This is a genomic window from Oceanisphaera sp. (assembly GCF_048268965.1).
Taxonomy (GTDB): Bacteria; Pseudomonadota; Gammaproteobacteria; order Enterobacterales; family Aeromonadaceae; genus Oceanimonas.
Genome location: NZ_JBLWUK010000007.1, coordinates 1 through 104,036, shown reverse-complemented (window position 1 = coordinate 104,036; position 104,036 = coordinate 1). Strand labels below are relative to the sequence as shown.

Annotated in this window: 93 protein-coding genes; 51 read left to right on the top strand and 42 right to left on the bottom strand. The window is 55.1% G+C overall.

The features are described from left to right. Nucleotides 1-467: 467 nt before the first annotated feature. Entirely contained in the window at nt 468-1,445 is a 978-nt protein-coding gene (locus ACN0VL_RS05665; RefSeq protein WP_417615364.1) for a DUF3179 domain-containing protein, read from the bottom strand. A 223-nt stretch (nt 1,446-1,668) separates the two neighbouring features. Between ACN0VL_RS05665 and ACN0VL_RS05660 the strand changes: the two genes are divergently transcribed. From ACN0VL_RS05660 to ACN0VL_RS05630, 7 genes are all read left to right on the top strand, one after another. Next, nucleotides 1,669-2,052 (top strand): thioredoxin family protein, encoded by a 384-nt coding sequence (locus ACN0VL_RS05660; protein ID WP_417615362.1) that lies wholly within the window; start codon nt 1,669-1,671, stop codon nt 2,050-2,052. Nucleotides 2,053-2,062: 10 nt separating this feature from the next. Continuing rightward, a complete protein-coding gene (locus ACN0VL_RS05655; RefSeq protein WP_417615360.1) occupies nt 2,063-2,791 on the top strand; it encodes a cytochrome c biogenesis CcdA family protein in 729 nt (242 codons plus the stop codon). 51 nt (nt 2,792-2,842) lie between these two features. Beyond that, nucleotides 2,843-3,982: an efflux RND transporter periplasmic adaptor subunit gene (locus tag ACN0VL_RS05650; protein WP_417615358.1), complete on the top strand. Its 1,140-nt coding sequence runs from the start codon at nt 2,843-2,845 to the stop codon at nt 3,980-3,982. Nucleotides 3,983-3,985: 3 nt separating this feature from the next. After that, nucleotides 3,986-7,081 carry an efflux RND transporter permease subunit gene (locus ACN0VL_RS05645; protein ID WP_417615356.1) on the top strand — a complete coding sequence of 1,032 codons (3,096 nt, stop codon included), beginning with the start codon at nt 3,986-3,988 and terminating at the stop codon, nt 7,079-7,081. A gap of 182 nt (nt 7,082-7,263) precedes the next feature. Next, nucleotides 7,264-8,277: a c-type cytochrome gene (locus tag ACN0VL_RS05640; RefSeq protein ID WP_417615354.1), complete on the top strand. Its 1,014-nt coding sequence runs from the start codon at nt 7,264-7,266 to the stop codon at nt 8,275-8,277. Between the two features lie 8 nt (nt 8,278-8,285). After that, nucleotides 8,286-9,026 (top strand): DUF6969 family protein, encoded by a 741-nt coding sequence (locus ACN0VL_RS05635; protein ID WP_417615352.1) that lies wholly within the window; start codon nt 8,286-8,288, stop codon nt 9,024-9,026. Nucleotides 9,027-9,036: 10 nt separating this feature from the next. Beyond that, the gene (locus ACN0VL_RS05630; RefSeq protein ID WP_417615350.1) at nt 9,037-9,903 is read left to right on the top strand and encodes a patatin-like phospholipase family protein; all 867 of its coding nucleotides are present in this window, start codon (nt 9,037-9,039) and stop codon (nt 9,901-9,903) included. 259 nt (nt 9,904-10,162) lie between these two features. Here the strand turns inward: ACN0VL_RS05630 and arsJ are convergent, their stop codons facing one another. The 3 genes from arsJ to ACN0VL_RS05615 all read right to left on the bottom strand — a co-directional run bounded on the left by arsJ (nt 10,163) and on the right by ACN0VL_RS05615 (nt 12,853). After that, a complete protein-coding gene (gene arsJ, locus ACN0VL_RS05625; RefSeq protein WP_417615348.1) occupies nt 10,163-11,395 on the bottom strand; it encodes an organoarsenical effux MFS transporter ArsJ in 1,233 nt (410 codons plus the stop codon). Between the two features lie 3 nt (nt 11,396-11,398). Then, nucleotides 11,399-12,409, bottom strand: a complete 1,011-nt coding sequence (locus ACN0VL_RS05620) for an ArsJ-associated glyceraldehyde-3-phosphate dehydrogenase (RefSeq protein ID WP_417615346.1) — start codon at nt 12,407-12,409, stop codon at nt 11,399-11,401. 99 nt (nt 12,410-12,508) lie between these two features. Beyond that, nucleotides 12,509-12,853, bottom strand: a complete 345-nt coding sequence (locus ACN0VL_RS05615; protein ID WP_417615344.1) for a metalloregulator ArsR/SmtB family transcription factor — start codon at nt 12,851-12,853, stop codon at nt 12,509-12,511. Between the two features lie 442 nt (nt 12,854-13,295). On the opposite strand from ACN0VL_RS05615, the gene ACN0VL_RS05610 reads away from it, so the two are divergent. The 6 genes from ACN0VL_RS05610 (at nt 13,296) to recR (ending at nt 19,442) form a co-directional block, all read left to right on the top strand. Next, nucleotides 13,296-14,693, top strand: a complete 1,398-nt coding sequence (locus tag ACN0VL_RS05610; RefSeq protein ID WP_417615342.1) for a sodium:solute symporter family transporter — start codon at nt 13,296-13,298, stop codon at nt 14,691-14,693. A gap of 129 nt (nt 14,694-14,822) precedes the next feature. Continuing rightward, complete coding sequence (locus ACN0VL_RS05605; RefSeq protein ID WP_417615340.1) at nt 14,823-15,215, top strand: YbaN family protein; 393 nt, start codon at nt 14,823-14,825, stop codon at nt 15,213-15,215. A 69-nt stretch (nt 15,216-15,284) separates the two neighbouring features. Continuing rightward, complete coding sequence (gene apt / locus ACN0VL_RS05600; protein ID WP_417615338.1) at nt 15,285-15,830, top strand: adenine phosphoribosyltransferase; 546 nt, start codon at nt 15,285-15,287, stop codon at nt 15,828-15,830. A gap of 6 nt (nt 15,831-15,836) precedes the next feature. Then, on the top strand, nt 15,837-18,380 hold the full coding sequence (dnaX, locus tag ACN0VL_RS05595; protein ID WP_417615336.1) for a DNA polymerase III subunit gamma/tau: 2,544 nt from the start codon (nt 15,837-15,839) through the stop codon (nt 18,378-18,380). A gap of 40 nt (nt 18,381-18,420) precedes the next feature. Further along, a complete protein-coding gene (locus tag ACN0VL_RS05590) occupies nt 18,421-18,750 on the top strand; it encodes a YbaB/EbfC family nucleoid-associated protein (protein ID WP_417615334.1) in 330 nt (109 codons plus the stop codon). An 89-nt stretch (nt 18,751-18,839) separates the two neighbouring features. Next, the gene (recR, locus tag ACN0VL_RS05585) at nt 18,840-19,442 is read left to right on the top strand and encodes a recombination mediator RecR (RefSeq protein WP_417615332.1); all 603 of its coding nucleotides are present in this window, start codon (nt 18,840-18,842) and stop codon (nt 19,440-19,442) included. Between the two features lie 186 nt (nt 19,443-19,628). Here the strand turns inward: recR and cdd are convergent, their stop codons facing one another. From cdd to sbcB, 4 genes are read right to left on the bottom strand one after another with little or no spacing between them, the layout of a single operon-like run. Beyond that, nucleotides 19,629-20,483 (bottom strand): cytidine deaminase, encoded by an 855-nt coding sequence (gene cdd / locus ACN0VL_RS05580; protein WP_417615330.1) that lies wholly within the window; start codon nt 20,481-20,483, stop codon nt 19,629-19,631. 22 nt (nt 20,484-20,505) lie between these two features. Further along, nucleotides 20,506-21,195 (bottom strand): LrgB family protein, encoded by a 690-nt coding sequence (locus ACN0VL_RS05575; RefSeq protein ID WP_417615328.1) that lies wholly within the window; start codon nt 21,193-21,195, stop codon nt 20,506-20,508. Further along, a complete protein-coding gene (locus ACN0VL_RS05570) occupies nt 21,192-21,557 on the bottom strand; it encodes a CidA/LrgA family protein (protein ID WP_417615326.1) in 366 nt (121 codons plus the stop codon). The genes ACN0VL_RS05575 and ACN0VL_RS05570 overlap by 4 nt, the downstream gene beginning before the upstream one ends. After that, nucleotides 21,541-22,962: an exodeoxyribonuclease I gene (gene sbcB, locus ACN0VL_RS05565; protein ID WP_417615324.1), complete on the bottom strand. Its 1,422-nt coding sequence runs from the start codon at nt 22,960-22,962 to the stop codon at nt 21,541-21,543. Before sbcB ends, ACN0VL_RS05570 begins: the two co-directional genes overlap by 17 nt. A 422-nt stretch (nt 22,963-23,384) precedes the next feature. On the opposite strand from sbcB, the gene mscL reads away from it, so the two are divergent. Together mscL and ACN0VL_RS05555 are read left to right on the top strand one after the other, a co-directional pair. Further along, nucleotides 23,385-23,786: a large-conductance mechanosensitive channel protein MscL gene (gene mscL / locus ACN0VL_RS05560; RefSeq protein ID WP_417615322.1), complete on the top strand. Its 402-nt coding sequence runs from the start codon at nt 23,385-23,387 to the stop codon at nt 23,784-23,786. Nucleotides 23,787-23,831: 45 nt separating this feature from the next. Further along, entirely contained in the window at nt 23,832-24,242 is a 411-nt protein-coding gene (locus ACN0VL_RS05555) for a UPF0158 family protein (RefSeq protein ID WP_417615320.1), read from the top strand. Nucleotides 24,243-24,347: 105 nt separating this feature from the next. On the opposite strand, the gene maoP is transcribed toward ACN0VL_RS05555, so the two are convergent. The 3 genes from maoP to ACN0VL_RS05540 all read right to left on the bottom strand — a co-directional run bounded on the left by maoP (nt 24,348) and on the right by ACN0VL_RS05540 (nt 26,056). Then, nucleotides 24,348-24,686 (bottom strand): DUF413 domain-containing protein, encoded by a 339-nt coding sequence (maoP, locus tag ACN0VL_RS05550; protein WP_417615318.1) that lies wholly within the window; start codon nt 24,684-24,686, stop codon nt 24,348-24,350. 104 nt (nt 24,687-24,790) lie between these two features. Continuing rightward, nucleotides 24,791-25,723, bottom strand: a complete 933-nt coding sequence (locus ACN0VL_RS05545) for a tetratricopeptide repeat protein (protein WP_417615316.1) — start codon at nt 25,721-25,723, stop codon at nt 24,791-24,793. Between the two features lie 123 nt (nt 25,724-25,846). Then, nucleotides 25,847-26,056: a cold-shock protein gene (locus ACN0VL_RS05540; RefSeq protein WP_104487633.1), complete on the bottom strand. Its 210-nt coding sequence runs from the start codon at nt 26,054-26,056 to the stop codon at nt 25,847-25,849. A 300-nt stretch (nt 26,057-26,356) separates the two neighbouring features. On the opposite strand from ACN0VL_RS05540, the gene ectA reads away from it, so the two are divergent. The 12 genes from ectA (at nt 26,357) to rplY (ending at nt 40,596) form a co-directional block, all read left to right on the top strand. Further along, nucleotides 26,357-26,878, top strand: a complete 522-nt coding sequence (ectA, locus tag ACN0VL_RS05535; protein WP_417615314.1) for a diaminobutyrate acetyltransferase — start codon at nt 26,357-26,359, stop codon at nt 26,876-26,878. A 70-nt stretch (nt 26,879-26,948) separates the two neighbouring features. Then, nucleotides 26,949-28,223 (top strand): diaminobutyrate--2-oxoglutarate transaminase, encoded by a 1,275-nt coding sequence (gene ectB, locus ACN0VL_RS05530; protein ID WP_417615312.1) that lies wholly within the window; start codon nt 26,949-26,951, stop codon nt 28,221-28,223. 106 nt (nt 28,224-28,329) lie between these two features. Continuing rightward, nucleotides 28,330-28,731, top strand: a complete 402-nt coding sequence (locus ACN0VL_RS05525) for an ectoine synthase (RefSeq protein ID WP_417615310.1) — start codon at nt 28,330-28,332, stop codon at nt 28,729-28,731. Between the two features lie 151 nt (nt 28,732-28,882). Next, on the top strand, nt 28,883-30,319 hold the full coding sequence (locus ACN0VL_RS05520) for an aspartate kinase (RefSeq protein ID WP_417615308.1): 1,437 nt from the start codon (nt 28,883-28,885) through the stop codon (nt 30,317-30,319). A 153-nt stretch (nt 30,320-30,472) separates the two neighbouring features. Beyond that, nucleotides 30,473-30,754, top strand: coding sequence for a peptidylprolyl isomerase PpiC (gene ppiC, locus ACN0VL_RS05515; RefSeq protein WP_417615306.1), 282 nt, complete (start codon nt 30,473-30,475; stop codon nt 30,752-30,754). A gap of 164 nt (nt 30,755-30,918) precedes the next feature. Next, entirely contained in the window at nt 30,919-32,541 is a 1,623-nt protein-coding gene (locus ACN0VL_RS05510) for a DUF2813 domain-containing protein (RefSeq protein ID WP_417615304.1), read from the top strand. 34 nt (nt 32,542-32,575) lie between these two features. Then, a complete protein-coding gene (locus ACN0VL_RS05505; RefSeq protein ID WP_417615302.1) occupies nt 32,576-33,316 on the top strand; it encodes a hypothetical protein in 741 nt (246 codons plus the stop codon). Nucleotides 33,317-33,408: 92 nt separating this feature from the next. After that, complete coding sequence (locus ACN0VL_RS05500; RefSeq protein WP_417615300.1) at nt 33,409-34,545, top strand: MFS transporter; 1,137 nt, start codon at nt 33,409-33,411, stop codon at nt 34,543-34,545. Nucleotides 34,546-34,988: 443 nt separating this feature from the next. After that, nucleotides 34,989-35,462, top strand: a complete 474-nt coding sequence (locus tag ACN0VL_RS05495; protein WP_417615298.1) for a glycine zipper 2TM domain-containing protein — start codon at nt 34,989-34,991, stop codon at nt 35,460-35,462. Nucleotides 35,463-35,926: 464 nt separating this feature from the next. After that, nucleotides 35,927-36,262, top strand: coding sequence for a hypothetical protein (locus tag ACN0VL_RS05490; protein WP_417615296.1), 336 nt, complete (start codon nt 35,927-35,929; stop codon nt 36,260-36,262). Further along, nucleotides 36,246-40,121 (top strand): ATP-dependent RNA helicase HrpA, encoded by a 3,876-nt coding sequence (hrpA, locus tag ACN0VL_RS05485; RefSeq protein WP_417615294.1) that lies wholly within the window; start codon nt 36,246-36,248, stop codon nt 40,119-40,121. Before ACN0VL_RS05490 ends, hrpA begins: the two co-directional genes overlap by 17 nt. Before the next feature lie 187 nt (nt 40,122-40,308). Beyond that, on the top strand, nt 40,309-40,596 hold the full coding sequence (gene rplY, locus ACN0VL_RS05480) for a 50S ribosomal protein L25 (RefSeq protein ID WP_417615292.1): 288 nt from the start codon (nt 40,309-40,311) through the stop codon (nt 40,594-40,596). A 311-nt stretch (nt 40,597-40,907) separates the two neighbouring features. Here rplY and ACN0VL_RS05475 read toward each other — a convergent pair whose 3' ends face one another. Next, nucleotides 40,908-41,390, bottom strand: a complete 483-nt coding sequence (locus ACN0VL_RS05475) for an NYN domain-containing protein (RefSeq protein WP_417615289.1) — start codon at nt 41,388-41,390, stop codon at nt 40,908-40,910. 155 nt (nt 41,391-41,545) lie between these two features. On the opposite strand from ACN0VL_RS05475, the gene ACN0VL_RS05470 reads away from it, so the two are divergent. The 5 genes from ACN0VL_RS05470 to betT all read left to right on the top strand — a co-directional run bounded on the left by ACN0VL_RS05470 (nt 41,546) and on the right by betT (nt 46,662). Then, nucleotides 41,546-42,052 (top strand): DUF3087 domain-containing protein, encoded by a 507-nt coding sequence (locus ACN0VL_RS05470; RefSeq protein ID WP_417615287.1) that lies wholly within the window; start codon nt 41,546-41,548, stop codon nt 42,050-42,052. A gap of 108 nt (nt 42,053-42,160) precedes the next feature. Further along, on the top strand, nt 42,161-42,502 hold the full coding sequence (locus ACN0VL_RS05465) for a PBPRA1643 family SWIM/SEC-C metal-binding motif protein (protein ID WP_417615285.1): 342 nt from the start codon (nt 42,161-42,163) through the stop codon (nt 42,500-42,502). A gap of 247 nt (nt 42,503-42,749) precedes the next feature. Beyond that, on the top strand, nt 42,750-43,463 hold the full coding sequence (locus tag ACN0VL_RS05460) for an RluA family pseudouridine synthase (protein WP_417615283.1): 714 nt from the start codon (nt 42,750-42,752) through the stop codon (nt 43,461-43,463). 135 nt (nt 43,464-43,598) lie between these two features. Further along, a complete protein-coding gene (locus ACN0VL_RS05455; protein WP_417615281.1) occupies nt 43,599-44,165 on the top strand; it encodes a nucleoside deaminase in 567 nt (188 codons plus the stop codon). A 250-nt stretch (nt 44,166-44,415) separates the two neighbouring features. After that, complete coding sequence (gene betT / locus ACN0VL_RS05450; RefSeq protein ID WP_417615279.1) at nt 44,416-46,662, top strand: choline BCCT transporter BetT; 2,247 nt, start codon at nt 44,416-44,418, stop codon at nt 46,660-46,662. Between the two features lie 116 nt (nt 46,663-46,778). On the opposite strand, the gene ggt is transcribed toward betT, so the two are convergent. Continuing rightward, nucleotides 46,779-48,518 carry a gamma-glutamyltransferase gene (gene ggt, locus ACN0VL_RS05445; RefSeq protein ID WP_417615277.1) on the bottom strand — a complete coding sequence of 580 codons (1,740 nt, stop codon included), beginning with the start codon at nt 48,516-48,518 and terminating at the stop codon, nt 46,779-46,781. Between the two features lie 330 nt (nt 48,519-48,848). Between ggt and ACN0VL_RS05440 the strand changes: the two genes are divergently transcribed. The 5 genes from ACN0VL_RS05440 to ACN0VL_RS05420 all read left to right on the top strand — a co-directional run bounded on the left by ACN0VL_RS05440 (nt 48,849) and on the right by ACN0VL_RS05420 (nt 53,697). Beyond that, nucleotides 48,849-49,220 (top strand): VOC family protein, encoded by a 372-nt coding sequence (locus ACN0VL_RS05440; protein ID WP_417615275.1) that lies wholly within the window; start codon nt 48,849-48,851, stop codon nt 49,218-49,220. 91 nt (nt 49,221-49,311) lie between these two features. After that, nucleotides 49,312-49,674 (top strand): cupin domain-containing protein, encoded by a 363-nt coding sequence (locus tag ACN0VL_RS05435; protein ID WP_417615273.1) that lies wholly within the window; start codon nt 49,312-49,314, stop codon nt 49,672-49,674. A 17-nt stretch (nt 49,675-49,691) separates the two neighbouring features. Then, nucleotides 49,692-50,672 (top strand): ribonuclease Z, encoded by a 981-nt coding sequence (locus tag ACN0VL_RS05430; RefSeq protein ID WP_417615271.1) that lies wholly within the window; start codon nt 49,692-49,694, stop codon nt 50,670-50,672. A 13-nt stretch (nt 50,673-50,685) separates the two neighbouring features. After that, complete coding sequence (locus ACN0VL_RS05425) at nt 50,686-51,747, top strand: NAD(P)H-dependent flavin oxidoreductase (protein WP_417615269.1); 1,062 nt, start codon at nt 50,686-50,688, stop codon at nt 51,745-51,747. Nucleotides 51,748-51,900: 153 nt separating this feature from the next. Next, nucleotides 51,901-53,697 (top strand): transposase, encoded by a 1,797-nt coding sequence (locus ACN0VL_RS05420; protein WP_417615267.1) that lies wholly within the window; start codon nt 51,901-51,903, stop codon nt 53,695-53,697. Nucleotides 53,698-53,983: 286 nt separating this feature from the next. Here the strand turns inward: ACN0VL_RS05420 and arcC are convergent, their stop codons facing one another. After that, complete coding sequence (gene arcC / locus ACN0VL_RS05415) at nt 53,984-54,922, bottom strand: carbamate kinase (RefSeq protein WP_417615265.1); 939 nt, start codon at nt 54,920-54,922, stop codon at nt 53,984-53,986. Nucleotides 54,923-55,345: 423 nt separating this feature from the next. On the opposite strand from arcC, the gene ACN0VL_RS05410 reads away from it, so the two are divergent. Beyond that, nucleotides 55,346-56,122, top strand: coding sequence for a methyltransferase domain-containing protein (locus ACN0VL_RS05410; RefSeq protein WP_417615263.1), 777 nt, complete (start codon nt 55,346-55,348; stop codon nt 56,120-56,122). Between the two features lie 57 nt (nt 56,123-56,179). On the opposite strand, the gene ACN0VL_RS05405 is transcribed toward ACN0VL_RS05410, so the two are convergent. Together ACN0VL_RS05405 and ACN0VL_RS05400 are read right to left on the bottom strand one after the other, a co-directional pair. Then, complete coding sequence (locus tag ACN0VL_RS05405; protein ID WP_417615261.1) at nt 56,180-57,118, bottom strand: DMT family transporter; 939 nt, start codon at nt 57,116-57,118, stop codon at nt 56,180-56,182. A 59-nt stretch (nt 57,119-57,177) separates the two neighbouring features. Then, a complete protein-coding gene (locus ACN0VL_RS05400; RefSeq protein WP_417615368.1) occupies nt 57,178-57,855 on the bottom strand; it encodes an ATP-binding protein in 678 nt (225 codons plus the stop codon). A gap of 417 nt (nt 57,856-58,272) precedes the next feature. On the opposite strand from ACN0VL_RS05400, the gene ACN0VL_RS05395 reads away from it, so the two are divergent. Continuing rightward, on the top strand, nt 58,273-59,253 hold the full coding sequence (locus ACN0VL_RS05395) for an AraC family transcriptional regulator (RefSeq protein ID WP_417615259.1): 981 nt from the start codon (nt 58,273-58,275) through the stop codon (nt 59,251-59,253). A 155-nt stretch (nt 59,254-59,408) separates the two neighbouring features. Here the strand turns inward: ACN0VL_RS05395 and ACN0VL_RS05390 are convergent, their stop codons facing one another. From ACN0VL_RS05390 to ACN0VL_RS05355, 8 genes are all read right to left on the bottom strand, one after another. Beyond that, entirely contained in the window at nt 59,409-60,152 is a 744-nt protein-coding gene (locus ACN0VL_RS05390) for an alpha/beta hydrolase family protein (protein ID WP_417615257.1), read from the bottom strand. A gap of 177 nt (nt 60,153-60,329) precedes the next feature. Next, the gene (locus ACN0VL_RS05385) at nt 60,330-60,824 is read right to left on the bottom strand and encodes a cupin domain-containing protein (protein ID WP_417615255.1); all 495 of its coding nucleotides are present in this window, start codon (nt 60,822-60,824) and stop codon (nt 60,330-60,332) included. A gap of 50 nt (nt 60,825-60,874) precedes the next feature. After that, complete coding sequence (locus ACN0VL_RS05380; RefSeq protein WP_417615253.1) at nt 60,875-61,903, bottom strand: TRAP transporter substrate-binding protein; 1,029 nt, start codon at nt 61,901-61,903, stop codon at nt 60,875-60,877. Between the two features lie 98 nt (nt 61,904-62,001). Continuing rightward, nucleotides 62,002-63,291 carry a TRAP transporter large permease gene (locus ACN0VL_RS05375; RefSeq protein WP_417615251.1) on the bottom strand — a complete coding sequence of 430 codons (1,290 nt, stop codon included), beginning with the start codon at nt 63,289-63,291 and terminating at the stop codon, nt 62,002-62,004. Then, entirely contained in the window at nt 63,288-63,764 is a 477-nt protein-coding gene (locus tag ACN0VL_RS05370) for a TRAP transporter small permease (RefSeq protein WP_417615249.1), read from the bottom strand. Before ACN0VL_RS05370 ends, ACN0VL_RS05375 begins: the two co-directional genes overlap by 4 nt. A gap of 132 nt (nt 63,765-63,896) precedes the next feature. Further along, nucleotides 63,897-65,585 (bottom strand): SulP family inorganic anion transporter, encoded by a 1,689-nt coding sequence (locus tag ACN0VL_RS05365; protein WP_417615247.1) that lies wholly within the window; start codon nt 65,583-65,585, stop codon nt 63,897-63,899. Nucleotides 65,586-65,841: 256 nt separating this feature from the next. After that, nucleotides 65,842-66,894, bottom strand: coding sequence for an MBL fold metallo-hydrolase (locus ACN0VL_RS05360; protein WP_417615245.1), 1,053 nt, complete (start codon nt 66,892-66,894; stop codon nt 65,842-65,844). A gap of 502 nt (nt 66,895-67,396) precedes the next feature. Continuing rightward, a complete protein-coding gene (locus ACN0VL_RS05355; protein ID WP_417615243.1) occupies nt 67,397-67,945 on the bottom strand; it encodes a hypothetical protein in 549 nt (182 codons plus the stop codon). A gap of 725 nt (nt 67,946-68,670) precedes the next feature. Here ACN0VL_RS05355 and ACN0VL_RS05350 point away from each other — a divergent pair. Further along, nucleotides 68,671-69,003: a hypothetical protein gene (locus tag ACN0VL_RS05350; RefSeq protein WP_417615241.1), complete on the top strand. Its 333-nt coding sequence runs from the start codon at nt 68,671-68,673 to the stop codon at nt 69,001-69,003. Nucleotides 69,004-69,302: 299 nt separating this feature from the next. Further along, on the top strand, nt 69,303-70,469 hold the full coding sequence (locus ACN0VL_RS05345; RefSeq protein WP_417615239.1) for a mechanosensitive ion channel family protein: 1,167 nt from the start codon (nt 69,303-69,305) through the stop codon (nt 70,467-70,469). 34 nt (nt 70,470-70,503) lie between these two features. On the opposite strand, the gene glpD is transcribed toward ACN0VL_RS05345, so the two are convergent. Genes glpD through mepA form a run of 3 tightly spaced genes read right to left on the bottom strand, consistent with a single transcriptional unit; the run spans nt 70,504 to nt 74,380 of the window. Continuing rightward, nucleotides 70,504-72,024 carry a glycerol-3-phosphate dehydrogenase gene (gene glpD, locus ACN0VL_RS05340; protein WP_417615237.1) on the bottom strand — a complete coding sequence of 507 codons (1,521 nt, stop codon included), beginning with the start codon at nt 72,022-72,024 and terminating at the stop codon, nt 70,504-70,506. Nucleotides 72,025-72,083: 59 nt separating this feature from the next. Then, on the bottom strand, nt 72,084-73,586 hold the full coding sequence (gene glpK, locus ACN0VL_RS05335) for a glycerol kinase GlpK (protein WP_417615235.1): 1,503 nt from the start codon (nt 73,584-73,586) through the stop codon (nt 72,084-72,086). A gap of 11 nt (nt 73,587-73,597) precedes the next feature. Then, on the bottom strand, nt 73,598-74,380 hold the full coding sequence (gene mepA / locus ACN0VL_RS05330) for a penicillin-insensitive murein endopeptidase (protein ID WP_417615233.1): 783 nt from the start codon (nt 74,378-74,380) through the stop codon (nt 73,598-73,600). Between the two features lie 285 nt (nt 74,381-74,665). Between mepA and ACN0VL_RS05325 the strand changes: the two genes are divergently transcribed. Then, the gene (locus tag ACN0VL_RS05325) at nt 74,666-75,274 is read left to right on the top strand and encodes a hypothetical protein (protein WP_417615231.1); all 609 of its coding nucleotides are present in this window, start codon (nt 74,666-74,668) and stop codon (nt 75,272-75,274) included. 130 nt (nt 75,275-75,404) lie between these two features. Here ACN0VL_RS05325 and ACN0VL_RS05320 read toward each other — a convergent pair whose 3' ends face one another. The 4 genes from ACN0VL_RS05320 to ACN0VL_RS05305 all read right to left on the bottom strand — a co-directional run bounded on the left by ACN0VL_RS05320 (nt 75,405) and on the right by ACN0VL_RS05305 (nt 79,673). Then, the gene (locus ACN0VL_RS05320) at nt 75,405-76,037 is read right to left on the bottom strand and encodes an MBL fold metallo-hydrolase (RefSeq protein WP_417615229.1); all 633 of its coding nucleotides are present in this window, start codon (nt 76,035-76,037) and stop codon (nt 75,405-75,407) included. A 168-nt stretch (nt 76,038-76,205) separates the two neighbouring features. Continuing rightward, nucleotides 76,206-77,300 carry a tRNA 2-selenouridine(34) synthase MnmH gene (mnmH, locus tag ACN0VL_RS05315; protein WP_417615366.1) on the bottom strand — a complete coding sequence of 365 codons (1,095 nt, stop codon included), beginning with the start codon at nt 77,298-77,300 and terminating at the stop codon, nt 76,206-76,208. A gap of 1 nt (nt 77,301) precedes the next feature. Beyond that, nucleotides 77,302-78,339 (bottom strand): selenide, water dikinase SelD, encoded by a 1,038-nt coding sequence (selD, locus tag ACN0VL_RS05310; RefSeq protein WP_417615227.1) that lies wholly within the window; start codon nt 78,337-78,339, stop codon nt 77,302-77,304. Between the two features lie 140 nt (nt 78,340-78,479). Beyond that, complete coding sequence (locus tag ACN0VL_RS05305) at nt 78,480-79,673, bottom strand: class I SAM-dependent methyltransferase (RefSeq protein ID WP_417615225.1); 1,194 nt, start codon at nt 79,671-79,673, stop codon at nt 78,480-78,482. Between the two features lie 76 nt (nt 79,674-79,749). Here ACN0VL_RS05305 and yccX point away from each other — a divergent pair, with 76 nt between their 5' ends. Next, nucleotides 79,750-80,022, top strand: a complete 273-nt coding sequence (yccX, locus tag ACN0VL_RS05300; protein ID WP_417615223.1) for an acylphosphatase — start codon at nt 79,750-79,752, stop codon at nt 80,020-80,022. Nucleotides 80,023-80,228: 206 nt separating this feature from the next. On the opposite strand, the gene ACN0VL_RS05295 is transcribed toward yccX, so the two are convergent. Beyond that, nucleotides 80,229-81,752, bottom strand: a complete 1,524-nt coding sequence (locus ACN0VL_RS05295; RefSeq protein ID WP_417615221.1) for a fumarate hydratase — start codon at nt 81,750-81,752, stop codon at nt 80,229-80,231. A gap of 192 nt (nt 81,753-81,944) precedes the next feature. Between ACN0VL_RS05295 and pabB the strand changes: the two genes are divergently transcribed. Further along, entirely contained in the window at nt 81,945-83,330 is a 1,386-nt protein-coding gene (pabB, locus tag ACN0VL_RS05290) for an aminodeoxychorismate synthase component I (protein ID WP_417615219.1), read from the top strand. A 274-nt stretch (nt 83,331-83,604) separates the two neighbouring features. Beyond that, the gene (locus tag ACN0VL_RS05285; RefSeq protein WP_417615217.1) at nt 83,605-84,171 is read left to right on the top strand and encodes a CoA pyrophosphatase; all 567 of its coding nucleotides are present in this window, start codon (nt 83,605-83,607) and stop codon (nt 84,169-84,171) included. Between the two features lie 198 nt (nt 84,172-84,369). Here ACN0VL_RS05285 and ACN0VL_RS05280 read toward each other — a convergent pair whose 3' ends face one another. The 8 genes from ACN0VL_RS05280 to ACN0VL_RS05245 form a co-directional block, all read right to left on the bottom strand. Continuing rightward, nucleotides 84,370-86,112, bottom strand: coding sequence for a hypothetical protein (locus tag ACN0VL_RS05280; RefSeq protein WP_417615215.1), 1,743 nt, complete (start codon nt 86,110-86,112; stop codon nt 84,370-84,372). Further along, on the bottom strand, nt 86,109-86,969 hold the full coding sequence (locus ACN0VL_RS05275; protein WP_417615213.1) for an ABC transporter permease: 861 nt from the start codon (nt 86,967-86,969) through the stop codon (nt 86,109-86,111). The genes ACN0VL_RS05280 and ACN0VL_RS05275 overlap by 4 nt, the downstream gene beginning before the upstream one ends. A 3-nt stretch (nt 86,970-86,972) precedes the next feature. Continuing rightward, nucleotides 86,973-87,896 (bottom strand): ABC transporter permease, encoded by a 924-nt coding sequence (locus ACN0VL_RS05270; protein WP_417615211.1) that lies wholly within the window; start codon nt 87,894-87,896, stop codon nt 86,973-86,975. A 60-nt stretch (nt 87,897-87,956) separates the two neighbouring features. Then, the gene (locus ACN0VL_RS05265; RefSeq protein WP_417615209.1) at nt 87,957-89,480 is read right to left on the bottom strand and encodes an ABC transporter substrate-binding protein; all 1,524 of its coding nucleotides are present in this window, start codon (nt 89,478-89,480) and stop codon (nt 87,957-87,959) included. A gap of 50 nt (nt 89,481-89,530) precedes the next feature. Next, on the bottom strand, nt 89,531-91,381 hold the full coding sequence (locus ACN0VL_RS05260) for a dipeptide ABC transporter ATP-binding protein (protein ID WP_417615207.1): 1,851 nt from the start codon (nt 91,379-91,381) through the stop codon (nt 89,531-89,533). A 462-nt stretch (nt 91,382-91,843) separates the two neighbouring features. Further along, on the bottom strand, nt 91,844-92,794 hold the full coding sequence (locus ACN0VL_RS05255; RefSeq protein ID WP_417615205.1) for a biotin-dependent carboxyltransferase family protein: 951 nt from the start codon (nt 92,792-92,794) through the stop codon (nt 91,844-91,846). Further along, the gene (pxpB, locus tag ACN0VL_RS05250) at nt 92,791-93,519 is read right to left on the bottom strand and encodes a 5-oxoprolinase subunit PxpB (RefSeq protein ID WP_417615203.1); all 729 of its coding nucleotides are present in this window, start codon (nt 93,517-93,519) and stop codon (nt 92,791-92,793) included. Before pxpB ends, ACN0VL_RS05255 begins: the two co-directional genes overlap by 4 nt. Beyond that, complete coding sequence (locus ACN0VL_RS05245) at nt 93,516-94,262, bottom strand: 5-oxoprolinase subunit PxpA (RefSeq protein ID WP_417615201.1); 747 nt, start codon at nt 94,260-94,262, stop codon at nt 93,516-93,518. The genes pxpB and ACN0VL_RS05245 overlap by 4 nt, the downstream gene beginning before the upstream one ends. A gap of 250 nt (nt 94,263-94,512) precedes the next feature. Between ACN0VL_RS05245 and ACN0VL_RS05240 the strand changes: the two genes are divergently transcribed. Continuing rightward, nucleotides 94,513-95,049 (top strand): winged helix DNA-binding protein, encoded by a 537-nt coding sequence (locus tag ACN0VL_RS05240; protein WP_417615199.1) that lies wholly within the window; start codon nt 94,513-94,515, stop codon nt 95,047-95,049. A 198-nt stretch (nt 95,050-95,247) separates the two neighbouring features. Here ACN0VL_RS05240 and metG read toward each other — a convergent pair whose 3' ends face one another. Beyond that, on the bottom strand, nt 95,248-97,284 hold the full coding sequence (metG, locus tag ACN0VL_RS05235; protein WP_417615197.1) for a methionine--tRNA ligase: 2,037 nt from the start codon (nt 97,282-97,284) through the stop codon (nt 95,248-95,250). Nucleotides 97,285-97,513: 229 nt separating this feature from the next. Here metG and apbC point away from each other — a divergent pair, with 229 nt between their 5' ends. From apbC to ACN0VL_RS05220, 3 genes are all read left to right on the top strand, one after another. Continuing rightward, on the top strand, nt 97,514-98,587 hold the full coding sequence (apbC, locus tag ACN0VL_RS05230) for an iron-sulfur cluster carrier protein ApbC (protein ID WP_417615195.1): 1,074 nt from the start codon (nt 97,514-97,516) through the stop codon (nt 98,585-98,587). 95 nt (nt 98,588-98,682) lie between these two features. Continuing rightward, nucleotides 98,683-99,264: a dCTP deaminase gene (dcd, locus tag ACN0VL_RS05225; RefSeq protein WP_417615193.1), complete on the top strand. Its 582-nt coding sequence runs from the start codon at nt 98,683-98,685 to the stop codon at nt 99,262-99,264. 25 nt (nt 99,265-99,289) lie between these two features. Next, nucleotides 99,290-101,227, top strand: a complete 1,938-nt coding sequence (locus tag ACN0VL_RS05220; RefSeq protein ID WP_417615191.1) for an AsmA family protein — start codon at nt 99,290-99,292, stop codon at nt 101,225-101,227. A gap of 94 nt (nt 101,228-101,321) precedes the next feature. Here ACN0VL_RS05220 and ACN0VL_RS05215 read toward each other — a convergent pair whose 3' ends face one another. Continuing rightward, nucleotides 101,322-102,221, bottom strand: a complete 900-nt coding sequence (locus tag ACN0VL_RS05215; protein ID WP_417615189.1) for a DMT family transporter — start codon at nt 102,219-102,221, stop codon at nt 101,322-101,324. Nucleotides 102,222-102,440: 219 nt separating this feature from the next. Here ACN0VL_RS05215 and ACN0VL_RS05210 point away from each other — a divergent pair, with 219 nt between their 5' ends. Further along, nucleotides 102,441-103,319: a LysR substrate-binding domain-containing protein gene (locus ACN0VL_RS05210; RefSeq protein WP_417615187.1), complete on the top strand. Its 879-nt coding sequence runs from the start codon at nt 102,441-102,443 to the stop codon at nt 103,317-103,319. Between the two features lie 130 nt (nt 103,320-103,449). Next, a complete protein-coding gene (locus ACN0VL_RS05205) occupies nt 103,450-103,947 on the top strand; it encodes a low molecular weight protein-tyrosine-phosphatase (RefSeq protein WP_417615185.1) in 498 nt (165 codons plus the stop codon). Nucleotides 103,948-104,036 lie beyond the last annotated feature (89 nt).

Below are 104,036 nucleotides of genomic sequence, written 5' to 3'. Positions count from 1 at the left end.
CACCTGGACTGGGCTTTCAAATATTTACGACGAAACGCTCAACCATCGCAGCAAAGTAAATCGAAGCAGGGCAAGGGATTACGTGACATTTACGATTTTTTTAATGCTTAAGAACCTGGCTATGAGGGGACGCTATGAGAGGGTCACTCCTGTGTACCTCCTGTCGTCATTCCCGTGCAGACGGGAATCCAGGGTATATGGCACTGAACTGTCAGTTTGCGGCTGGTCTGCAAAGTCACTGGGCCCCCGCCTTCGCGGGGGTGACGGGTTATTCGAGGGTGACGGGTTATTCGAAGGGGACGCTATGAGAGGGTCACTCCTGTGTACCTCCTGTCGTCATTCCCGTGCAGACGGGAATCCAGGATATATGACACTGAACTGTCAGTTTGCGGCTGGTCTGCAAAGTCACTGGGCCCCCGTCCCCGTCCCCGCCTTCGCGAGGATGACGCTCCTTCGCGGGGTGACGATTATCTCGCGGGGGGGACGATTTCCCATACCTGGGTGTTCGGATAAAAGGCATACCAGGCAAACCAGTAGCCTGGCTGGGCGCTCAGCTGTTTCCCCTTGTCGTTGAAAAACCTCGGCTGGCCATTCGTGTCTGTTTCGATACGGATGCGCTCCCCGCCCAGGGTGTCGTACAGCGGCGAGGTCTGGTTGCGCAGGGCTCGGTGGGGATAGGCCCTGGCCTCGCCGTTGATCACGAGCCCGGTGACCATCTCCTTCAGCGGCAGGGCCCGGCTTTGGTTGCGGATGGGAAACATCAGCGCATTGCGTCGGGCATATTCCCGGTAGGGGTCGCGTTCGTAGTTGCGAAAGTAGCCGGTGTCGGCGGACAGCACCTTGGTGTCGGGATGCGCCTCGCGCCACTCTTGCCACGAGGTCAACGACAACGGCAGCGTGGGCAGCACCAGGCCTTTCATCGGACCGGTCACGGCTTGAGCCAGTACCTGGGGCCAGAGTGATTCGCTCTGCCGGTCGTAGAGCAGCAGGTTGCTGTTGTACAGCAGGCCGGAGACCCCGAAAGTCAGGGGCTGGCTCTGGTGCTCGGCCACCAGTACCACGGCGGTAGCACAAAGCGGGCAATAGGTGATGGCGACTGCCTGGCCACCTATGTAGTCGTTCACCACTTCATGCCAGTTGAGAATGGCCACCGGGTAGGCCTTGGTCTCGCCCTGGTATGCCAGCCCTATCACCTCGTCCCGGGGCGCCAGTATGGCGTCGATGAATCCGGGGTTATCGATGGCGGGAATGCCGTCCCGGGGCGGACCGCCCGGCAGTAGCTCTGCTGCCGGTATCAGGGCGTCGTCCAGGTTGAAGCCGTTAAGGCGAGTCTGGGTCTGGCCGGGGATACCCCATAGCAACAAGCCCAATATCAGCAGCCAGCGCAGGCATGTTCCGAGCGGTGTTGTGAACCGAGGGGGCCGGGCAGAGGTGTTTGGCATCATGTACTCTCCGTCTGCATTTTTGTCGGCACTTGTTAAAGAAGACAGGGCCGTACCGGGCTTTATTGCAACGGACGGGCGCCAGTCTGTAAGAAACCGGCCGGCTACAGCGACTGTTTAATAACCCGTTTACAAAAGCGGACCATCCACAAAGCAACGCGAAACCACCAATAACATCATTCACGGTAACCACTCATCCGCAATGAAAAACAAGGGGGCAACCCGTATGAAACTGTTGAAGATCTCACAACTCTTGCTGGGTCTGCTACTGGGCACCCAGGTGATGGCCGCCGATATCCGGCCCTTTAGTCAGCAATTATTCGAGCAACTCCAGGCAGCAGGCCAGCCGGTACTGGTGGACGTCTATGCGGACTGGTGCCCGGTGTGCCTGCGTCAGGAGGCGGTGCTGGCTCCCATGCTGGACGAGCCGGCGCTGGAGCAGCTGATCATGCTCCGGCTGGATTTCGATACCCAGCAGGCGGCGCTGAAACGTCTGGGAGTGAACCGACAGAGCACCCTGTTGCTGTTTGATGAAGGTCGGGAGATAGGGCGGGTGCTGGGTGAAACCGACGCCGGCCGGCTGCGTCGCTTTATCGAGCGGATCCACTGAGGAGTGCCCCATGGACATCGGCATCACGGTATTCGGACTCAGCCTGCTGGCCGGCCTGGTGACTACCTTGTCACCCTGTGTGCTGCCCTTGCTGCCGATAGTGGCTGCTTCGGCCATGGCCAGACGGCGACGGGGGCTGTTTGCCCTGGCGGCAGGCATGGCCCTGTCTTATACCCTGGTGGGCATCACCCTGGCGTCGGTGGGGCTGGCCCTGGGGCTGGATGGCCGAATGCTGCGCACCCTGGCGGCTCTGTTGATGGTATTGGTGGCCATCTGGTTGCTGAGCCAACGGGTACAGCGCGGCTTCAGTGCCGCCACTGCCGGCCTCGGCAATCGGGCGCAAGTCTGGCTGAGCGGCTGGCAGCCGGGCACGACCACCGGCCAGCTGGGAGTAGGGTTGCTGCTCGGCCTGGTATGGGTGCCCTGTATCGGACCGACTCTGGGAGCGGCCATTACCCTGGCCGGTCAGGGACAGAGCCTGATCGAGGTGTCGCTGGTCATGCTGGTGTTCAGCCTGGGTGCCGTGCTGCCGTTGATGGCGGTCGGCCTGCTGGCGCGTAGCGGACTGGGTGGCAAACAAGCCCGATTGTCCGGCCTCGGCCGAGGGGGACGGACGCTGCTGGGCCTGGCCTTGTTGTTGATCGGGGGGCTGGTGCTCACGGGGCTGGATAAACCGCTGGAGATCTGGCTGTTGCAAATCAGCCCGATGTGGTTGATTGAACTGAGCACCCGCTTCTGAGGCGACTAGACTTAGTCAGGGGCAGGCTGGTTGCCGCCGAGCGAGGTACAGATGCCAAGAAGGTTACTTTGGGCCGGAGTCGGTCTGCTTATCGTACTGCCCATCGTGGCTGTGCTGGTGATTATCAAGCTGAGCCAGTTCGATGCCATGACCACGGCGGGCGAGCAGATGCAGCTGCCACCGGAGCCGGTCAACATGATGAGAGTGCGTGAAGCACGCTGGCAGCCTGGGGTGACGGCGGTCGGCTCCGTGGTGGCGGTGCAGGGTGCCCTGTTGCGTATCGAGGCCGAGGGCATAGTAAAAAGCATCGACTTCGAGGCGGGTGCCCGGGTGGCGGCCGGTGACGTGCTGTTGCGGCTCGACGCCGAGCTGGAACAGGCACAGCTGCGCGAGGCCGAGTCTGCCGCCGCCCTGGCGCGACTTTCCTTTCGGCGGGCGCAGCAACTGCGCAAAAGCGGCAGTATTGCCCGGAGCGAGTTTGATCAGGTGGCCGCCAACCTGAAGCAGACTGATGCCCGGGTCGATTTTTTCCGCGCCCTGATCAACAAGAAAAACCTGCGCGCGCCCTTTGCCGGACAACTGGGTATCCGTCAGATAAGCCTGGGCCAGTTTCTCGACAAGGGCAGCGCCGTGGTGTCGCTGCAGTCCCTCGACCCCGTGTATGTGGACTTTTCCCTGCCTCAACAACAGCTGGCCGAACTGAAGCAGGGCCTGGCGGTCACGGTGAGCTCCGACAGCTATCCCGAGCAGCAATTTACGGGCAAGGTGACCGCCTTCAATCCCGAAATAGACGCCGTGACCCGCAGCATTCGGGCCCAGGCGACCCTGGCCAATCCGGATGGTCGCTTGCGGCCCGGCATGTTTGTGGCGGTTGACATGCAGCTGGCACGCTCGGAGTCCGTCTTGCTGATCCCGCAGACGGCGGTGGTACATGGCCCCTATGGCGATGCGGTGTTCGTGCTGGAAGAGGGAGAGCAAGGGGCCGATGGGGCCTCGTCGCTGGTGGTGCAGTCGCGTACGGTCCGCCTCGGCGCCCGGCGCGGTGACTTCGTGGCCATCACCGAGGGGCTGGCGGTGGATGAACGGGTGGTATCTACCGGCGTGTTCAAGTTGCGCCCGGGGATGGCGGTGGTGGTCGACAACAGCCTGGCGCCGGCCTTCAAACTCGACCCCCAGCCCGGTAACAGCTGAGCCATGGCCGCCTTTACCGATATCTTCGTTCGTCGTCCCGTGCTGGCGCTGGTGGTCAGCATAGTGATAGTGATTGCCGGTCTGCAGGCCTGGTGGTCGCTGAGCGTGCGCCAGTATCCGCAAAGCGAGAATGCCTCCGTGATTGTCGCCACCCCCTATATTGGCGCCAGTGCCGAGGTGGTGCGCGGGTTCGTGACCACCGCCATCGAAGGCGCCATTGCCTCTGCCGACGGCATTGACTATGTGGAGTCCAAGAGTCTGCTCGGTCTGTCGCTGGTCACCGCCCGGCTCAAGCTCAACTACGAGCCGACCCGGGCGCTGGCTGATATTACCGCCAAGGTCAATCAGGTGCGCAACGAACTGCCGGTCGAGGCGGAGGTGCCGGCGATCAGCGTGCAGTCGGCGGACTCGGAATTTGCCGCCGCCTATCTCAGTTTTTCGTCCGAGCGACTGTCCCAGAGTGAAATCACCGACTATCTGGTGCGGGTGGTACAGCCCCGGCTGGCGGCGCTGGCAGGGGTGCAGCGGGCCGAGATCTTCGGGGCGCGCACCTTTGCCATGCGGGTCTGGCTGAAACCGGAGCGCATGGCGGCGCTCAATATCAGCCCGTCTCAGGTGAGCGCGGCGCTGGCCGCCAACAACTTTCTGTCGGCGGTGGGCAGCACCAAGGGGGCTCAGGTGCAGGTGTATCTGACCGCCAATACCGACTTGCATACCGCCGAGCAGTTTCGGCAGCTGGTGGTGCGCCAGCAGGGCGATACCCTGGTGCGGTTGCAGGAGGTGGCCGAGGTGGAGCTGGGCGCCGAGGACTATGACACAGAGGTCAGTTTCAACGGCCAGACGGCGGTGTTTATGGGTATTTTTCCGCTGCCCAATACCAATACCATAGAGGTGATTCAGGGGGTGCGGGTGGACTTGGACGCCCTGGGCCGAGACTTGCCCGCCGGGCTGGAGGCAAAACTGGGCTACGATGCCTCCGAATACATCGACAACGCTATTCATGAGGTGGTCGGCACCCTGATGGACACCCTGCTGATCGTTATCCTGGTCATCTTCCTGTTTCTCGGTTCCTGGCGCTCGGTACTGGTGCCGGTGGTGGCCATTCCGGTGTCGCTTGTCGGCGCTATTTTTCTGATGCAGGCCTTCGGCTTTACCCTCAACCTGCTGACCCTGCTGGCCATAGTGTTGTCGGTGGGGCTGGTGGTGGACGATGCCATCGTGGTGGTGGAAAACGTCGAGCGCCACCTGCGGGAAGGGCGCACACCGGTGGAGGCGGCGCTGATTGGTGCGCGGGAGCTGATAGGGCCGGTCATCGCCATGACCATCACCCTGGCCGCCGTGTATATTCCCATCGGCCTGCAGGGTGGCCTGACCGGCTCGCTGTTTCGTGAATTTGCCCTCACCCTGGCCGGGGCCGTGACCATCTCCGGCATAGTGGCGCTGACCCTGTCGCCCATGATGAGCGCTACTCTGCTACGCAGTGCCGAGCGGGAAGAGCGTGGCTTTACCGGCTGGGTCAATCATCGCTTCGACCGGGTGCGCGAGGCCTACGGTCGGGGGCTGGCGCATATTCTCAAGCGTCGCCCGGCCGTGTATGTGCTGTGGGCCGTGCTGACTCTGCTGGTGGGGCCCATGTATCTGTTTTCGCCCAAGGAGCTGGCGCCGCTTGAAGATCAGGGGTTTATGTTCGGCATCATCAACAATGCGGCCAACGCCTCGGCGGATCAGAAAATCCATTTCGGGCGGGCGGCGGAGCAGGTGTTTCTGAATGCACCGGAGCGGGAGCTGACCTTCCAGATCCTGCTGTCGCCTTCGGATCCGTTCGCGGCGGCATTGGGGGTGGGCGGCTTCAGTGGCATGGTGGTCAAGCCCTGGGATCAGCGCAGCCGCTCCATTCGGGAAATTGTGCCCGAGATGCAGGCCGGGCTGTCCGCCATTCCCGGCTTGCAGGTGTTTGCCAGCCAGCCGGCGGCGCTGCCCGGGGGCAGCAATTTTCCGGTGGAGTTCATTATCGCCTCCACCGATGAGCCGGCGCAGATGCTGGTGTATGCCGAGCAGCTGCAGCAGCAGGCGATGGCCAGCGGCCTCTTTTATTTTCCGCCGGTGATCGATCTCAAGATGGATCAGCCTCAGTCGGAAATTGTGCTCGACTACCAGAAGCTGGCCGCCCTCGGGCTGACCCAGCGGCAGGTGGGGGCCGATTTGGGGGCGGCCCTGGGGGGCAATTATGTCAACCGTTTCAACATACAGGGGCGGGCCTACAAGGTGATCCCCCAGTTGGAGCGGGGCGAGCGGCTCAACCCGGATCAGCTGACCGACATCTATATCTCGGGGCCGGGTGGGCAACTGATCCCGCTTGGCGCCATCGCCACCCTGCGCGACAGCACGGTGCCGCGATCCCTCAACCGCTTTCAGCAGCTCAATGCGGTCAAGCTGTCGGGTATGACGCCTCGGCTGGACGAAGGTCTGAAGGTGCTGGAAGCCGCCGCCCGCAAGCTGTTGCCGGCGGATTACACCATCAACTACACCGGCGAGTCCCGTCAGTTGCGCACCGAAGGGGGCAAGTTCCTCCCGGCGCTGGGGCTGGCGATACTGATGATTTTTCTGGTGCTGGCGGTGCAGTTCAATTCCTTTCGCGATCCGCTGGTCATTTTATTGGGCTCGGTGCCGCTGGCCATGTTTGGGGCGCTGCTGTTCACCGTGCTGAAGATGCCCAACCCGGACTTGCCTTACTGGACCGACGGCTGGACCACCACCCTGAATATTTACGCTCAGGTCGGGCTGGTGACCCTGGTGGGGCTGATTGCCAAAAACGGCATCTTGATCGTCGAGTTTGCCAACAAGCTGCAGCAGCAGGGGCACGACAAGCTGGCGGCGATTGAAGAGGCGGCCATGACCCGTTTTCGCCCCGTGCTGATGACCTCGGTGGCCACTGTGGCGGGGCACTTTCCGCTGACCCTGGTTGAGGGCCCGGGAGCGGCGGCGCGTAATTCCATCGGCCTGGTGCTGGTAGGCGGCATGGCCATCGGCACCCTGTTTACCCTGTTTGTGGTGCCCTCGCTCTATATGCTGATCGCCCGTCAGCACCGGAAGACATAAATGACGCCGAGTCTCTGCGTGGTGCGGATCAGGCTATGCCGAGGCGAGAGAATGATCAACATATGTGACAAAAATGTTATTCGGCCTGTAATATCAGGGGAGTCTGTTGCGACTGTATAAACTGGCAAGACCTGTTTTATCCCGAGCCTTTCATGGACGAACTTATCTTGAGGAACACAATCATGCGTCGATCTCCCAGCCAGTCCGAATATCATTTTCGCATTTCTCCCATTGCCGCCCTGGTGTCGGCTTCTCTGTTAACCCTGGCGTTGTCGGGTCCGGTGCAGGCCGTCGAGTCGGGCGCCAATAGCGTGCAATGGGTAGCCATGAGCAAGAAGCCCTGCGCTGCCAATCCTTGTGCCGCCAACCCCTGCGCCGCCAAAAATCCCTGCGCGGTCCAGAACCCTTGCGCTGTTAAGAATCCCTGTGCGGTGAAGAGCCCGTGTTCGGCCAACCCCTGCGCCACTAAAAACCCCTGCGCGGTGAAGAGTCCGTGTGCGGCCAACCCGTGCGCCACTAAAAACCCCTGTGCGGTGAAGAGTCCGTGTGCGGCCAACCCGTGTGCCACCAACCCTTGCGCCACTAAAAACCCCTGTGCGACCAAGAATCCTTGCGCGGCTAAGCCGGCGACAGTGAATCCCTGTGCCGCCAAGGCGGTACAGCGGCCGGCTAACTATCAGCCTTATCAGGGAGACCAGAGCGAGCTGGTAACTCTGGGCAAGGCGCTGTTTAACGACACCAGCCTGAGCAGTAATGGCCTGTCTTGTGCCAGCTGTCATCAGGGCCAGATGATGTACCAGGCCAGTTTTGCCATGGCCTATCCCCATCCGGTAGCCATGGCACGGGATCAGTTTGGCCAGAGTGAGGTGCATCTGGACGAGATGATCCAGATTTGCATGATGGCACCCATGGCGACCCAGCCCCTGGCATGGGATTCGAAAGAGCTGGCAGCCCTGGTGGCCTATGTACAAACGGAGCAGGCGACGTTTAACCCCTGTGCCGCCAAGAACCCTTGCGCCGCTAAAAATCCCTGTGCGGTGAAGAACCCTTGCGCGGCTAACAATCCGTGTGCGGTCAAGAACCCCTGCGCCGTTAAAAGCCCCTGTGCGACCAAAAATCCTTGTGCGGCTAAAAACCCCTGTGCGGTGAAGAACCCCTGCGCCGTTAAAAACCCTTGTGCCACCAAATCCCAGTAAGGATGCCCATGACAACAGTGACACTTCAGCCCTTGCCCACACTGATAGCACCGGTGGCGGCCAGCTTAACGCCCGGTGACATTGGTCGGATGCGTGAAGCCGGCCGCCAAATCCGGGAATGCTACCGGGTGATGACCAAGGGCGGGGTTAACATAGTGGGCGAGGTGCTCAAGGGGCAGGGCACCTTTTTCGAGATGACCCACTACCCGCTCGACGATGTATTCGATAAAGACAGTCATAGCCAGTATTACTACCATGCCCATCGCGGCGGCGGGGTAGAGCACGGCCACTTTCATACTTTTTTGCGCGGGTCGGGCATTCCCGCCCAGCTGAAAATGCTGGACTACCCCCAGGCCAGCGAACCCTGGCCCAAGGGAGAGCAGGCCATTGCCCATCTGGTCGCCATCTCCATGGACGCCTGGGGTTATCCCACCGAGCTGTTCGCCTGTAATCGCTGGGTGACCGATGAAAGCTGGTATCCGGCCGAGGCGGTGATCTCGATGCTGGACCGTTTCGTTATCGATCATGCCAACCCGTCCTGGCCGGTGAATATCTGGCTAAGCAACATGCTGGTGCTGTTCCGCCCCCATATAGAGGCGCTGCTAAAGCATCGTGATGCGGTGATCGACCAATGGCAGGCGAGCAACCCCGACCAGGATATATTTGAAAACCGGCAGCTGGAGATCACCGGCCAGCTGCCGATTTCGGTAGATGGCTGGCTGGCCGAACTGGAGGCGGTGCCTGGATAAGGAGGCGTTTATGAGTGGGGAACATGCGGGCAAGACGGCGTTGGTACTGGCCGGTGGCGGCAGTTTGGGCGCGGTACAGGTGGGCATGTTGCAGGCACTGGTCGAGTCGGGGGTGCAGGTAGACATGGTGGTGGGTTCCTCGGTGGGTGCCATCAATGGTGCTTATTTTGCCGCCCGGCCTCATGAGCAGGGGGTAGAGGAGTTGGCTGCGCTCTGGCTGGCATTGCGCAGCGAAGATGTGTTTCCTATCCATGCCTTTACCACCCTAAAATCCTTGCTGATGGGGCATAATCACATCGCTCAGGCCGATGCCCTGGCCCGGTTGCTGCGCAACAAGCTGCCGGTGGCGCGCATCGAACAAACCGAGTTGCCGCTGCATATAGTGGCGACCGACCTGCTGACCGGTAAAGAGGCCTTGTTGTCGAGCGGTTCGCTGGTTGAGGCCCTGCTGGCCAGTTCGGCCATTCCGCTGGTTTTCCCCCACCAGGTGATCGAGGGGCAGGCGCTAATGGATGGCAGCGTGGCCAGCAATACGCCCATCGCCAGCGCCGTGGAGCTGGGCGCCGAGCGGCTGCTGGTATTGCCTACCGGCTTTGGTTGCACCTCCCCGGGAGTGCCCGAACGCATGGTGTCGCTGGCGCTGCACACCCTGAATTTGCTCAGCATGTGGCAACTGGCGCGGGATGTAGAGCATTATCAGTCGCGAGCCGTCATCCATGTGGTGACGCCCTTGTGTCCACTGGCGGTGTCGGTGTTTGACTTTTCGGCGACCGCCGAGCTGTTACGCCGTGCCCGAACGCATACACTGCACTGGATGGAGCAGGGCGGGTTGGAAACACAAGGAGTGCCCCACACCCTGAGGCCCCACCACCATTGAACCCGCTTCCCGCTTAAGCAGTCCGGCATAACAGGTGTTGTTATGCCGCTATTCCCCCCCTCTCTTGTCATTCCCGCGAAGGCGGGAATCCAGAACCAGTGGCGCTGAACTGCCAGTCTGCGGGGCGCCTGCAAAGGAACTGGGCCCCCGCCTTCGCGGGGGTGACGATTATTTCGCGGGGGTGACGATTATCTCGCGGGGGGACGATTATTTTGCGGGGGTGACGATAAAGGCAAACGAGCCCCTGAGTTCGCATCAGTTATGAGATATTGCTTACCTTGTCGCTTGTCCCGTGCCTGGGCAGGGCCAGGGAGATCAGTGCCGCCAGGGCGATAAAGGCGCTGGAGATCCACAAGCAGGCGGCCAGGCCGGCCATCTGGTAGACCCAGCCCGAGAGCAGGGTGCCGATCAGCCGGCCCATGGCATTGGCCATGTAGTAGAAGCCCACATCCAGAGACACACCGTCTTCGCTGGCATAGCTGACGATCAGATAGCTGTGCAGGGAAGAATTGACGGCGAACAGCACGCCAAACAGCAGCAGGCCCCCCAGCAGACTGAGCTCCACATCCAGTTCGCTGTTCAGCCCCAGGGCGATCAGCACCGGGATCAGGCACAAGGCCGCGGCCCACACAAAGGCGCTACGCCCGTCCGGAACCTTGCCGGAACGCTTGCCGGTAAGGTGGGGTGCCAGCGACTGTACTATGCCGTAACCAATCACCCACATCGCCAGAAAGCCGCCTACCCGCCACTGTTCCCAGCCGAGCTGGCTGGCCAGAAACACCGGCAGTGCGACCACAAACCAGACGTCCCGGGCGCCGAACAGGAATAGCCGGGCGGCCGACAGCAGGTTGATGGCCCGGCTCTTGGAGAAGATTTCACTGAATTTGGGCTTGTTTTTGGCCTTGCCCAGATCCCGCTGCAACATCAAGATGCTGAACAGCCAGACCAGCGCCAGCGCCACCGCCATGGCGGCCACGGCCCCCTGAAAGCCGAACCCGGCCAGCAGGGCGCCGCCCAGGAAGAAGCCGATCCCCTTGAGTGCATTCTTGGAGCCGGTGAGCACCGCCACCCATTTATACAGGGTGCCCTGGGCCTGACTCGGCACCAGCAGCTTGATGCTGCTCTTGGCGCTCATCTTATTCAGATCCTTGGCGATACCCGACAGCGCCTGGGCAGCCATCACCCAGGGCACGGTCAGCCATGCCAGCGGCACCAGCAGCATGGCCAGCGCCACAACCTGCAACGCCAGCCCCAGATTCATGGTGCGGTTCAGCCCCAGTCTGGCACCCAGCCAGCCGCCCACCAGGTTGGTGATCACCCCGAAAACTTCGTAGAACAGAAACAGCAGGGCGATTTCCAGTGGTTGGTAGCCCAGGCCATGGAAGTAGAGCACCACCAGCATGCGCAGGGCGCCGTCGGTGAGGGTAAAAGCCCAGTAGTTGCCGGTGACCAGCAGATACTGGCGAATTTGCGGTGAGAGACCGGCAAGCATGACTTACTCCTGATCCATCCGGCCCACCATGCGTGCCAGCTCGGCGGTACGGTTGGCGTAGCCCCATTCGTTGTCGTACCAGACATAGAGCTTGAGCTGGGTGCCGTTGACCACCATGGTGGACAGGGCGTCGATAATGCTGGAGCGAGGATCCGTCTTGTAGTCGACCGATACCAGCGGCCGCTCTTCATAGCCGAGGATGTCCTTGAGCTCGCCTTCGGCGGCCGCCCGCAGCATGGCATTCACTTCTTCTACCGTGGTGGCGCGCTCCAGCTCGAACACGCAGTCGGTCAGCGAGGCATTGGCCAGCGGCACCCGGATGGCATGGCCGTTAAGCTTGCCCTCAAGCTCGGGAAAGATATGGGTGATGGCGGTGGCCGAGCCCGTGGTGGTGGGGATCAGGCTCAGGCCGCAGGCCCGGGCCCGGCGCAGATCCGCATGGGGAGCATCGAGTATGGTCTGGGTGTTGGTAATGTCGTGCACCGTGGTCATGGAGCCGTGCCGGATCCCCAGTTGCTCGTGGATAACCTTGACCACAGGGGCCAGGCAGTTGGTGGTGCAGGAGGCGGCAGTGACGATCGGGTGCTGCTCCTTGTTATAGAGCTGATGGTTCACCCCCATCACCACATTGAGCACGCCTTCTTCTTTCACCGGCGCCGTGACCACCACCCGCTTCACCCCCTGATCCAGGTAGGCCTGAAGCAGGGCAGTCGTTTTCATCTTGCCGGAGGCCTCGATCACCAGATCGCAGCCGGACCAGTCGGTGTCTGCGATGGCGCTGTTGCGGGTACAGACGATGCGTTGGCTGCCGATAACGATGTCATTGCCCTCGGCTAGCGCTTCATGTTGCCAGCGGCCGTGTACCGAGTCGAAGTTGAGCAGGTGGGCCAGGGTGGCGGCATCACCGGCTGGATCGTTGATTTGCACAAACTCCATGTCGGTCCAGTTCCAGGCGGCGCGCAGCGCCAGTCGTCCCATGCGGCCGAAACCGTTGATACCTACTTTGGTCGTCATATATTGTCCTATTGGCGGATAAAAAAGGGGTTAGGCTCCCTCAGCAGACCCTGAGCCTTTGCTGGAACCCTGTTGTTGAAACACAGTTTCCGGAAAATGTTAGCAGCAGGCCAGGCTGCGCTGCGGCCGGTCGCCCATGTTGGCCAATGCCGTCAGGCTGTCTGCCAGATAGTCGGGATTATTGGCCAGGGTGGCAGCGATGACCTGCTCGACCCAGGAAGGCAGCTCGGGGTTGAGGCGGTAGTAAACCCACTGCCCCTGGCGTCGGTCCTGCAGCAGGCCACCCTGGCGCAGCAGGGCCAGGTGGCGCGACACCTTGGGCTGGATCTGCCCCAGGGCGGTGGTCAGCTCGCAAACACAGAGCTCCTCTTCATGCTGGATGAGCAGCATGCACTTGAGGCGGGTGTCGTCGGCCAGACATTTATAAAACTGAAGCGGATTCATCAAAAGTCCCTGATGTACTTTGCTGTGATAAGTCATCCCGTATAACAGGTGTGGTGCTGTCGTCATTCCCATCGGCCTATCTTGTCATTCCCCTAGCCTTATCTAGTCATTCCCGCGCCTTATCTTGTCAATCCCTAGCTTTATCTTGTCATTCCCGCGAAGGCGGGAATCCAGGGCTTGTGGCGTAGATCTGTCAGCCTGCGCTTCTCCTGCAAAGACACTGGATCCCCGTCCCCGCCTTCGCGGGGATGACGTTCCTACGCGAGGATGACGTTCCTACGCGAGAGTGCCGGAAATAATGCGGTAAATCATATATACACTTTTTCGTATGTCAATGGTGGCGCTCCGCAAATAAATCAATCTCCGTTGTAATAATGCCACCCTGGATGTCGACTTAGCCCCATAGCCATTAGCCGACTGACCAAACGATAAGGAAATTTACATGGCCGATTTTCCTGTTTCCATACTGATAGTGCTGCTTGCAGGCGTGGGGCTGCTGAGCTTGCTGATGGCTCCCCGAGTCCGTACCGCCGAGGGTTTTTTCTCCGGGCGAGACGAGCAGGGCGCACAACCCGGGCTGCTGACGCTGACCTTTTCTCAGGTCACCACCTGGATATTTGCCCGCTCGCTGCTCAATGCCGCCATTCTCGGCTATTTCTATGGCATTGCAGGGGCTTTGGCTTACAGCGTTTATTACGGCTCTTTTCTCACCGGTTGGCTGATTGTCGACCGGCTGCGTTATCACCATGGCGTACACAATATTCAAGGGTTTCTGGTGGCCAGATTCGGCCGGGTGGGCAGTGGGTGTTTCAACCTGTTGATCTCGCTGCGGCTGCTGACCGAGGTATTTGCCAACCTGCTGGTGGTGGGGATGGTGTTTGGGGTGGCGGGATCCGGCGGCTACACCGGTGCCATTCTGGCAGTGTCCGGCTTGACGCTGCTGTACTCCATGACCGGCGGGCTACGCGCCTCGTTGCGTACCGATGTACTGCAGATGGGGTTATTAATGGTGCTAATTGTGCTGCTGGTCGGCATGGCGCTGCTGCACCCCTTGTTCGACTGGCAAGGCGTGCTGACCAGTAGCCCCGAATGGAATAGTCCGGGGTGGATATTGTTGGTGGTGGCGCTGTTGCAGGTGCTGAGCTACCCCCTGCACGACCCTGTAATGATGGACCGGGGCTTTATCGCCGACCGCAGCACCACCAAACGCAGCTTTTTGCATGCCTTCTGGCTATCGGCGCTGCTGATCCTGGCCTTCGGGTTGCTTGGGGTGTTCGCCGGTCTGCAGAGCGGCGAAGACAAAGACGTACTGATCACCCTGCAACGCTTGCTCGGCACCCCGGCCATGTTGTTGCTGGGGCTGGCGCTGGTGATCTCCGCCGCCTCCACCCTGGACTCCACCCTGTCCAGCGCATCCAAGCTGCTGGTGGTCGACATGGGACTGGGGCGAGCTTCCGCCGGGAGTGGGCGCCTGGCCATGGCGTTGTTTGCTCTGGGGGGCCTGATGCTGGTGTTTGTGGGCAGCAAGGACTTGTTTGATGCGGTGGCGATCAGCGGCACCGCCTCGCTGGCGCTGACCCCGGTCATACTGTTCAGCATTCTCGCCGGGCGCGAGGTGGCCCGCTGGAGCTTCGTGGCCAACTTTGCCGTCGCCTTCGCCGGTGCCGTGCTGTATTTTCTTGAAAAAGGTGGCCGGATCGACTTAATAGGCCCGCTGTTCGGCGTAGAGCACAGCTACAGCAAACTGCTGGTGATCACGATAGCCATCCTGCTCTCGGGCCTGATACTGTTTACCCTGGGGCTCAAACCCAAAGCCGTGACGCAGGCTCCGAGCCTATAATTCCCCGCCTTCCTGCCCCTGGGGAGAATAGTGTGACATGGCTCGAGAGCCTGATACTCGGCACCGAGCTTTGACTCCCGGTGGGGGTAGCATGCTGCTATAATCGACTGAGGATTTCAGGAGGGCGTTATGCGTATATTATTTGCCCTGCTTGGTAGTATTTCATTGGGACTGGGCGTGATTGGCGCGTTTTTACCCGTGTTGCCTACCACGCCTTTTGTATTGCTGTCGGCGTTTTTATTTGGCAAATCGTCACCTCGCCTGCATGGCTGGATGGTGAACCACCCCTGGTTTGGCAGCATGATCCGCGACTGGCAAACCCACAGAGGGTTGCGACTTAAAGTGCGGCGTCGTGCGCTGTGGATGATGGCGTTAAGCTTTTCATTTTCTATCTATATAGTGCCGTTATGGCCAGTGAAAGTGGGGCTGGCGCTGACCTTTGTCGTGCTGTTGGTATGGTTTTTGCGCTTACCCGTGGTACCCGACCCGCCGGCAGTTGCATTGAAGCAAACTAGGCCCTAAGCTAGCCGCCATTCACCTTATATGCCATGCCCGTGTCGTGTCCGGGCCAACCAGGGCTGCCTGTCTATTATGAAACAAGAAACCCTTAAACTGATTGCCGATAGCATTACTTCTATTCCCGATTACCCGAAGCCAGGGGTGATGTTTCGGGATATTACCAGCCTGCTGGAAAATGCCACGGCCTTCAAAGCCACCATAGATACACTGGTAGAACAATATCGGGATGCCGGGATCAACAAGGTGCTGGGTACCGAAGCCCGGGGCTTTATTTTTGGTGCCCCGGTGGCTGCCGCCCTGGGGGTGGGGTTTATTCCGGCGCGCAAGCCCAACAAGTTGCCACGAGAAGTGATGGAAGTGGCCTACGATCTGGAATACGGGCAAGACACACTGCAAATTCACGTGGATGCTATCGCCCCTGGCGAAAAGATACTGATTATCGATGATTTACTGGCCACCGGCGGTACGGTAGAAGCCGCCGTCAAGCTGGTGCGCCGTTGTGGTGGCGAAGTGCAGGACGCGGCGTTTGTGGTGGCCTTGCCGGCACTGGGCGGCTTGCAGCGCTTGAATCATATGGGTATTCGCGTGAATAGCCTTGTGCAGTTTGATGGTCATTAATTGCCGATGAATTATCAGGTTCTTGCCAGAAAATGGCGTCCGCAGCGCTTCGCCGAGGTAGTGGGTCAGCAACATGTGCTGACGGCGCTCATCAACGCGCTTTCGCAGGGGCGATTGCATCATGCTTACTTGTTCAGCGGCACCCGTGGCGTAGGCAAAACCTCTATTGCCCGCTTGTTGGCCAAGGCGCTTAACTGCGACACCGGCATTACGCCGGACCCTTGCGGCCAGTGTGCCAGCTGCCAGGAAATAGAGCAGGGGCGCTTTGTCGATTTGCTGGAAATTGACGCCGCCAGTCGTACCAAGGTGGAAGATACCCGCGAATTACTGGACAACGTGCAATATCAACCGGCTCGTGGTCGCTTTAAAGTCTACTTGATCGATGAAGTGCACATGCTGTCGCGGCACAGTTTTAATGCGCTGCTTAAAACCCTGGAAGAACCACCGCCCCATGTGAAATTCTTGCTGGCGACTACGGATCCGCAAAAGCTGCCGATCACCATATTGTCGCGTTGTCTGCAGTTTCATTTAAAAAGCCTCGAGCCCGAGCAGATAGACACCCAGTTGCAGCATATTCTTCAACAAGAGCAGCTGCCTTTTGAGGCACAAGCCACGGCGGCCTTGTCGCGTGCGGCCGACGGCAGCCTGCGCGATGGGCTGAGCCTCACCGATCAGGCGCTGGCCTTTGGTAATGGCGAGGTCAAGCTGGCCTTGGTCGAGTCGATGCTCGGCAATCTCAATCGCAGCCAGCTATTGGCGTTAATTGAGGCTATTTTGGCCGGTGACGGTGAAGCTTTGCTGGCGCGAGTGGCCGAGCTGGCCAGCCAGGGGCCGGACTACGATCAAGTGCATAAGGAGTTGATTGGTTTTTGGCATCAACTGGCATTGGCGCAACTGGTCCCTGCGCCACAGCAACAACCTTATGCCGGCGAACTTAACCGCCTGGCACCCTTGGTATCTTCTGAGCAAATACAGGTTTTTTATCAGATCTGTCTGCAGGGCCGTAAAGATCTGCCCTTTGCCCCCGATGGCCGTTCGGCATTGGAAATGACCTTGCTGCGTACCCTGGCTTTTCGGCCGGAGGCGCCGGTCGTCACGGCTGCCGCTCAGCCCGCGGCCACAACAGAAGCCATACCGGTAAAAAAGCCCACGCCGCCTCCCGCTGATGATTCGTCGTTAGAGGCAGATGAAGATGATCAAATGGCGGCGAAACTCTGGCAGGAACAAGACGAAATATTAGCCCAGGCGGAACAGCTGGGTCATGCTGCGCAACCGCAACCGCAACCGCAACCGCAACCGCAACCGCAACCGCAACTGGCGCGAGATAGTGCCGCCGACGCGAGCGAGGCGATTCAGCCATCTATCGAGGCGCTAACGGCTCCCGCTCAGCCTGTTGATGCAGCTCCGGCACCTAGCATGGCGGATACCGGCACGAATATGTTGGCTGACCAGCCAGAACCCCGCCAGAACAGTCGTGATGCCGACAGCAAGACGGTAGAAAAAGCTGAAAACGGAGAAAATACCGCTCCGGCTGCTGCCCCGGCAACGGCAGACGCCAATCCGGTAGAAGATCCGGCTGCGGCCGATGTGGCGCGTATTCGCCGTTTGTTGCAAACCCGAAATCGCTTGCGCAGCCAGGACCCGGAAAAAAACACCACGTCCAGTCAGCCAGCTGTCAAGCCGATAACTAAGCCTATAGTTAAGCCAGTAGCCAAGCCTGAGCCGCCTCGGCAACCAGAAGGCGGGGCGGCATTGCCCGAGCAGGGATTTTCGGCCCCAACGGTGAATCACCCGTCGCCTGCTGCCTCGGCCAGCCCAACACGGCCTGTGCCAGAAAAGCCACAGGCAAGGCAGGGCGCCGATGAGCTACCGCCGTTAGATGCCTATGCTGACGTAAGCTGGGACAATGACGAAGATGATGCGCCGCCCTGGAGTAACGAAGGGGCTTCGGCTCAGCCTGTGGCTGCATGGAGTGCGCCAGCCGCTGCACCTCAGCAAGCTAATGCTAATAGCACCACGGCAACGCCACCAAGACAGGCACCAACCGCTCGTCCGCCAGCGGCTTCAGTTGCGCCAATGACGGCTCCGGTGACACCCGTGGGGAGTGCGCAACGTAGCTCCACGGATCCCGAGCCTTTGAAACCGGCGAGTTTATTGCCCAGGGCAGAAGACAGCTGGGCACGCTTGGTGGCTGACTTGCCGTTGGGCGGCTTATTGCGTCAACTGGCCATGCACAGCAGCCTGGAAGAGAAAAGTGACCAGCAATGGCAGCTCTGGCTGCAGCCGGAACATAAGCATTTATTAAACGAAAAAACGCGACAAGAGCTGGAAGCGGTGATCCAGCATCATCAGGGGCAGCCGGTTAGCGTGCAGGTTGAAGTGGGCCTGCAAGCGGGCAAACAAACCCCGTTTGAAATAGAGCAAGTCTTGTTTCAGGAAGCGATTGCTCAAGCAAAAGATGAAATTGAGCGCGATGATGCGGTACAATTTTTCATATCGCGCTTTGCGGCTGTGCTTGAGTACGAGAGTATCGAGCCTATGGCGCAGTAGCGTCGGGTGTTATTTATCCATTAATCAAGAGTGAGCATATATGTTTGGTAAAGGTGGAATGGGCAATATCATGAAGCAGGCCCAGCAGATGCAAGAAAAAATGCAGAAGCTGCAAGAAGAGCTGGCTCAGCTGGAAGTCGTAGGCGAAGCCGGCGCTGGTCTGGTTAAAGTCACCATGGCAGGCAGCCATTCGGTGCGCCGTGTTGAGCTGGACGAAAGCCTGCTGCAAGACGACAAAGAGTTGCTGGAAGACTTGTTGGCGGCCGCCGTAAACGATGCAGTGCGTCGCGTAGAAGAGCAGAACAAGACCCGTATGGGCGAGCTGACTGGCGGCATGCAACTGCCACCTGGCTTCAAAATGCCGTTCTAAGACGCCTGTCTTTATAAAGCCGGGAATGTATTCCCGGCTTTCCGTTTCTTGTTCCCCGTGTTTTCTGCTTTTATCTCCCGAGTGATGCCATGCGTTTTAGCCCCCTGTTGGACGAATTAATCAAGAGCTTGCAAGTGTTGCCCGGTGTGGGCCCCAAGTCTGCCCAGCGCATGGCCTTTGCCATGCTGGAACGACAGCGTGCCGGTGGGCGTCGTCTGGCTCATGTGCTGGATCAGGCGCTGGAAAACATTGGCCACTGTCGCCAGTGCCGTACCTTTACCGAAGAAGAGGTGTGTCCGCTGTGTGCCAATCCCAAGCGGGCCATCAGCGGTCAGCTGTGCATAGTGGAAAGTCCGGCCGATGTGGTAGCCATCGAGCAAACCGGCCAGTATCAGGGGCGTTACTTCGTGTTGATGGGGCATTTGTCTCCGCTGGATGGCATAGGGCCCGAAGAACTTGGCCTGGACAAACTGGCCGACTGGCTGGCCACCGAGTCCTTCCAGGAGCTGATTCTGGCGACCAACCCCACGGTAGAAGGCGAGGCCACCGCCTATTATATTGCCGATATCGCCCGCAGCCACGGCATTGGCGTCAGCCGCATTGCCCACGGCGTGCCCATTGGCGGTGAGCTGGAACTGGTAGACGGTAACACCCTCAGCCATTCCTTTATGGGCCGTAAGCTTTTTGCATAATAGCTGGAAGAAAGCCGGAAGCGGTAAGCTGTCAGCGATCAGTTAAAGATAACACCCAAGACATAACCGAGCATGGGGGGCCTTAGTTATATAAGGAGTATTCTATCGTACGAAAGATAGTATGCATGGCCTCGGCTCGGTATTATTTTCACCCTTCACCCTTCACCCTTCACCCTTCACCCTTCACTAGAACTGTGCCTTTTCCAGCGTTATCGAGCTGATGGATGCCAGTAGCTGCTCGGCTGCATCGGCTTGCTGTACCTTGGCTGCTGCCTCGGCAATAAAGGCCCGCTTTATATCTTTGGGTTGATAACCGCGTAAAAACAGCTGACTCAGGGCCAGCTGCATGGGGCCCAGGCTGGGGTTGAATGCCACATTTTCCAAGTAGCGTCCCAGGCATAGCTGGCCGTCGCTGAGCAGCAGGGCAACGCCGGCGCGGTTTTTACTGTAAGGGGCGTAACTGGCATTGGCTTCATCCAGAGCGGCGAACATCAGAGCGTCATGGGTATCCACTTGAGGGTTGCCGGCAGCCACCAGGTTGCCGGCCGGGCCGTTAAGCATGCCATAAGACTGGTTCAAATCCGCGGGGCCAAAGGCGTGAGGCAGTAGCTCACTCAGCATGAAATTTTCTTGTGGCAGCACCAGCATCAGGCTGTCTTGATCCAGCTCGAGCATAAACTGACGGCAATGGCCGCAGGGGGTGGCGCTGACGATGACTTTCTCGATGTAGCGCTCATCAAACAAGGCCGCATGACCAATTGCCGACTGCTCGGCATGCAATGCGCTGCTGAGGGGCTGACCGGCTATTTCCATATTCGCCCCCAGGTACCAATGGCCCGAGCCACCAATGGCGATGGCACCCACGGTAAAATCGGACACCGGCACCCGGGCTTTTTGTTGTGCCAAGGGCAGCAAGGCCCGGGCGAGCGCCTCTTCTCCCAGCTGGGTGGCTTGCACTAAAATGGCGATTTGATCCGGGCTGAAACGCGCCAAATGCTTAAGCCGGTGCTGCTCTAATGTCTGCTGAAGTACATCATTCATGACGCTAGCGTCTCTTGTTTGGTTATTGCATAAACCAAAGATAGAGGTGAAACAGTGGCGGGGCCAGTACGGCGGTGGCTATGCCAGACACCACCATGGCCAGTGAGGCAAAGGCGCCTTGTACCGGACCCTCCTCGGCAGCGGCACTGGTACCAATGGCGTGAGCACCGGCCCCTATGGCCAGTCCCTGAGCTTCGGGGTGATGAATGCCGGCCCACCTGAGTAACGGAAAGCCGATAATGGCGCCCATCATGCCGACGATGATCACCAGGCCCGCCGCTATGGCCGGAATGCCGCCCATGGCTTGGCTGACACTCATTGCCAGCGGCGTGGTAATGGACTTGGTCGCAATGGAGGCCAGCAGCTCGGGGTTGGCCTGCAATATCCCGCCAATAACCAGGGTCGTACCGACAGAAATCAGTGCCGACAGGCTGCAGCAGAGCACGATGGGTGCTAGCTGCTGGCGGATTTTGGCGGCCTGTTGATACAGCGGTAGGGCAAAGGCCACCACCGCCAGCTCCAGCAGTCGATTAAGCGGCTGAGTGCCGGCCTGATAGGCGCCGCCGTCTTGCCCGCTGGCTATTAGCAGGGCGATGATGATCAGCGCCGGCAGCAGTATGGGGTTGACCAAGGGGTGTTGATAACGCCGAGCCAGCTTTTTTACCCACAGGTAAAGCAGGGCCGTCAACGGCATGGCGAACCATAACATCATGCCTGCAGCCTCTGATAAAGCCGACCCACTACCAGCAGTATCAGTATCAGGCCGCTTAAGGCGGCGCTGATGATCAAGCCTATGCTGTCGCCGAGCACATCCATATAGCTGAGTAACCCCGCCGCCACCGGAATAAACAGGATTGCCATATGGCGCAGGATCAGCTGGCCACTGTCATGGACCCAAGACAAGGGAACAAGCTGGCTGCTGAGCAAAAAAAACAGCACAAACAGCCCGATAATACTGCCCGGAAAGGCAAAGGGGAGCAGGCTGGCAATGGCGTTGCCGATGATCAGGCAGGCCAGTAACACCACAAAGCCGCGTATAAAGATGAAGGCTTGCGATTTAGAGGGATTGAACATAACGCGCCACCGCTTGCAGCAAAGCCAGCCTGGTTTCATCTTCCTGATGCTCGATCACCAATTGCTCCAGTCGTTGCATATAGGGCTCGGCCATGTCCGAGAGCTTGTCCTGGCAATGTTGGCGCCAGCGCTGCCATTCCTGTTCATTCAAGGTGTGGGGGTAATTGCGCGCCCGATAACGAAACAGTAACTCGGGCAGACGTTCATCGTTAAATTGCAAGGGGAGCGCGGCGAGGGCATCGGGGGTGCTGGTGCGCACCATCTCCATGGCTGCCTTGTCGGCGGTGCCAAAGAAGCCTCCCTGATACAGGGCGGCGTCAACATCGGTAATGGGAGCAAAGTCGGGGGCCTGTTGATACAGGGCCACCACTTTTTCCCGAATTTCCGGGTGGCGGCGCAGCAGATCGAGGCTGAGCCGACATTGGGCCCGATCGATACCTAACTCATCGGCTCTCTGTTCGGTTAGGGCGCCCGCCTTGGCCAGCACCGGGCACTTGTTGATGTGCACCAGCTTTACCGGCACCGGTGCCAGCCCATCCAGGTCGGCATGTTTGGTATACAGACGTTGTTGTAACTGCTCCGGGCTCAACTCGAGCAGCGGGGTGAGATCCATGGCCAGGTTGACGCAGATCACCGCATTGGCGTTATCGGGATGCCATGCCAGGGGAGCAATCCAGCTGGCACACCCTTGCCAGGCAGAAAACCGGCCGGACACATGCACCAGAGGCTGGCTGTTCACCACATCAATCAGCGCCTTTACCTTGTGTTTGTTTCTTAGCTCGAACAGATAATCGAACAACTTCGGTTGAGCCTGGCGCAGTAACCTGGCCAACGCGATAGTGGCTCTTACGTCGGCCAGAGCGTCGTGGGCGTGACCATGGTCGATATCATTGGCCTGGGTGAGTCGTTCCAGTTTGAAGCTGGGTTTACCGTCGTCGTCCGTTGGCCAGTTAATGCCCTCGGGGCGCAGGGCGTAGAAGGCACGCACCACATCCAACAAGTCCCAGCGAGAATTACCCTGTTGCCAGCTGTAGGCGTAAGGGTCATAAAAATTGCGATACAGGGTATAGCGGGTCACTTCATCGTCAAAGCGAATGTTGTTATAGCCCAGAATACAGGTATTCGGTTGGCTGAACTGCTCGTGAATGAGAGCAATAAACTCGGCCTCGCACACGCCTTTTTGCTGGGCGGTTTGCGGGGTAATACCGGTGATCAGGGTCGCTTCGGGCGAGGGCAGGTAGTCGGTGGGCAGCTGGCAGTAGCACATGAGTGGCTCGCCAATTTCGTTCAACTCGGCATCGGTACGAATGGCGGCGAATTGTACGGGTCTGTCATAGGCCGGATGTATGCCGGCCGTTTCGTAGTCGTGAAACAAAAAACTCGGTTCTGCTGCAGGCTTGCTCATGATGATTTGGGTCTTTATTACAGTGGGCCATCACTCACGATATAGCGGGCCAATTAAAGAGTATGGCCTAGCGTAACATTTTGTAAAAGCAGCGGTAAGAGGGAAGCGGCGGGCGACAAGCTGTCGGCGGGGTTTTGTGAAGGGTGATGGGTAAAGGGTGAAGAGCGAAAGATGGCGCTCTGCATAACAAGGGGAGGTGTGTTGGTAGGTCGAATTTATTCGACCAATGATGGTGGCTCGGCCTTAAAGAGGTCGATTACTCTTTATCTAAATAAGGCGACCCTACACAGGGTGATGATGCTGCCGTATTCCTGATGCCAATCGTGGCATAGCCTAAAGCCGGCAATAAAGAGGAAGAACGGGCGTTTGGCGCTTAAAATCAAAAGGTTCGAATAATCCTCAATGTCGAGAGGGAGTTGACCATGGGTATGATGCAGGAATTCAAGACCTTTGCGGTGAAGGGTAATGTGGTTGATATGGCGGTGGGTATCATCATTGGGGCTGCCTTCGGTAAGATAGTGACCTCCCTGGTTTCTGGGGTGATCATGCCGCCGATAGGCTTGCTGCTGGGGGGCGTTGATTTTTCCGACTTGCAGGTTGTGCTCAAAGAGGCGGTGGGCGAAACACCGGCGGTGGTTATCAGCTACGGTGCCTTCATTCAAACCCTGGTTGATTTCACCATCATCGCCTTTGCCATTTTCATGATGGTGAAAGGAATCAACTCCCTGAAGAAAAAAGAAGAAGCCAAGCCCGCGTCGCCGCCCAAGCCTACCGCGGAAGAGGTTCTGCTAACGGAAATACGTGACTTGTTGAAGTCAAAATAATGATTGTTTCATGAAGTATCAAGACAGGAAAAAGGAAGATTTTAGATGAAATTTAGCGAAATTCTCGGCGTATTCGAGATGATTGGCGGCGCCCCCATGGGGGAGGCCGAGGCGTATCTGTGCAAGGAAACCGGACAGATTTATATTGTTTCGGACTACATGGAGGATGAGCCCCTGCCGGACGATCTGGGCTCCGACCGTTATCTGTGCCTGCCGGACAAACGAGATCTGGACTTGGGGCGGCGACTGGCCGAGCGCTTTGCCTGGGATTATCTGCCGGACGATGTCGAAATGGTTGAGGAGCAGTTCCGAAGTCGGGGTGCCTATGGCCGCTTCAAGTCGTTGCTGGAACGGCGCAATATGCTCGAACAATGGTATGAATACGAGGCGAAGGCCACAGAAGCGGCGCTCAGGGAATGGTGTGAGCTTAACGACATCGAGCTGGATAACGGCTAAATGGCAGCGTCAAGCGAAAGAAAGGGACCGGAGAAGGCCGGCAGGGCCATTCTTTCGCGTTGATGTTATGTCTGGGCCTGGCGCTCGGCGCTGCCCTGGCGGTTATCAGTCGGCGCTGTCTTCTACTGGCTCGTAGTCGTCATCGCTGTTACCCGAGGTCATGGGCGAGCACAGGCGATGCACACGCTTGGGGCCTATCACCTTCAGGTACTTTAACCATACCTTGGCATGCTTGCTGTCCGAGGCACTACCTTGTTGTACTTGTTCAACAAAGCGCTGCTCTTCTTCGCAACCAGGGGTGCGCTGCTGAGCATACAGTGCCAGCATGGCGTGGCCGGATTGCTCCAGTAGCTGTGCTTCCGCGACGGTAAACTCGCCACAACGACGCAGACCGCGAGGAAAATGGGCAAAGTCTTGAAATGGCTTGGCTGACTCAAAGCTCATGTTCGTTCTCACTCTAGTTTTGGTGGCTCTATGATTCGCGCAAAGTATGGCACCGCGTTCCGGGAAGCAAAATCATTTTTCTTCACGTCACGTTGAATAATTTTTCATGATGTTTTTTTGTCATGGTGATCGCTGTCGCCAGTACTCTGATCACCGCTCTCGTGGGTGAGCTCGATAAAGCGCGGATGTTGGCGCAGCGGTTCAAACTCTTCGTCGTCGGCGGCCACGTCGCGCAAGTGCACATTGTTTTGTACCGCCAGCTCCAGATCCGACAAGGCCTGCTCTTCATGACCGACGCCGGCATGGGCGCAGGCGCGCTGATACAGCGCATGGGCATTTTGCTGATCCACCTGCAATACCCGATTACACAGGCTTAATGCCCACTGGCGCTCGTTCATCATGAGTGCTGCATCGGCCTTGTGGGTCATGGCATCCAGATCGCCGGGCTTGATGTCGAGGATCTGATCATAAATATCAATTTTAGCCTGTGGACTCTGCTCCTGGCTGGCGCGTAACCATAAGCCATGGATTTCTTGAAATCGCTCAATTTCGCGGTAGTTTTCCGCAATAACCTTGGTTTTTCGCTGCAGTTCGCGCTCAATCTGTTTTAGCTTGTGCTCGTAGGTACTGGTGATTTTCTTCATTTCTGTTTCTGCATAATCCCGCGCCGTCTTCTTGAGTTCCCGTAACGATTGCCAGCCGACTATGGCCAGTACCGAGGCCGCACCTGCCAGCAGATAGAAAAAATAGGTCACGGTCACGTTGGCGTAACTAATGGCCTTGTCGGCCACATTCAGCTCTTTTTGTGCGATTTCGTCGGTGACCTTGATTTGATAGTTCGCCATTTCGGTGCGCAGTGATTTGAGCTCATCCAGTATGTAGCGCTCCATGAACGGAATGAGCGGGATGCGAGTTTCGGCGGCGGCTTGTGGTGGCGTGTCTGCAGGCATTTTCTGGGCAGGTTCTGCGGGTTTTTCCTGGGCAAGAGTGGGTAAAGAAAGCATTAAAAAACAAAACGATAATAGTAATTTTGCCATGAGATACCTGACTGGGAATAAAGGGTGAAACCTGATCCCCCGAGAGTACCCCGTTGCTGCCTGGTGTTCAAATGGGTGTTCAAACAATAATAAGGCGGCCACTGGGTGCCGCCTTGAAAAGGGTCAAGCCAACTCGACTTCTTCGGCTTGAGGTCCTTTTTTGCCCTGGGTGACCACAAAGGTCACCGGCTGACCTTCTTGCAGGGTTTTGAAGCCATCGCCCTGTATGGAGGAAAAATGAACAAATAGATCCGGGCCCGACGCGCGGGTGATGAATCCAAAGCCTTTTTCTTCGTTAAACCACTTTACGGTTCCTGTTTCTTTGGTGCTCATAGTCTGTATCCGATTTAGTCTGGCAAGGTGGTGACAACAGATCACCACTACTTAGATAGTAGCAGCTCCCACGGAACGGGCGCTGCCGACGATTTATTTGCAGTGATGTGGCTGGGTTTACAGGCCTGAAAACGGTCATCAAAACGTCACCAAACGCTCCTGAAATCGTCACAGATGAACTGTAAAAAGCATGCGACTCTAAACAATTAATTCGATATGGGGTTGTAATTCATTGATAGTTTGTTAGGTTAATAAGCAATTAATGCTTAGCCCACTAACTAAATAAGGTTAGAACTGTAAATGATTAGCACCGACACGGATACGACCGTTGATCTACAGCTATTACTGCGACACCCCAAGTCAACCGATGGTTACCAGGTAAATCGCCTGATTGACCGCTGCAAGCCCCTGGATACCAACTCTACCTACTGTAACTTGCTGCAATGTCTGCACTTTGCCGATACCTGTGTGTTGGCCGAAGATGAAGAAGACGGCTCATTGCTGGGGTTTATCTCTGCCTACCGTAAACCTGCCGAGCCAAACACCCTGTTTGTCTGGCAAGTGGCCATAGATAAACGCGCCCGTGGTGAGGGGCTGGCTCGCACCCTGCTGAATACCCTGCTGGATGCCGATGCCTGCAACGGGGTGACTCACCTCGAAACCACCATTACCGCAGACAATGCACCTTCGTGGGGTTTATTTGAAAGCCTGGCGCGGAGTCAGGGAACAGGTCAGGGCGAACGCCATCTGCTGTTCGATCAGCAACGACACTTCAATGGTGACAGCAGTAGCGAAATTCTTTATCGCATTGCACTCGGCTAATCCTACTGGCCGAGCACCCGCATTCTTTTTTATTTTTCAGTTTTGAACTCAAGACTTTCAAGGAGTCGAGATGAGTAATATTTTTGATGTTATGGAATCCAGTGTACAAACTTATGCCCTTTCTTTTCCGGTGACCTTTAACAAGGCTCAGGGAGTATGGCTTTACGGTCAGTCAGGCAAGCGCTATTTAGATTTTCTTGCCGGTGCCGGTACGCTGAACTACGGCCATAACCACCCGGTGTTGAAAGAAGCCTTGATTGAATATATTCAGCAAGATGGCATCGCGCATGGTCTGGATATGCACACGTCTGCCAAAGGGGCATTTCTCACCGCGCTGCAGGATATTATTCTCAAGCCGCGAGACATGGACCATGTGGCCCAGTTTACCGGCCCAACCGGCACGAACGCGGTAGAAGCCGCCATGAAGCTGGCACGTAAAGTGACCGGTCGCAGCAATATTGTGGCCTTTACCAATGGATTTCACGGTGTGAGCCTGGGGGCTTTGGCAGCCACGGGTAACCAGCACCACAGAGGCGGGGCAGGCACATCAATGGCCGATATCAGCCGCTTGCCGTACGACGGTTATCTCGGTGCCGGCGAAGACAGCCTGCTGCTGTTTGAAACCATGCTTAACGACAACTCCAGTGGCCTGGACAAGCCTGCCGCCGTCTTGTTTGAAGTGGTGCAGGGCGAGGGTGGCTTGAACGCCTCATCGGTTAAATGGTTGCAGCGCCTGGAAAAAATCTGTCGTAAACACGATATTCTGATGATTGCCGATGACATTCAGGCGGGCTGTGGCCGCACCGGTACCTTCTTCAGCTTTGAACCTGCCGGCATCAAGCCCGACATCATTACCCTCTCCAAGTCGCTCAGCGGCATGGGCCTGCCTTTTGCGCTGGTGCTGATTCGCCCCGATCTGGATCAGTGGAGCCCGGGTGAGCATAACGGGACTTTCCGTGGCAATAACCATGCGTTTGTCACCGCCCGCAAAGCGCTGGAAACCTTCTGGCAGGATGACACCTTTGCCGCCGAGGTGCGAGCCAAGGGTGAATTGCTGACCCAGCGTATGCAAGCCATGGTGGATCGTTTTCCCAAGCTGCTTAACAAGGTAAAAGGTCGTGGCATGATGCAGGGCATTGCCTGTTATGACGGTGACATTGCCGATGCCATTACTTCAAAGTGTTTCGAACGTGGCCTGATCATTGAAACCGCGGGTCCGAATGATGAAGTGGTGAAATGCCTGTGCCCCTTGATCATCACCGAAGCCGAGCTGACGCAAGGTCTGGACTGGCTGGAAGACGCCATCCTGGAGACGGACAGCGAGCGTTTGCGCAAGGCGTCTTAAGCTTGCCGCCAACCAACAAGGGGTAATCAGCTTACCCCTTTTTTAATGAATGATTAATCGTGTTCGCCCCGGGCGAACAAGAACAGCACTAAAGAAAGGACATTTCATGATAGTACGTACTCTTGCCGAATGTGAACAAAGTGAACGCCGTGTCGAGTCTGAAACCGGCACCTGGGAAAGCACCCGCATGTTGCTGAAAGACGATAACGTGGGTTTTTCGTTTCATATCACCACTATTTATGCCAACAGCGAAACCCACATTCATTATCAGAATCACTTCGAGTCTGTGTATTGCATTAGCGGTAACGGCGAAATTGAAGACCTGGCCGACGGCAAGGTTTATCCCATCCAGCCCGGCACGCTTTATATTCTGGACAAGCACGACAACCATCTGTTGCGTGGCGGCAGTGAAGACATGAAGCTGGCGTGCGTGTTCAACCCGCCACTGACGGGTAAAGAAGTACATGATGCCGATGGTGTTTATGCGCTGGACAGCGCCGAGGCCTAAGGCCGTCTCTATTGTGTCGGGGGCTGTCCCCCGACTACGGACATTTTCACTGGGCAGGGCGTTATTCGCCATTTGGCCACTCTCCCCCAGGCCCACTGAAAATGTGCGATCACAGTCATGACCAAAATTTTAATAATTTAAGGGAATAATAGTGTCACACACAGTAGAAAAAATTGGCGGTACCTCCATGAGTCAATATCAGGCGGTCCGCGACAATATCGTATTACACAAACGCAAACTGGGTGGCTACTATCAGCGGATGCTGGTGGTATCGGCCTTTGGCGGTATTACCGACGGCTTGCTGGAGTGCAAGCGCACCGGTGCCCCCGGAGTGTATGCCACCTATGCCGATGCAGAAGATGACAGTGCCTGGGAGCAAACCCTGGATAATGTGTGCAATCGCATGGCACAAATTAACGAAGACATGTTTGGCCGCAGCCCGGAACGCGCGTTGGCGGATTCTTTTCTGCAAGACCGCATTGCCGGTATTCGCGACTGTTTGCACCATCTACGCCAGGTCTGTGCCTTCGGTCAGTTTCAGCTGGCCGAGCAGCTGCAAACCATTCGCGAGCTGCTGGCCGCCATGGGTGAAGCCCACAGTGCCCACAACATGGTGCTGTATTTGCGCCAAAGTGGTGTGAATGCCGTATTGATGGACTTAACGGGCTGGCGCACCGATGAAGCCTTGCCGTTGGATGAGGTACTGGAGCAGGCGCTGTCGCGTTTTGATCTGTCGAGTCAGCTGCCGGTCGTGACCGGTTATGCCCATTGTAAAGAAGGCTTGATGAGCCGTTTCGACCGCGGCTACAGTGAAATGACCTTTAGCCGACTGGCCGTGTTAAGCGGTGCACGGGAAGCCATTATTCATAAAGAATATCACCTGAGCAGCGCCGATCCGCGGCTGGCGGGTGAAGATCAGGTGATTCCGCTTGGTCGCACCAACTATGATGTCACCGATCAGCTGTCTAATCTGGGCATGGAGGCCATTCATCCCCAGGCCGCCAAAGGATTGCGCCAGCAGAATATTCCACTGCGGGTGCGTAACACCTTCGAGCCGGATCACGAAGGCACCCTGATCACCACCGATTATCGCAGTCCTTCGCCTTGTGTGGAAATGGTGGCGGGGCGCCGTAATATTTTTGCGATTGAGCTCTATGATCAGGACATGGTGGGCCGGGTGTCGCATTATGCCGAGTGCTTTACCGATGAGCTGGACGGCATGCGCCTGAACCTGGTGTCCAAAGACATGAACGCCAACACGCTGACCTATTATATTTCTGGTAACCGCAAGGTAGTACGCACCCTGGTGGGCGCCTTGCAGCGTCGCTTTGAAAACGCCGATATCAACACCCATAGGGTATCCGTGGTGTCAGCCGTGGGGAGTGACATGAGCCTTCCGGGTTTGCTGGCCCGCTCTGTGGCGGCGCTCAACAAAGCCGACGTGCCGGTCCGCGCCGTGCATCAGTCGCTGCGGGCAGTAGAAATGCAGTTTATTGTGGACGATGAATTCTACGAGCAGGCCGTGGTGTCCCTGCACGACGAACTGGTGCATACCCATGCCGAAACGGTAGCGCTGGCCGTCGCTTGATGCCTAAGTGAGGCGTGAGGAGTAAGGGGGGAGGTGCCGGAGTTTAACGCCTCACTCCTCACTCCTCACTCCTCACTGTGCTCCTTCCCTTCCCTGTTTCCCCGCATTTTGGCACACTGGACCCTTGTTTCTTTTTTGGATCTGGAATTGATTATGGCTAAACGTGCCTGTGCCCTGCATATACTGGTTAAAACCGAAGCTGAATGCCTGGCATTAAAGCAACAGCTCGCCAAGGGCGCCGACTTTCACCAGCTGGCTAAAAAATACTCTACCTGTCCATCCGGTAAGCGTGGCGGTGATTTGGGCGAGTTTAAAAAAGGTGACATGGTGGGCTCGGTAGACAAAGCCGTATTTTCCGGGCCCGAGTTAGCCATTCAAGGGCCGGTTAAAAGCCGTTTCGGCTATCATCTAGTTAAGGTGCTCTATCGTAACTGAGATCAAGCCAGGGCAGTGTGTTTGGTCGGGGCCCATTCATTGGCCCTGTTCAGGTCGAGCCGGGATGTTTGGTCGAATAAATTCGACCCTACAATTTAGCCTGGTGCTTTATCTTTTACTGACAGCTAAACCTGTGAGTGTGACAAACTGACCAAGGATCGCCGATGTTTCTTGAGCATATACAGATCCGCAATTTTATGGGCCTTAATCAGCTGTCGTTATCGCTGAACCAGAGCACGGCGCTGATGGGGGAAAATGCGTGGGGTAAAACCAGCCTGTTTCGCGCCTTGTGGCGCTTGATGGGGCAGGGTGGCTGTTGCTATCAGTTTGTCGATGAAGACTTTTATCGAGTGGGGCCCGGCGAGACGGTCGATGAGTTGCAAATTGTGCTGACCTATCGCGAGCACCGGCCGGGTATCAGCGAGCACTCGGCCAGGCTGGCGCGGCTGGAGCCGGTGTGGGTCAAGCACAAAGACGGCTTTCACCGGGTGCATTATCGGGCACGGGCCAAACGCAGCCAGTCGGGTGTTGTGAGCGAGCACGGGTTTGTTAACGGCGGCGGCGTGCCCATCGTACAGGAGGATGCGGCGCAGCTGGTGCACATGCTGATAGAAATGAACCCGGTGTTTCGCCTGCGCGACTCCCGTGGCATCCCTCAAGACTTGCCCATCGTGAATTTAAACGGCGATTACGATCAGTTATTAACCCACCTGAGTGAGCAGCTGGCAAAAGAAGACGAACTGCCCCAGCAGGACATTAAAGCGGGCCTGGATGCGGTACGACAACTGCTTGAGCACTACTTCACGCCCCAAGGCGCTACCAGCCGCGCCCCAAGACGAGCACGCGACATTGCCATTCACCCGGTCACCCTGAGTCAGCTGGGCAAACTCAACAACTGGCAGCCCAAAGGGGAAGAAAGCGGCCTGTCTCTAGCCTTGTCGGCGGTGGCGCATACCATATTGCAGGCCCGTGGCGGGCGGCCCATTGAAGTGGGCGCCAGGCCCATGTTGCTGATAGAAGATCCCGAAAGTCGTCTGCATCCCACCATGCTGGCCATTACCTGGGGAATACTGGACCGCTTTCCCGGCCAAAAACTGGTCACCACCAACTCGGGAGACTTGTTGTCGGCGTTTCCCCTGCATCATCTACGCCGTCTGGTGCGCCTGGAGGGTGAAACCAGGAGCTTTCAGATTGGTAATGAAAAATACAATGGCGAAGACATGCGCCGCATTGCCTTTCATGTGCGGATTAACCGCCCCATGTCCCTGTTTGCCCGCTACTGGCTGCTGGTAGAAGGGGAAACCGAAATCTGGCTGTTGAATGAGCTGGCGCGAATTTGTGGCTATGTATTACCGGCAGAAGGCATTCGCATTATCGAGTTTGCCCAGTGTGGTCATAGTCCGCTGATTAAAGTGGCGCGGGATTTCGGCATTGGCTGGCATCTGCTGACCGATGGCGACGAAGCGGGCCAAAAATATGCCCAAGGGGTACGCAGCCTGCTGCGCGGCGAGCGAGAAGAAGATCATCTTACCGTGTTACCGCGCATCGATATTGAACACTATTTGTTTGATAACGGCCTGGAGTCGGTATTTCGCCAGGAAGCCCAAATTTATGACAAGCACACACCATCCAGCCGCATCATAGAGCGCGCCCTCAGCCGACGAAGCAAGCCGGGCATGGCCCTGGCGGTCGTGGAAGCCGTTGAACTGCAAGGTGTGAACAGCGTGCCCAAAGAATTAAGGCGCATGTTTGCACGCATGGTCGCTAACGCCCGCCGACAACGCTAAAATACCTCCCGCTTATTTTCTTGGAGATGGATAAATGACTGACCTGCTGTCGGCGCGACTGTTTGCGCCCCTGGCCTTAACCGCAATAACGGCGCTGGGGCTATTACTGTGGATCTTGCGCAATGGTGACCTGTGCCCGGGTCAGCGACGACGCATTAGTGATGGCCTGATATCGGTATGGGCCGTGTTCGGGCTGGCGCTCATGCTGTCAGTGGAGGCCGGGGTGCCCAGCTGGATGCTGTGGCTGGGCGGGGTCACGCTGGCACTGGGGCTGGGGGCTGTCTTGTATCAGGCCAGACTACAAGGTAAGCGAAGCCTTCCGTTAAACTGGCATGGGCCCGGCCTGATACTGGCACTGTGTTATGGCCTGGGTCTGCTGTTGCGTGAGGGGCCTGCCGCCCTCTTGATGGCCGGAGCGGGGGGCTGTGTCTTTACTCACTTGATCATGGTGCGTGCGAAGCATCGTTTGCAGGCGTTTAACCTGTTGTTGCCGCTGGTGGGCATTGGCTTTGCCATTGGCTGGATGTTGTTACTTCTGGTGCAGACCTTATGGTCACAAAGTGAGTCTCAGGTGTTGCTTGATACCGGCCGCTTGATCGGGCCGTTTGCCCAAATGTGCGCGGCTGTTTTGCTGGGCGCCATTATCTGGTTGTTACCCCTGCTAAGAAAAGAGCCGACCAAACCGCCGGTGATTGCGGTTGCTGCCTTGTTAGTAATAGGAGCCCTGACGGTGGGACAAGGCATTATTTGGCAGTTGTCGGTTAACATTAATTAAACAGCAAAAAAACTGCTGATAATGCACAGTTTTTCTCGTTGTACTTCATAATACCTGCTGACTAGAATGCGCGCCTCAAAACCGGAGGCGCCATGCACTTAATACCCCTTTACTTACACCTGATACTGCTCACCCTGGGTAACGCTTTTCTGTTGACCCTGGTGGCCGTGTATCTGAACGCGCAGGGGGCACCTGCGGCACAAATTGGCTTGGTGGGTTCGGCTTTTTATCTGGGTATGCTGGGGGCGAGTTTTTTTGCCGACAAGTTTATTCAGTGGCTGGGGCATGTGCGGGCACTGGTATTTTGCTGTATCGCGCTGGCGCTGGCGGCCCTGGCGTTAACCTGGACCAGCCTGTTACCGGTGTGGCTGATCTTGCGGGTATTGGCGGGCATGGCCGCCGCCATCGGTTTTGTCGCGGTGGAAAGCTGGGTATTGGGTGTGGCGCCTCTGCATCAACGTTCCCGCTCCATGGCGCGTTATATGCTGGTGTATTACTTCAGCTACGGTATTAGCCAGTTATTTATCGACTGGGAACTCTTGTCGGGCATGATGGGTTTTTGGTTGGCGAGCAGCTTGTGTGTTTTGTCTGTGGTGCCATTATTGTGGGCCAAGCGGCCTGACCTGGAAAATGAAGCCGAGAGCCATGGTGCCAGTGGCAAACCGCCTCGTGCCGAGCGCGCCCTGGGGCTGGTGGGTTGTCTGGTGGCGGGCATGCTGTTAGGGACTCTGTCTGCACTAATGCCGATTCAGCTGGAGCAGCTGGCCCTGGGTGATGAAGTGGGCCTGTACATGGCGTGGCTTATTTTATGTGGCATGGCATTTCAGTTGCCTAATGGCAGCTTGGCCGACAAGGTGGGCAAGCGAGCCATGATGGCGGTGCAAACGCTGATGATAGGTGCCGGCTGCTTGTTGCTATGGGAGTTCGACGGCAAGGGAGTCATGTTGCTGGCCTTTGCGTTGCTGGGTGCGGGTGGCTTTACGTTATATCCGACGACCATGGCGTATGCCTGCGGCAAAATGAACGGCCGCGCCCTGATAAAAATGACTCAGAAGTTGATGTTTACCTACAGCATTGGCTCTTTGACCGGCCCCATGATTGCGGGCCTGATGCTGGAGAAATTCCAGTCCGGGTTGTTCTTGTTTGTTATCTTGCTGGTGGCTGGTTGGGCGTTGTGGCTGTTGCTGATGCGTTTGCTGACCGACAAGCCTGTGGGCACTACTGTGTAACGCTCGGTATTATTCATTATTACTTTGCTTCAAGGGCTGGCCTGGTGCCGGCCCTTGTCGATCCTGACAGTTTGGTTCCGAGTAGGTTGTTCGGCATAACCCCATATTTTTAAGTAATCACGCGTAATTTATGTAGGTACTGGGGCTAGCTTTCTTTTCTCGTCACCCTCGCGAAGGCGGGGGTCCAGTGTCTTTGCAGGAGAAGCGCAGGCAGACTGTTCTGCGCCACCAGCCCAGGATTCCCGTCCCTGTCCCCACCTTCGCGAGGATGACGTTCATATGCGAGGATGACGTTCCTTCGCGGGAATGACGACAGAGCCCTACCTGTAATGCGGGATTAAGTAATAGGGTCGAATTCATTCGACCAAAATAGCGGCAGCGCTTTATGGTACTATTACCCTGTACAACAACAGAACAAGCTAGCACTTGCTGGGGAGTGGAATATGAAACTTAAACTATTATCAACGATGACCATGGTGGCGGCGTTGGGCCTGGCGGGCTGTGCCAACCCGGATGTGTACTCGGGTGATGTGTATGGCAGCCGCGCCGCCAAACAGGCGCAAAGTGTCACTTACGGCACTGTCACATCAGTGCGGCCGGTGCTGATTCAGGCTGGAGATCAAAACCCTAATATCATTGGTACCCTGGGTGGCGGTGCCGTGGGCGGTATTCTGGGACACCAGGTTGGTGGTGGGTCAGGGCAGGCGTTAGCCACAGCGGTGGGCGCCATTGCGGGCTCCATGGTGGGCTCTCGTGCCGAAGATAAAATCAATCAGGTAAAAGCGGTAGAGCTTGAAGTGCGCACCGACAATGGTGAAAACCTGATTGTGGTGCAAAAGGCCGATCGTAACTGGCAACCAGGGCAACGAGTGCGTTTGGTGGGGTCGGGCAGCAACATGAGCGTGGCACCCTATTAAATAACAGCCCCTCGTCCGGATAGGGCGTAGTCAGCTAAACAAAAAGGCGCCCTTGGGCGCCTTTTTGTTGTAAAACTGTTTTTATTGTCACTTTGCTGTTTTTATTGTTCTACTTTTTACAGTCCTGTCTTCCCGGGCTCATTTACATCTGTGCCAAGGAAGGTGCAGAAATGGCGACTACAGCGGCGCCGACTGTAAAAATGACAGTAATAATCAACTCTTTCATTTTTTACCTTCCTTAACAATGGGCTGTGGATCCAATATACGGCACGTTCGGTGTCTTTACAACCGCTATTTTGTTTTTAAGTGAGTTATGTGTGTTTGGTGGCTCGTAACGTCTATTTTTATAATTATCTACTTCGGTTATCGTGACTTTTAGTCGTTGTAAGCAAAATTGTTCACATTGGTTTATTTTTTTTAGTTAGCTAAATCAGAGGTTTAGGTTTGATGTTGTGTGTCTGGCTATGCTTGGTGTTGAAAGCAGTGGCCTGAGTGGCTGCAAGCCAATGTTCGACGTATTAGTGCTGCCCGGATCAGCCTGGTTATTCTCAGTGGCTTTTTTTGTTGTAAAAATAACCACCAATGGTGGTTTTGAGCATGTGTTTGCGATTAACCAGGGGCTAACGCTGTTGCCAGAGCCGAACCCTCTGTGGGGCCGGCGGTTGAAGGCCCATGCCCCCGGGCAAGATACCTTGTTTGAAGCGCCGCCATCTGGCTGGCTCCCTTCGTGGCTCATATCTGTTAAACTGCGCGCCAGTTTTCATCGAGTATATGGGGTTGGTTTTGGCGCAGTCGGTTGAACAGTTGCAAACAAGACTGAAGGAATGCAGAGGATCCGAGCGAGGGCGTTTTCGTCATCGTTTGCAAGGTGTGGCAAAGCTGCCCGACGCCAAGCGGCAAAAGGTGCTGGAGAAAATAGCGCTGGAGATGGCGACGTCCATGGCCGAACGCAGCCGCCGTCAACAGTTGCTGAACCAACCTATCCATTATCCACCGCAGCTGCCGGTTAGCGATAAGCGAGACGTCATTAAAGCGGCCATTCGTGAGCATCAGGTGGTGATCATCGCGGGCGAAACCGGCTCGGGTAAAACCACCCAGATCCCCAAAATGTGTCTGGAGCTGGGTTTTGGTCTCGATGGCACCATAGGCCATACCCAGCCTCGCCGGCTGGCGGCCCGCAGCGTGGCCACGCGACTGGCGCAGGAGCTGGAGTGTGAGCTGGGCGAGCGAGTGGGGTACAAGATACGGTTTAACGATCAGATCAGTGACGCCACGCAAGTGAAGCTGATGACGGATGGCATGCTGCTGGCCGAAATTCAGCAAGATCGCATGTTGCGCCAGTATGACTGCATCATTATCGATGAAGCCCATGAGCGAAGCCTGAATATCGACTTCATCATGGGGTATCTGAAACAGCTATTACCGAAAAGGCCCGATCTCAAGGTCATCATCACCTCGGCCACTATCGATCCCGAGCGCTTCTCCCAGCACTTCAATCAGGCCCCCATTATTACGGTATCGGGGCGTACCTATCCGGTCGAGTTGCGTTATCGGCCTTTGGTCGACGATAACCGCGAGCGTGATCAGCTGCAGGGCATCTTTGATGCGGTGACCGAGCTGACCCACGAAGGGCCCGGCGATATACTGATTTTCATGAATGGCGAGCGAGAAATTCGTGATACCGCCGATGCACTTAACAAGCTGGAGCTGCGCCACACCGAGGTAGTGCCCCTTTACTCCCGGCTGTCCAATGCCGAGCAAAACCGTATTTTTCAGTCCCACAGCGGCCGGCGCATCGTGCTGGCCACCAACGTGGCAGAAACTTCGCTTACTGTGCCCGGCATTCGGTACGTCATCGACCCCGGCACGGCACGCATTAGTCGCTACTCCTATCGCACCAAGGTGCAACGCTTGCCGATTGAGCCTATTTCTCAGGCCAGCGCCAATCAGCGTATGGGACGTTGCGGCCGGGTAGAAGCGGGAATCTGTATTCGCCTGTACGGCGAAGACGATTTTATGAATCGGCCGGAATTTACCGATCCGGAAATTCTGCGTACCAACCTGGCCTCGGTCATTCTGCAGATGCTGTCTTTGGGACTGGGCGATATTGCTGCCTTTCCCTTTGTGGAAGCCCCGGAACGCAAACACATCAGCGACGGCGTTCGCCTGCTTGAAGAGCTGGGTGCCGTGCTGGGCGAGCAGGGGGATTTATCCCTGACCCCCTTGGGGCGGGATCTGGCCCGTTTACCGATAGATCCCCGGTTGGCCCGCATGGTGCTGGCGGCACGGGAGCACGGCTGCGTGACCGAAGTGATGGTGATCACCGCCGCGCTCAGTATTCAGGATCCCCGGGAGCGCCCTCAGGACAAACAACAGGCCGCCGGCGAAATGCATCGTCGTTTTGCCGATAAAGACTCGGACTTCATGGCCTATATCAACCTGTGGAATTACCTGAAAGAGCAGCAAAAACTGCTGAGCGGTAATCAGTTTCGCAAACAGTGCATGAAGGAGTTTTTAAACTACCTCAGGGTACGGGAGTGGCAGGATATTTACAGCCAGCTGAGGCTGGTGGTCCGCGAGCTGGGCTTTGCCCTGAACAGCGAGCCGGCAGATTACAACAGTCTGCATCAGGCGCTGCTGAGCGGCATGTTAAGCCAGGTGGGCATGCGGGATGGTGATAAAAAGGACATTCTGGGCGCCCGCAATGCGCGCTTTGTCCTGGTGCCGGGTTCATCACTGGCGAAGAAGCCGCCCCGTTGGCTGATGGTGGCCGAACTCACCGAAACCCACCGTTTATATGGGCGTACTGCCGCACGGGTTGAGCTGGACTGGATAGAGCGGGCCGCGGTGCACTTGCTGAAGTCCAGCTACAGCGAGCCTTACTGGTCAAAACGACAGGGGGCCGTGATGGGCTACTTGAGCCAGAGCTTGTTTGGCCTGCCTGTGGTGGTGCGCAGACGAGTGAATTACAGCGAGGTAGACCCCAAGCTGTGTCGCGAGCTGTTTATTCGCCAGGCCCTGGTGGAGGGCGAGTTGCAGACCCGCCATGAGTTTTTCCATCATAATCTCGCCTTGCTGGATCAGGCGGAAACCCTGGAGCACAAGTCACGGCGGCGTGACCTGGTGATTGATGATGAAACCCTGTTTCGCTTTTACGACGAGCGCCTGCCTGCCGACATCGTCTCGATTCGCCATTTTGACAAGTGGTGGAAGCAGGCGCGCAAAGACAAGCCGGAGCGGTTGCACTTTACAGAAGAGATGCTGCTGAACGAACGGGCAGAAAAAGTAACCACCCAGGATTATCCGGATGCCTGGCAGCACGATGGCCTGAACCTGGTGCTCGATTATCAGTTTGAACCCGGGCAGGAAGAAGATGGGGTGACGGTACGCATTCCCTTGCCCCTGTTGAACCAGGTGACGGCCGCGCCCTTTGCCTGGCAGGTGCCGGGGCTGCGCCGCGAGCTGGTGATCAGCCTGATCAAGTCGTTGCCCAAACCCCTGCGCAAACACTTTGTGCCGGCTCCCAACTTTGCCGACGCCGTGCTGGCAGCGGCCACGCCTTTTGACGGTGAGCTGCTGGAACAGGTTGAAAAACACCTGCGGCGCATGACTGGTGTCACCGTGCCCCGAGATGAGTGGAACTGGCAGGCACTGCCCATTCACCTGCTGATGCGGTTTTGTGTGCTGGACGCCAAGGGCGAGGTGTTGGCCGCGGGGCGCGATCTGGAGGCCATTAAACTGTCGTTGCAGGGGCAGGTACAAACCGCGCTGACAGAAGCGGTAGATGATGACCGCTTCGAGCAGGAAGGGTTACAGCATTTTCCCGAGCGTACCATTCCCAAAACCTATGCCGCCAAGCGTGCGGGGTTTGAGGTGAAGGCGTATCCGGCCCTGGCCGACAAGGGCAGCAGTGTGGCGCTGACCTTGTGCGAAGATGAAGTCAGCCAGGAGCAGACCATGTGGCGGGGCCAAAGCCGCCTGTTGCTATTGCAATTACCGTCTCCCATCAAGTATTTGCACGAGAAGCTGCCGAACAAGGCCAAGCTGGGGTTGTATTTCAACCCTTATGGCAAGGTGCTGGATCTGGTCGATGACTGTATTCAGGCCGGTGTGCATGCCCTGATGCGCAAGCACGGCGCCCCCGCCTGGACCCCTGCCGACTTTGAGCAGCTGAAAGACAAGGTGGCCGGTGAGCTGAATCAGACCGTAGCCGCGATTGCGTTGCAGGTAGAAGAAGTGCTGAGCCGGGCTCACGCAGTGAAAAAGCGGCTCAAGGGCAGGATAGATCTGGCACAGGCCATGGCCATGTCCGACATTCAGGCCCAGCTGGATGGCTTGATCTTTCGCGGCTTTGTCACCGCGACCGGAGGAGAGCGACTGGCGGATTTAAACCGCTATCTGGAGGCCTTGTCGCGCCGGCTGGACAAGTTGCCCATAGACCCGCATCGGGATCGCGCCCATTTGTTGAAAATCCAGCAGGTGCAGCAGGCCTACAAGCTATTGCTGAACAAGCAGCCCAAGGGCAAGCCCTTGCTCTGCGAAGTGGCGGATATTCGCTGGATGATAGAAGAGCTGAGGGTGTCGTACTTTGCCCAGACCCTGGGCACGCCTTATCCCATTTCGGATAAACGAATTTTGCAGCAGATTAATGCCTTGTGAGAAGTGGTAAAGAGCGAAGGGTGAAGGGTGAGGAAGAAGACAAACGAAACAGATGTTTTTCTGCCTCGCTCTGGTAGAGGCTTGTTCTTTATCTTGTCGTTTGGGCCTGTGCATGTTAAAGTCCGCGCGCTTTTTACAGGCAAATGCCGGTCGCAGCGTTTGCCACTAACCTTATAGAGAGAAAATTATGTCATTCGTATTTGAAGCTGAAGTTCGTTCAGACCTGGGGAAAGGTGCGAGCCGCCGCCTGCGTCATGAAGACAAAGTTCCTGCCATTGTTTACGGTGCAGGCCAGGAGCCAGTAGCCATTGCTCTGGACCACAAAAAAGCCATCATCGCCCAGGCTGAAGATGCTTTTTACAACGAAGTGCTGACCCTGGTCATCGACGGCAGCGAAGTGAAGGTAAAAGTAAAAGACGTACAGCGTCACCCCTTCAAGCCCAAGCTGGCTCACCTGGATTTCATTCGCGTTTAATCGCGAAGAAAAACAGAAAAAAAACCGCCTTCGGGCGGTTTTTTTGTGCCAGTACCTCATGCCGCATTACGGCTGTGGTTCTGTCGTCATTCCCGCGCATCCTCTCTTGTCATTCCCGCGAAGGCGGGAATCCAGGGTCTGTTGCGCTGAATTGTCAGGCTGCGGGGATGACGATAAAGGTAAACCAGCCACTGAACCATCCTGATGAACATCAGGATCTCGGTGTTGGTTTTTGTAGGGTCCATATTTGATGCAAATAGTATTGGACCAAGAACTGTGGCACGGCCTGAAACGGCCGAATACTTCACCCTTTACAGCAGCAGTTGATGATCGATGGCAATAAAGTCGCTGGCGGCATCCATGAGGGCTTTGGCGGTGAGCGCTGGCGCGCCGTATATTTGCACGCGTTTGCCGTAATGCTGGCGCAGCTTGTCGGCCAGGATGGCAAAATCGCCGTCACCGGAAACCAGCACCAGGGTATCGGCAATGGTTGCGCACTCCAGCATGTCGATGGTGATCCCTACGTCCCAGTCGCCCTTGGCAGAGCCATCGCCGCGCTGAATAAAGGGCTTGAGCTTTATCTCGAAGCCGATGGCGCGCAGAATATTCTGAAACTGCCGCTGTTTTTCGTCCCCTCTGTCGATGGCATAGGCATAAGCCGCCACCACTTCCCGATTGGCGGTTGCCTGAGCCCAGAAGGCGTTGTAGTCAAAATTACGGCCCAGGGCCTGCCGACAGGTGTAGTACACATTTTGTACGTCGACAAAAATCGCCACCTTTTCCTGATCTCTCATGACTTCGCCTGACCCTCTGTGTTGTACGTCAGACTGTAACAGAATCCACCGCCTATTTTTAGCGCTGGGTCACCAGACTCCAGGGTCATGACAAATGAATGGTGGCCTGACGGGTTTTTAGCTATAATGCGAATCATTTTTATATTAAGTATGTCATGAAATTAATAGAAGTTGATAAAGAACGCTATCGTAAACACTTAAATAGAGTGCTTGTTGCCTGTGCCTTGTGTTTGGCGATAAGTAGTTTATTGCTTTCTCAGTTCCTGATTTACTTATTTCCTGATCCCAGCGGCAGCCACTTTCACTGGAATGCAATAGGGGTGTTGGTGAGTGCAGCCCTGGTTGGCTTGACTCTAAGCAAGTGTCGCCACCATTCTTATTTGACCGAAGTGTATTATGTCTGGCAGTTAAAGCAGGTGCTGAACAAGATCACGCGCAAAATGCGCAAGCTTGAAGCAGCCGCCCAGCAGGGCAATGCCGACGCCATGCTGGCCTTGCAATACAGTTACTCTGGTTCGCGTCTATTATGGCAGCTGGACGATAACACCATTATTATGGATGAGCTGGCAGTAAAACAAACCACACTGAATAACCTGGCTGAACAGCATAATGTAAAACTGAACCTTGATGACTTTAACGAGCAGCTGTTGAAACAGTTTTAATTCCACTTGAAAAAGCGCCTTGTTATCAGCAAGGCGCTTTTTCGTTGCGCGAGTGGCCAGCTTATAGCGAGCGCCGCCCCTGTCCTTTTAAGCAGTAAGGATCAACCCATGTCAGACAAATTTTTCTTCAAGGGCCGCCAGGATGCCCGTCAAAGCCACATTAGCTATGGCTATCAAACCAAGGCAAGCCATAAACCGGGTAGTCAAAAACATCCACTTGAGCTGGTGGTAACCAGTGAAGCACGCCGCCAAGAAGTGGCTGTCATGGTGAATGAGGCTCACCTTTATGCCAACATACAAGTGAATGCAGAACCGGGTGCCAGCGAGTCGATTGGCGCGTTAACTGTGCTGCTGAATAAAGGTACACCTCTGCAAGCAGAGAAAAAGCCAGAACGCAACGAGCCATGCCCTTGCGGCAGCGGCATAAAATATAAAAAATGCTGTGCTTGAACTGTAATTACCAACCGAGCTTCAAATAAAATATACGCTGCCCTATGCCGTCTTACCGGGCTTGCCCCGGTATCTTGTTTGGTCTTTGCCGATAAAACCGAGATCCTGATGTTCATCAGGATGACAGCCTAACCCAAAAAATGCCCTATGTTTCACTGGGTGCAAGGAGCTTGAGAACACAGTTACGCGCTCTTTCGCCTGGGCAGATGAATCTGGATGTTATGTAATCAATAGCGGGAAATGTTGAATGTCTAGTAACGCCCAGTCGAGTCCCCCCATAGTTGATGACTTTGTGGCGCCAGTGTGTAGCGGTGTGGTGGAAATATTGCATCAGGATGACGACATTCTGCTGATCAACAAGCCCAGTGGCTTGCTGAGTTTATCGGGTAAAAACCCCCTCAATTGGGACTCGGTACACCATCGTTTGGTACATGGCCAGGCGGGGGTGAGCCCGGCCTTTCCGGAAGCCAGGCTACCCCATCGTCTGGATTTTGGCACTTCGGGCATTATGGTGGTGGGGCTGAATGCTGCGTCGGCGCAGCACCTCAATAAACAGTTTCAGACACGCACGATTCAAAAACGTTATCTCGCCCTGTTGGAAGGTTGGATTGCCGACGATCAGGGGCACATTACCGCGGCGATAGCGAAAGATAAAAATCATTTTCCCCGGGTAAAGATTTGCCATAGCACAGGCAAAGCGGCCCTCAGTGAATACAGGGTATTGCAGCGTCTGGATCTGCCACGCCGTAGTATGGTGCAATTTACTCCTCATACCGGGCGGACACACCAGTTGCGGATCCACAGCCAGGCAATAGGGCACCCGATTCTTGGCTGCGATCTCTATTCAAGCGATCACAGCGAACAGATGGCAGATCGTTTGCTATTACATGCCAGTGATTTATATTTTGTGCATCCAGCCGGCGGTGAACACTTCCATGGACAGTGTCCCTGTCCGTTTTAATCAGAGGCGTTTGTCAAAGGCTGCAGGTACTCGAAGTCAAACCCGGCCATATTTTGCACAAAAAAGCGGTCGTGTTGTGACTTGACCTTCAGTAAACAGCCACGGCAGCTGGCAGCCATTATACAGGGAGCGATAATGAACACCTTACTCGATAAACAAACAGATAAAACCGAGCAGGCATTAAGAGCCATAGCACACATGCCAACCAGCAGTTTGCCCGTGCTAATGGATGAAGACTTTGCGCGGGAACTGACAGATGCCGACTTTATGCGTGTTGCCGTGTTGCTCGCGCAAAAGAGCTATGACGAAGGCGGCTGCCCCATAGGCGCCGTGATAGTGGATAATGCGACCAACAACATAGTAGGCAAGGGGCATAACACCCTGGTGCAGGAAGATCATCCCTATAATCACGGTGAAACGGCGGCCATTCGAGATGCGGGCCGCATCGATTTCAGTCACACCACGCTTTATACCAGTTTGAGCCCGTGTGATGTGTGTGCAACCTTACTGTACATGAGAGGATTTAGCCGGGTGGTGGTGGGAGATATAACCAACGCCTCCGGTAATGAAATGCTGTTGCAGCAAAAAGGCGTTCAGGTTGATATTGTGGAAGACCCGCAAGGAATAGCACTTTATGCGCGTTTTCGGGCCGAACAGCCCAAACTGGATTTGGAAGATTGGCAAGGTCTGAGTGCCTTGTAACCAAGGGGGCACGGTCGGAACGATACGCCAGCAGTCCATCAGTATTCCTTGATAACCTCTCCGCTACACCTGGTTGCGGTCGCTCGACCGCCACGCTGCTGCACACCGCAAAACTCGGGAGTTAGACTACGCTGAAAACAGAGCATGACAGAACAGTGGCATTGGGTGATATGGCGTACAACAAGTACGCCTTGCCAGACCATAACAAGATTCAAGTCGCGTCATCCAATTACGTAGAGGGAGCAGGCCCATGGCGAACGAGCCATCCGATGACAAAGGTTCCGACCAAGACAAACTTTCCGACACCGCCCAGTCGAGCAAACCCGTAGCGAACGAGAAGGCAGTGAAGACACCTCCACCGCTGGAGCGCAGCCGATTCGGCGGTTCACAACGCCGACCCCACCCGGACGACGACACACCCGTGTCACGCAGCGATCTCAGCAAGGGTCCCCAGGAATTACTCGAGCACCGCTCGGCCTACATTAACTGGAGCGTGCTGCTGATCTCGTCAATGGTGATCATCGCCTTCTCGGCCTGGGCCATCATGACACCTGATGATGCACGCAGCACCATGAAAATGGTTGTCGATTGGATTGCGACCAACCTCGGTTGGTACTACGTGCTGACGATGACGCTGGTGATCGGCTTCGTGGTCTGGGTTGCGTTGTCCAAAGAAGGGGATGTGCGGCTGGGGCCCGATCACTCGCGGCCGCAGTATAAACTTGGTACCTGGGTGGCGATGCTGTTTGCGGCGGGAGTGGGGATTGATCTGCTGTTTTTCTCGGTAACCGGACCCGTTGTACAATATTTACACCCGCCTTCCGGCGAAGGTGCGACCGCCGCCGCGCTGCAGGATGCAGTGGTCTGGACCATGTTTCACTACGGCATTGCCGGCTGGTCAGTGTATGCACTGCTCGGCATGGCGATGGGGTACTTTGCCTACCGATGGGGCATGCCGCTGTCGATTCGGGCGGCGCTTTACCCCTTGCTGGGCAAGCGCGTTCGCGGCTCCCTGGGTGATGGCATCAGCATTATTGCGCTGGTGGGCACCGTATTCGGCGTCGCCACCACCATGGGCATTGGCGTGGTACTGCTCAACGTCGGCTTCTCGCATATTTTTGCCCTGGAGCAGGGGCTGACGCTGCAAATCTTGTTGGTGATCGGTGCCGTGGTGCTCACCATAGCGGCCACGACCTCCGGCGTGGATCGCGGCATTCGCTGGATTTCGGAGCTGAACCTCTGGAGCGCGGTGGCCATGATGCTCTACATCCTGGTTGCCGGACAGACGGCGTTTCTGTTGAATGCACTCGTCGAGAACATAGGTCAGTTTTTGGTCACCCTGCCGGTACGCATGCTGCAGACCTTCGCCTACGTGCCCGGCAGCAGTGAGTGGATGGGCGGCTGGACGCTGTTTTTCTGGGCATTCTGGCTCGCCTGGGGACCCTTCGTCGGTGTCTTTCTCGCCCGAATATCCCGTGGGCGCACGCTGCGCGAGTTCGTGATTGCCGCGATTACGGTCCCCGTACTGTGCGACTTTATTATTGTCTCGTTCTTCGGCAACTCGGCTCTGTATCAGGTACTGCAGGGCGACACGGCGTTCGCCGAACTTGCGGTCCAGAGCCCGGAGCGAGGATGGTACGCACTGCTGGAAATGTTTCCGGGGGCGTTATTCCTGATTTGTCTGGCGACCTTCTCGGGCTTGCTGTTCTACCTGACGAGTGCGAACTCGGGCGCCATGGTGATGTCGAACTTCTCGACCTCAATCCCGGATCCGTCGCAGGACGGACCCAAGTGGCTGCGCATCTTCTGGGCTTTGCTGACCGCCGTGCTGACCGTCGCCATGCTGCTTGCGGGCGGCGTGTTGACCATGGAGTATGCGACGCTCATTTTTGCATTACCGGTAACCATTATTGCCTATTTGGTGATGGCCTCTTTTTACAAGGCGTTGCGCATGGAGCGGGCCGAGCGTGAGGGCCAGGTGCTGCGCAGGCCCTCTATTGCCCCAAGCGGCGGCCATGTGCCGGAGCGTTCATGGAAGCAGCGACTGGGAAAGTTGCTGGCGTACCCATCGCGGCGGGAAGTCACCCAGTTTCTCGAGAGCACTGTGTGCCCCGCGCTGGACGAAGTCGCCGCCGAGTTTCGCAACGAGGGTTATGACATCGAGCGGGGCAACGTGGCTAATGCGACCGGCATCGAAGGGCCCTTGCTGCGGGTGTCGATGGACGAGTTGCGCGCCTTTCACTATCAGGTGTCTATTGTCGAGGCGCCGGTGCCAACCTTCAGTGGCAAGATGTCGATTGATACCGACGTTTATTACCGACTCGAGGTGTTCACGCAAACCGGCTCGGGCGGCTATGATCTGATGGGCCTCACCAAGCAGCAGGTGATTGACGATGTGCTGGAGCGCTATGAGGCGCATATCGCTTTCCTCACTCACTCCGCGGAAACGGATACTGCATCGGTACTCACACCGCCAATATTGCCCAACGGCAAATAACGGACAGTGTCTAAAGGCTGGCACTAATACCAGACCCCAGACGATATTGACAACTTATCATGAAAAAGGGCAGCCGATGGGCTGCCCTTTCTTATAGGGTACTACTGTTTCTGAGCTTACTGCTTCTGAACAAGGGCCGTGCCCACGCCATGGCGTTTGGACTCGCTGACGGCGGTGACTGTGCCATCGTCATTGAAGACAATACCGTTGGCGGCGCCTATTTGATCCGTTTCGGCAAAGCGATGGCCCAAGGCTTGCAGCGCTGTGGCTTGCTCACTACCGGGGAACTCAAGCAGGGTTTCCACCAGGGTAGTATCGCCGTTGCGCTGGCTCAGGCGTGGTGCGTCTACCGCATCGGCCAGCGACATGCCCAGATCGATGTGGTTGACCATGGTTTGCAGCACGGTAGTGATGATGGTGGAGCCGCCGGGTGAACCTATGGTGAAGGCGGGTTTACCATCTTGCAGCACTATGGTGGGGCTCATGCTGGATCGGGGGCGTTTGTAGGCTTCAGGTACGTTAGGGTGCGGCGCGCTAAAGTCGAAGTCGGTGAGTTCGTTGTTCAACAAAAAGCCGCGGCCCGGCACCACTATGCCGCTGCCACCCCAGGCCTCGATGGTAAAGGTATAAGCCACCACATTGCCTTCTCTATCCGATACCGCCAGATGAGTGGTATGAGCCGACTCCTGGCCAAGAGTGGCATTACTTGGGCGTAGTGGTACAGAGGGATCATCCTGATATACAAAAGGGTCGCCCGGCTCGCGGTTGCCAGATGCCTTTTCGCCCATTAGCTTGGCCCGTTCTTTGGCATAGTCTTTCGACAGCAGTCCGGCCACTGGCACATCGGTATATTCACTGTCTGCCACATAGGCGTTGCGGTCGGCAAACGCCAAACGGGATGCCTCCAGGTATAAATGCTCGACTTCCGCCCGGGACAACTTGGCCAAGTCGAAGGTTTCCAGCAAGTTTAACGCCTGAGCAATGGCAATCCCGCCACTGGAAGGGGGAGCCATGCCGTAGACATCGTAGCCGCGATAGGTGGAGTGAATGGGTTGGCGAATACGCACTTCATAGTCTTTCAGGTCATTCAAGGTCATGCTGCCTGCGAGTACCCGGGTGCCGGTGCTGACCGGGGGCTGATTGACGGCGGCCACTATGTCTTTGGCGATGTCGCCTTCGTAAAAGGCCTTGGCACCCCCGGCGGCGATGGCGCGATAGGTATTGGCCAAATCGGGATTACTGAAGTGGCTGCCTACGGGGTGAGCCTTGCCGTCTTTCAGATAAAGCTGACTGGCGGTGCTAAAGCGGGAAAACTTGCCTTCATTGAGCTGATTGATGCGATGAAAGTTTTCGCTCAGCTTGAAGCCGTCTTCCGCCACCTTGATGGCTGGCGCCAATAACTGCTCAAAATTCATGGTGCCATAACGGTTCAAGGCTTCCTGCCAGCCCAGCACGGTACCGGGCACGCCCACGGAAATGCCGTTGGCAACCGTGTCTTTCCACTCCATGGCGACGCCATCTTGCTGAAATATTTCAGAATGAAAGTAAGCGGGGGCCGTTTCACGGTGGTCTATGCTGATCACCTTGTCGTTGGCTGCGGAGTAAATCAGCATAAAGCCGCCTCCGCCAATCCCGCAGCTAAAGGGATCGGTGACTCCCAGAGTAGCTGCCGCTGCCACGGCGGCATCAATGGCATTGCCGCCTTGATCGAGTATGTGCAGTGCGGCCTGGCTGGCCTGTTCCGATACGGTGGCTACGGCGCCGCCATGGCCGGTGCTAACGGCGGGGGCGGCGTACAAGTGAAAGGTCGTCAATAGCAAAGCCGCGGTAAAAGCGGGTCGCAAGTCCATTTTCATGTTCAACTCTCCTTGAAACCTGGTTGTAATGGATAAAACTAAACGCCAGATAACCTTTATTTATTAACTTGGTTGATATCGCAAGCCCGGCTCATATTACGCCTTGCCGACTTTTAGTCAGCTTACCAAGGCGGTCATTGGCAGCGGATCAAGAGTGTAGTTTATATTCAAATGAATCAAATTGTTAAGCTAAGGATAATAACTTGTTTTTTTGGCCTTGGTGACAAGGTGACAATAATACCGAAGGACAGGCTTGGTAGATGAAGGTGTTAAATGGCCCCGGTGGGTGTAAAGTGCAGGGGGAGTCATTACTTTTCGGGAGTCTTGAACATGATCAATTACGTGACGATAGGTGTGAGTGATTTGGACGCCGCCAAAGCCTTCTATGGTGAGCTGCTGGCCGAGCTGGGCGGCAAGGTGCTGCTGGACATGGGGCGTATCTGCTTTATTGGTGAGTCCATGGAGCAACCCATGCTGGCGGTGTGTATTCCTTTCAACCAAGCGCCAGCAACGCCGGGTAACGGCAATATGGTGTCATTTGCACCGGGCAGTAAAGCCGCGGTAGATGCCATGTACCACAAAGCCATTTCCCTGGGCGCAAGCTGCGATGGTGCTCCCGGGCAACGCATAGCCGACAAGTTTTATGGCGCCTATGTGAAAGATGCAGACGGCAACAAGCTGTGTTTTAGTTATTTCGGTTAAGGTGTATTTAAAGTCGGTTAAAGAGCGACTTCGACCAAGGGGGGCCGTATTGGTTGTTTAGTTTGGCCCACCCGCAAGCCGAGGCGACACCATGAATAATATTTTTGAAAACCTGCCGGCAGATCTCGCCCGGGAGCACTTTCAGGATCTGCTTAACACGCCAAGTGTGCGTATCGAGCGCATTGTGTCTAAAGGGCATAGCTCGCCCGAAGTGGGCTGGTATGATCAGAACGAAGACGAATGGGTGATGGTGCTGCAGGGCGAAGGGACACTGACGTTTGCCGATGGACGAGTCGTCAGGTTGCAAAGCGGTGACTTTATTCATATTCCGGCCCATTGTCGGCATAAGGTCAGTCATACCCGGCCAGACGGCATCACAGTATGGCTGGCGATTTTCTTTAACGCGGCCATTCAGGGGCCGGCTGGTCGCGCCGAACAAGCAGCAGACGAATAGGGCTAGCGGAGAACGGCATGGAATTGCAGTTTTTGGGAACATCATCGGGCACGCCCACTAAAAGCCGTAATGTGTCGGGGCTGGCATTAAAAAAAGCCGCTGCCAAGCCCTGGATACTGGTGGACTGTGGCGAGGGTACCCAGCACCGCATTCTTCATACATCGCTATCGTTAAGCCGTTTACAAGCGATTTGCATTACACATTTACACGGCGATCACTGTTACGGCTTGCCGGGGCTGCTGGCCAGTGCCAGCTTGGCGGGGCGTACCAGGGCACTGACCCTTATCGGGCCTGCAGGGTTACAGGAATGGTTGAGCGTGACGCTGCAGTTGACGCAAGTGACCTTGTCTTATGCGCTGCACTTTATTGATGTAACCACATTAACCGACGCCATCAGGCTCGACGACTTCAAGGTATCGGCCCGGCCACTGTCTCATCGGGTATCCTGTTTTGCCTATGAATTTGTGGAAACCGGGCTGCCGCGCAAACTGGATAAAGACAAGTTATTGGCCGAAAACATCGCATCCGGCCCGGTATGGGGCCAGTTACAGCGCGGTGACACCGTCACCCTGGCGGATGGGCGCACTGTGTGTGGTGATGACTATTTATTGGCCAGTCGCCCTCCGCGCAAGGTGGTTATTGCGGGCGATAACGATACCCCGGCGCTGCTGGCCGACAGCGTTACATCGGCGCAGTTACTGGTACATGAAGCCACGTTTACCCAGAAAGTTGCCGACCAGATAGGAGCCGGCCCCCAACATAGCTCCGCCAGGACCATTGCCGAGTTTGCCGAACTAGCGGCAGTGCCCAACTTGATACTCACGCACTTCAGCCCGCGTTATAAAGACGGTGGGGCAGGGCTGACCATTAATGACATAGCGCAAGAAGCGAGGGCGCATTACCGGGGCACGCTGTTTTTGGCGCGCGACCTGGACCTGTATCATCTGGATTATTCAGGCAAGCTGAGCAAACGCAGCGAACACGCACTAACCCGATAAAGGAGCCTTCATCATGGCAGATGCTTTGTTAACCCGGCTTGGCATTCACCATCCGATTATTCAGGCGCCGATGGCGGGGACCTCTACGGTCGCGCTGGCGGCGGCGGTATCCAATGCCGGTGGCTTGGGCTCGTTGGGGCTGGGCAGCAGCAGTGTAGAGCAGGCACGCTTGCAGATCACCGAACTCAAGCAAGCCACGGCACGGCCGTTTAATGTTAACTTTTTTTGTCACCAAACCGAGCCCGATAATGCGCCACGCAATCAGCAATGGTTAGCTATGTTGCAACCGTATTTTGCCGAGTTTGCTGCCAGCCCACCCACACAGCTCACCGCCGCCTATCCCAGCTTTATCGAACATCATGCCATGCTGAACATGCTGCTGGCCGAGCGACCTCCGGTGGTGAGCTTTCATTTTGGGTTGCCGAGTCAGGCCTTTATTGAGGCGTTGCAACAGGCGGGAATTATCTTGCTGGGCTGTGCCACCAATCTGACAGAGGCTAACGCCATCGTCGCCGCCGGGCTGGATGGCATTATCGCGCAAGGCTATGAGGCGGGTGGCCACAGAGGGGTATTTGAACCGGAGCAGGATGTAGAGCTGGGGCTGTTTGGCTTGTTGCAGCTGCTAAAAAGCCAATGTCCATTACCCGTAATTGCCGCCGGTGGCATTATGCACGGGCAGGCGATTGCCCAGGTATTACAGATGGGAGCCAGTGCTGTACAAATGGGCACGGCGTTTATTTTATGCCCGGAGTCGGCAGCCAGCCAGGAGTATCGCGAGCAACTGAGCAGCGCCAAGGCGTATGAAACCGGAGTGACATCGGTGATTTCCGGCCGTCTGGCGCGAGGCTTGAGGAATCGCATGCACCGGGAGTTGGCCGCAGATCACGCCAGTGTGCCTGCGTACCCTACCGCTTACAGCGCCGCCAAAGCCCTGCATGCAGCGGCCATTCAGCACGGATGTCATGATTTCGCCCCTTATTGGGCCGGCCAGGGTGCCCCTTTGGCCCGCGCATTACCCGCCGCCGCCCTGATGGCGCAACTCATTCAGGAATGGCAGCAGGCCTCACCCGAATAGTCGTTCATCAACCTGTTGAAATGGGAGGGCGGGCTATAAAAAAAGCGCCCGGTATGTCGCAAGCCATTCCCCTTTCGTGTGCATAGGGTGAGTAGTTGATAACCCATGGATGCCCATCCATACTGTATATATAAACAGTATGGGGAAGCATTCATGGGACAAATATCCGGCCAAGCCTCAGAACCAAGGGTTCCAGAGAAAACCTCAGATAATATTGATCTGAACGTCTGTGTGAACCCAACCTGCCAAAACTTCAACATTTCCCCAACCCAGAGCCGCAAAGATCCTAGCTACAAGATCAGTGGAATGAAAAAAGAGTCATGTGTTCTGTGTGTTAGCTGCGGTCGCCTCTACATCATCAAGAGCAATCTTGCGGTCTCCGAAGAGGTAGAACGGCTCCGATACAAGCCAGTACTATCCAAGGTTTACCGACAAGACGGGTTCGGCTGCCACAACATAGAATGTCCACATTTTGGGTTCTACGCTGATACGCCAAGCATCCACTACCGCCGTAGGGGACTGACTTCTGCGGGTCATCCTCGGTTTCAATGTAAAGCATGTGGCACTACCTTCACCCGTGGCTCTAAAAAGAGAAAGAGCCATCCAAAAACGCGCAGCTATGATAATGAGTGGCTATTCAAACTTCTAGTCAATCAAACTGCGATAAATCGAGCGATGGAGCTCACCAACCTGCCTCCTCAAAGAATTTACGACAGAATCGACATGTTCTACGAGCGAAGCGTAGCCTTCATGAAGGAACGAGAGTCACGCCTGAAGATGATGCCGTTGAAGGGAATGAGGTTATCTTCTGACAGGCAAGAATACGGAGTGAACTGGACGAATCGAGAGGATAAGCGGAATGTAGTACTGTCGGCCATTGGATCAGCGGATAGCTACACGGGTTATGTGTTTGGGATGGAAGTGAACTTCGACCCCTCCGTTAACCTGCAAGATCTTGTCAACTCCCAGCAGTACCAAGACGATCAGTCTCGTAAAGGGTTCAATCGCACCTTGGCCAGAATATGGACTCCCAGAGAAATCCGTGCGGCTATCGAAGCAAATAAAACACTGGAATATAAGAAAAAAGAGCTATTAAAAAGTTACTTTGAAGCAGGAAATCTACCACTCCATGAGGCAAGAGTCGCATCTCTTGTCGAGGAGATTGAGCTGGAGTCCGGTGTCTCACCTGTGTCGTTTGATGATGCCACCACCTTGCCTGATAATGGGGCACTGGTGCGTTCAGAATATACCCTGTGTGCTCACTTCAGATTACTGCAAGAATTGATTGGTCACGCAGGTCTACTGACACTTTATCTTGACCAAGATACACTCATTAATCGAGCTGCCATCACTGCATTCACCGATCAAGTAAAGGCTGGTACTTGTCGAGTGGCATATGTACGTTTTAACAAAGAGCTGACCGTAAATGAGCGAAGGTTTCAGGTGACAATGACCGAAAAAGCCGTTGATATAGTGATGAAAAATCAGGGACTGAATGAGGTTGATGCTGAGCGCTTTCTTGTCCAGCAATCACTATCACAGCCTTATGCGATGAATGGCTCCAAGGAAGTCTGGTTTGGCAATCCGATCAATCGTATTTATGAATGTGAGAAGTATGTATCACTTCTGACGGATGATGCCTTTCTCTCGGAAAACCAGAAGGTCAGCGTGATACGCCGCGCCTCTCTGCATCCGATAGATAATTTCTTCCAGATGGTCAGACGAAGACTCTCTTTGCTGGAGCGTCCGATGCACTCACAATCAAACAACGGCAGGGTCTGGACAGGTAAAAGCCCCTACAACCCTGTGATGGTAGAGAAAATGCTTCAGATTTTACGTGTTTATTACAATTTTTGTCTAAGAGGGAAAGACGGTAAGACTCCAGCCCAACGGCTCGGCCTTGCTAAGGGGCCAGTAGAAATCAGGAAGATACTTTATCCATCATGCTAAGGGCACTGTCTATACGTAGAGAGATGGATGGCAGCGCGATCTGGCCGAAATGCAAGCAAATCAACCGTAATTAACTGATATATCAGTTAAAAAAATGGGCAACATTAAGAAGTTGCCCATTTTCCCCGACTCAAGCCATGCACACGAAAGGGGAATGGCTTGGGTATGTCGCTGGGCGCTATTTATTAATTTTTCCGTGTATTGCGCGGCAAAGATGGCTTTCATTTTTTTAACGCATACTCACCACGGAAATCACATCAGCGGTGCGGGGGTGTTCAGCCGTTACTTAATTCGCAACCTTCATGGCTTTATCGCCATGGTCGCTCACTATATGGGTGCCCGCACGGCCAGCCAATAATGCCAAGGCATCGGATAAACGACCGATAGCACTGAAACCACCTGATTCGGCAAAACTGCACGCCGCACTGATTTTAGGCCCCATAGAGCCGGCCGGCAGGTTTAACTGATGGCTTTCAGCCACGGTCAGGGTACTGAGTGGTTTTGCATTTGGGGTGCCAAAGCCGTGGTATACCGCTTCCACATCCGTTAGCAGTAATAACGCATCGGCGCCGAGTTGCTTGGCCAGAAATGCGCTGGAGAGATCTTTATCAATCACCGCTTCAATGCCATGCAAGCAGTTATTGGCGTCTCTTATCACAGGAATGCCACCACCACCGTTACAGATCACCACCACATTTTGCTCAACCAGCAACTTGATCACCTGTAAATCAGGGATATCCAGCGGTTTGGGTGAGGCCACCACGCGGCGCCATCGGTCACCGTCTTGCGCAATTTGCCAGCCGTCTTTTGCCGCACGGGCCTGTGCTTCTTGCTGACTGTATACCGGGCCGATAAATTTGGTGGGAGTGTTAAATGCAGGATCGTCGCGATCAACCAGTACCTGCGTAAGCAAGGTGGCAATGGGGCAGCTGCTCTGCAGCGCATTTTCCAGCTCTTGTTCAACCAGATAACCGATCATGCCCGCCGTTTGTGCACCCAGCACATCCAACGGATAGCTTTCATCTGGATTGTAAGCTGCTGCCTGCAGCGCCAATAGACCAACCTGAGGACCATTACCATGGGTAATCACCAGCTGATGGCCTGCGTTAACAATTTCAGCCAAGGCGCTCGCGGCTACTTTGACATTTTCGCGCTGCACTTGTGCTGTTAGCGGCTCACCGCGCTGTTGTAAGGCATTGCCGCCTAATGCTGCTACAACTAACATAATTAATATCTTAATATTGCGCACAACACCGCTGGGGTGCTGTGTAAACGATTGTTCGCCTGAGAAAATACCACCGAAATGCGGCTCCCAAACACCTCTAAACTCATGACCATCGCAGCCACATATAACCCACGATGGCTGGCTATCCTTACCAGGTTCGTTTTCGCGTTATCAACCTGTCTTCATGATGACCGCCGCGTATTCTACGCATTTAACACATTAAAAACAGCAAAATCCTTGATGATGGCAAACGTCAACAGAGAGCAGGCGGAGCGTGAGCGGCTTCGGGAGGAGGCGCTGCCGTGGCGGCATTTTTCGCGGCACACGGCATGTTATAGCCTGGCGCCAGTTACAGGGGCCGTTATGCTAATATAGGCCTCGGTCAGTCAGGCTGACATTTATTATTGATATCGGGAGTTGGGCGTGTCGAGGGAATTTAGCGAGTTTATTATTGGTGAAGGTGCCGAGTTTAATTCGGATCTTAATGTGCCTTTTGTGCCTACCGATGAAGTGATAGTGGAAAGCATGCTCGACTTGGCCCGCGTGACGGCGCAAGACGTGCTTTATGACCTGGGTTCCGGCGATGGCCGTATTGTGGTGGCGGCCGCCATGGGACGAGAAGCTCGGGCCGTGGGGGTAGACATGGACCCGCCGCGCCTGGAAGAAGCCCGTGAGTTTGCCGCCTCCATGGGCATGGATCACCTGGTTGAATTTATCGAGGACGATTTTTTTACGGTGGACATAAGCCGTGCCACTGTCGTCACCCTGTATTTGCTGCAAAGCATTAACCTGTTGTTACGGCCGCGGCTGCTAACGGAATTGAAGCCGGGCACCCGGGTGGTTTCCCATTCGTTTGATATGGGCGACTGGCTGCCGGATGATCGCTGTTATGCCGCCGGTGCGCATATTTACCAGTGGGTAGTGCCGGCAAACGTGGCCGGGGTATGGCAATGGCAAGCCGGTGACCAGCAACACTTTAGTGTGGCGCTGACCCAAAAGTTTCAGCAATTGAACGCCCAGGCCTGGCTTAACGAGGAACCGATAGCGGTGGAAGCCGCCAGCTTGCGTGGTAACCGTTTAACGCTGACCCTGCAAGGAGAAGACGCAGACACGACGCGCACCTTTAACTGGCGATTAAAAGAGGGGCAATTGCAGCCCAGAGCAAACGAGACGGGCTTTACCCGAGCTACCCGATTGTAGTGCTCGCGGGTAGTTGAATGGAGGTGAGCAGGCTGGCTGCCTTACACTGCAGGCCACCTATCTCGCCCGTTGATGGGCGTCTGTTGTTTTTGCTCGGCCCAGTGTGACCAGGGCGACGCCGAGGCCAATGAGCAGGGCACCTACAAACAGCCCCGGGGGCGGGGCTTCGCCTTGCAGGAAGACCGCCACCGGCACTGCGACCAGGGCACCCACGGCGCCCAGCAGGCTCAGCATGACAGGGCCGCCGGTTTTCTGCAGTATGAACAGCAACAGAAACTGCCCCGAAAACACCAGAGACTGGGCACCAATCAACCACAATGCCACAGGTTGCCCACCGGGAACCGCCAGGGAAAAACCGGGAATCAGGCCTGCGGTCAGCAGCATGATGGCCGCGGCAAGCAACATACCCGGCGCCAGCGCATCGGCAGACACACCAGTAGGCCAGCGCAGGGTGCGATAGAGATTGCCAATGGCCAGCAGCACGGGCCCCGCCAGCGCCAGTAATACCCAAAACACATCGGCATCGGGGGCTGCCAGCTTGTTGGTGGCCAGAACGCCTGCTCCCAGCAGGGCTGCGGCGACACCTGCCGCTCGGGTCATTCTGAATCGTTCCAGCCCCAGTGCCAGCGCCCCTATATAAGTGAACAGCGGCGGCAGCGAGATGATCAGGGCAACAAAGCCGGCGCCCACATGAGGCACAGCGGAAAAGAAAATCAGGTTGGATCCCGCCACGCCGACCAGTGCCGACACCAGATAATATTCCAGGGTGCGGCGAGTCATGGGCGGCCACTTTCGGCGCAGCCCCGCCAGACTCAGCAACATCACGGTGGCGCCACTAATCGACCAGTATAAAAAAGCCAGTGGCGATAATTGCACTTCGCCGGCGAGTTTGGCCAAATTGGTAGACAACCCCAGTAGCGCGCCACCCAGTAATAAACACCCCAGCGCAACTAATCCCGTTTTATGACTGTCCGCAGACTTGGTGGTGTTGGTCATTTTCACTCATCAAGATGGCCGTAGTAGTAGACCAGCTTAACATGCCTTTGAGCAGCGGGTCAGGGTGTCCCGGCCAGTAACACATCGGCAAACACCAGGCCATCGCGGCGTACGTGCTCGCCCACCTGGATAGACAGCGGCTTGTTAAATAAGGGACTGTCAAACACGAAGCTATGAAACTCGCCGTTTTCTCCGCACGGATCCGTGTCTGCAGGCAAGGCGGCCAACAGCTCGGGGGTGAGCTCCCGGCCGGCAAAGTGGGGCGGTACCTTGTCGGGATCCAAACAGGTGATGACGGTGCGCAGGCCCGCCTCAAACATGGCATGGGGCAGGGCGTGAGTGTCTGTACCCCAGATAGGGAATATCGCCGCCATGCCTACGCTTTCAAGCTGGGTTTCCCGATAGTGGCGCACATCTTCCAGTAGCAGGTCGCCGAAGGCCATACCGGTGACGCCGCGGGCCTTGGCGCTGTTAACAAATTCCCCCATGAGCTGGTTATACCGCTCGTTGCTACAGGGGGTGGGCAAGCTGATGATGTCCAGTGGCAAGCCGATGGCTGCCGCCTGCGCACGCAACAGTTCGGTGCGCACCCCATGCATGGCCACCCGATCAAACTCTTCACTGATGGTGGTAAACAACCCCACCACCTCAAATTCCGGGTCTTGCAGTAACTGCTGTAACGCCCAGGCACTGTCTTTGCCGCTACTCCAGGACATCAGTATTTTTTTGCTCATCAGCCAGCTCGTTATCTTTTTGGGTTACCTTTAAATATCACCACAAAGGCAGTTACTATGAACATTAAGCTAATTGGCATCGATTTGGCAAAGCGTGTCTCGTATGAGAGTGGCTCAAGATAGAAAAGGTGATCTTGGTCACGAAACCTTCAGTGGCATTAAGGGATTGCTGACACTCGGAAGGATATTGTGTATCTATGTTTCTTTACATTATGTTTATCTTTAGATCGGGAGGTTAACATAAGGTGTGGTGATGCCGCGCAGAGTTTTTACAGTGGAAGCAAGCAGAAAGAACGATGCGAAATGTCTGTCTTGGAAGAGAGTGTAAAGTTTAATTTTAAACTGCTTAAATATTATAGCGTGTTTTTTGAACGAAAATGTTAAAGGGAATGCACAGTTTGAGAGGGAGTGGTTAAGATAATGAATATTAAAGCCAGTTCAAAACGAGAGCAGTTCTCTGCTATTTTTAAAAACATCAACGAAGCCAAACGTTGGATGCACAAGGTCAACGGGCCACATGATCTTACTGTTCGAAACCCCAAGGATTTATACTTTAGGCATAGTGGTATTACTATTGGCAATGTAACCCTTGGCCATGTTGAATACGCTACAGATGTTGTTGTCAATATAGATGATCTGGAACAAAGTTATATAATAAACCTTCCTTTGCTCGGTGAGCAGCACATGGAATACAAGCGCGAAAGCTTTGTATCGACCCCCTCAGTCGGTGCCATTATATCCCCCAACCAACCATTTTCGATGAGCATGAGTGAAAACTGCCGTAAAAAAATGGTCAGGTTTCCGCGGCTGGTGGTAGAGGAAAAACTCTCCAGGTTGCTAGGACGAAGAATATCATGCCCAATAGCTTTTGATACACAAGTCTCTTTAGATGGTCCTATGCAACAATGGTGGAAAATGGTTCAGAATATACAGGATATTTTAGAGCCTGAAAATTCATTGTGTGATCTTCCAGAGGTGTGGGGAAACCTGGAAAATACACTGATCACTAGCCTCCTTTATACTCAGCACCATAATTTTTCCAATGAACTGCTTGATCGCAGAGAAGGCCGACCCTCTTATTTAACCAGACTGGAGTCACGCTTAACCGAGTTCGTTGAGCAGCCACTGAGCCTTGCAGATCTGGAGCGGATGAGTGGGGTATCACGTGAGCGACTCTATAGAGACTTTCAAACTTACCATGGCGAGACCCCCATCGCATTCTTTAGAAATATGCGATTTGAAAATGTACGCACCAGGCTCATGCAAGCAAGGCCATCCGAGAGTGTTTCGAGCATTGCAATGGACTGTGGGTTCCAACAGATGGGGCATTTTTCAAAAGAATATAAAACCCGTTTTAGTGAATTACCGTCGGAGACGCTAAGGCTGCACCGTACTTCATAGCAATGTACAGATGGCCTGTGAGCGGCTCGTTTCCTCCAGCTCATGACAGCTAGTGCCTGGATAATAGCTCTTTCGCATTGGGAGGCATGCTCGGAGCGCAAGATGCTCAGCAACGTCAGAGGTGTCAGGCCACCCTTGATGAATGATGATAGTAATCAAGCTGTCAGGCTTATCGGGATCTTGAGCATCCAGTCGTGAGTGTCACTCCAAAATGACGTAGCCGGGTTGATAATGTCAAAATGATCTAACCCGGGAATCTCCCAAAACCTGATATTTTTACTTACAGCGCGGGCTTCCGTAAAAAAGTCTCGAGAGTGTGTAACCGGAACCCTATCGTCATTATCACCATGAATAATGAGTGCTGGAACGCCGATAGGAAGCTGGCTCATTGGAGAGGCTTCCGCATAGTCATCCTCTATCTCACTTGGAGGGTGGACCATGAACTCACTGACTGCGTCATCACCCAGCCTTTCGTGATAGGCTCTTGTCAAGTCGGTGACTGGAGCCAAGGCAATAACAGCATCCAGCTGATGATGGGCAAGTAGTACAAGCTGTCCTCCGACTGAGTGGCCAATGCCAATTATTGGTTTTTCGTCACAAGCTGCTTTTAGAAGAGAGTGAGCTTTATGCACTCCCTCTTTAACATCTTCAATAGTTATCGGCCAGCCCCCACCATTTCCCAACCTACGGTATTCCAGGTTAGCCACCACCCAACCTTGGGCAACCAGGTTGGAGGCCAGATCATGCATTAACTCAAGGTTAAACTTGGCACGCCAATAACCGCCATGAATCAACACCACACCACCTTGAATATTTTTCACATTATCTGGGTAGTATAATTCAAAAAATTGCTGGTCTGACTTTCCATATTTTTCAATATTAATCGAATTACAGGACATCGATATTCTTCCTTAACTTATTAGCAAGTACTAAGGTATATAGTAAAAGCCAGCTGCAAACCAAGTTGCAGCTGGATATGCCAATCTAACTTATAACCCAGCTTATAAGTAAAAATAAGATAGAAAAGGCAGTGATATAAAAATAAATTTATAAGTTGGTTTAATTATATAAAAGATTTACTTGTAACCGGGTGCACTGCCTTCTTTGGCAAAAAAGATATCACGCTTTGCAGACACGCGAACAACTTCTTCTGGGTCAGTAAGGTTATGTAACTCATCAAATAGTGTCGACAAGTCGCCGGCAGGACTTACCCACATCAGGGCTCTACCTGGCTTGTCCGAGTCAATACGATATCCATGTAATGAACCTTTTGGCCATTTAACACTGTCACCTTTTCTGGCTATAGTCCATTCACCATCTACGTAAAGTGAGTATTCGCCTTCCAGGATATAGACATGCTCATCTTGGCTGCCATGTCGGTGTGGTGGCACGAATGTCCCAGGTGGATCATAGGTTATCCATGAAAAAGAGGTGTCAAAGTCATTCCCCATAACTGGCCAGTAGGTGTGCCCCAATATGCTCCAGCTTTTTTTATCTTCTGCATTATTTTCATTAAGCAGCTGTTCATCATTTAATTCTGCAGTCTGTTCGATAGTATTTGAAAACGTCATATCAACCTCACTTTAAGTCACACATAATAGATATACAACAATTTAAAGTATTAATTTTTGTATTGATTAATCAGCTCTTTTTGCCTCTTATGCAAGGCATAAGCTGGTAGTCCTTTGCTCTCTACACTTTTAAGCATTGCTTCATTAACAGGGTGTAAAGCCTCATTCCACTTTTCTCGTTCTTCTGGAGATAGTGAAATAACTGTTAATTGATGCTCTTCTTTTGACCAGTTCATCACTGAAGCAATGTGATTGTCAAGATAGTTTCCAGCGAAATAAGCCATTTCACTACCCAGCTCATCTATGGCCACTTTTATATTGTCAGGAAGAGATTCCCACTTATCTTTATTCATGACAGCGATCATTACAGCGTTAATCAATGGATAGTCTACAACGTATTTCAGCGTCCTGGCCAATTGTAAATCTTTTAAAACTTCTCTGGATGAAACATTGCCATCTACTATGCCAGTTTGTATTGCTTCAGCAGTGTCAGCGTGACTGAGAATAACAGGTACACCTCCTAAGGCACGAACCGCATCCGCCGCATTACTAGGAACTCGTACTTCTAAACCTTGCATATCTTTTAAATTAATAATGGGTGTATTTGTTTGAAGGTATGCCGGCTCGGATGCAAAAGCAGTGATAACCTTAAAATTATCTAGCCCCACATGCTCAGGAAACTCCTTAATTAATCTATATAAAACCTGACTAGCGATCCTTCCATTCTTATCCATTCCAGTAAGACTACCAGTAAGGCTTAATAACGGAAAGCGTTGTGGATCATATGATACAACTGACAACCCTATATCAGCAACACCACTTTCTACACCGTCAAACATATTTGAAGCAGACAGAAGCGTCCCACCAGGAAAAGTATTTACTTTCACCCCTGTTCTTTTATTAAGCTCATCAGCCCACTTTTCCATTTGGATGGCCGGGAAAGTTTGTGCCGGAGCAAAAAAGGCGTAATTTAATCTTACAGGTTCAGCCCATAGAAATGCACTGTAAAATCCCCCAGACAAAAAAAGAAAACAGCTTAAAGGAAATCTGAATAAACGTCTCAAGTAAATGTTTTTCACAATATCACCTTCATTGAAAGTTAAGGCTGATTATTTTAATGTAAACTAAAATCCAAAAGATCTTGGTAGAGAGTGTTGACTTCAATTTTTCAATTTAACTACAAGAACATAATGACGATGTCAGGTAGCATGATTAAAATTGATATACATAGCAAGTACGGAATGACAAAATAACCAACCCCTTTGAATACATCTCTGAAGCTCAAGTCTGGATCCAGGTTCTTTACAATAAACGCATTTATTCCAACAGGAGGAGTGATGGCTCCAAGACTGGTGACAATACACACGAGAATACCGAACCAGACTGGGTCATAGCCTAACGCTATCGCTACTGGGAAAAATATAGGTAGAGAGATGATTAAAAAACCCATTGCATCCATCAATGCCCCACCAATTATATATATCACCAATATCAATGCGATAATCATCACTCCCGGTAATGGCAAGGATGCTGCCCATTCTCCTACCAGGTAAGGCAATCTGGTAAGAGTTAGAAAGCGACCAAAAATGACAGCGCCAGTAATCAGCATCAATATCATTGCGGTTGATCTTAGTGAGCTAGATAGTGACTCTTTTAACATTAACCACGATAATTTTCCTCGTACTGTAACAATAATCAAGGCACCGGCACATCCAACGGCAGCTGCTTCTGTTGAGGTAAACCAACCAGCAAAGAGTCCACCTAGAAAAAACAGGAATAGGGAAATGATTTCTACCAAGTCCTTAAGTGACTGAAATCTTGTTTTCCAGGAAGAGCGCTCACCCACAGGAGCCATTGCCGGGTTTACTTTACAGAGCAGTGCAATGGTAGCTATAAACAAAGTTACTAATATAAGCCCGGGAACAACACTTGCAATAAACAGGTCTCGAACTGCAATTTCTGTTTGTAATGCAATGACAATCAGTACGGTACTGGGTGGGATGATTATCCCTAAAGTTCCACCGGTTGCCACACAACCCGAACTCAAGGATTTATGATAGCTAAACCTCTTCATCTCAGGTAAGGCGATTCTTCCAACCGTTGCGGCGGTTGCCGTATTGGAACCACTCACGGCACCAAATCCCGCACAGCTTAAAATGCTGGTTGTAGCAATTGATCCTCTATAGTGACCGATCCAGGAATAAGAAGCTGAAAATAATTTTTCAGTGACCCCCGAGCGAAAAAGCAACTCACCCATAAATATAAAAAGGGGAATGACACTCAAGGAGTAAGAAGAAAGTTGTTCCCAAATTCCCGAGCTAACAACGTTAGATGCTGCCGTTAAACTGGTTAAATACCAAACCCCAAAAAAACCTACAGCAAACATAGAAAAGCTAACGGAAACCTTTAATAGAATCAACAAAAAGAGAATGGCTATGCCCATCAAGGCAACTATAGTTAGGCTCATATAGATACAACCCTCTTTAAGTTATTCACGAAGTCCATAAAAAGCACCAGGCAAAACGATGTAAAGCCCAATGCCAAGAAGTAAATTAAAGGGTAAACTGGCACTTTCAGTCCTTGTGATATAGTACCTCTATTCATTGCAATATAACCATACTCCCAAATTTTGAAAGAGATGATAGAAAACAATAGTAAACATCCACAGCACACTATAAGTTCGATGCCATAGCGAACCCTACCTGGAAGATTGTTAACTAAAATATCAAGTTCAATATGAGACTTGGTGATTTGTGAGTAGGCTAAAGAAAATGAAACGGTGATCATCGTCAACCAACCTACGAGCTCTGTTGTAGCACTGAAAGGCGATGCTACCTGCCTGAGTATTACATTTCCTACTACGATAAAAACAATCAGCATGAGTGCAAGACCTGCACCACCAAGTAAAAATCGGCCTATAACAACATTGATTCTATTCATATCCATATCCATGTGACCTTGTCCATAAAATAAAATCCTTTTATTTGTTTGTGATTGTATAGCTAGAGAATAAGTACCAGACTGATTTTTATATAGTAAGCCTCACGTTAATTGGTGTAAGTGTTATACATGCTAGGCCGACAAATTTTGGTTGATCGTGTTAAGAGCTTGCTCTTTATTTTTGAAAATCAAAAAGTTAACACTCTCATCCGAAAGGGAGTGCTTTTTAATAAAATTCACCACACTATCCTTCATGTTGCAAAAATATAATTCACCTCCAATCTCACTCCTGCGGCGAGCCTCCTGCTGTAGCATATTGAGTCCTGCAACATCCAGAAAGTTAATGCTCTGGCCAACAATCAGAACGCGAGGCTCCTGAATGCCTTGAAGGTAGTCCTGAACATGATTTACCGCCCCAAAAAACAAGGACCCTTCTACCTTTATTACTCGGAGCTGTGTATCTTCGGGGCGGATATTATCTTCCTGGTCAGTAGAACTCTTTTGAGTCAAGTGTTTACTGGGTAGTAGGTTGACAATGTTTGGTTTTGAAGTTTTCTTTAGATAAAAAATTAATGACAGTGCCACACCGGTATAAATTGCAAATTCTAATGCTATAAATAAGGTAGATGTGAACGTCACCAGTAGCACTATAGCTTCGGACTTTTCAGTCTTTAACAGTGATTTGATATGATCAAAGTTGATCAAATTCCACGATACCAATAACAGTATGCCCGCCATGGAAGGGATTGGGATATAGGCGGTTAAATCAGAAAACAACAACAAGATTAGTAGTAGCGCAACCCCTGAAAACACGGCTGCGAGGGGAGTCTTAGCACCTGATGTATAGTTAATACCTGTGCGGGTGAAAGAACCAGACGAAGCATAACAAGAGAAAAAAGCGCCAGCTACATTGGATAGTCCCTGACCGACAAACTCTTTATTACCATCCAGTCTCTGATGGGACTGGACTGCTACTGCTCGAGCAATCGACACTGCCTCAACCAGCCCCAGAACAGCAATAGCCAGCGCCCCGGAGACTAATGCATTCATGTCATTCAGCGAGACGGAAGGAAGACTGAAGACGGGTAAGGCAGAGGAGATACTGCCCACCAGGGCAATGTGCTGAGCATTTGGATCCAATAACAAAGCCAGCAAGCTGGAGAGAACCAGAGCTATCAGCATGTTGGGCCAGCTCGGCATCAGTTTCTTGATGCTCAGGCAGCACAACAACGTGAACAAACCAGTTATAAAGCTGAAGAGGTTGATTTCGCCGAGGTGGGCCAGTACGACCATCCAGGTACCAATAACAGACCCATCTGTGGCTATATTGAGCCCAAGCAGATTCTGTAGCTGACCGGAGGCGATGACCATTGCCGCTCCTGAGGTAAAACCGATAACCACAGAATGCGAGACAAAATTGACGACTCCTCCCAGTCGGACAGCCGCCAGGATAAGCTGAAATAGCCCGGCCAGTAGCGTCAGGCTCAAGGCCAATTGAATATAGAGGGTCGATCCCGGCTCAGCCAGAGGACTGAGTGTTGTATAGACAACAAGCGACAAGGCTGCAGTGGGCCCTGAAATGAGGTGCCAGGAAGAGCCAAACAAGGCAGCAATAATGGCGGGGACTATCGCTGCGTAAAGTCCATACTCGGGTGGCAAACCGGCAATCATGGCATAAGCCACTCCCTGTGGGAGCACGACTATGGCATTAGTAAATCCAGCAAGGGCATCACCTTTCAGTACAGATCCATTAACATGGTGAATCCAGCTAAAAAACGGAAGAAGGTGTCGCTTACTATGATTAATAAAGGTGTTTTCCATATGGCTTCTTAATGATTCAGATAGAGTAATAGGGCTTTTATAAAAAACAGCCGCAGCCTATCTAGACCAAGTTGAACTCTCATCAGGTTAAGTGGGTGGCTCTACTTTTTTGGTTACGCATAACACATGCTAAAAGCTGATATTTATTTTTTATGAAGTATCATGTTCAGCTATTAACCTGGTGTTGGCCGGCTCTGCTGTAAATAAGGGAAGCATGCCTTATTAATGAACCAGGTTAATAGCAAGCTGATTTGATTTAAAAAACCAAATCCTCCTCGACAACCTTGGAGGCACTTTCTCTTATGACTTCAAAGCAGTCATTATCCTCTGCGGCATGTACTTCACCAGAGAAGTCCAGGCTGGCAACACGAATCATCTTGTCTGTATCAGCGATATCAGGAACATTAGGTACTATATGATGTAATACCAATTTTTTGACACCAGCTTTTTCTGCAACCTTACCAACGTCTTCGTAGGAGGTATGAGACTCTTTTAAATGTACTGCAATCCCTTCTCGAGTATCTCCCTCTGGGAATGTCTCCAGAATGGCATCAAGATCAATTACTTCATGCAATAGGATGTCTGCATCTTTAGCAAGACGAATACAGTTTTCAGAGTATGCGGTATCACCGGAAACAACCACTGATCCATAACGAGAGTCGATACGATACCCAAATGCTGGATAACAAAGTCTATGATCCACCAGGATTGTAGAAACAATCACATGTTCATCCCTGTATATTTCAAAGGGTTCCATCTTAGGGTGTCTTGCTGTGACTGGATCAGCCTTTGCTTCATCCGGAATCACAATGTCATGCGCTTTTATCCATTCCCTGGGATCCGAGCGTCCCTCATCAGCAATGCGGATGGCAATGTCTGAAGCAAATACATTTTTAATCAGACCTTCAACCATTTCTGCTGTGCCAATCATTGCATGATCTTTCGTGCGACAGGCAACCTCTGCATAATGTTGCTCATTTAGAGCTGGGACACGAGGTGGCTTGCCCGGGCCATACACTTCAATCGGTCTAGAAAAGGATTCACCAGGAACCTGCCATCCAGTAAATAAATATGATCCTAAATCATAAATGTGATCTGAATGATGATGTGTAATAAAAATAGAACGTAAATCACTCCAGCTAGAATGCGAGCGGTAATTTCTAATACTCCCCATTCCACAATCTATAATATAGGTAGCATCATCAACACAAATAGCTGTAGAAATGCCAGCGCGACTACTCGAAACAATCGGCCCGCCCCCGGTACCAAGGGTGTAAACTTTCATTCCTTTTTTTATTTTGTTGCTCATAGAATATCCTTGAATTTACGAGTTTTGAATCAACGTCGTTTGAATTTACCATTTGTTAAAAACAAAGATATTCACTTATTCGTACATTTATATACAAATATTTAACAATCGCCTGCTTTTCTAGGGTTATTCTGGAAGGTGGCTGTGTTACCTCTGGCGCTCCGGCCCAACACTTGAGCAGGTGTTTAATGTGTTTGGCTATGTATGAGTTAACTGTGTTTACCCGCGTATCAGCCTTAGTGTAGGCTCTTTCATGGTTAAAATAACTCTAATAAAAACAGTGTGTTATCGAAGCTGGTACACTGAACTGGTACATAGCCAATGTGTTCGGTATGACGAGGGATAAGCAGGCATGATGAGAAGAGACGTGGGGACGTGAGTGGAGACGGGGTAATGAGATGGGATCGGTAGAGTGGTGGCATCGTTCAGCAAGTAACAGATAGCAAACAGTCAGCCGCTGGGGCTGACTGTTTGCTGTGCTTATTGAGTAATGAGTTGCAGGTTAGAAGTTATAACCCATACCGACTACATAGTCCCAGCGACCGTTGTCGTAGTTCTTGGTGGCACTGTCACTGCTATCAAACAAGAAGCTGTATTCGGCACGAGCCTGAATAAAGGTAGTAGGTAGCACGTAGTACTTCATACCCAGCTCTACACCTGCGGTACCGGTCTCTTTTACGCCGTCGCCGTAGATTGCACCTAAAGTGGCACCCACGAAAGGACGAACCTGGTTGGCACCAAAGTGGTAGTCAATAAAGCCCTTGGTACTACCTTGCCATGCGTCGTCACCGTTATCTACAGCAGCCCAGCTTACGCTCTGGCGTACACCGGCTACGGTTCTGTCGGATAAATACCAACCCAGGTCAGCGGCGATACCAAAACCACCGTTGTCAAAGTTCTTATCGCTGCTACCTGCACCACCAATAGAAAACTCTCGATCGCCCATTTTAGGGCCGTAACCTTGACCGTGCATGCCTTGAGCCTGTGCTAAGGCAGGGATCATGATGGCGCTGGCACAGAGTGCAATTGAAATTTTCTTGAACGTTTTCATGAAAAACTCCTCGTGTCGACGTGTCGACTAAACAGATTCACATAGTAAGTTTTTGGTGCACTACATATCGAATAAGCCAAGTGCCATGATTGATGAGAGAACATGCATCTGAATACTGCTCCCCATGCAAATCACTATCTAGGTGTAGCGACCGGACTGTGAAAAGTCAAATAGGTTCACAAGATAATTCACTGGCTTAACAGCTTGATAGCTTTAACTTTATTCTTGAACTGCGCGCCCTGATAGCAAAAAAATATTGACCGGCAGCCATGTTCCGCTCGGGCCGATACCGCTATCATGGCGTCCTGCCTGAGCTGCAGAGCATTTTAAAAAGCATGTTGAATGGCTAGCAAGCAGCCGTATTTAAAAACGTAATCTTTAGGTGACCATGAAACTAGGCCTTTAAAGCGAGGAGGGATGTGACTGCAGTATATCGTTCTCAACGACGCAATTTGACGCTAGAACCCCCAGCAAGAGTCAAGGTTGGTTGAAGGCAAACTCAGTGCTGATGGTGTCTTGTTACTGGAAATATCCAGTATTGGTGGTGATTTTGCCCTGTCGTTATCCGACCTGTCTTATCACTATCGAGTGACGTTAGTTATATAATGCCGAGGTGCGGCAACCGTAGCTGAGGCAGGAGGCACTTTCATTCATTGATATTGAAGGCTCTGTTGTTATCGATAACCCATGTTACCAATAAGGTTTTTTGATGAAGTTTTTAAAATATGCAGTACTGGCGTTATGTGTTGGCTTGCTGTCGGCCATGCGATCATGGCTTTGAAGGAGAGTATAAAGCCAGGGCCGGATCGGGGAATGAGTTGCTTAATGTGTTCTCCGAGCTGATAGGAAGCCACCATATCATTATCGGTCGCGATTATATTGAATCTGAGGGAGAGCGCACCCGGTTTGAAGAAATATTGGTACGCCAGTCAGACAATGGACAACGCTATTTGGTATTTAAAAATGGTGGCGAAGAGCAAGCCTGGAAAATTATCGATGACAACACCCTGCAACAGGGAAATGATTTTATGAATATTAGGCTGCAAAAAATAAACTAACGTGTGAGCGTTTGCGTTGTGCGCCAGGCCCCGCCAATAAAAGGGGCTTGGTGCTTTCAATAGCATGGCGCTTTAACCTGGCGAAGATTTTGCCAAGGGTGATGAACATAAAAATAATGAAGATAAATGTCATGCATAAACGACCGGAGATGCTGCTGTCGTTAATTATCTGGGCCCTTGGCGGTGCCGTCAGCTTGCTGTGTCCACGGCGCGATTAACCTGCCTCGGTTGCACACTAACCGCTATAGTATAAGTGGCTATTAAGTGAAGAATCTTCTCCGTAAAACAAGGATGTGCAGATGGCGACTTCGAGTTTTACCCTATTGTGGGAACAGTTTCAGGAAAGCCTGCAAGATACCAGTAATGCCCTGGGCATGAGCGAATTGAACTGGCAGGAATTTGCAGTCATGGTCGTGGGCCAGCTGCTGGTATCGGTGATGATACTGTTGTTGTTCGGGATCTTGTACTGGTTGCTGGCCAGCCTGCTTAAACTGCTGCTGGGGCGATCCCGTTACGGTGAGAGGCCGTTTATTGCCGCCAGAATGGTGTTGCGCTATTTACTGGGTTTGGCGGTGGTCATTGCGATTCTGGCGCAATATAACGCCACCGACGGCGTGCTGAAAGGTGCGGCCCGGGCGGGGCTGATGGCGCTGGCTTTTTACGTGCTGTGGGTACTGCTGTCGCGTGGCTTAACTTCGAACCTGTCTCGCCACCATATTGATTCTTCGCTAGAGCAGTTGTGCAAGAATACGCTGTCGGTGGCGCTGGTTGCCATGGGTACCATTACGGTACTGGCCCAGTTCGGGTTCGATGTGCTGTCGATTGTGGCCGGTTTGGGGATAGTGGGTATTGCGGTGGGCTTTGCGGCCCAGTCTACCCTGGCCAACTTTATTGCCGGTATTACCTTGTTGATAGAGCGGCCGTTTCGCATTGGCGACTGGGTAAAAATCCATGGCGAAGAGGGCAGGGTGGTGCGCATTGCCTTTCGCACCACCAGGCTACGTACCCGAGACAACGTCTTCACCATGATCCCCAACGAACGAGTGGCCACCTCGGATATCGTCAACTTCAGTGTGGAAGGACCGACCCGCATTCGTATTCCCCTGGGCATTGCCTATAAAGAGTCGGTGGCACACGCCCGCGAGGTGATCATGCCCCTGTTGTCGGCACATCCCATGGTGATCACCAATGAACAAATGCAGCCACGGATACAGCTGCGCGAGCTGGCGGATTCGTCGTTAAACCTGAGTGCCCAGGTGTGGGTGAACTCCAAGGATGTGGAAGTAAAAGGTCGCATTTCCTGCGAGTTGCTGGAAAGCATCAAGCAGGGGCTGGATGAAGCGGGCATCGAAATGCCGTTTCCGCATTTGCAGCTGTTTATTGATGAAGCCAAAGGGCTGGAGCCCTGGCTGAACCCGGAATTCAGGCAAAGCACGGCCGGCAAGAATAGCGATATCGAGCACTGATGTGCTGGCGCTGTGTGTCATAAAACGCCAGAGTTTACCGCCTGGCCTGCACATATTGCTGCAGGCGAGCTTGTTGCTCTCTGGTCAGTACCAGCCCCAGTTTGGTACGGCGCCAGAGAATATCGTCGGCGCTATAGGCCCACTCCTGATCCATTAAGTAATCCACTTCCTTTTGATACAGCTCCTTGCCAAAGTGCTCGCCCAACTCGCTTGCTTCCTTGCAGCCGAGCAAAAAAACCTGACAGAGCTGACCGTAGCTGCGTGCGAAGCGTTGCAGCGTCGCGTGACTCAACCAGGGGTAGTGCTGGCGTAACTCGGCAATGAGGGCGGGTTGTGAGCTAAAATCACCGCCGGGCAGAATGGCGGTCTTGGTCCAGGGGCCGCTGGCCTGCGAGAAGAACGGGCTGATGGCATCAACGGCGGCTTCGGCCAGCAGCCGGTAGGTGGTGAGCTTGCCACCGAACACCGAGAGCAGAGGGGCCTCTCCCCGGGGCGCATCCAGGGTGAAGGTGTAGTCCCGCGAGGCTGTTTGTGCGTCGTCTGCCGCTTCGTTGTCCGCTTTTTTGTCGTCGAGCAGGGGGCGCACCCCGGCATAGCTCCACACCACATCACAGGCGCTGACTTGCTGTTTAAAATGATCGTTCACCACCTGGCATAGGTAATCAACCTCTGCGCTGTCTATTGCTGCTTGGGCCGGATCGCCCTGATAGTCCACATCCGTGGTGCCAATCAGTGAAAACTGCTGCTCATAGGGAATCACAAAGACGATGCGATTATCGGTATGTTGCAAAATATAGGCATGAGGCTCATCGTGCAGCCGTGGCACTACAATATGACTGCCTTTTACCAGGCGCAGTTGTCTGGGGGCGGGCTGGGCGAGCACCTCGTCAAACATCGAGCTGGCCCAGGGGCCGGCGGCATTGACCAGTACTTTGCAGCGATAAGATTCTTGTTGGGCGGCGTGACCGCCGGCCTCGGTGTTTTCCAGCGTGACCTGCCAGCTTCCGTCTTGACGCCGGGCCTGGATACAGCGAGTACGGGGCTTGATCTCGGCACCATACTGGCGTGCCGCCATGGCGCACAGTACCACCAGACGGGCATCATCTACCCAGCCGTCGGAATATTCAAAACCAATTTTAATGCTGTTTTTTAATGGGCTGGTGGCATTAAAGCAGAGGCTGCGCGAGCGGGGTAACTGTTCGCGTTTGGCCAGGTGATCGTACAGATACAAGCCGATACGGATCATCCAAGCCGGCCGTAAATGCGGTTGATGGGGCAGACGAAAGCGCAGGGGCCACATAATGTGGGGGGCGCTGGCCAATAATACTTCTCGTTCGGCGAGGGATTTTTTCACCAGACCAAATTCATAATACTCCAGATAGCGCAAGCCGCCGTGGATCAATTTGCTGCTGTTGGACGAGGTGGCCGAGGCCAGATCATGCATTTCGCACAGCGCCACCTTCAGGCCGCGGCCGGCGGCATCCATGGCGATACCCACACCATTTACGCCGCCACCAATGACCAGTACATCTACCTCTGTATAGTCTGCAGGCATAAAGTTTCCTTATTAAGCGGTTACGGCCTTTACATAAGGTTAGCAAACCCGGAGCCGGGCTATTCTATCCAGTGCCGTGAACGGGCTACCGCCTTTTGCCAACCTTGATACAGGGTGTCCCGTTGCGATTCGCTCATGGTGGGCGCAAAGCGTGTATCCTGCCTCAGAGTCTGTGCCAGCTGCTCGGTATCTTGCCATACCCCCACCGCCAGCCCGGCCAGAAACGCCGCGCCCAGAGCGGTGGTTTCCAGTATCTGAGGGCGAATGACGTCGGTATGGCTGATATCGGCCTGGAACTGCATTAATACCGGGTTGGCCACGGCGCCGCCGTCCACTTTCAGCTCTGTCAGCGTCAGGCCGGCGTCTTGTTGCATGGCGTCCAGCACATCGCGACTCTGATAGGCGATGGCCTCCAGGGCGGCGCGAATAATATGATTACGATTGGCGCCCCGGCTCAGGCCCATCAAGGTGCCACGGGCGTAGGGATCCCAATAGGGTGCCCCCAGGCCAACGAAGGCCGGCACCAGGTAAACGCCGTTGGTATCTGCAACCTTGCTGGCAAAATACTCGGTATCGTCAGCCGAACGGATCAAGCCCAGTTCGTCACGCAGCCATTGAATAATGGCGCCGCCCATGAAGACCGAGCCTTCCAGCGCGTAGTTGACCTCGCCTTTGGCTCCGATGGCCAGGGTGGTTAACAGGCCATGCCGGGAGCGAACCGGTTTTTCCCCTGTGTTCAGCAACAAAAAACAGCCGGTGCCGTAGGTATTCTTGGCCATGCCTTTATGTACGCATAGCTGGCCAAACAGGGCCGCCTGTTGATCGCCGGCCAGGCCGGCAATGGGGATTTTTCCACCCAGGCTGCCTCCCAGCCGGGCATGACCGTATACCTCACAGGAGGGTCTGACCTCGGGCAAGAGTGCCGCGGGAATATCCAGGGCTGCCAGCAGGGTGGTGTCCCACTGCAGCGTCTTGATATTAAACAGCATGGTACGAGCGGCATTGGTGTAGTCGGTAATGTGCACCTGGCCTTCGGTCAGCTTCCAGACCAGCCAGGTGTCTATGGTGCCAAACAGCAGTTCGCCTTGCTCTGCCTGCTCGCGCGCGCCTTCGACGTTGTCCAGTAACCATTTTATTTTGGTGGCGGAAAAATAGGCATCAATGACCAGTCCGGTATTGTCTTGCACATAGTCACTCAGGCCGTCGGCCTTTAATTGCTCGCAGAGGTCGGCGGTGCGTCGGCATTGCCAGACAATGGCGTTATGAATCGGGCGACCGGTGTGCTTGTTCCAGATAACGGTGGTTTCGCGCTGATTGGTAATGCCAATGGCGGAAACTTGCTCTGGGCTGATGCCGGTTTGGGCCAGTACCTCGGTCAGGGTGGCGCGCTGGCTGGCCCAGATTTCCATGGCGTCGTGCTCGACCCAGCCAGACTGAGGATAAATCTGGGCAAACTCGCGTTGTGCGCTGCCCTCTATCTGCGCCTGATCGTTAAAGATAATGGCGCGCGACGAAGTGGTGCCTTGATCCAGTGCGATCACATAGCGTTTTGCTGATGACATAGTAGGTTCCTTTATGGCTTAACCCAACCTTGGCATTGTTCGGGTAATACAGGACGATAGGGCTTGCCAGGGGCCTTGCTGCTGAGGGCGCCGCTTTTATCCCTGATCCAGCTGGTCAGTTCGCTGCCACACCCGGTACCGGGTGCCACTTTGGGCTGTGGCTCGCAGTGTTTGTCACCCGCTGGACAATGCAGGCGCACATGAAAATGGCTTGAATGACCAAACCAGGGGCGCAATCGATTCAGCCAGGGTGCCTGACCATAAGTATTGCACATGGCCTGTTTGATTAATGGGTGCACAAAAATGCGGCTGACTCTTGGATCCTGCGCGGCCAGGGCAATCAGCTGGCGCTGCCGATCGGTAAACTGCGGGCTGAGAATATACAGCGAGTGATTCACCATATCGACCGCCGAAATGTTTTCTAACCTGCGAGGGTGGGGGGGCTTTGGAGGTGAGCGCAGCCAGATATCGGCATCCAGTCCGGTTTGGTGGCTACGATGGCCAGAAGCAAAGGGGCCGCCCCGTTCCCTGGCAATATCGGCCACCAGCATGGGCGGCAACTGCGCCTGCTCGACTTTTTTGCCCAGGGTTTGCAGGTAGTCGATGAGCGCCGGCTGCCCATAAAAGCGCTCTCGGCTGCCCCGGATCACATAAAAGCCGGGGCCCTTGGCAGGCAATGCCCTGGCATCAAACTGACACCCCGCAGCATAGCCACCTACCGCCTGCGCCCAGCCCAGACTCGGTATTGCGCCAGCCAGTAAAACCAGCCATAACGGGCTAAACCATTTACTCATCTTTGCTCTCCTTGCGCTGAAAAAGCAGCCAATCTTTCATGCTGCTTTTATCACACCATCCCAGCCACCTCCTTTAGGCACCGCGTCTTCTGTGAACAACACTGACAGATAACGCCGGTGTCAATGGGAAGGCAGAGGGTGTCTGCTCCGCCGAGCCTCCGCGCCGCCCAAGAAGCAGACTGACCGCTATATTGAACCATGGCATTTTAATGTTCTTGGCACCATTATTTATGGCGTCGTGTTTTTTTGCTAGGGTATGGCACCTTTTGTTTGATGGACGATCCCATGACAGTACAGCGCTTGCCGTTACCCTCATTATTGGCGCAACCTTTGGCCTTTGTATTATGCCCGCCGGCGCTTCGATTCTACCTGACGCACAGCCTGGTGTTGCTGGCCAGCCTGGCCGCGGTGGGGTGGTCATTATGGGACGGACAAGCCGGCTATGGCCTGATCCACTGGGTGGGCATAGTGTTTGGTGGCACAGTACTGTTACTGAGCTTGTGGCCACCGAGCTGGAGCCGTCAGCGGCTGATTAACCTGGCCTTTGACGATCAACAATTGTATTTGGTGAACGGCCTCAGCAAACAGGCGGTTGCCATGCCGCGGGATCGGGTGTGTGCGGTCAACAAGGGTAAACTACCGGGCCACGATGGCGCCATTATTGCGTTTACTCTGGACTTGTCCTTGAACGACGCCGAGCTGGCCTTGGTCCAGGAAACCCTGGGTACCCAGGTTGAAGACCGCTTTAAACTGGATGAAGACCGTTACCGCTTTGGCTTTGTGGGCAACTGGCACAAGCGTCGTGCGCTGTTGGCCGCGGTGTCGGTACTGGGCCCCGCCGTGGTCACACCGGAAGTGGTAGAGGAAGAAGAGGACGACGACGATTGGGACTGAATGAAAAGCCGTGAAGGGTGAGGAGTGAGGAGAAAACCAAGATCCTGACGTTCGTCAGGATGACGGCGAAAGAAGCGGTGCCTTCGGTGTTCGCCTCACTCTTTACAACTCACCCTTCACGGCGGTACGTCTACCGCAGGTACGGGTTATGCAGTCGCTCGTGGCCAAAGGTGCTTTCGGGGCCGTGGCCGGGCACGAAGGTAAAGTCGTCGCCCAGCGGCAGCAGGGTGTGCATAATCGAGTTGATCAAGGTGCTGTGGCAGCCACGGGGAAAGTCACTGCGCCCCACGCCACCGTTAAACAGTACATCACCGACAAATGCCAGTTTTTGCTCCTGATGTACAAACACCACATGTCCCGGGGTATGCCCCGGGCAGTGGTACACCTCCAGGGTTTCATTGCCCACGGTGACGCTGTCGCCGGCCTTTAGCCACAAATCCGGGGTAAAGTGTGGGACGGGCGCAAAGCCAAACATTTGTACTTGCTGAACCAGGGCGGTGATCCAAAAGGCATCATCCTGACCCGGGCCAATCACCGGCACCGACTCGGTGGCAATGAGCTCGCCGGTGGCACCGACATGATCCAGATGCCCATGAGTCAGCAAAATCGACTCAAGCGTCAGATGACGGTTTTTGATCTCGGCCAGTAAACGGTCGGTCTCACCACCGGGATCAATCAATGCCGCCTTGTTGGTGGCGCTGCACCATACCAGACTGCAGTTCTGGGCAAAGGCGGTCACCGGCAGGGTAACGCGGTTTAGCATTATGTTGTTTCCTCAAGTCATTCGATAAAACAGATGTCAATCACAGCCATCGGCGAAGTTGTAAAGGGTGAAGAGTAAAGGGGGAGCACCTCGTCTGGTGTTCCTCTTTACCCTTCACGGTTTACACTTCACATTACGCAGGGATTGCACTTAACATAAAACTGGTCGCTACGCAGTCTCGCTTTGTGGCTGGCAGGCCAGCCAGTGGGCCAGTTCGTCTTCGTTGCCCCGTTGCACGATGCGGTCTTCTTTATCGACTTGATGACGGCGATAAATAGGGTCGTAATAGCGGTTGAGCAGCTCGCTTATCCATTCCTGATGACCGTCGCTGCCATACCCCAGTAACTGCTGGTTGACGGCATCAGTCATTTGCTGCGATAGCCGGCGCCAGTCCCGATCGCCCAGACGCTTGTACAAACGCTTGAGGCTGTCTTGCAGGTAGCTGCCAAGCCGCGATAGATCACCGTTAAAGTGGCGCAGCATCACCTCGACATAATCATGCTGAATTTGCCGCACTCTTTGCTCGAAGGGCACTTCCAGTAACAGGATAGGGCTTTGCTGCATGCGCTCATATACCCGTTTGGGCAGCGGGCAGCGGCCGATCATGGCACTTTCGTCTTCCACCAGCCAGCTTTCAAAGCCCGCCCGCCGCTGCTTGATCCGGGCAATGGCCAGGCGATTCTCAAAGTCGATGGGAGTGGGCTGCGGTTCGTCCCAGTGACCAAAGCTGGAGCCTCTGTGATGCGCGTAGCCTTCCAGATCGAGCGCCAGCGGTGTGCGCTGCAGCCAGTCGGTTTTACCGCTGCCGGTCAGGCCCGACAGCACAAAACCGGGCTGCTCGAAGCCGGTGTCTATTTCCTGCAGCAAACGCCGACGCAGAGCCTTGTAGCCCCCCTGCACCCGAGTGACGGGGCGACCGGCTTCGGCCAGCCACTGCTGTACGGTCTGGCTGCGCAGACCACCTCTGAAACAATAGATCACGCCAGTGGGGTGGGCTGCCAACCAGTCGAGCCAGGCTTGCAGCCGTTGCTCGCGCAGCGCGCCGGTCACCAGGCTGTGGCCCAGAGCAATGGCGGCGGCCTGGCCATGCTGTTTATAACAGGTGCCCACCTGAGCTCGTTCGTCATCCATCATCAGCGGCAGATTGCTGGCGCAGGGAAAGGCCCCCTCGATAAACTCGATGGGGGCGCGCAGGTCGAGCAGGGGCACATCTTCGGCCAGAAGCTGATCGTAATCGGCGGTCAGCTCGGGGCGTTGGGTCACATTACTCACCCAGCACCTCGATACGGTGTTTGCCGGGTGCCGTCAGCTCGCCAATGGCAGTGAGTTGCAAGTCATGCTGCTCTGCCAGCTGCAAAAAGTCATTCACGGCACCGGGGTTGACCGCCACCAGCAAACCGCCACTGGTTTGTGGGTCGCATAAAATATGCTGCTGGCGCTGAGTGAGGGGCGCCAGTTTGTGACCGTAGGCATCCAGGTTGCGCAGGGTGCCACCGGGTACGGCACCAGCCGCTAAATAGTGATCGACTGCAGGCAGCAGCGGGATCTTGTCCATGTACAGGGTAGCACTCACATTGGCCCCGTCGCACACCTCTACCAGGTGGCCCATCAGGCCAAAGCCGGTGACGTCTGTCATGGCGCTGACGCCGGCTAATTGGGCGAAGTCCTGACCGGGTTTGTTTAGCTGGCACATCACCTCGGCGGCCAGGGTGGCGTGCTCGGGCAGCAAGACGCCTTTCTTTTGTGCGGTCGACAAAATGCCAATGCCCAGTGGTTTGGTCAGAAACAGCAGGTCGCCGGCGGTGGCGGTGTCGTTGCGCTTAACCTGATCCAGAGCGATTTGCCCGGTGACGGCGAGACCAAAAATGGGCTCGGGCGCATCAATGCTGTGGCCGCCAGCCAGTGAAATACCGGCATCCCTACACGCCTGACGGCCACCATCAATCACTTGTTGCGCTATTTCGGGCGCCAGCACATTCACCGGCCAGCCTAAAATGGCAATGGCCATCACGGGGGTACCGCCCATGGCATAGACATCGCTAATGGCGTTGGTGGCGGCAATGCGGCCAAAGGTAAAGGGGTCGTCAACAATGGGCATGAAGAAGTCGGTCGTAGAAATAATCCCCATGCCATTGCCTACATCCACCACGGCGGCATCGTCACGGCTTTCGTTGCCGACGATCAGGCGAGGATCATTAAAGCGGGGCAGCTTGCTGTGCAATATGGTGTCGAGCACCTTGGGGGATATTTTGCAGCCACAGCCGGCGCCGTGGCTGTATTGAGTGAGGCGAATGGGTTCCACTTGGGCTTCCTTGAGGTCACTAACAGAAAGCCCTTATGTTACTCCTAACACCGGGAGGTGTGAACACGGTGAACCGGGAATCGTCAGGCGAAAGGTGCTTGCTCCTCACACCTTGCGCCTTTTCTTGTGCCGCCAGGCTGTTACCAGGCGCGGACGACCAGGCCTTTCAAGTAGTGACCTTCCGGGTAGGCGGTGCCAATGGGGTGATCGGCTGCTTGATTCAGACGCTCCAGAATCTGGGCGTCGCGGCCCGCATCCAGGGCGGCGTCGGCGACCACTTTCTGGAACAAGTCCTGGGTCATCAGGCCCGAGCAGGAGAAGGTCAACAGGGTGCCACCGGCATTCAACAGCTGAAAGGCCAGCATATTGATGTCCTTATAGCCGCGACAGGCGCCATTGAGCTGCGCTTTGCTCTCGGCAAATTTTGGTGGATCCAGCACTATCACATCGAAGCGCTGGCCTTGTTCGCGATAGCTGCGCAGCAACTTGAATACATCGGCCTGCTCAAATTGGGCACGGCTTACATCCAGCTTGTTGAGCGTGACATTCTGCCGGGCCAGCGCCAGTGCCGACTCGGACATATCCACGTTGACGACTTCGGAGGCGCCGCCTTTCAGGGCATACACGCCGAAGGTGCCGGTATAGCTGAAGCAGTTGAGGACGCGTTTGCCCTGGCAGTAGCGGGCGGCAATACGGCGGTTATCGCGTTGATCCAGATAAAAGCCAGTTTTATGGCCTTGTTCTACATCCACCAGAATCCGTACGCCCTGGTTTTCTTCGATGATCACCGGTTGGCTGGGCAGGGTGCCGGCCAGTACCCCTCTTTGTTCTTTCAGGCCTTCTTTTTTACGCACGGCCACATCGGAGCGCTCGTAAACACAGCTTTCGGGATACAGGCTGGTCAGTGCGCTTACGATGGCGGAACGCCAGCGCTCGGCACCTGTGCTGAGCAGCTGACACACCACCACATTGGCATATACGTCTATGGTCACGCCAGGCAAACCGTCGGATTCGGCGGCACACAAGCGATAGCCAGTCAGGCCCTGCTCGTCGATCAATGCCTGGCGACTGGCTTTGGCGCGGGTCAGTCGGCGCAAGAAGAAGGCGTCGTTTATGGTTTCGTTTTTATCGAAACTCCATACCCGAGCGCGAATTTGTGATTGTGGAGAGTAAAAACCACGAGCCAGCCACTGGCCTTTACTACTTAAAATGTCTACCGTATCACCGGCATTGGGCTGGCCTTGTACCTTGTCGACGGCACGCGAAAATACCCAGGGATGGCGGCGAAGAAGGGATTTTTCACGTCCGGCGATAAGTGTCACTGAGGTGGTCATAGGCTTGGCTGTTGATAAGAAAAGGGCGATAATTTTAGAGAGATGTTGAGTAAAGCACAAACAGGGAGGGAGAAAAATGACCGAAATTGCGAAAATAATTTATGTCAGCGGCAAGGTGCAGGAAGTGGGCTTTCGCTTCAATACCCAGCGCGAGGCCGAACGGCTGGGCGTCACCGGCTATGCGCGCAATTTACCCGATGGCCGGGTGGTGGTGTGGGCCGAAGGCGAAGCAGCCAAGGTCAGGCAGCTGGTGCACTGGTTACGCCAGGGCCCGAGCAATGCCAATGTAGAGAGTATTAGCGAGGAAGATGTAGAAGTGGCCCAGCACCGTCATTTTGATACCGGCTAAGGCAACAGCCGGCGAAGGGTGAAGGGACAGAAAGCCGTCAGCTTTAAGCCAGAAGCGGTCAGTTAAATAAAAACAGCGCCGGGCGCCAAAACAAATAAAAACACCGAGCTTACCGCTCGGTGTTTTGCATTACTCTTCCCGCTTCACGCTTCACGCTTCCCGCTTCACGCTTCACGCTTCACGCTTCACGCTTCACGCTTCACGCTTCACAGTTCGCTGAGTCGTGCATCCAGCTCTTCTATGTTGGCTTTCCAGATGGCGGGGCCGGCGACGTGGGCGTTGTGGCCTTCGCTGTCGACGGCGACCGTGACTGGCATGTCTTCTACGTCAAACTCGTAGATGGCTTCCATACCCAGGTCTTCAAAGGCCACCACGCGGGCATTTTTCACCGCCTTGGCGACCAAATAAGCGGCACCACCCACGGCCATCAGATACACGGCTTTATGCTGCTTGATAGACTCAACGGTGGCGGGACCACGTTCCGCCTTGCCGACCATGCCTATCAGGCCGGCCTGCTCCAGCATCATGTCGGTAAACTTGTCCATGCGGGTGGCAGTCGTGGGGCCGGCAGGGCCGACCGCTTCGTCACCAATGGCATCCACCGGGCCCACGTAGTAAATAAAGCGGTCTTTAAAATCAACCGGCAGGGGCTCGCCGTTGTGCAGCATTTCTTGAATGCGCTTGTGTGCCGCATCGCGACCGGTAAGCAGCTTGCCGGACAAGAGCACGGTTTCGCCCATTTTCCACTCTTTGATCTCGTCACGGGTGACGGTATTCAGGTCGACACGGCGCACGTTTTCACCCACTTCCCAGGTCACTTCCGGCCAGTCTTCCAGCTTGGGTGGCGTTAATTCAGCCGGGCCCGAGCCGTCGAGGTGAAAGTGCACGTGGCGGGTAGCGGCACAGTTGGGGATCATCACTACCGGCTTGGACGCGGCGTGAGTAGGGGCCGACTTGATCTTGATGTCCACCACAGTGGTCAAGCCGCCCAGGCCCTGGGCACCAATGCCCAGCTTGTTGGCTTTCTCGAAAATTTCCAGACGCAGCTTTTCTTCGGTGGTTTCGGCACCGCGCTCAATCAGCTCGTGAATGTCCACCGGGTCCATCAGGGATTCCTTGGCCAGCACGGCGGCTTTTTCGGCGGTACCGCCAATGCCGATACCGAGCATGCCGGGTGGGCACCAGCCCGCGCCCATGGTGGGCAGGGTATTCAGCACCCATTCCACCACATCATCGGAGGGGTTGAGCATGACCATCTTGGATTTGTTTTCAGAACCGCCGCCTTTGGCGGCAATGGCCACTTCCACTTCGCCGCCGGGCACCATGTCGATATGTACCACGGCAGGGGCGTTGTCTTTGGTGTTGATACGGCGACCAGCAGGATCGGACACAATAGAGGCGCGCAGCGGGTTGTCGGGGTTGCTGTAAGCGCGGCGTACGCCTTCATCGACCATTTCCTGAACGGTCAGGTCGCTGTCCCACTGCACCTGCATGCCGATTTTGACAAAACAGGTCACTATGCCGGTGTCCTGGCACAAGGGTCTCTGGCCTTCTGCGGCCATGCGCGAGTTAATGAGAATCTGTGCGATAGCGTCTTTGGCCGCCTGGCTTTGTTCTTTGTTGTAGGCTTTTTCCAGCGCCTGCACGAAGTCCAGCGGATGATAGTAAGAAATATACTGAAGGGCATCGGCGACTGAGTCGATAAAATCCTGCTTCTTGATAATGCTCATGGCTTCCTCACGAGGTTTGGCATTTGCTCTGGGTGAAGGCGCATCGGTTTTTACTTTATTGTTCTCGGTATAAACACAATGCACCCAGCTAAGCTCGGTATTGTTATAATGCCCGCTATGATACGCTTCGCGGCCCTAGGCTGGCCAGCCCAAGCGCCAGACCAGATGCCAAAATTGTCGAGTAGATTACAAATGGGACTGTCTTTACACATTCACAGCCAGCCGTTTAGCGGCTCGGTGCATGATTTTTTTTCGCCTATCGCCCATCTCCCCTGGGCCATGTTGTTGGAATCGGGAGCGGCCAAAGGCGCAGATAGCCGCTTTCATATTTTAAGCGCCGAGCCGCTCGCCACCTTGGTGACCCGGGGTAATGAAACGGTGATCGAGCATGAGGGGGCACATCAAACCTCGACCGAGTCGCCTTTTGCATTATTAAAAGCATGGCAAGACGAGCTGATTGGCTCGGTCACCTTGCCCGAGGCCTATCAGCATTTGCCCTTTGCCGGCGGAGCGCTGGGCCTGTTCAGTTACGATCTGGGGCGGCGGTTGGAGAGTCTGCCAAGTCGTGCCATTAATGAACTGGCCACGCCGGATATGGCGGTGGCGCTGGTGAATTGGGCCTGGGTGATTGATAGTGAGCAAAAGCAGGCGCACCTGCTGGTGCTGGGTGACGACGCCGCGTTAAGTGCACGACTGTCCTGGTGGCAAGCACAGCTTGCAGCCGAGTCACCCGTAACCGGCTCGTTTCGATTGACCGATGAGTGGCACGCCAATAAAACTGCCGCGCAATATGAAGACAGCTTCAATCGGGTGCAGCACTATCTGGCGGCGGGGGATTGCTATCAAATTAATCTGACGGTGCGCTTTAACAGCCGGTTTAGTGGCGATTCCTGGCAGGCGTATCGCCATTTAAGCGCCCATAATCAGGCGCCATTTTCGGCCTTTTTGCAATTGCCCACCAGTAGTATATTGAGTCTGTCTCCCGAGCGGTTTATTGCCCTGGACGGGCGGCGCGTTGAAACCAAGCCCATCAAAGGCACGCGCCCGCGCGGTGTAACCGCCGAACAGGATCGGCAGCTGGCTGAAGAGTTGGCGGTGGCCCCCAAGGATCGTGCCGAAAATCTGATGATAGTGGATTTGCTGCGCAACGATATTGGCCGGGTGTGTGTGCCGGGTACGGTCAAGGTGCCCTCGCTGTTTGCCATTGAGTCATTTCCGGCGGTGCATCATCTGGTGTCGACCATTACCGGTGAACTGGTCGCCGGGCTGAGCGGCGCCGACTTGCTGGCGGCGACTTTTCCGGGGGGCTCCATTACCGGCGCACCCAAGGTGCGCGCCATGGAGATTATCGAAGAGCTGGAAACCCACAGGCGTCACGCCTATTGCGGCAGCATAGGTTACCTGAGCGCCCATGGCCGCATGGACACCAGTATTACCATTCGCACCCTGGTGGCCGAGCAGGATCAGTTGTATTGCTGGGCGGGCGGCGGCGTGGTCGCAGACTCTCAAGCCGACGACGAGTATCAGGAGCTCTTCGACAAGCTGGGCAAGATTCTGCCGGTGTTATCCGAGTTATAAATGGCCCTTTGGGCAGCGTTAAGCCGTAAGCTGTCAGCGATCGGCTAAAGACAAACACTAAAGATTTCTTCGCCACGGAATCCACGGAACCCACGGAAAAATCAAGATAAAGGCCCAAGAAGAACGAACTTTGACTTGGTAAGGCCTTACTTCACATAATGCGAAGTGTAATCGTGAGGGGGGGCCAAGTGAGGTCTTTACTCTTTATCGTTTGTTCTTCGTCCGTGTTCTTCCGTGGGTTCCGTGGCAGAAATAGCTCTTTAGGTTTTGAAGCATGACATTAGATGAACTGAAAACGCGCATTAACCTGATTCCTCCGTTGCCGGATCCGCACTTGCCGCCGCATGCCTTTCCGGCGGCGGTGCTGATGCCCTTGCTGCAAACCGGGCGGGGACTGGAGCTGGTATTAACCCGGCGCAGTCGACATTTGCGCCATCATCCGGGGCAGGTGAGTTTTCCGGGCGGACGCGCCGACAGCACAGACGCTAGCCTGTGGCACACGGCGGTGCGCGAAAGCTGGGAAGAAATAGGCCTGTTGCCAGAGCAGTGCCAGCCACTGGCACAACTGCAGGCGCAATATACGATATCGGGCTTTGCGCTCACGCCTTTCGTCGGGTTGATTGAGGGCTCGCCGAACTTCAAGCCGAATCCTGCCGAAGTCGACGAGGTGTTTCGGGTGCCGCTCGATTACATACTGGACCTGCGCCACCACCATACCTTTCATCTGCGTCGCAAAGACCGTAGCCGCCATCAGATAGTATTCATTCGTTGGCACGGGCTGTGGATTTGGGGCGTCACCGCCGCCGTGATCCATCAGTTTGCCCTTCAGGTTGCACGTTAACGGACATAGTAAGGGGTGAGGAGTAAGGGATGAGCAGTAAGAAGTGAGGAGTAAGGGGTGAGGCGGCAGGAGTAAACGAAAAAGCCCGGGGTGACCGGGCTTTTGCATTGTTGGCAGCGGTGGCAGCGCCTAGCATGCTGGCTCACGCCTCACGCCTCACGCCTCACGCCTCACGCCTCACGCCTCACGCCTCACGCCTCACGCCGAAGGTTTATCCAGCGACTGCCAGATATCATAGGCGGCCAGTATGGTTTCCATCTGGGCGTTATGGGCCTGAATGAAGGCCTCTCCCTCAACGGTTTCATCCGGATATTCGGTGATCAGCATCAAGGGAGTCCCCTGAGTGTTGTCTTCCGATATCAGGCAGGGAAAGCCGTTGATGATGGGGAAGTCCAGCTTGCCGGCATGGGTCTCGAAGAGCTGAATTTGCTCACGGTTGAACTCGGTAAGCCCTGGTACCCTGGCAAGCCGCTGAGTGAGTTCCTCCAGCAGCTTGTTGCCGGTCTCGGCCCATGCAGCGTGATGGCGCAGGATCAGGAAAAAACCCTTGGGGATGGTCCACATCTCGAAGCCCCGTGGCACATAACCGGTCAGAGGGCGGGTCCATTCATGGGCAGGGTAGCCATGCAGGTTGATATGTAACCGGGCCCCGCTGACGGCTTCGGCCTGCTCCCGAATGGCATGTTCGTACTGGCCGCCTCTGGGCTGATTCTGCAGATCGTTCCCGAAGGCGGTATAGCGAGCCGCATGGTGCATGTGGCTGGGCTGAGTGGCAATCAGACGGCCCTGCAAGGCATAGCCATCCGGATTCTCCAGCGGAGACAGCACAAAATGACAGTTCTCTCGCTGCTGCAATGTTCGGGCGGCACGGAGGGCACCCACGATTCCGGAGGTTTCATTGGCGTGTTGTGCCGCACTGATGATCACGGCTGCGTCGTCTCCGGCGCAGTGCACGGCCCTGACGGGACGGCCAGCCCGGCTGTGTGTCTCCAGCCGGGTGCCCGGGAATTGCGCCAGCAGTTCCGCTATCTGGCGGCTGTCCAGGGCATGAGGCGCCTGATCCAGAGACACCCGGAGGCGTACCGGATCTTCGGTATCGAGTGGGCGTAGGCTGATTTCCAGGCGGGGCTTGCCTTCGGCACAGAGGATCTCCGGCACTATTTGCCCCGGTTTCAGGGTGCGGTCACCCAGAGGCAGGCCGGCACGCTGCTGGAAAAACTCCAGACAGGAGAAATACAGCTCTTCATGAAGCGCTTCATGCAGGCTGATGGTTTCGTGACCATAGGGCAGCGGCATTTCGGCTGCCGGCAGGCTAACGGTAAAATTAAGCTCTTCGAAGCAGGGAACCTGATCCCCCCAGGCATGGTTTTTCAGGCACTCCATGGTGCTGTTGAACAGGGCTTCATATTCGGTCAGCAGGCTGGTCTCACTGAGTTCACCAGTCGGTGAACTCAACCTGAGCCAGCCACAGGGCGACACCTGAGGGGCACCAATATGATCCCGATGGCGGCGGTTGGGCGCTTCCACCCTGAGGCTCTGTTGCTGGCCGCTATGGGTTGTCATGGTGAGCTCGTAGCAGAGCGCTTCTGTGTCGACCGCTTCCCACTCAAGACGCACATCACCGATCAGGGCGGCCAGCGGATAGGCTTCCAGCAAGAAGCGTTGCGGCAACTCCGGCAGACGAGGGTAGCGGATATGGACTGACGCCACGCCCTCCAGGGAGATGTCCTCCAGAAAGGCATGCACCAGGGGCTTGTAGGCACTGCGAATGCGCGCCGCCACGCCGAATTTGGCCAGGCGCTGTTCTGCTGCCCGGCGGCTGGCCTGGTCTTCAAACAGCCAGGCTTCCAAATGGTAGCCCCGGTAGGCATCGCAGCCATAACGCTGAACCAGCTGCTCCAGCGTACGGTCAAACTCTTGTTGTAGCATCATCTTGTTCATATCGAGGTCTTCCCGGTGGGATCCAGGGTGTCGCGCAACCAGTCACCCAGTAAATTCAGCCCCAGCACGGTGAGCAGAATGGCCAACCCGGGGAACACGCTGACCCACCAGGCCGATTGCAGGTAGGTACGTCCTTCGGCCAGCATGCCACCCCAGCTGGGAATAATGGGGTCGACCCCAAGACCGAGGAAGGTCAGGCTGCTTTCCAGCAGTATGTTGTTGGCCACGTTCAGGGTCACCAGCACGATCACCGGGCCGATCAGGTTGGGCAACAGGTGTTGAAACAGAATACGGATATCCTTAACGCCAATGGCCTTGGCCGAGAGAATGAACTCCCTGTCCTTGAGGGACAGTACAGAGCCACGCACCAGCCTGGCGTACTGCACCCATTGTGAGATGACCAGCAGAATAATCATGTTGGTCAGGCCACCCCCGAGCACCGCAATAAAGGTGATCGCCAGCAGAATAAAGGGCAGGGCCAGCTGCACATCGGCGAAGCGCATCACCAGCGCATCGATAAAGCCCCCGTAATAGCCGGAAATCAAGCCCATGATGATCCCCAGGGCGACCGCGCCCAGAGAAGAGTAGATACCCACTTTTAGGGATATTTCACTGCCGATAATAACCCTGGCCAGAATGTCACGGCCAAGGGGGTCTGTCCCCAAAGGATACGCCATATCGGTCATGGGGGGGGTCAGACGCATGGCCAGGTTGATCTGGGTGCCGCCGTCAGGAAACAACCAGCCGGAGAACAGCACGGCCAGCCCGATGCTGCCCAACAGAAAGACACCGAGAATGAACTCCAGGCTCTTGAATTTTTTAAACCGGTTAGTCCCGGATAAAGATTGAGTGGTCATGGGCTACCCCTTACGCATTCTAGGGTCGACGAGTCCGTAAGCTATATCGACGATAAGGTTGATCGAAATGATGAGCATGGAAAGTACCGTGATTACCCCCTGCAACACGGGATAGTCTCGTGCAGCCACGGCATCAAAGGCCAGGGTGCCCAGACCGGGCCAGTTGAACACACGCTCGATGACCACTATGCCTCCCAGCAGACCGCCAAACTGGAGGCCAAAGTAGGTGATTAACGGGATGGAGCAATTACGTAATGCATGTTTGTAGAGCACGACGTTTTCCGAAAGCCCCTTGGCCCGGGCGACCATGACGTACTGGGCGTTGAGCGTTTCCAGCATGGTGGTGCGAACCAGGCGCACATTGGTGGCGGTCAGTATGATGCCCATGGTGGCGGCCGGCATGATGAAACTGGCAAAGCCTTCCATGCCGCTGGGGGGGAGCCAGGAAAAGGTGATGGAAAACAGCAGCACCAGCATGATGGCCAGCCAGAAGTTGGGAAATGACAGTCCCACCAGCGACAGGATGCGGATAAGCTGATCCGGCCAGCGACCGCGGGAAGTGGCGGCCTTGATGCCGAGGGGGATGGAAATCACGATAGAGACGATTAACGAGGTAAAGGCCAGTGCCAGGGTGGCCGGCAGGGCTCGGGCTACCAGCTCGGATACCGAGATCCCGCCCATGAAGCTCTGGCCCAGATCGCCGACCAGCAGCCCCTTGAGAAAGTCCATGTATTGCGCCAGAAAAGGCTGATTCAGCCCCAGGGCCTCACGAATGTTGGCCAGGTCTTCTTCGGTCACGCTGCCGGCACCCTGAGACAGCATGAGCGCGGGGTCACCGGTGAGTCGTATGGCGAAAGAGACGATGAGGGTGACGGCAATGATGACAAAAAATGCCTGAAAGATACGGTAGAGTAAGAATCGTGCCACAAGATAGTTCCTTTAAATGTGTCCGTCACCTGCATGGTCATGCAGGTGACGGCGCTTTTATCATTCTGCGATAGAGACGTCGGTCAGACGCAGACGATTATCGGGAGCGGCCTGGAAGTTCTGCACGCGATTGTTGACACCATAAAGGGCATTCACGTTATAGAGGGGAATTTCCAGTGCCCGGTCTTGTGTATATCGGGCAATCTCCTGCAGCAGTTGTTCACGCTTGGCCTGATCGGTCAGGCTGCGCTGCTCTTCCAGCATGCTGTCCAGCTTGGGGTCACTGTCATAGGGATTCCAGCGTTCGCCCGTGTGGTACATCAGATAGGCGGTATTATCATAATCGAAGGTCCAGCCTCCCCATTTCTGCTGGAACATATCACCGGTGCGCCCGGCGGGAATGATATCGTTGAGCAGCACATTGGTCTCATAAGGGCGGATGCTGGCATTGAGGCCCACCATCTGCAGGTAGGAGGCCACCACTTGCGCGACCTCGCCAAAGGTCGAGTCATTACCACGCACATCAATCTGCAGCTGGGTACCCGGCTTGATACCGGCTGCTTTCAGCAAGGATTTTGCCTGCTGAGGATCATAGGGAAGGGGCTTCATTTCGGGGTCATGGCCGAATGACAGCGCGCCCTGGAAGCTGGCAATACTCTCAGCCTCACCCGCCAGTATGGAGTGAATGATGGCATCGCGATCAACCGCCATTATGATGGCCTTGCGCACGCGCTCATCGGCAGTAATGCCTGACTTTGTATTAAACCGCAGCGCTTCTACCGTGGGGCTGGCGACGCTGATGATGCTCAGCGAGGGGTGACTCTTGATGGTCTCTATCATGCCGATCGGAATCGTGGGCGGGATCACGATATCGACCCGGCCAGCCTGAAGCTCGGCCACCGCCGTCGCCGGCTCGGAGATAAAACGATAATTCACCTGCTCGAGCTTGGGAGCGCCGCCCCAGTGGTCTTCATAGGCGGCCAGACGGACGTTTTCTCTGGGGGTATAGTCGGCCAGCTTGAAGGGGCCGGTGCCCACGGGGTTGCGGTTGAAGTGTTCATCCCCATGCTCGGCGATGTAGGCCGGCGGCACTATCATGGCACCGTATCCGGCCAGCTTGGTCAGCAGCACCGGATCGGGCTGGGCGAGGTGAAAGTCAATGGTGTTGTCATCAATGACCTTGACTTCGCTGATGGCACTGTAGTTGGAAGATTGGGGTCCACGAGCACCTTCTTCACCCAGCAGCCGGTCGAAGGTAAACTTGACCGCCTGGGCATTGAAGGGTTCACCATTGTGAAAGGTCACTCCTTCACGGAGTCTGAAGCGGATGCGCTTGCCGTCATCCAGCTCTTCCCAGGCGGTGGCCAGGCCGGGCACCAGTTTCAAATCCGGGCCACGATAGGTCAGCCCATCAAAAATATTGGTGGCCACAGAGGACCAGTTGACCAAGAAGGTATCAATAGGGTCCCAGCTGCCCGGATCCTGGGGTGAGGCAATGGTCAGGGTGCTGGCCTGGGCCGCAATCGAGCCCAGCATCAAGGCACTCGCGATCAGGGTTCGGGTAAACAATTTTTCTTGTCTCATGGCTATAACTCCTTTTTAAGGCCTGTGCAGGCCAGAATTGAAGATCCCTTTCAGGCTCTCAGACCGTTCTTGTACTGTTGTTCGTTGGATACAAAATGGCCCGGTGTCAGTTCTTCTAGGGTCAGAATGGCTGGTTCGTCTCCCACTTTACGAATGGGGCTGGGTATTTCCCCTTCAAGCAAGGGACGGTTTTTGCGTTTGCCTGGCTCTGCCACCGGAACGGCAGACAGCAGGCGCTGGGTATAAGAATGGCATGGCGTATCAAAAACGGCCTGGCGTGGCCCCATCTCGACGATTTGTCCCAGGTGCATGACCGCGACCCTGTGGCTCATTTTTTCCACTACGGCCATATCGTGGCTGATAAAGAGATAGGCCAGTCCCTGTTCTTGCTGCAGCTCCATGAACAAGTTGATGATTTGGGCCTGAATGGAGACATCCAGCGCCGACAAGGCTTCATCCGCTATGATGAGCCTGGGGTTGGAGGCCAGGGCGCGGGCAATACAAATACGCTGGCGCTGACCGCCCGAAAACTCGTGGGGGTACCGCTCGGCCTGGGCTGCGGTCAGGCCGACGCGCTCCAGCAGTTCATGAACACGTCGGGTCACCGCCTTTTGATCCAGAATCAGGCCGTGGGTGTGAATGGGCTCGGCAATGGAAAAGCCGACGGTTTTACGGGGATCCAGGGAGGCAAAAGGATCCTGGAAGATATACTGGATCTGCTGGCGCAGTCGCATCTGCTCGTGCCGGTTCATGCTCGATAGCGACTTGCCTTCAAAGCGTATATCGCCGCTGGTGGCCTGCTGCAGCTGCTGAATGGTACGACCAATGGTCGATTTACCGGAACCCGACTCACCGACCAGTGCCAGCGTCTCGCCCGGGTAAATGTTGAAGTTGACCTGCTCGACCGCATGCACCCTGTGACTGACCCCGCCGAAGAAGCCTTTGCGAATATCGAAGCGGGTGACCAGGTTACTGACCTGGATCAGGGGCGGCTCGTTAAACCGGGCGGTATCCTGAACCTTGCGGGTACCAACGATATCTATGGTGTCGCCGTTGAGCACCATGAGCGGGTCGATACGTGGCAAGGATTCCCCCTTCATGCAGCCCAGCTTGGGGACCGACGAGAGCAGGGCGCGGGTATAAGGGTGTTGCGGCTGATTGAAAATAGCCTCAACAGAGGCTTCTTCTACCTTCTTGCCATGGCGCATGACCACCACATCATCGGCCACTTCGGCTACCACGCCCATGTCGTGGGTAATAAAAATAACCGCCATGCCGAGCTCATGCTGCAGTTCCCGGATGATGGTCAGGATCTGGGCCTGAATAGTGACATCCAGTGCCGTGGTGGGTTCATCGGCAATCAGTAATTTGGGCTTGCAGGCCAGCGCCATCGCAATCATGACCCTTTGGCGCATCCCCCCCGACAATTGGTGAGGGTAGCGGGTGATCAGATCGGCCGCGTCGGCCAGGCGCACCAGTTTCAGCAGCCGGATGGCTTCGTCCCGGGCAGAGGCCTTGCTGTGCTGCTCGTGCAACATCAGCACCTCGGTGATCTGGTCACCTATGGTGTAAACCGGATTGAGAGAGGTCATGGGCTCCTGGAAGATCATGGCAATGTCCTTGCCTCGTATCTTGCGCATCGCCTTGTCGGTCAGTTGAGTCAGGTCACTGCATTGCTGGCCGTCGTTGAACATCACAGAGCCGCTGGTAATGGTGGCGTTGGTATGGTCAATCAAGCGCATGATGGTCATGGAGGTGACCGACTTGCCAGAGCCGGATTCGCCGACGATGGCCAGGGTTTTCCCCGGATAGATGCTAAAAGAAAGATTATTGACCACACAGTTGGCACCAAAGTTGACACTCAGTGATTCGACGGACAGTAAGGGGGCTTTGGTCTTCATCTTGTTCAACTTCCTTGTGTGTTTCCGTTGATAAAAGCAGGGCAGTTTTTGTGCTGGATCCGGGTGGATGACCCTGCTTTCTCGGTCGCTGCTTTGTTCAGTCTGGATTAAAAGTGGCTATGAGGCTCAATATTATGCACAGAGGTTAAAAGTGTTGGTTCACTGTGTCAATAAAATGGCATCATTTTACCTATAATTTGTTTACGTTTTAATGTTGTTTTGTTGGGGTTGTCCGGCAGCCACCTGGTACACCGAGTTGCCCGAAGACAGTGCTAACAGGCGACTCTGTATCATCAAGGAGGACAAAGGGATCTGCTCCACCGACCATCACATGACAGGGACGTCATGTGCTGAGCGTCACAGGGAGGTGCTTGCAGCGGGTCGGTGGAGCGGACCCTTTGTTCGGGCTTGGTATGGCAACCGGATAGAACGATTGTTTAATGTAATCGGCATAAGGCATGCTTATCGGTCGCTGCTGAAATGGAGCCGAAACCGGCGGTGCTGGTGCTGGGCCGCCTCTATGGCGGTGGCCTTGAACCGTACCTGGTGCCCGGCCGGGCACTGGGCCAGACGGGCGCAGGCCAGGGGCGTGAGTGTGCCCAGCCGCGGGTAGCCGCCTATGGTCTGCCGGTCGTTGAGCAGGGCGATGGGCTGGCCGTCGGGGGGCACCTGTACTGCGCCCAGGGCGATGCCTTCCGAGATCATCGAATTCAGGGTGCAGCGCAGGGCCGGGCCCAGCAGGCGCACTCCCATGCGATCGGCCCGGGTATCCACTGTCCAGGGGGAATTAAAGGCCCGGAACAGGCTGTCACCGCTAAAGGTGGCGACCTGGGCTCCGGGGGTCAGCGCCAGACTGGCGGGGGCGCGGTAATCCAGCCGTTCGGCTGCCGGCACTGTTCGCCGTGGCAGTTTGTCGGCATGGATCGAAAAAGGCAGTCGTTCATCGGCGGCCAGCTTGCGGCCGTTGCCCAAATGGCCGCCCAGCCCGTCCCGGGTCACGCAGGCCACGCTGCCCAGTACCGGCTCGGCGATAAAGCCGCCGGTCACCGCCAGATAGGCGCGCACGCCCGTTACCGGCATGGCAAAGCGTAAAGTCTGGCCCTGGCGCAGGCGGAATGATTGCCAGCAGCCGAGCGGCGCACCGTCCAGAGTCGCGCCCAGATCGGCGCCACAGAGTGCCAGGCTACAGTCCTGCTCGGCCTGCAGCTCCAGGCCGCCGAGGGTAATTTCCAGTGCTGGCGTGCCCCAGGGATTGCCCAGCAGCCAGTTGGCCCAGGCCCAGGCGTGCAGATCGGCGGGGCCGCCCTGGGTAATGCCCAGCCGACGCACGCCGAAGCGACCGGCATCCTGCAGCGTGGTCAGCGGTCCGGGCTTGATCACCTTCAGGTAACCGTTATTGGATAACTGGGTCATGACAGGGTTTCCGTAGCCGTGGTATCGCCACCGAGGCGAATAAATTCTTCTTTGTCGACCGGCACGAAGCGTACCCTATCACCCACCTGGAGCAGGCTGAGCGCTTGGCTTTCCGGATCAAACAAGCGGGCCGGGGTACGGCCGATCAGATTCCAGCCACCGGGGGAGACCTGCGGGTAGGCGGAGGTCTGTCGTCCGGTGATTGCCACGCTGCCCGCCGGTACCCGTTTGCGGGGGGTGTTCAGCCGGGGCAGCTCCAGTTCGGCAGGCAGTGAGCCCATAAAGGCAAAACCGGGGGCAAAGCCCAGGGCAAATACCCGGTAGCTGTGCTCGCTGTGCAACTGGATGATACGTTCAAGACTGAAGCCGGTTTGCTGTTGCAGCAGCGCCAGCTCGGGCCCCACGCTGGGGTCATACCAGACCGGCAGTTCCTTGATGCCGGCATTGGCACAGGTGTCGTTGGCGGTGAGCCCGACCAGCAGCGACTGCAGCACATTCTTAACCTGCTGCGCGTCCAGCTTGAGCGAGTCATAGTGCACCAGCACTGTGGTGTAGGAGGGCACCATATCCACCAGATTATCGCCTAACGCCTGCTCGCAGGCTTCGACCAGGGCGGTGATCCAGGGCATGTTGGCTTCGTCTATGGTGTCGAACAGCCGGACCAGCCAGGCATCGATACCGGCATTCTCCAGCCGTGGCAGCCCGTTTTGGGGGGGAAAGGTCATGCGATGGCGTCCAGTGCCTGACGAATGGCGCGGATGGCGGCAATCGACTCGGGGTTGTCTCCGTGTACGCACAGGGTATCGGCCTGTAGCCGTAGCTCGCTGCCATCGATGGAGGTCAGCGGCTGGCCCAGGGCGATGCGCCTGGCCTGCTCGACGATAAGTTCGGGATCATGATGTACGGCGCCCGGCAAACGGCGGGACACCAAAAAGCCGCTGGCATCATAGGCCCGGTCGGCAAAGGCCTCGAACCACAGGCTGATCCCGGCCTGTTTTGCCAGCCGTCGGGCCGGTGCCGGGTTGGCGGTGGCCATCACCATCAGCGGCAGCTGCGGGTCGAAGGCGGCCACTCCCCGCATCACCGCCAGCAGTTTGTCGTCATCCTGCATCATGTCGTTATAGAGGGCACCATGGGGTTTGACGTAGGCGAGTTGCGTGCCTTCGGCCCGGCAGATGGCGGCGAGGGCACCCATTTGATAGAGCACCAGATTTTCTATTTCCTGGGCCGAGCAGGCCAGGGAGCGGCGGCCGAAGCCGACCAGATCCGGGTAGGCCGGATGGGCACCCACCCTGACCCCATGCTGGCAGGCCAGACGCACCGTAGTGCGCATGATGTCGGGATCCGAGGCGTGAAAGCCGCAGGCCACATTGGCCAGATCCACGTGGGGCATGACGTCCTGGTCCAGTCCCATGACCCAGGGGCCAAAACTTTCACCCATATCGGCATTGAGCAGTAGTGTAGACATGCAGTTAGTTCCCTCTAAGTTATCGCACAGGGTGTTAATCTAATAATTTATCAATAAAATGCAAATAAAATACCGGTGAATTGATGGCAAAGTAATAGCTGTGATAGAGTTGTTTCATATAATCGACAAAATATTTTGCAGAACGTCCGCGCTGATTTACCCTGCACTTTCTGACTTTGCTGAATGTTATCCTGTTCAGTATTACCCTGCAGATCGTAAGTTATCTGCCTGATACCATGAGTAATCGTTGATGAGTAGCGAAAATAACCGTATCCGAGCCGCCGATCCCAGAGGGCCAATTGTGTCTTCTGAGCATCTGTCGCGTAACGCCAGTGAACTGTCGGAATTTGAGTTCGGGATGATTATTGCGGGCAACGCCTTCAATCGCTGGATGGTGCGCTGCATGACGGCGGTAGGGCTGCCCGAGCTCGGCTCGCTGGACATACTGGTACTGCATAGCGTTAACCACAGAAACCGGGCCAAACGGCTGGCGGATATCTGTCTGGTGCTGAATGTGGAAGACAGCCATACCGTGAGCTACTCCCTGAAAAAGCTGACCAAGCTGGGGTTGGTCGCCGGTGAAAAGCACGGCAAGGAGAGCTTTTTTAACACCACCGAAGAAGGCAAAGAGATCTGCACTCAATATGCCGAGACCCGCGAGGCGTGTCTGGTGGAGTCATTGTCTTCTCTGGGTATCGCAAAGGAAGACATGCACCAGATAGCCAGAGTACTGCGTGCCATGTCCGGACTCTATGATCAGGCAGCCCGTTCAGCAGCCTCACTATAAAGTAGTTTCTGACATGTTTCAGTCTGTCTGATTATTTTCGCCAGCTGCAGCGGCGCTTACAATGCGCCTAACGCCTAACGCCTAACGCCTAACGCCTAACGCCTAACGAGCCACATATCAGACAAACAAAAGCCCGGCACATGCCGGGCTTTTTACTGATAGCTTCAAGCTGACCGCTTCAAGCTCTGCGCAGCTGCGTTATTTAATCCGCATGCCGGGCTGGGCGCCGTCCTGGGGCTCGAGGATCCACAGGTCTTTACCGCCCGGACCGGCGGCCAGCACCATGCCCTCGCTCAGGCCGAAGCGCATTTTGCGCGGCGCCAGGTTGGCAACCATGACCGTGAGCTTGCCTTCCAGGTCTTCCGGGTTGTAGGCGGACTTGATACCGGCAAATACCTGACGGGTTTCGCCGCCCAGATCCAGCTCGAGGCGCAGCAGTTTTTCGGCTTTGGGCACGGCTTCGGCTTTTTTGATCAAGGCCACGCGCAAGTCGATTTTGGCGAAGTCATCAAAGCTGATGGTGTCGCTGATGGGGTCATCCGCCAGCAGACCGGCGATCTGTTTGGTCTGGGCCTGCTCGGCAGCCAGATCTTCTTTGGAGGCTTCTACCATGTTGGCAACCTTGTCGGCATCCATGCGGCTGAACAGGGCACTGAACTTGCTGACGGTATGATCCAGCAAGGGCTCGGCGACCGCGTTCCAGCTCAGGGTGGTGTTGAGGAAGGCCTCGCTACGCTCGGCCAGCTTGGGCATGACCGGCTTGAGATAGGTCATGAGCACGCGGAACAGGTTGATGCCAAGGGAACAAATGGCTTGCAGCTCATCGTCTTTACCCTCTTGCTTGGCCAGCACCCAGGGTGCCTTGTCGTCCACATAACGGTTGGCCTTGTCGGCCAGCGCCATGATTTCGCGAATGGCACGGCCATATTCACGCTGATCGTAGAACTGGCCAATACGTTCACCGGCCGCCGCAAATTCAGCATACAGCTCGGGCTCGGCACAGTTCGCCGCCAGTTGGCCATTGAAACGTTTGGCAATAAAGCCGGCGTTACGGGAGGCGAGGTTAACCAGCTTGTTGACCACGTCGCTGTTCACACGCGCCACAAAGTCACTCAGGTTCAAGTCCAGATCGTCGATGCGGCTGGAGAGTTTGGCGGCGTAGTAATAACGCAGACACTCGGGATCCAGGTGGTTGAGATAGGTGTCGGCCTTGATGAAGGTGCCCTTGGACTTGGACATCTTGGCGCCATTCACCGTCACATAACCGTGTACGAAAATATTGGTGGGCTTGCGGAAGTCGCTGCCTTCCAGCATGGCCGGCCAGAACAGGCTGTGGAAATACACTATGTCTTTACCGATAAAGTGATACAGCTCGGTCTTGCTGTCTTTATTCCAGTATTCGTCAAAGTTGATATCGCCGCGCTTGTCGCAGTAGTTCTTGAACGAGCCCATGTAGCCGATGGGGGCGTCCAGCCAGACATAAAAGTATTTGCCGGGAGCGTTGGGGATTTCGAAGCCGAAATAGGGGGCGTCGCGGGTAATGTCCCACTGCTGCAAGCCGGCCTCGAACCACTCTTCCAGTTTGTTGGCCATTTCTTCCTGCAGGGCACCGGAGCGGGTCCAGGCCTTGAGCATGCCGCTGAACTGGGGCAGGTCGAAGAAGAAATGCTCGCTGTCTTTCATGACGGGGGTGGCGCCGGACACGGCAGAGCGCGGGTTAATCAGCTCGGCCGGGCTGTAGGTGGCCGAACAGACTTCGCAGTTGTCACCGTACTGATCTTCCGCCTTGCAGCTGGGGCAGGTGCCTTTCACGAAGCGGTCGGGCAAAAACATCTTTTGCTCGGGATCGTACAGCTGGGAAATGGTACGATTTTCAATAAAACCGTTGCTCTTGAGGCGGCCGTAAATCAACTCGGCAAATTCGCGGTTTTCGCTACTGTGAGTCGTGTGGTAGTTGTCGAAGCCAATATTGAAACGATTGAAGTCCGCCTCGTGCTCTTGTTGCACGGCGGCAATCATTTGCTCGGGATCGATACCCAGCTGCTTGGCCTTGAGCATAATGGGGGTACCATGCGCATCATCGGCACAGATGAAGTGAACGGTATGGCCACGCATTCGTTGATAGCGAACCCAGATATCAGCCTGAATATGCTCCAGCATGTGGCCAAGGTGGATAGAACCATTGGCGTAGGGCAGGGCGCAGGTAACAAGTATCTTACGAGGTTCGGTAGCCATAATTTCCATTCTGTTAAGTTAATTTGATGGGACCCTTCATGTTACCCGAGTTTTTTTAGGTTATACACACCCTGACGGCTTTTTCACGGGCAAAGCCCGCACGCGGGGTCTTTTACCGGGCAGAAAGGCGTTGGCGTCGGGTTTGTGTGACTTGCCCGTGCCGGTAACGTTTCGCTGCTGTGGGCTTTTTGATAGAGTGCAGGACGGATCCATTTTGGGGTGATTAGGGATGAATAAAGAACAGGTTATGGCGGTACTGAGCCGGTTTGCACCGACACACTGGACCAGTGACCCTGTGAGTGCCGGTTTTGTGCGTGATGTTGCGCTGACGGATGACACACTGACCATCAAACTGGTGCTGCCGTTTGTCGATTATGGTCTCGAGTCCAGCCTGCAGCAGCTGGATGCCGAACTGTGCCAGGCCAGCGGTGCCAAGGTGGTACAATGGCAGCTTGGCAAAGACATCGCCACCCTGGCCCATGCCAGCAGTGCGCAGGATGTGCCGGGGGTGCGCAATATTATTGCGGTGTCGTCCGGCAAGGGGGGCGTGGGCAAGTCGACCACGGCCGTCAACCTGGCACTGGCCTTGAGCCAACTGGGGGCCCGGGTCGGTATTCTGGATGCGGATGTCTACGGTCCTTCCATTCCCATGATGCTGGGCGTGACCCAGGCCAAACCGGCCAGCGACGACGGCAAAACCATGGCGCCAATCGCGGCCCATGGCATTGTCGCCAACAGCATCGGCTTTTTGGTGGGTGCCAATGATGCCACCGTGTGGCGGGGCCCCATGGCGAGCAAGGCGCTGGCGCAAATATTGCGCGAGACCCGCTGGGGAGAGCTGGATTATCTGGTGGTCGACCTGCCCCCCGGTACCGGAGACATTCAGATTACCATGGCCCAGGAAGTCCCCACCACGGCGGCGCTGGTGGTTACCACGCCGCAAAACGTGGCCCTGGCCGATGCGGTCAAAGGCATCAACATGTTCAGCAAGGTGAGCATTCCGGTGCTGGGGGTGATAGAAAACATGAGCTATCACCTCTGTAGCCAGTGTGGTCATCAAGAGGCCATGTTTGGTGAAGGCGGGGGCTTGCGAGTTTCCCAGCAGCATCAGGTGCCGCTGTTGGGGCAGCTGCCGCTGGATGCCAGCATAGGCCGCCAAATGGACAGCGGTACGCCGACGCTGGTGGCCGATCCCGAGGGGGCTGTGTCGCAGTTGTATTTCACCATGGCCGCCCGTATATCCTGCAGCCTGTATTTTAGTGGCAACAGCATTCCTACCCGCCTGTATACTCGGTTGGTTTAATCACACCCGTTGCGGCAGCGCCGGACCCGGCTGTCATTTGGATGGCAAGAGTTGTCGCTGCCGCAACCTATTTTAAATTGAATGAGGAAGTGTTAATGCGTCTTTGTGACCGCGATATTAAGCGTTATCTGGCCGACGGTATTATTCAGATCAGCCCAGAGCCGGATCCCGAGCGGATAAGTGGCGTGAGCATTGATGTACTGTTAGGCAACGAATTTCGGGTATTTCAGGCTCATACCGCCCCTTATATCGACTTGAGTGGCCCTAAAGCCGAGGTGTCCGACGCCATTGATCGGGTAATGAGCGATGAAATCTACATCGCCGATGGCGAGGCTTTCTTTCTGCACCCCGGCGAACTGGCACTGGCGGTGACACATGAATCTATCACCCTGCCCGATAACATAGTGGGCTGGCTGGATGGACGCTCGTCCCTGGCTCGCCTGGGGTTGATGGTGCACGCCACGGCACACCGTATCGATCCGGGCTGGTCGGGGCGTATCGTGCTGGAGTTTTATAACGGCGGCAAGCTGCCGCTGGCGCTACGTCCGCACATGGTGATCGGCGCGCTCAACTTTGAAACCATGTCCGGTTCGGCGGAGCGGCCTTACATGAGCCGTGCCAATGCCAAATATAAAGCGCAGCAAGGTGCGGACGCCAGCCGCATCAACCAGGACTAAAAACAGCAACACGGGATAAACACGCATGAAAAAGCTACTTTACGGCATTGGCGCCCTGGTGCTGCTGATAGTACTGGCATTGGTCATTTTGACTCAGGTAGTCGATACCGACAGAGTGAAACGGGTACTGATAGAGCAAACCCGGGAAAAAACCGGCCGCACCCTGGTGATCAATGGTGACTTGAGCTGGCGCTTCTTTCCGTCCATCGGCTTTACCGTTAACGATGCGGCGTTACTTAACCCGGCCGGGTTTGCCAAAGGCAATACCCTGTCGGTAGGGGAAATCAGCCTGGATGTGGCATTAAAGCCCTTGTTCGATAACCGGCTGGAAATTGGCGAGGCGGTGTTGGGCAATGCGCGACTGCATTTGATTACCCGTGCCGACGGCATGACCAACATCGACGACTTGCGCGCCTTGTCGGCCGAGAGCGCCGCCGAACCCGCCAGTACAGCAGCGAGTGAGCCGGCCGAGACCGGTGAGGCCACCGTACCGCCGAGCATTAGCCTGGCGGGAGTGCGGGTGGTGGATGCAGAAGTGGTCATGCAGAACGATGCCAGTGGCAAGCTTACTCGTTTGAATCGTGTTAATTTTACGCTGGACAATTTTGCGCCGGGTCAAACCGTTCCCCTGAGCTTGTCGGGTAATCTGTTTACCGACGATATTCAGGCCAATATCAATGCCACCGGTCAGTTCTGGCTGGCGCCAACCCTGGACAGTTTGCGCGTGAACGAGCTGGAGCTGACCACGGGCGCCACCGGTCGTGCCATCCCCGGCAACAAGCAACTCAAGTTGCAGGGAGATCTGGCCTACGATCTCAATGAGAAACTGGCCGAGTTTAGCAACATGACCCTGGATCTGGGAGCACTGGACGTGACCGGTGAGCTGTCGGTGCGCCATCTGGCCGTGCCTGAGCTGACTTTCAATCTGCATACCCAGTTGCTCGATATTGATGCCTTGCAGGCCGACTGGCAGGCAACCCCGGCCAGCGCCGACCAGCAAGAAGATCAGCCAGTCGCTGAAAATGGCGCCGTTCCGGCAACCTTGTCCGCTGCGGTACCTTCTGCCGAGCCGGATGTGTCGTTGCTGCAGAATATAAAAGTGGATGGGCAGTTGGTTGCAGACAAGGTCCTGGCAAGCGGTATCGAAATGGAACAACTCGAGATCCATATTCGGGTTGACCAGGGCAAGCTGCTCCTCGACTCGGTGCAGGCGCAGCTGTATGAAGGCACTATCGATGCCAAAGGACAGCTGGATGTCACTCGGCAGCCGGCGCGGTTTCAGGTGCAAAAACAGCTGACCGGCGTGAATGCACGAGAGTTGCTGAAGGCCGCCGCAGACATCGATTACCTGGAAGGCCGTGCCGATTTGGTATTTGATCTGACGGGAGCCGGGTTGACGGCTGACGCCATCAAACAAAGTGTCAAGGGAACCGCCGGATTGAGGGTTGCCGATGGTGCCTTGCATGGCGTCAATATTGCGGCCCTGATCCGCCGCGCTCATGCCAAGGTCAAGGGTTTGCCCTTGCCGGCCGAAGATGCAGTGGAAAAAACCGACTTCAGTGCACTGACCGCTGATTTTGCCATCGCCAAGGGCAAGGTCAGCACCGATAACCTGCACATGGCATCGCCCTTGCTGCGCATCGACGGCGAGGGTGAAACCAATCTGTTGGATGAGTCCCTGGACGTGTTGCTGAACACCGCGATCGTCGGAAGCCTGAAAGGTCAGGATGGCGAAGAGCTCAGCGAGCTGAAGAATATTCTGTTGCCGGTCCGCATCGCGGGGACTTATCAAGAGCCCAGATACAGCCTGGACCTGCAGCAGGTATTTGATTTGTATCTGCGTGACAAGGCCGAAAAGGAAGCCGAACGGGTCAAGCGCAAGCTGAACGAAAAACTCGGTGAGCAACTGGGCGACAAGCTGGGTGACAAGTTACCCGGCTTGCTGGACAGGCTGGGCCTGTAAACCGGATGTCGATATAAAAAGGCCGCTTTAAGCGGCCTTTTTATTGATACACGGAGCGGTAATACCAAATACATTAAACGACACGGGCCGTACCTCAAGCCGGCTTTCTGCCGGATTGCAGCAGGCCGACTCCTGTCAGGATCACCAGCATGGCGATAATATCGAGCCCTTGAACGGGTTCGCCGATGAGCACGACTCCAATCAAAAGGGCGACGACGGGGGGTATGTAAGTGACCCCCGAGGCCACGATGGCCCCAAGCCGGTTGACGATAAAGTAATAGAGAATATAAGCGACGCCGGTTCCCAGCAGCCCCAGTCCCACCACCATCGCCAGGGTGGGCCCGGGATGTGCAAACAGGCGCTCAATATCCTTGAGCTCGGTGACCCACAGCAACAGAGCGAGCGCGAAACCCGTTTGATAGGTCGCCAGCGCCAGGGCAGGCAGCCCCAGCGGGCTGACGAACTTGCGCGCATACACAAACGAAAGCCCCACACTCAATGAACCCAGCAGCATGTACAGCACCCCGGGCAGGTTGATATCCGCTCCCGCGCTCTGCCAGGGACGGGCAATCAAGAGTATCCCCATAAAGCCCAGCAGGGTGCCGCCAATAGAGCGCACATTAACAGGCTCACTGCGCAAAAATGCCAGGGCTGCTACAAAGGTAAACAGCGGAATGGCGCCACTGAGCATGCCGGCCAGGCTCGACAGCAGCAGGGCGGTCCCCTTGGCGAAGGCAAAGTAGTAAATGGCGGTGGCCAGCAGGGCCATCACGATAAAGTGATGGGCATGACGCAGATGCGCCCAGCGCAGGGAGCGGGTCAGCAGGCCGACCAGCAAGATGGGCATAAAGCCAAACATTACCCTCAACAGCGCCACTTGCGATGGCGTGATCCAGTCGGCCGCCCATTTCATGAAGATAAAATTGCTGCCCCAAATCACCCCCAGCAGGCCGAAGGCGATATAGGAAGCATGTCTGTGCATGAGAGTCATCATTCTGTTTCCCTCGCAAAATGGTCATCCAGGGGGAGGGTGATGCAGAGGTTGCCCACGGGGTTGCCGGCAATACCGCTCATCGCCACGCTTTGTTTTTGCATATGCTGCTCCTGATGTGATCGCTATTAAAATGACAGGTCCAGCATGACGAGATTGACAGCATTGGAAAAACGTTATCTCATGGGGGTAAGGTGTAGAAAATCTACAGGCTCTATATTCATGGTACCTAAACCCAAACTGACATCACTCCGTATGTTCGATGTGGCAGCCCGGCGGCTGAATTTTCGCCTTGCCGCCGACGAACTCGCGTTGACGCAGAGTGCGGTGGCTCAAAGGATACGCCAGCTGGAAGCAGAGCTGGGCGTCGCCTTGTTTGTGCGGGAGCCCAGAGGCCTGGCGTTAACCGCTCAAGGGCGGCAGTATCACGCCACCATCAGCCAGGCGTTGTCGATGATCGACGAGGCGACCCGTCATCTCGTATCAACTGGCAGCAGAATGACCCTGAGTGTCACGCCATCCTTTGCCGCCAAATGGTTGCTCCCCCGGCTGAAAAACTTTCGGCAGTCCTATCCTCATCTTGATCTGCAACTGGAGGCCAGCGAGCAGCTGGCTGACTTTCAAACCGATGCCGTGGACTTTGCCATTCGCCAGGGTGTGCCGCCGTTTGGTGCGGGACTGTACTGGGAGCGGCTGACCAGATTGAACCTGTGTCTGTTGTGCAGCCCAGATTACCTGGCGAAGCACGATGGTCAGGTTGATATTGAGGATCTGTCATCACACACCCTGATTGGTGATGCCCATGATCACTGGCAGGGGCTGTTTCGGCAGCTCCCTTATCAGACCAAGGCGGCGACATTGCGACTCAGCCATACCAGCCTGGCCATAGATGCTGCCCGGGCCGGTCAGGGCATAGTGCTGGCACCTCACATTCTGGTAGCCGAAGATATTCGAGAAGGGGCCTTGATTGCGATGCGCCGGTTCACCGATGATCCTCGAGGGTTCTATCTGGTGTGCCCCCAGGCTCGTCAGCAAGAAGCGCAACAGATATTACTGCCCTGGCTAAAAGCCAACATTGAAACCGTGTCAACGGGTGACTGACGAGTCAGCTATCAAGCTGACGGTCACGGTTTGCCCTGGTTGTTGATTTTAAATTAGCACTCCGTAAGGATCTGTCAGTTATTGTAGAAATAGATGTTGTTCGTCAACCTTGATAAGTGAGCCTTGAATCATGACTGAGTCATCGAAAAGTAATGGTGCATTAAAGGTATTAATGGTGTGTCTGGGTAATATTTGTCGTTCTCCCACCGCAGAAGCCGTGTTGCGCCAACGGGCGCGGCGAGCCGGTGTTGCGCTGCATGTCGACTCGGCAGGTACCCTGGGCTTTCATACCGGTGCCGCGCCCGATGTACGTGCGCGGGCGGCAGGAGAGCGGCGAGGCTATGACTTTAGCGGTATTCAGGCTCGCCAGGTTAGCGTGGAAGACTTTGCCGACTTTGATCTGGTTTTGGCGGCGGATCGTCATAACCTTGCCGATCTGTCTGTGCTGTGTCCTGCCGAGCATCAACACAAACTCAAGCTGTTGTTGAGCTTTAGTGATCACGCCGAGCAAGAGGTACCGGATCCTTACTATGGCGGCGAGCAGGGCTTTGAACAGGTGCTGGATCTTGTGGAGTCGGCTTGTGATGGTCTGCTGGCACAGTATCAAAAAGGAAGCGTTCGGCGCTAGGCGGCCAATAATACCAATTACAGTAAAGATTTGATCACCTTTGAACCTGAATACCAGAGGCACCACAGTCACCTCCCACGACACGCCAT

Excerpts from the sequence above, each read along its gene's own strand:
- ACN0VL_RS05665 (WP_417615364.1), bottom strand. The coding sequence starts at position 1,445 with ATGATGCCAAACACCTCTGCCCGGCCCCCTCGGTTCACAACACCGCTC.
- ACN0VL_RS05660 (WP_417615362.1), top strand. The coding sequence starts at position 1,669 with ATGAAACTGTTGAAGATCTCACAACTCTTGCTGGGTCTGCTACTGGGC.
- ACN0VL_RS05655 (WP_417615360.1), top strand. The coding sequence starts at position 2,063 with ATGGACATCGGCATCACGGTATTCGGACTCAGCCTGCTGGCCGGCCTG.
- ACN0VL_RS05650 (WP_417615358.1), top strand. The coding sequence starts at position 2,843 with ATGCCAAGAAGGTTACTTTGGGCCGGAGTCGGTCTGCTTATCGTACTG.
- ACN0VL_RS05645 (WP_417615356.1), top strand. The coding sequence starts at position 3,986 with ATGGCCGCCTTTACCGATATCTTCGTTCGTCGTCCCGTGCTGGCGCTG.
- ACN0VL_RS05640 (WP_417615354.1), top strand. The coding sequence starts at position 7,264 with ATGCGTCGATCTCCCAGCCAGTCCGAATATCATTTTCGCATTTCTCCC.
- ACN0VL_RS05635 (WP_417615352.1), top strand. The coding sequence starts at position 8,286 with ATGACAACAGTGACACTTCAGCCCTTGCCCACACTGATAGCACCGGTG.
- ACN0VL_RS05630 (WP_417615350.1), top strand. The coding sequence starts at position 9,037 with ATGAGTGGGGAACATGCGGGCAAGACGGCGTTGGTACTGGCCGGTGGC.
- arsJ (WP_417615348.1), bottom strand. The coding sequence starts at position 11,395 with ATGCTTGCCGGTCTCTCACCGCAAATTCGCCAGTATCTGCTGGTCACC.
- ACN0VL_RS05620 (WP_417615346.1), bottom strand. The coding sequence starts at position 12,409 with ATGACGACCAAAGTAGGTATCAACGGTTTCGGCCGCATGGGACGACTG.
- ACN0VL_RS05615 (WP_417615344.1), bottom strand. The coding sequence starts at position 12,853 with ATGAATCCGCTTCAGTTTTATAAATGTCTGGCCGACGACACCCGCCTC.
- ACN0VL_RS05610 (WP_417615342.1), top strand. The coding sequence starts at position 13,296 with ATGGCCGATTTTCCTGTTTCCATACTGATAGTGCTGCTTGCAGGCGTG.
- ACN0VL_RS05605 (WP_417615340.1), top strand. The coding sequence starts at position 14,823 with ATGCGTATATTATTTGCCCTGCTTGGTAGTATTTCATTGGGACTGGGC.
- apt (WP_417615338.1), top strand. The coding sequence starts at position 15,285 with ATGAAACAAGAAACCCTTAAACTGATTGCCGATAGCATTACTTCTATT.
- dnaX (WP_417615336.1), top strand. The coding sequence starts at position 15,837 with ATGAATTATCAGGTTCTTGCCAGAAAATGGCGTCCGCAGCGCTTCGCC.
- ACN0VL_RS05590 (WP_417615334.1), top strand. The coding sequence starts at position 18,421 with ATGTTTGGTAAAGGTGGAATGGGCAATATCATGAAGCAGGCCCAGCAG.
- recR (WP_417615332.1), top strand. The coding sequence starts at position 18,840 with ATGCGTTTTAGCCCCCTGTTGGACGAATTAATCAAGAGCTTGCAAGTG.
- cdd (WP_417615330.1), bottom strand. The coding sequence starts at position 20,483 with ATGAATGATGTACTTCAGCAGACATTAGAGCAGCACCGGCTTAAGCAT.
- ACN0VL_RS05575 (WP_417615328.1), bottom strand. The coding sequence starts at position 21,195 with ATGATGTTATGGTTCGCCATGCCGTTGACGGCCCTGCTTTACCTGTGG.
- ACN0VL_RS05570 (WP_417615326.1), bottom strand. The coding sequence starts at position 21,557 with ATGTTCAATCCCTCTAAATCGCAAGCCTTCATCTTTATACGCGGCTTT.
- sbcB (WP_417615324.1), bottom strand. The coding sequence starts at position 22,962 with ATGAGCAAGCCTGCAGCAGAACCGAGTTTTTTGTTTCACGACTACGAA.
- mscL (WP_417615322.1), top strand. The coding sequence starts at position 23,385 with ATGGGTATGATGCAGGAATTCAAGACCTTTGCGGTGAAGGGTAATGTG.
- ACN0VL_RS05555 (WP_417615320.1), top strand. The coding sequence starts at position 23,832 with ATGAAATTTAGCGAAATTCTCGGCGTATTCGAGATGATTGGCGGCGCC.
- maoP (WP_417615318.1), bottom strand. The coding sequence starts at position 24,686 with ATGAGCTTTGAGTCAGCCAAGCCATTTCAAGACTTTGCCCATTTTCCT.
- ACN0VL_RS05545 (WP_417615316.1), bottom strand. The coding sequence starts at position 25,723 with ATGGCAAAATTACTATTATCGTTTTGTTTTTTAATGCTTTCTTTACCC.
- ACN0VL_RS05540 (WP_104487633.1), bottom strand. The coding sequence starts at position 26,056 with ATGAGCACCAAAGAAACAGGAACCGTAAAGTGGTTTAACGAAGAAAAA.
- ectA (WP_417615314.1), top strand. The coding sequence starts at position 26,357 with ATGATTAGCACCGACACGGATACGACCGTTGATCTACAGCTATTACTG.
- ectB (WP_417615312.1), top strand. The coding sequence starts at position 26,949 with ATGAGTAATATTTTTGATGTTATGGAATCCAGTGTACAAACTTATGCC.
- ACN0VL_RS05525 (WP_417615310.1), top strand. The coding sequence starts at position 28,330 with ATGATAGTACGTACTCTTGCCGAATGTGAACAAAGTGAACGCCGTGTC.
- ppiC (WP_417615306.1), top strand. The coding sequence starts at position 30,473 with ATGGCTAAACGTGCCTGTGCCCTGCATATACTGGTTAAAACCGAAGCT.
- ACN0VL_RS05510 (WP_417615304.1), top strand. The coding sequence starts at position 30,919 with ATGTTTCTTGAGCATATACAGATCCGCAATTTTATGGGCCTTAATCAG.
- ACN0VL_RS05505 (WP_417615302.1), top strand. The coding sequence starts at position 32,576 with ATGACTGACCTGCTGTCGGCGCGACTGTTTGCGCCCCTGGCCTTAACC.
- ACN0VL_RS05500 (WP_417615300.1), top strand. The coding sequence starts at position 33,409 with ATGCACTTAATACCCCTTTACTTACACCTGATACTGCTCACCCTGGGT.
- ACN0VL_RS05495 (WP_417615298.1), top strand. The coding sequence starts at position 34,989 with ATGAAACTTAAACTATTATCAACGATGACCATGGTGGCGGCGTTGGGC.
- ACN0VL_RS05490 (WP_417615296.1), top strand. The coding sequence starts at position 35,927 with ATGCTTGGTGTTGAAAGCAGTGGCCTGAGTGGCTGCAAGCCAATGTTC.
- rplY (WP_417615292.1), top strand. The coding sequence starts at position 40,309 with ATGTCATTCGTATTTGAAGCTGAAGTTCGTTCAGACCTGGGGAAAGGT.
- ACN0VL_RS05475 (WP_417615289.1), bottom strand. The coding sequence starts at position 41,390 with ATGAGAGATCAGGAAAAGGTGGCGATTTTTGTCGACGTACAAAATGTG.
- ACN0VL_RS05470 (WP_417615287.1), top strand. The coding sequence starts at position 41,546 with ATGAAATTAATAGAAGTTGATAAAGAACGCTATCGTAAACACTTAAAT.
- ACN0VL_RS05465 (WP_417615285.1), top strand. The coding sequence starts at position 42,161 with ATGTCAGACAAATTTTTCTTCAAGGGCCGCCAGGATGCCCGTCAAAGC.
- ACN0VL_RS05460 (WP_417615283.1), top strand. The coding sequence starts at position 42,750 with ATGTCTAGTAACGCCCAGTCGAGTCCCCCCATAGTTGATGACTTTGTG.
- ACN0VL_RS05455 (WP_417615281.1), top strand. The coding sequence starts at position 43,599 with ATGAACACCTTACTCGATAAACAAACAGATAAAACCGAGCAGGCATTA.
- betT (WP_417615279.1), top strand. The coding sequence starts at position 44,416 with ATGGCGAACGAGCCATCCGATGACAAAGGTTCCGACCAAGACAAACTT.
- ggt (WP_417615277.1), bottom strand. The coding sequence starts at position 48,518 with ATGAAAATGGACTTGCGACCCGCTTTTACCGCGGCTTTGCTATTGACG.
- ACN0VL_RS05440 (WP_417615275.1), top strand. The coding sequence starts at position 48,849 with ATGATCAATTACGTGACGATAGGTGTGAGTGATTTGGACGCCGCCAAA.
- ACN0VL_RS05435 (WP_417615273.1), top strand. The coding sequence starts at position 49,312 with ATGAATAATATTTTTGAAAACCTGCCGGCAGATCTCGCCCGGGAGCAC.
- ACN0VL_RS05430 (WP_417615271.1), top strand. The coding sequence starts at position 49,692 with ATGGAATTGCAGTTTTTGGGAACATCATCGGGCACGCCCACTAAAAGC.
- ACN0VL_RS05425 (WP_417615269.1), top strand. The coding sequence starts at position 50,686 with ATGGCAGATGCTTTGTTAACCCGGCTTGGCATTCACCATCCGATTATT.
- ACN0VL_RS05420 (WP_417615267.1), top strand. The coding sequence starts at position 51,901 with ATGGGACAAATATCCGGCCAAGCCTCAGAACCAAGGGTTCCAGAGAAA.
- arcC (WP_417615265.1), bottom strand. The coding sequence starts at position 54,922 with ATGTTAGTTGTAGCAGCATTAGGCGGCAATGCCTTACAACAGCGCGGT.
- ACN0VL_RS05405 (WP_417615261.1), bottom strand. The coding sequence starts at position 57,118 with ATGACCAACACCACCAAGTCTGCGGACAGTCATAAAACGGGATTAGTT.
- ACN0VL_RS05395 (WP_417615259.1), top strand. The coding sequence starts at position 58,273 with ATGAATATTAAAGCCAGTTCAAAACGAGAGCAGTTCTCTGCTATTTTT.
- ACN0VL_RS05390 (WP_417615257.1), bottom strand. The coding sequence starts at position 60,152 with ATGTCCTGTAATTCGATTAATATTGAAAAATATGGAAAGTCAGACCAG.
- ACN0VL_RS05385 (WP_417615255.1), bottom strand. The coding sequence starts at position 60,824 with ATGACGTTTTCAAATACTATCGAACAGACTGCAGAATTAAATGATGAA.
- ACN0VL_RS05375 (WP_417615251.1), bottom strand. The coding sequence starts at position 63,291 with ATGAGCCTAACTATAGTTGCCTTGATGGGCATAGCCATTCTCTTTTTG.
- ACN0VL_RS05370 (WP_417615249.1), bottom strand. The coding sequence starts at position 63,764 with ATGAATAGAATCAATGTTGTTATAGGCCGATTTTTACTTGGTGGTGCA.
- ACN0VL_RS05365 (WP_417615247.1), bottom strand. The coding sequence starts at position 65,585 with ATGGAAAACACCTTTATTAATCATAGTAAGCGACACCTTCTTCCGTTT.
- ACN0VL_RS05360 (WP_417615245.1), bottom strand. The coding sequence starts at position 66,894 with ATGAGCAACAAAATAAAAAAAGGAATGAAAGTTTACACCCTTGGTACC.
- ACN0VL_RS05355 (WP_417615243.1), bottom strand. The coding sequence starts at position 67,945 with ATGAAAACGTTCAAGAAAATTTCAATTGCACTCTGTGCCAGCGCCATC.
- ACN0VL_RS05350 (WP_417615241.1), top strand. The coding sequence starts at position 68,671 with ATGCAGTACTGGCGTTATGTGTTGGCTTGCTGTCGGCCATGCGATCAT.
- ACN0VL_RS05345 (WP_417615239.1), top strand. The coding sequence starts at position 69,303 with ATGGCGACTTCGAGTTTTACCCTATTGTGGGAACAGTTTCAGGAAAGC.
- glpD (WP_417615237.1), bottom strand. The coding sequence starts at position 72,024 with ATGCCTGCAGACTATACAGAGGTAGATGTACTGGTCATTGGTGGCGGC.
- glpK (WP_417615235.1), bottom strand. The coding sequence starts at position 73,586 with ATGTCATCAGCAAAACGCTATGTGATCGCACTGGATCAAGGCACCACT.
- mepA (WP_417615233.1), bottom strand. The coding sequence starts at position 74,380 with ATGAGTAAATGGTTTAGCCCGTTATGGCTGGTTTTACTGGCTGGCGCA.
- ACN0VL_RS05325 (WP_417615231.1), top strand. The coding sequence starts at position 74,666 with ATGACAGTACAGCGCTTGCCGTTACCCTCATTATTGGCGCAACCTTTG.
- ACN0VL_RS05320 (WP_417615229.1), bottom strand. The coding sequence starts at position 76,037 with ATGCTAAACCGCGTTACCCTGCCGGTGACCGCCTTTGCCCAGAACTGC.
- ACN0VL_RS05305 (WP_417615225.1), bottom strand. The coding sequence starts at position 79,673 with ATGACCACCTCAGTGACACTTATCGCCGGACGTGAAAAATCCCTTCTT.
- yccX (WP_417615223.1), top strand. The coding sequence starts at position 79,750 with ATGACCGAAATTGCGAAAATAATTTATGTCAGCGGCAAGGTGCAGGAA.
- ACN0VL_RS05295 (WP_417615221.1), bottom strand. The coding sequence starts at position 81,752 with ATGAGCATTATCAAGAAGCAGGATTTTATCGACTCAGTCGCCGATGCC.
- pabB (WP_417615219.1), top strand. The coding sequence starts at position 81,945 with ATGGGACTGTCTTTACACATTCACAGCCAGCCGTTTAGCGGCTCGGTG.
- ACN0VL_RS05285 (WP_417615217.1), top strand. The coding sequence starts at position 83,605 with ATGACATTAGATGAACTGAAAACGCGCATTAACCTGATTCCTCCGTTG.
- ACN0VL_RS05280 (WP_417615215.1), bottom strand. The coding sequence starts at position 86,112 with ATGAACAAGATGATGCTACAACAAGAGTTTGACCGTACGCTGGAGCAG.
- ACN0VL_RS05275 (WP_417615213.1), bottom strand. The coding sequence starts at position 86,969 with ATGACCACTCAATCTTTATCCGGGACTAACCGGTTTAAAAAATTCAAG.
- ACN0VL_RS05265 (WP_417615209.1), bottom strand. The coding sequence starts at position 89,480 with ATGAGACAAGAAAAATTGTTTACCCGAACCCTGATCGCGAGTGCCTTG.
- ACN0VL_RS05260 (WP_417615207.1), bottom strand. The coding sequence starts at position 91,381 with ATGAAGACCAAAGCCCCCTTACTGTCCGTCGAATCACTGAGTGTCAAC.
- ACN0VL_RS05255 (WP_417615205.1), bottom strand. The coding sequence starts at position 92,794 with ATGACCCAGTTATCCAATAACGGTTACCTGAAGGTGATCAAGCCCGGA.
- pxpB (WP_417615203.1), bottom strand. The coding sequence starts at position 93,519 with ATGACCTTTCCCCCCCAAAACGGGCTGCCACGGCTGGAGAATGCCGGT.
- ACN0VL_RS05245 (WP_417615201.1), bottom strand. The coding sequence starts at position 94,262 with ATGTCTACACTACTGCTCAATGCCGATATGGGTGAAAGTTTTGGCCCC.
- ACN0VL_RS05240 (WP_417615199.1), top strand. The coding sequence starts at position 94,513 with ATGAGTAGCGAAAATAACCGTATCCGAGCCGCCGATCCCAGAGGGCCA.
- metG (WP_417615197.1), bottom strand. The coding sequence starts at position 97,284 with ATGGCTACCGAACCTCGTAAGATACTTGTTACCTGCGCCCTGCCCTAC.
- apbC (WP_417615195.1), top strand. The coding sequence starts at position 97,514 with ATGAATAAAGAACAGGTTATGGCGGTACTGAGCCGGTTTGCACCGACA.
- dcd (WP_417615193.1), top strand. The coding sequence starts at position 98,683 with ATGCGTCTTTGTGACCGCGATATTAAGCGTTATCTGGCCGACGGTATT.
- ACN0VL_RS05220 (WP_417615191.1), top strand. The coding sequence starts at position 99,290 with ATGAAAAAGCTACTTTACGGCATTGGCGCCCTGGTGCTGCTGATAGTA.
- ACN0VL_RS05215 (WP_417615189.1), bottom strand. The coding sequence starts at position 102,221 with ATGATGACTCTCATGCACAGACATGCTTCCTATATCGCCTTCGGCCTG.
- ACN0VL_RS05210 (WP_417615187.1), top strand. The coding sequence starts at position 102,441 with ATGGTACCTAAACCCAAACTGACATCACTCCGTATGTTCGATGTGGCA.
- ACN0VL_RS05205 (WP_417615185.1), top strand. The coding sequence starts at position 103,450 with ATGACTGAGTCATCGAAAAGTAATGGTGCATTAAAGGTATTAATGGTG.